At 71.7% G+C, this 108147-nt stretch carries 124 protein-coding genes and 1 tRNA gene (1 of these 125 cut by a window edge); 68 read left to right on the top strand and 57 right to left on the bottom strand.

All coding sequences use genetic code 11. The features are described from left to right. The 4 genes from QSK39_RS03520 to QSK39_RS03505 all read left to right on the top strand — a co-directional run. Nucleotides 1-512, top strand: the 3' portion of a protein-coding gene (locus QSK39_RS03520; protein ID WP_285476216.1) for a GlxA family transcriptional regulator. Its footprint begins 451 nt before the window's first position; the window shows 512 of its 963 coding nt (coding positions 452-963); its start codon lies off the left edge, out of view; its stop codon occupies nucleotides 510-512. Beyond that, entirely contained in the window at nucleotides 509-1282 is a 774-nt protein-coding gene (locus QSK39_RS03515) for an enoyl-CoA hydratase-related protein (RefSeq protein ID WP_285476215.1), read from the top strand. The genes QSK39_RS03520 and QSK39_RS03515 overlap by 4 nt, the downstream gene beginning before the upstream one ends. A 64-nt stretch (nucleotides 1283-1346) precedes the next feature. After that, a complete protein-coding gene (locus tag QSK39_RS03510) occupies nucleotides 1347-1847 on the top strand; it encodes a TetR/AcrR family transcriptional regulator (RefSeq protein ID WP_285476214.1) in 501 nt (166 codons plus the stop codon). Beyond that, nucleotides 1844-2305: a DUF2867 domain-containing protein gene (locus QSK39_RS03505; RefSeq protein ID WP_285476213.1), complete on the top strand. Its 462-nt coding sequence runs from the start codon at nucleotides 1844-1846 to the stop codon at nucleotides 2303-2305. Before QSK39_RS03510 ends, QSK39_RS03505 begins: the two co-directional genes overlap by 4 nt. Here QSK39_RS03505 and QSK39_RS03500 read toward each other — a convergent pair. Next, nucleotides 2277-2822 carry an NUDIX domain-containing protein gene (locus QSK39_RS03500; protein WP_285476212.1) on the bottom strand — a complete coding sequence of 182 codons (546 nt, stop codon included), beginning with the start codon at nucleotides 2820-2822 and terminating at the stop codon, nucleotides 2277-2279. The two genes, QSK39_RS03505 and QSK39_RS03500, sit on opposite strands and share 29 nt — an antisense overlap. A gap of 37 nt (nucleotides 2823-2859) precedes the next feature. Between QSK39_RS03500 and nucS the strand changes: the two genes are divergently transcribed. Both nucS and QSK39_RS03490 read left to right on the top strand, forming a co-directional pair. Beyond that, a complete protein-coding gene (gene nucS, locus QSK39_RS03495) occupies nucleotides 2860-3519 on the top strand; it encodes an endonuclease NucS (protein ID WP_285476211.1) in 660 nt (219 codons plus the stop codon). Nucleotide 3520: 1 nt separating this feature from the next. Next, nucleotides 3521-3727 carry a DUF1653 domain-containing protein gene (locus QSK39_RS03490; RefSeq protein WP_285476210.1) on the top strand — a complete coding sequence of 69 codons (207 nt, stop codon included), beginning with the start codon at nucleotides 3521-3523 and terminating at the stop codon, nucleotides 3725-3727. Nucleotides 3728-3734: 7 nt separating this feature from the next. On the opposite strand, the gene QSK39_RS03485 is transcribed toward QSK39_RS03490, so the two are convergent. Then, a complete protein-coding gene (locus tag QSK39_RS03485) occupies nucleotides 3735-4406 on the bottom strand; it encodes a ribosomal protein L7/L12 (protein WP_285476209.1) in 672 nt (223 codons plus the stop codon). A 430-nt stretch (nucleotides 4407-4836) separates the two neighbouring features. Here QSK39_RS03485 and QSK39_RS03480 point away from each other — a divergent pair, with 430 nt between their 5' ends. The 8 genes from QSK39_RS03480 (at nucleotide 4837) to QSK39_RS03445 (ending at nucleotide 13101) form a co-directional block, all read left to right on the top strand. Beyond that, entirely contained in the window at nucleotides 4837-5613 is a 777-nt protein-coding gene (locus QSK39_RS03480) for a hypothetical protein (RefSeq protein WP_285476208.1), read from the top strand. A 187-nt stretch (nucleotides 5614-5800) separates the two neighbouring features. Then, nucleotides 5801-7498, top strand: a complete 1698-nt coding sequence (locus tag QSK39_RS03475; protein ID WP_285476207.1) for a sodium:solute symporter family protein — start codon at nucleotides 5801-5803, stop codon at nucleotides 7496-7498. Nucleotides 7499-7508: 10 nt separating this feature from the next. After that, nucleotides 7509-7793, top strand: coding sequence for a hypothetical protein (locus QSK39_RS03470; RefSeq protein WP_285476206.1), 285 nt, complete (start codon nucleotides 7509-7511; stop codon nucleotides 7791-7793). A gap of 47 nt (nucleotides 7794-7840) precedes the next feature. Further along, nucleotides 7841-8845, top strand: coding sequence for a DUF3558 domain-containing protein (locus QSK39_RS03465; protein WP_285476205.1), 1005 nt, complete (start codon nucleotides 7841-7843; stop codon nucleotides 8843-8845). A 67-nt stretch (nucleotides 8846-8912) separates the two neighbouring features. Then, nucleotides 8913-9914, top strand: coding sequence for a dihydroxyacetone kinase subunit DhaK (dhaK, locus tag QSK39_RS03460; protein ID WP_285476204.1), 1002 nt, complete (start codon nucleotides 8913-8915; stop codon nucleotides 9912-9914). Continuing rightward, nucleotides 9914-10543: a dihydroxyacetone kinase subunit DhaL gene (dhaL, locus tag QSK39_RS03455; protein ID WP_285476203.1), complete on the top strand. Its 630-nt coding sequence runs from the start codon at nucleotides 9914-9916 to the stop codon at nucleotides 10541-10543. Before dhaK ends, dhaL begins: the two co-directional genes overlap by 1 nt. Next, nucleotides 10540-11211 (top strand): dihydroxyacetone kinase phosphoryl donor subunit DhaM, encoded by a 672-nt coding sequence (gene dhaM, locus QSK39_RS03450; RefSeq protein ID WP_285476202.1) that lies wholly within the window; start codon nucleotides 10540-10542, stop codon nucleotides 11209-11211. The genes dhaL and dhaM overlap by 4 nt, the downstream gene beginning before the upstream one ends. A gap of 120 nt (nucleotides 11212-11331) precedes the next feature. After that, complete coding sequence (locus tag QSK39_RS03445; RefSeq protein WP_285476201.1) at nucleotides 11332-13101, top strand: 3-hydroxyacyl-CoA dehydrogenase family protein; 1770 nt, start codon at nucleotides 11332-11334, stop codon at nucleotides 13099-13101. Here QSK39_RS03445 and QSK39_RS03440 read toward each other — a convergent pair whose 3' ends face one another. The 4 genes from QSK39_RS03440 to QSK39_RS03425 form a co-directional block, all read right to left on the bottom strand. Next, nucleotides 13102-13617 (bottom strand): hypothetical protein, encoded by a 516-nt coding sequence (locus QSK39_RS03440; protein WP_285476200.1) that lies wholly within the window; start codon nucleotides 13615-13617, stop codon nucleotides 13102-13104. It abuts the gene before it with no gap. A gap of 104 nt (nucleotides 13618-13721) precedes the next feature. Then, nucleotides 13722-14132, bottom strand: coding sequence for a tRNA (N6-threonylcarbamoyladenosine(37)-N6)-methyltransferase TrmO (gene tsaA / locus QSK39_RS03435; protein ID WP_285476199.1), 411 nt, complete (start codon nucleotides 14130-14132; stop codon nucleotides 13722-13724). After that, nucleotides 14129-14554, bottom strand: a complete 426-nt coding sequence (locus QSK39_RS03430; RefSeq protein WP_285476198.1) for a nucleoside deaminase — start codon at nucleotides 14552-14554, stop codon at nucleotides 14129-14131. The genes tsaA and QSK39_RS03430 overlap by 4 nt, the downstream gene beginning before the upstream one ends. Next, nucleotides 14551-15390, bottom strand: a complete 840-nt coding sequence (locus QSK39_RS03425; protein WP_285476197.1) for an LLM class flavin-dependent oxidoreductase — start codon at nucleotides 15388-15390, stop codon at nucleotides 14551-14553. The genes QSK39_RS03430 and QSK39_RS03425 overlap by 4 nt, the downstream gene beginning before the upstream one ends. Nucleotides 15391-15483: 93 nt before the next feature. Here QSK39_RS03425 and QSK39_RS03420 point away from each other — a divergent pair, with 93 nt between their 5' ends. Together QSK39_RS03420 and QSK39_RS03415 are read left to right on the top strand one after the other, a co-directional pair. Further along, entirely contained in the window at nucleotides 15484-15948 is a 465-nt protein-coding gene (locus QSK39_RS03420) for an Lrp/AsnC family transcriptional regulator (protein ID WP_285476196.1), read from the top strand. Next, a complete protein-coding gene (locus QSK39_RS03415; protein ID WP_285476195.1) occupies nucleotides 15932-16456 on the top strand; it encodes a P-loop NTPase family protein in 525 nt (174 codons plus the stop codon). The genes QSK39_RS03420 and QSK39_RS03415 overlap by 17 nt, the downstream gene beginning before the upstream one ends. A 1-nt stretch (nucleotide 16457) precedes the next feature. Here QSK39_RS03415 and QSK39_RS03410 read toward each other — a convergent pair whose 3' ends face one another. After that, on the bottom strand, nucleotides 16458-16934 hold the full coding sequence (locus QSK39_RS03410) for an Lrp/AsnC family transcriptional regulator (RefSeq protein ID WP_285476194.1): 477 nt from the start codon (nucleotides 16932-16934) through the stop codon (nucleotides 16458-16460). A 58-nt stretch (nucleotides 16935-16992) separates the two neighbouring features. Between QSK39_RS03410 and QSK39_RS03405 the strand changes: the two genes are divergently transcribed. Continuing rightward, nucleotides 16993-18111, top strand: coding sequence for a trans-sulfuration enzyme family protein (locus QSK39_RS03405; protein WP_285476193.1), 1119 nt, complete (start codon nucleotides 16993-16995; stop codon nucleotides 18109-18111). A 33-nt stretch (nucleotides 18112-18144) separates the two neighbouring features. On the opposite strand, the gene QSK39_RS03400 is transcribed toward QSK39_RS03405, so the two are convergent. Continuing rightward, entirely contained in the window at nucleotides 18145-18357 is a 213-nt protein-coding gene (locus QSK39_RS03400; protein WP_285476192.1) for an FmdB family zinc ribbon protein, read from the bottom strand. Between the two features lie 45 nt (nucleotides 18358-18402). Between QSK39_RS03400 and QSK39_RS03395 the strand changes: the two genes are divergently transcribed. From QSK39_RS03395 to QSK39_RS03380, 4 genes are all read left to right on the top strand, one after another. Next, a complete protein-coding gene (locus tag QSK39_RS03395) occupies nucleotides 18403-19527 on the top strand; it encodes an alkaline phosphatase family protein (RefSeq protein ID WP_285476191.1) in 1125 nt (374 codons plus the stop codon). Nucleotides 19528-19623: 96 nt separating this feature from the next. Continuing rightward, entirely contained in the window at nucleotides 19624-19818 is a 195-nt protein-coding gene (locus tag QSK39_RS03390; RefSeq protein ID WP_285476190.1) for a hypothetical protein, read from the top strand. Then, nucleotides 19815-20726, top strand: coding sequence for an NAD/NADP octopine/nopaline dehydrogenase family protein (locus tag QSK39_RS03385; protein WP_285476189.1), 912 nt, complete (start codon nucleotides 19815-19817; stop codon nucleotides 20724-20726). The genes QSK39_RS03390 and QSK39_RS03385 overlap by 4 nt, the downstream gene beginning before the upstream one ends. 282 nt (nucleotides 20727-21008) lie before the next feature. Further along, entirely contained in the window at nucleotides 21009-21314 is a 306-nt protein-coding gene (locus QSK39_RS03380) for an Rv1322 family protein (protein ID WP_285476188.1), read from the top strand. Nucleotides 21315-21350: 36 nt separating this feature from the next. Here QSK39_RS03380 and QSK39_RS03375 read toward each other — a convergent pair whose 3' ends face one another. Further along, the gene (locus QSK39_RS03375; protein WP_285476187.1) at nucleotides 21351-21848 is read right to left on the bottom strand and encodes a GNAT family N-acetyltransferase; all 498 of its coding nucleotides are present in this window, start codon (nucleotides 21846-21848) and stop codon (nucleotides 21351-21353) included. 53 nt (nucleotides 21849-21901) lie between these two features. Here QSK39_RS03375 and QSK39_RS03370 point away from each other — a divergent pair, with 53 nt between their 5' ends. Further along, complete coding sequence (locus QSK39_RS03370) at nucleotides 21902-22663, top strand: alpha/beta fold hydrolase (protein WP_285476186.1); 762 nt, start codon at nucleotides 21902-21904, stop codon at nucleotides 22661-22663. On the opposite strand, the gene QSK39_RS03365 is transcribed toward QSK39_RS03370, so the two are convergent. After that, nucleotides 22651-23472 (bottom strand): aminoglycoside phosphotransferase family protein, encoded by an 822-nt coding sequence (locus tag QSK39_RS03365; protein ID WP_285476185.1) that lies wholly within the window; start codon nucleotides 23470-23472, stop codon nucleotides 22651-22653. The two genes, QSK39_RS03370 and QSK39_RS03365, sit on opposite strands and share 13 nt — an antisense overlap. Before the next feature lie 134 nt (nucleotides 23473-23606). Here QSK39_RS03365 and ctaD point away from each other — a divergent pair, with 134 nt between their 5' ends. The 4 genes from ctaD (at nucleotide 23607) to QSK39_RS03345 (ending at nucleotide 27935) form a co-directional block, all read left to right on the top strand. Continuing rightward, nucleotides 23607-25394, top strand: coding sequence for an aa3-type cytochrome oxidase subunit I (ctaD, locus tag QSK39_RS03360; RefSeq protein WP_285476184.1), 1788 nt, complete (start codon nucleotides 23607-23609; stop codon nucleotides 25392-25394). Nucleotides 25395-25511: 117 nt separating this feature from the next. After that, nucleotides 25512-26741, top strand: coding sequence for a phosphoserine phosphatase SerB (gene serB, locus QSK39_RS03355; RefSeq protein WP_285476183.1), 1230 nt, complete (start codon nucleotides 25512-25514; stop codon nucleotides 26739-26741). Continuing rightward, on the top strand, nucleotides 26738-27517 hold the full coding sequence (locus QSK39_RS03350) for a peptidyl-tRNA hydrolase (protein ID WP_285476182.1): 780 nt from the start codon (nucleotides 26738-26740) through the stop codon (nucleotides 27515-27517). The genes serB and QSK39_RS03350 overlap by 4 nt, the downstream gene beginning before the upstream one ends. A 16-nt stretch (nucleotides 27518-27533) precedes the next feature. After that, entirely contained in the window at nucleotides 27534-27935 is a 402-nt protein-coding gene (locus tag QSK39_RS03345; RefSeq protein WP_285476181.1) for an OsmC family protein, read from the top strand. On the opposite strand, the gene QSK39_RS03340 is transcribed toward QSK39_RS03345, so the two are convergent. The 4 genes from QSK39_RS03340 to QSK39_RS03325 all read right to left on the bottom strand — a co-directional run bounded on the left by QSK39_RS03340 (nucleotide 27895) and on the right by QSK39_RS03325 (nucleotide 31344). Continuing rightward, nucleotides 27895-28146, bottom strand: coding sequence for a hypothetical protein (locus QSK39_RS03340; RefSeq protein WP_285476180.1), 252 nt, complete (start codon nucleotides 28144-28146; stop codon nucleotides 27895-27897). The genes QSK39_RS03345 and QSK39_RS03340 overlap by 41 nt on opposite strands. Nucleotides 28147-28180: 34 nt before the next feature. Then, nucleotides 28181-28522, bottom strand: a complete 342-nt coding sequence (locus QSK39_RS03335) for a hypothetical protein (RefSeq protein WP_086672538.1) — start codon at nucleotides 28520-28522, stop codon at nucleotides 28181-28183. A 60-nt stretch (nucleotides 28523-28582) separates the two neighbouring features. Continuing rightward, nucleotides 28583-30634: an ATP-dependent DNA helicase gene (locus QSK39_RS03330; protein WP_285476179.1), complete on the bottom strand. Its 2052-nt coding sequence runs from the start codon at nucleotides 30632-30634 to the stop codon at nucleotides 28583-28585. A gap of 122 nt (nucleotides 30635-30756) precedes the next feature. Then, on the bottom strand, nucleotides 30757-31344 hold the full coding sequence (locus tag QSK39_RS03325) for a biotin transporter BioY (RefSeq protein ID WP_284749750.1): 588 nt from the start codon (nucleotides 31342-31344) through the stop codon (nucleotides 30757-30759). A 208-nt stretch (nucleotides 31345-31552) separates the two neighbouring features. Between QSK39_RS03325 and QSK39_RS03320 the strand changes: the two genes are divergently transcribed. Continuing rightward, complete coding sequence (locus tag QSK39_RS03320) at nucleotides 31553-32170, top strand: choice-of-anchor P family protein (RefSeq protein WP_353051050.1); 618 nt, start codon at nucleotides 31553-31555, stop codon at nucleotides 32168-32170. Here the strand turns inward: QSK39_RS03320 and QSK39_RS03315 are convergent, their stop codons facing one another. The 3 genes from QSK39_RS03315 to QSK39_RS03305 are packed head-to-tail and all read right to left on the bottom strand — an operon-like array spanning nucleotide 32171 to nucleotide 34697. Beyond that, entirely contained in the window at nucleotides 32171-32815 is a 645-nt protein-coding gene (locus QSK39_RS03315; protein WP_285476177.1) for a bifunctional 4-hydroxy-2-oxoglutarate aldolase/2-dehydro-3-deoxy-phosphogluconate aldolase, read from the bottom strand. Then, nucleotides 32812-33381: an isochorismatase family protein gene (locus QSK39_RS03310; protein WP_285476176.1), complete on the bottom strand. Its 570-nt coding sequence runs from the start codon at nucleotides 33379-33381 to the stop codon at nucleotides 32812-32814. The genes QSK39_RS03315 and QSK39_RS03310 overlap by 4 nt, the downstream gene beginning before the upstream one ends. A 14-nt stretch (nucleotides 33382-33395) precedes the next feature. Beyond that, nucleotides 33396-34697: a nicotinate phosphoribosyltransferase gene (locus QSK39_RS03305; protein ID WP_285476175.1), complete on the bottom strand. Its 1302-nt coding sequence runs from the start codon at nucleotides 34695-34697 to the stop codon at nucleotides 33396-33398. A gap of 74 nt (nucleotides 34698-34771) precedes the next feature. Between QSK39_RS03305 and clpS the strand changes: the two genes are divergently transcribed. From clpS to QSK39_RS03290, 3 genes are read left to right on the top strand one after another with little or no spacing between them, the layout of a single operon-like run. Further along, nucleotides 34772-35071: an ATP-dependent Clp protease adapter ClpS gene (gene clpS, locus QSK39_RS03300; protein ID WP_285476174.1), complete on the top strand. Its 300-nt coding sequence runs from the start codon at nucleotides 34772-34774 to the stop codon at nucleotides 35069-35071. Continuing rightward, the gene (locus QSK39_RS03295) at nucleotides 35068-35625 is read left to right on the top strand and encodes a DUF2017 domain-containing protein (protein ID WP_285476173.1); all 558 of its coding nucleotides are present in this window, start codon (nucleotides 35068-35070) and stop codon (nucleotides 35623-35625) included. Before clpS ends, QSK39_RS03295 begins: the two co-directional genes overlap by 4 nt. Further along, nucleotides 35622-36614, top strand: coding sequence for a P1 family peptidase (locus QSK39_RS03290; protein ID WP_285476172.1), 993 nt, complete (start codon nucleotides 35622-35624; stop codon nucleotides 36612-36614). The genes QSK39_RS03295 and QSK39_RS03290 overlap by 4 nt, the downstream gene beginning before the upstream one ends. Here QSK39_RS03290 and QSK39_RS03285 read toward each other — a convergent pair. Then, entirely contained in the window at nucleotides 36599-36979 is a 381-nt protein-coding gene (locus tag QSK39_RS03285) for a hypothetical protein (RefSeq protein WP_285476171.1), read from the bottom strand. The two genes, QSK39_RS03290 and QSK39_RS03285, sit on opposite strands and share 16 nt — an antisense overlap. An 81-nt stretch (nucleotides 36980-37060) precedes the next feature. On the opposite strand from QSK39_RS03285, the gene QSK39_RS03280 reads away from it, so the two are divergent. From QSK39_RS03280 to QSK39_RS03270, 3 genes are all read left to right on the top strand, one after another. Continuing rightward, nucleotides 37061-37468 carry a M67 family metallopeptidase gene (locus QSK39_RS03280; RefSeq protein ID WP_284749739.1) on the top strand — a complete coding sequence of 136 codons (408 nt, stop codon included), beginning with the start codon at nucleotides 37061-37063 and terminating at the stop codon, nucleotides 37466-37468. Between the two features lie 64 nt (nucleotides 37469-37532). Continuing rightward, nucleotides 37533-37805, top strand: coding sequence for a MoaD/ThiS family protein (locus QSK39_RS03275; RefSeq protein ID WP_086679767.1), 273 nt, complete (start codon nucleotides 37533-37535; stop codon nucleotides 37803-37805). 3 nt (nucleotides 37806-37808) lie between these two features. Then, nucleotides 37809-38759 (top strand): PLP-dependent cysteine synthase family protein, encoded by a 951-nt coding sequence (locus tag QSK39_RS03270; RefSeq protein ID WP_285476170.1) that lies wholly within the window; start codon nucleotides 37809-37811, stop codon nucleotides 38757-38759. A 1-nt stretch (nucleotide 38760) separates the two neighbouring features. On the opposite strand, the gene QSK39_RS03265 is transcribed toward QSK39_RS03270, so the two are convergent. Then, nucleotides 38761-39588: an MBL fold metallo-hydrolase gene (locus tag QSK39_RS03265; protein WP_285476169.1), complete on the bottom strand. Its 828-nt coding sequence runs from the start codon at nucleotides 39586-39588 to the stop codon at nucleotides 38761-38763. Between the two features lie 9 nt (nucleotides 39589-39597). On the opposite strand from QSK39_RS03265, the gene QSK39_RS03260 reads away from it, so the two are divergent. Next, a complete protein-coding gene (locus tag QSK39_RS03260) occupies nucleotides 39598-40320 on the top strand; it encodes an aspartate/glutamate racemase family protein (RefSeq protein ID WP_285476168.1) in 723 nt (240 codons plus the stop codon). Here QSK39_RS03260 and QSK39_RS03255 read toward each other — a convergent pair. Next, nucleotides 40310-41161 carry an arylamine N-acetyltransferase family protein gene (locus tag QSK39_RS03255; protein ID WP_285476167.1) on the bottom strand — a complete coding sequence of 284 codons (852 nt, stop codon included), beginning with the start codon at nucleotides 41159-41161 and terminating at the stop codon, nucleotides 40310-40312. The two genes, QSK39_RS03260 and QSK39_RS03255, sit on opposite strands and share 11 nt — an antisense overlap. 93 nt (nucleotides 41162-41254) lie before the next feature. Between QSK39_RS03255 and QSK39_RS03250 the strand changes: the two genes are divergently transcribed. Genes QSK39_RS03250 through rdgB form a run of 5 tightly spaced genes read left to right on the top strand, consistent with a single transcriptional unit; the run spans nucleotide 41255 to nucleotide 44910 of the window. Further along, nucleotides 41255-41905, top strand: a complete 651-nt coding sequence (locus QSK39_RS03250) for a rhomboid family intramembrane serine protease (protein WP_285476166.1) — start codon at nucleotides 41255-41257, stop codon at nucleotides 41903-41905. Next, nucleotides 41902-42708 (top strand): glutamate racemase, encoded by an 807-nt coding sequence (gene murI / locus QSK39_RS03245; RefSeq protein WP_285476165.1) that lies wholly within the window; start codon nucleotides 41902-41904, stop codon nucleotides 42706-42708. The genes QSK39_RS03250 and murI overlap by 4 nt, the downstream gene beginning before the upstream one ends. A 29-nt stretch (nucleotides 42709-42737) precedes the next feature. Then, a complete protein-coding gene (locus tag QSK39_RS03240; protein WP_285476164.1) occupies nucleotides 42738-43505 on the top strand; it encodes an MBL fold metallo-hydrolase in 768 nt (255 codons plus the stop codon). A gap of 23 nt (nucleotides 43506-43528) precedes the next feature. Continuing rightward, nucleotides 43529-44305, top strand: a complete 777-nt coding sequence (rph, locus tag QSK39_RS03235) for a ribonuclease PH (protein WP_285476163.1) — start codon at nucleotides 43529-43531, stop codon at nucleotides 44303-44305. After that, the gene (rdgB, locus tag QSK39_RS03230) at nucleotides 44302-44910 is read left to right on the top strand and encodes an RdgB/HAM1 family non-canonical purine NTP pyrophosphatase (RefSeq protein ID WP_285476162.1); all 609 of its coding nucleotides are present in this window, start codon (nucleotides 44302-44304) and stop codon (nucleotides 44908-44910) included. The genes rph and rdgB overlap by 4 nt, the downstream gene beginning before the upstream one ends. Here the strand turns inward: rdgB and QSK39_RS03225 are convergent. From QSK39_RS03225 to QSK39_RS03205, 5 genes are read right to left on the bottom strand one after another with little or no spacing between them, the layout of a single operon-like run. Beyond that, nucleotides 44907-45371: a VOC family protein gene (locus QSK39_RS03225; RefSeq protein WP_285476161.1), complete on the bottom strand. Its 465-nt coding sequence runs from the start codon at nucleotides 45369-45371 to the stop codon at nucleotides 44907-44909. The two genes, rdgB and QSK39_RS03225, sit on opposite strands and share 4 nt — an antisense overlap. Before the next feature lie 38 nt (nucleotides 45372-45409). After that, complete coding sequence (locus QSK39_RS03220; RefSeq protein ID WP_285476160.1) at nucleotides 45410-45955, bottom strand: hypothetical protein; 546 nt, start codon at nucleotides 45953-45955, stop codon at nucleotides 45410-45412. 53 nt (nucleotides 45956-46008) lie between these two features. Beyond that, complete coding sequence (locus tag QSK39_RS03215; RefSeq protein WP_285476159.1) at nucleotides 46009-47172, bottom strand: ABC transporter permease; 1164 nt, start codon at nucleotides 47170-47172, stop codon at nucleotides 46009-46011. Further along, nucleotides 47169-47840 (bottom strand): ABC transporter ATP-binding protein, encoded by a 672-nt coding sequence (locus QSK39_RS03210; protein ID WP_285476158.1) that lies wholly within the window; start codon nucleotides 47838-47840, stop codon nucleotides 47169-47171. The genes QSK39_RS03215 and QSK39_RS03210 overlap by 4 nt, the downstream gene beginning before the upstream one ends. Beyond that, entirely contained in the window at nucleotides 47837-48874 is a 1038-nt protein-coding gene (locus tag QSK39_RS03205; RefSeq protein ID WP_285476157.1) for an efflux RND transporter periplasmic adaptor subunit, read from the bottom strand. Before QSK39_RS03205 ends, QSK39_RS03210 begins: the two co-directional genes overlap by 4 nt. Before the next feature lie 79 nt (nucleotides 48875-48953). On the opposite strand from QSK39_RS03205, the gene QSK39_RS03200 reads away from it, so the two are divergent. Continuing rightward, nucleotides 48954-49649 (top strand): response regulator transcription factor, encoded by a 696-nt coding sequence (locus QSK39_RS03200; protein WP_285476156.1) that lies wholly within the window; start codon nucleotides 48954-48956, stop codon nucleotides 49647-49649. Then, a complete protein-coding gene (locus tag QSK39_RS03195; RefSeq protein ID WP_285476155.1) occupies nucleotides 49639-51396 on the top strand; it encodes a sensor histidine kinase in 1758 nt (585 codons plus the stop codon). Before QSK39_RS03200 ends, QSK39_RS03195 begins: the two co-directional genes overlap by 11 nt. Before the next feature lie 51 nt (nucleotides 51397-51447). Here QSK39_RS03195 and bcp read toward each other — a convergent pair whose 3' ends face one another. The 5 genes from bcp to QSK39_RS03170 all read right to left on the bottom strand — a co-directional run bounded on the left by bcp (nucleotide 51448) and on the right by QSK39_RS03170 (nucleotide 54811). Beyond that, the gene (bcp, locus tag QSK39_RS03190) at nucleotides 51448-51921 is read right to left on the bottom strand and encodes a thioredoxin-dependent thiol peroxidase (protein ID WP_285476154.1); all 474 of its coding nucleotides are present in this window, start codon (nucleotides 51919-51921) and stop codon (nucleotides 51448-51450) included. Nucleotides 51922-51937: 16 nt separating this feature from the next. Beyond that, a complete protein-coding gene (locus tag QSK39_RS03185; RefSeq protein ID WP_285476153.1) occupies nucleotides 51938-52477 on the bottom strand; it encodes a hypothetical protein in 540 nt (179 codons plus the stop codon). 192 nt (nucleotides 52478-52669) lie between these two features. Further along, nucleotides 52670-52852, bottom strand: a complete 183-nt coding sequence (locus QSK39_RS03180) for a hypothetical protein (RefSeq protein WP_285476152.1) — start codon at nucleotides 52850-52852, stop codon at nucleotides 52670-52672. A 134-nt stretch (nucleotides 52853-52986) separates the two neighbouring features. Then, nucleotides 52987-53868, bottom strand: a complete 882-nt coding sequence (locus QSK39_RS03175; protein WP_285476151.1) for a hypothetical protein — start codon at nucleotides 53866-53868, stop codon at nucleotides 52987-52989. Nucleotides 53869-53917: 49 nt separating this feature from the next. Continuing rightward, nucleotides 53918-54811 (bottom strand): AraC family transcriptional regulator, encoded by an 894-nt coding sequence (locus QSK39_RS03170; RefSeq protein ID WP_285476150.1) that lies wholly within the window; start codon nucleotides 54809-54811, stop codon nucleotides 53918-53920. Nucleotides 54812-54952: 141 nt separating this feature from the next. Between QSK39_RS03170 and QSK39_RS03165 the strand changes: the two genes are divergently transcribed. Continuing rightward, entirely contained in the window at nucleotides 54953-56035 is a 1083-nt protein-coding gene (locus tag QSK39_RS03165) for an aldo/keto reductase (protein WP_285476149.1), read from the top strand. Here the strand turns inward: QSK39_RS03165 and QSK39_RS03160 are convergent. Both QSK39_RS03160 and QSK39_RS03155 read right to left on the bottom strand, forming a co-directional pair. Further along, nucleotides 56029-56787 carry an NAD(P)-binding domain-containing protein gene (locus QSK39_RS03160; RefSeq protein ID WP_285476148.1) on the bottom strand — a complete coding sequence of 253 codons (759 nt, stop codon included), beginning with the start codon at nucleotides 56785-56787 and terminating at the stop codon, nucleotides 56029-56031. The genes QSK39_RS03165 and QSK39_RS03160 overlap by 7 nt on opposite strands. An 8-nt stretch (nucleotides 56788-56795) precedes the next feature. Then, nucleotides 56796-57713, bottom strand: coding sequence for a helix-turn-helix domain-containing protein (locus QSK39_RS03155; RefSeq protein ID WP_285476147.1), 918 nt, complete (start codon nucleotides 57711-57713; stop codon nucleotides 56796-56798). A 70-nt stretch (nucleotides 57714-57783) separates the two neighbouring features. Here QSK39_RS03155 and QSK39_RS03150 point away from each other — a divergent pair, with 70 nt between their 5' ends. Next, entirely contained in the window at nucleotides 57784-58731 is a 948-nt protein-coding gene (locus QSK39_RS03150; RefSeq protein WP_285476146.1) for a saccharopine dehydrogenase NADP-binding domain-containing protein, read from the top strand. Here QSK39_RS03150 and QSK39_RS03145 read toward each other — a convergent pair. Beyond that, nucleotides 58724-59650 (bottom strand): AraC family transcriptional regulator, encoded by a 927-nt coding sequence (locus tag QSK39_RS03145; RefSeq protein WP_285476145.1) that lies wholly within the window; start codon nucleotides 59648-59650, stop codon nucleotides 58724-58726. The two genes, QSK39_RS03150 and QSK39_RS03145, sit on opposite strands and share 8 nt — an antisense overlap. A gap of 84 nt (nucleotides 59651-59734) precedes the next feature. Between QSK39_RS03145 and QSK39_RS03140 the strand changes: the two genes are divergently transcribed. Further along, nucleotides 59735-60586: an NAD(P)H-binding protein gene (locus QSK39_RS03140; protein ID WP_285476144.1), complete on the top strand. Its 852-nt coding sequence runs from the start codon at nucleotides 59735-59737 to the stop codon at nucleotides 60584-60586. 120 nt (nucleotides 60587-60706) lie between these two features. On the opposite strand, the gene QSK39_RS03135 is transcribed toward QSK39_RS03140, so the two are convergent. Continuing rightward, nucleotides 60707-60780 (bottom strand) — tRNA-Leu (locus QSK39_RS03135). Between the two features lie 98 nt (nucleotides 60781-60878). Between QSK39_RS03135 and QSK39_RS03130 the strand changes: the two genes are divergently transcribed. Next, the gene (locus QSK39_RS03130) at nucleotides 60879-61100 is read left to right on the top strand and encodes a DUF3618 domain-containing protein (protein WP_284745720.1); all 222 of its coding nucleotides are present in this window, start codon (nucleotides 60879-60881) and stop codon (nucleotides 61098-61100) included. Between the two features lie 2 nt (nucleotides 61101-61102). Here QSK39_RS03130 and QSK39_RS03125 read toward each other — a convergent pair whose 3' ends face one another. Together QSK39_RS03125 and QSK39_RS03120 are read right to left on the bottom strand one after the other, a co-directional pair. After that, nucleotides 61103-61555 carry a hypothetical protein gene (locus QSK39_RS03125; protein WP_285477919.1) on the bottom strand — a complete coding sequence of 151 codons (453 nt, stop codon included), beginning with the start codon at nucleotides 61553-61555 and terminating at the stop codon, nucleotides 61103-61105. Nucleotides 61556-61764: 209 nt separating this feature from the next. Further along, the gene (locus QSK39_RS03120) at nucleotides 61765-62364 is read right to left on the bottom strand and encodes a TetR/AcrR family transcriptional regulator (RefSeq protein WP_285476143.1); all 600 of its coding nucleotides are present in this window, start codon (nucleotides 62362-62364) and stop codon (nucleotides 61765-61767) included. Between the two features lie 73 nt (nucleotides 62365-62437). On the opposite strand from QSK39_RS03120, the gene QSK39_RS03115 reads away from it, so the two are divergent. Further along, the gene (locus QSK39_RS03115) at nucleotides 62438-63895 is read left to right on the top strand and encodes a flavin-containing monooxygenase (protein ID WP_285476142.1); all 1458 of its coding nucleotides are present in this window, start codon (nucleotides 62438-62440) and stop codon (nucleotides 63893-63895) included. Between the two features lie 47 nt (nucleotides 63896-63942). Here the strand turns inward: QSK39_RS03115 and QSK39_RS03110 are convergent, their stop codons facing one another. The 3 genes from QSK39_RS03110 to QSK39_RS03100 form a co-directional block, all read right to left on the bottom strand. Next, nucleotides 63943-64413, bottom strand: a complete 471-nt coding sequence (locus QSK39_RS03110) for a helix-turn-helix domain-containing protein (protein ID WP_285476141.1) — start codon at nucleotides 64411-64413, stop codon at nucleotides 63943-63945. A gap of 239 nt (nucleotides 64414-64652) precedes the next feature. After that, entirely contained in the window at nucleotides 64653-66308 is a 1656-nt protein-coding gene (locus QSK39_RS03105) for an LCP family protein (RefSeq protein WP_502873239.1), read from the bottom strand. 144 nt (nucleotides 66309-66452) lie between these two features. Beyond that, nucleotides 66453-68606 (bottom strand): phospholipase A2 family protein, encoded by a 2154-nt coding sequence (locus tag QSK39_RS03100; RefSeq protein ID WP_285476140.1) that lies wholly within the window; start codon nucleotides 68604-68606, stop codon nucleotides 66453-66455. A 196-nt stretch (nucleotides 68607-68802) separates the two neighbouring features. On the opposite strand from QSK39_RS03100, the gene QSK39_RS03095 reads away from it, so the two are divergent. Then, entirely contained in the window at nucleotides 68803-69669 is an 867-nt protein-coding gene (locus QSK39_RS03095; protein WP_285476139.1) for a hypothetical protein, read from the top strand. 309 nt (nucleotides 69670-69978) lie between these two features. On the opposite strand, the gene QSK39_RS03090 is transcribed toward QSK39_RS03095, so the two are convergent. Next, complete coding sequence (locus QSK39_RS03090; protein WP_502873238.1) at nucleotides 69979-71421, bottom strand: sensor domain-containing diguanylate cyclase; 1443 nt, start codon at nucleotides 71419-71421, stop codon at nucleotides 69979-69981. A 332-nt stretch (nucleotides 71422-71753) separates the two neighbouring features. Next, nucleotides 71754-73001 (bottom strand): MFS transporter, encoded by a 1248-nt coding sequence (locus QSK39_RS03085; protein ID WP_285477915.1) that lies wholly within the window; start codon nucleotides 72999-73001, stop codon nucleotides 71754-71756. Nucleotides 73002-73353: 352 nt separating this feature from the next. On the opposite strand from QSK39_RS03085, the gene QSK39_RS03080 reads away from it, so the two are divergent. After that, the gene (locus QSK39_RS03080; RefSeq protein WP_285477914.1) at nucleotides 73354-74253 is read left to right on the top strand and encodes an SDR family NAD(P)-dependent oxidoreductase; all 900 of its coding nucleotides are present in this window, start codon (nucleotides 73354-73356) and stop codon (nucleotides 74251-74253) included. 1 nt (nucleotide 74254) lies between these two features. On the opposite strand, the gene QSK39_RS03075 is transcribed toward QSK39_RS03080, so the two are convergent. Beyond that, nucleotides 74255-76111: an AMP-dependent synthetase/ligase gene (locus QSK39_RS03075; RefSeq protein ID WP_285476138.1), complete on the bottom strand. Its 1857-nt coding sequence runs from the start codon at nucleotides 76109-76111 to the stop codon at nucleotides 74255-74257. Nucleotides 76112-76309: 198 nt separating this feature from the next. On the opposite strand from QSK39_RS03075, the gene QSK39_RS03070 reads away from it, so the two are divergent. The 5 genes from QSK39_RS03070 (at nucleotide 76310) to QSK39_RS03050 (ending at nucleotide 81429) form a co-directional block, all read left to right on the top strand. Further along, a complete protein-coding gene (locus QSK39_RS03070) occupies nucleotides 76310-76966 on the top strand; it encodes a transcriptional regulator (RefSeq protein ID WP_285476137.1) in 657 nt (218 codons plus the stop codon). A gap of 597 nt (nucleotides 76967-77563) precedes the next feature. After that, entirely contained in the window at nucleotides 77564-80059 is a 2496-nt protein-coding gene (locus QSK39_RS03065; protein WP_285476136.1) for a sensor histidine kinase, read from the top strand. Next, complete coding sequence (locus tag QSK39_RS03060) at nucleotides 80059-80478, top strand: roadblock/LC7 domain-containing protein (RefSeq protein ID WP_284745731.1); 420 nt, start codon at nucleotides 80059-80061, stop codon at nucleotides 80476-80478. The genes QSK39_RS03065 and QSK39_RS03060 overlap by 1 nt, the downstream gene beginning before the upstream one ends. Then, on the top strand, nucleotides 80475-80846 hold the full coding sequence (locus QSK39_RS03055) for a DUF742 domain-containing protein (protein WP_155541361.1): 372 nt from the start codon (nucleotides 80475-80477) through the stop codon (nucleotides 80844-80846). Before QSK39_RS03060 ends, QSK39_RS03055 begins: the two co-directional genes overlap by 4 nt. Further along, nucleotides 80827-81429 carry a GTP-binding protein gene (locus QSK39_RS03050; protein ID WP_086674902.1) on the top strand — a complete coding sequence of 201 codons (603 nt, stop codon included), beginning with the start codon at nucleotides 80827-80829 and terminating at the stop codon, nucleotides 81427-81429. Before QSK39_RS03055 ends, QSK39_RS03050 begins: the two co-directional genes overlap by 20 nt. A 115-nt stretch (nucleotides 81430-81544) precedes the next feature. On the opposite strand, the gene QSK39_RS03045 is transcribed toward QSK39_RS03050, so the two are convergent. After that, on the bottom strand, nucleotides 81545-81997 hold the full coding sequence (locus QSK39_RS03045; protein ID WP_285476135.1) for a DoxX family protein: 453 nt from the start codon (nucleotides 81995-81997) through the stop codon (nucleotides 81545-81547). Nucleotides 81998-82110: 113 nt separating this feature from the next. On the opposite strand from QSK39_RS03045, the gene QSK39_RS03040 reads away from it, so the two are divergent. Continuing rightward, nucleotides 82111-82578 carry an NUDIX hydrolase gene (locus tag QSK39_RS03040; RefSeq protein WP_285476134.1) on the top strand — a complete coding sequence of 156 codons (468 nt, stop codon included), beginning with the start codon at nucleotides 82111-82113 and terminating at the stop codon, nucleotides 82576-82578. Here the strand turns inward: QSK39_RS03040 and QSK39_RS03035 are convergent. The 6 genes from QSK39_RS03035 to QSK39_RS03010 all read right to left on the bottom strand — a co-directional run bounded on the left by QSK39_RS03035 (nucleotide 82564) and on the right by QSK39_RS03010 (nucleotide 86696). Then, a complete protein-coding gene (locus QSK39_RS03035; RefSeq protein ID WP_285476133.1) occupies nucleotides 82564-83211 on the bottom strand; it encodes an HAD family hydrolase in 648 nt (215 codons plus the stop codon). The genes QSK39_RS03040 and QSK39_RS03035 overlap by 15 nt on opposite strands. 71 nt (nucleotides 83212-83282) lie before the next feature. After that, the gene (locus QSK39_RS03030) at nucleotides 83283-83501 is read right to left on the bottom strand and encodes a macro domain-containing protein (protein WP_502873237.1); all 219 of its coding nucleotides are present in this window, start codon (nucleotides 83499-83501) and stop codon (nucleotides 83283-83285) included. 27 nt (nucleotides 83502-83528) lie between these two features. Then, nucleotides 83529-84323: an alpha/beta fold hydrolase gene (locus QSK39_RS03025; protein ID WP_285476132.1), complete on the bottom strand. Its 795-nt coding sequence runs from the start codon at nucleotides 84321-84323 to the stop codon at nucleotides 83529-83531. Then, nucleotides 84320-84970, bottom strand: a complete 651-nt coding sequence (locus QSK39_RS03020; RefSeq protein WP_285476131.1) for a DUF998 domain-containing protein — start codon at nucleotides 84968-84970, stop codon at nucleotides 84320-84322. The genes QSK39_RS03025 and QSK39_RS03020 overlap by 4 nt, the downstream gene beginning before the upstream one ends. 92 nt (nucleotides 84971-85062) lie before the next feature. Next, on the bottom strand, nucleotides 85063-86184 hold the full coding sequence (locus QSK39_RS03015) for a metallophosphoesterase (RefSeq protein ID WP_285476130.1): 1122 nt from the start codon (nucleotides 86182-86184) through the stop codon (nucleotides 85063-85065). Between the two features lie 98 nt (nucleotides 86185-86282). After that, nucleotides 86283-86696 carry a DnaJ family domain-containing protein gene (locus QSK39_RS03010; protein WP_285476129.1) on the bottom strand — a complete coding sequence of 138 codons (414 nt, stop codon included), beginning with the start codon at nucleotides 86694-86696 and terminating at the stop codon, nucleotides 86283-86285. A gap of 67 nt (nucleotides 86697-86763) precedes the next feature. On the opposite strand from QSK39_RS03010, the gene QSK39_RS03005 reads away from it, so the two are divergent. Next, on the top strand, nucleotides 86764-87534 hold the full coding sequence (locus QSK39_RS03005; protein WP_285476128.1) for a TetR/AcrR family transcriptional regulator: 771 nt from the start codon (nucleotides 86764-86766) through the stop codon (nucleotides 87532-87534). 106 nt (nucleotides 87535-87640) lie between these two features. Here QSK39_RS03005 and QSK39_RS03000 read toward each other — a convergent pair whose 3' ends face one another. The 3 genes from QSK39_RS03000 to QSK39_RS02990 form a co-directional block, all read right to left on the bottom strand. Next, entirely contained in the window at nucleotides 87641-87895 is a 255-nt protein-coding gene (locus QSK39_RS03000) for a hypothetical protein (RefSeq protein ID WP_285476127.1), read from the bottom strand. A 5-nt stretch (nucleotides 87896-87900) separates the two neighbouring features. Further along, the gene (locus QSK39_RS02995; protein ID WP_285476126.1) at nucleotides 87901-89052 is read right to left on the bottom strand and encodes a lytic transglycosylase domain-containing protein; all 1152 of its coding nucleotides are present in this window, start codon (nucleotides 89050-89052) and stop codon (nucleotides 87901-87903) included. Between the two features lie 194 nt (nucleotides 89053-89246). Next, the gene (locus QSK39_RS02990; RefSeq protein ID WP_285476125.1) at nucleotides 89247-90161 is read right to left on the bottom strand and encodes a LysR family transcriptional regulator; all 915 of its coding nucleotides are present in this window, start codon (nucleotides 90159-90161) and stop codon (nucleotides 89247-89249) included. A gap of 104 nt (nucleotides 90162-90265) precedes the next feature. Here QSK39_RS02990 and QSK39_RS02985 point away from each other — a divergent pair, with 104 nt between their 5' ends. Together QSK39_RS02985 and QSK39_RS02980 are read left to right on the top strand one after the other, a co-directional pair. Next, nucleotides 90266-90961 (top strand): SDR family oxidoreductase, encoded by a 696-nt coding sequence (locus QSK39_RS02985; protein WP_285476124.1) that lies wholly within the window; start codon nucleotides 90266-90268, stop codon nucleotides 90959-90961. 100 nt (nucleotides 90962-91061) lie between these two features. Further along, entirely contained in the window at nucleotides 91062-91634 is a 573-nt protein-coding gene (locus tag QSK39_RS02980) for a hypothetical protein (protein ID WP_285476123.1), read from the top strand. A 2-nt stretch (nucleotides 91635-91636) separates the two neighbouring features. Here QSK39_RS02980 and QSK39_RS02975 read toward each other — a convergent pair whose 3' ends face one another. Next, nucleotides 91637-92077, bottom strand: a complete 441-nt coding sequence (locus QSK39_RS02975; protein ID WP_285476122.1) for a GNAT family N-acetyltransferase — start codon at nucleotides 92075-92077, stop codon at nucleotides 91637-91639. A 137-nt stretch (nucleotides 92078-92214) separates the two neighbouring features. Here QSK39_RS02975 and QSK39_RS02970 point away from each other — a divergent pair, with 137 nt between their 5' ends. From QSK39_RS02970 to QSK39_RS02930, 9 genes are all read left to right on the top strand, one after another. Continuing rightward, complete coding sequence (locus QSK39_RS02970; RefSeq protein WP_155541377.1) at nucleotides 92215-92436, top strand: hypothetical protein; 222 nt, start codon at nucleotides 92215-92217, stop codon at nucleotides 92434-92436. 176 nt (nucleotides 92437-92612) lie between these two features. Further along, nucleotides 92613-93494 (top strand): SIS domain-containing protein, encoded by an 882-nt coding sequence (locus QSK39_RS02965; RefSeq protein WP_285476121.1) that lies wholly within the window; start codon nucleotides 92613-92615, stop codon nucleotides 93492-93494. Next, on the top strand, nucleotides 93491-94393 hold the full coding sequence (locus tag QSK39_RS02960) for a 1-phosphofructokinase family hexose kinase (protein ID WP_285476120.1): 903 nt from the start codon (nucleotides 93491-93493) through the stop codon (nucleotides 94391-94393). The genes QSK39_RS02965 and QSK39_RS02960 overlap by 4 nt, the downstream gene beginning before the upstream one ends. Continuing rightward, entirely contained in the window at nucleotides 94393-95235 is an 843-nt protein-coding gene (locus QSK39_RS02955; RefSeq protein WP_285476119.1) for a class II fructose-bisphosphate aldolase, read from the top strand. Before QSK39_RS02960 ends, QSK39_RS02955 begins: the two co-directional genes overlap by 1 nt. A gap of 88 nt (nucleotides 95236-95323) precedes the next feature. Then, nucleotides 95324-96697, top strand: a complete 1374-nt coding sequence (locus QSK39_RS02950; protein WP_502873267.1) for an ABC transporter substrate-binding protein — start codon at nucleotides 95324-95326, stop codon at nucleotides 96695-96697. Beyond that, complete coding sequence (locus tag QSK39_RS02945; RefSeq protein ID WP_285476117.1) at nucleotides 96697-97653, top strand: carbohydrate ABC transporter permease; 957 nt, start codon at nucleotides 96697-96699, stop codon at nucleotides 97651-97653. Before QSK39_RS02950 ends, QSK39_RS02945 begins: the two co-directional genes overlap by 1 nt. Next, on the top strand, nucleotides 97634-98536 hold the full coding sequence (locus tag QSK39_RS02940; RefSeq protein ID WP_285476116.1) for a carbohydrate ABC transporter permease: 903 nt from the start codon (nucleotides 97634-97636) through the stop codon (nucleotides 98534-98536). Before QSK39_RS02945 ends, QSK39_RS02940 begins: the two co-directional genes overlap by 20 nt. Before the next feature lie 6 nt (nucleotides 98537-98542). Next, entirely contained in the window at nucleotides 98543-99589 is a 1047-nt protein-coding gene (locus QSK39_RS02935) for an ABC transporter ATP-binding protein (protein ID WP_285476115.1), read from the top strand. Between the two features lie 133 nt (nucleotides 99590-99722). Continuing rightward, nucleotides 99723-100508, top strand: coding sequence for a DeoR/GlpR family DNA-binding transcription regulator (locus QSK39_RS02930; RefSeq protein ID WP_285476114.1), 786 nt, complete (start codon nucleotides 99723-99725; stop codon nucleotides 100506-100508). Here the strand turns inward: QSK39_RS02930 and QSK39_RS02925 are convergent. From QSK39_RS02925 to QSK39_RS02915, 3 genes are all read right to left on the bottom strand, one after another. Next, complete coding sequence (locus QSK39_RS02925) at nucleotides 100496-101302, bottom strand: SGNH/GDSL hydrolase family protein (RefSeq protein WP_285476113.1); 807 nt, start codon at nucleotides 101300-101302, stop codon at nucleotides 100496-100498. The genes QSK39_RS02930 and QSK39_RS02925 overlap by 13 nt on opposite strands. A 60-nt stretch (nucleotides 101303-101362) precedes the next feature. Then, nucleotides 101363-102859 (bottom strand): alpha/beta hydrolase, encoded by a 1497-nt coding sequence (locus tag QSK39_RS02920; protein ID WP_285476112.1) that lies wholly within the window; start codon nucleotides 102857-102859, stop codon nucleotides 101363-101365. An 83-nt stretch (nucleotides 102860-102942) separates the two neighbouring features. Further along, complete coding sequence (locus QSK39_RS02915; protein ID WP_285476111.1) at nucleotides 102943-104304, bottom strand: MDR family MFS transporter; 1362 nt, start codon at nucleotides 104302-104304, stop codon at nucleotides 102943-102945. Between the two features lie 92 nt (nucleotides 104305-104396). Here QSK39_RS02915 and galE point away from each other — a divergent pair, with 92 nt between their 5' ends. Next, the gene (gene galE / locus QSK39_RS02910) at nucleotides 104397-105356 is read left to right on the top strand and encodes a UDP-glucose 4-epimerase GalE (protein ID WP_285476110.1); all 960 of its coding nucleotides are present in this window, start codon (nucleotides 104397-104399) and stop codon (nucleotides 105354-105356) included. 10 nt (nucleotides 105357-105366) lie between these two features. Here the strand turns inward: galE and QSK39_RS02905 are convergent, their stop codons facing one another. Continuing rightward, the gene (locus QSK39_RS02905; RefSeq protein WP_285476109.1) at nucleotides 105367-106365 is read right to left on the bottom strand and encodes a LacI family DNA-binding transcriptional regulator; all 999 of its coding nucleotides are present in this window, start codon (nucleotides 106363-106365) and stop codon (nucleotides 105367-105369) included. Between the two features lie 92 nt (nucleotides 106366-106457). Here QSK39_RS02905 and QSK39_RS02900 point away from each other — a divergent pair, with 92 nt between their 5' ends. Next, nucleotides 106458-107939 (top strand): FGGY-family carbohydrate kinase, encoded by a 1482-nt coding sequence (locus QSK39_RS02900; protein ID WP_285476108.1) that lies wholly within the window; start codon nucleotides 106458-106460, stop codon nucleotides 107937-107939. The last annotated feature ends 208 nt before the right edge of the window (nucleotides 107940-108147 follow it).

Below are 108147 nucleotides of genomic sequence, written 5' to 3'. Positions count from 1 at the left end.
GCGGCATCCTGACGTCGGCGGGCGTCGTCGGCGGCCTCGACCTGTGTCTCCACCTGGTCCGCCGCGACCACGGCGCGGAGGTCGCCGCGTCGCTCGCCCGCCGTCTGGTGATGCCCCCGGCTCGCGAGGGCGGGCAGCGGCAGTACGTCGACACCCCGCTGCCGCCGGCGGCCACCCAGCCCGGCCTGGCGTCCACAATGGACTGGGCACTGGCCCGGCTCGGCTCCGGGATCGGCGTCGAGGACCTCGTCGGGCACGCGCGGATGAGCGAGCGGACGTTCCACCGCGAGTTCGCCGCGGCGGCCGGCGTGACCCCGGGACGCTGGCTGCGCGTGCAGCGCGTCCGGTACGCGCAGCGGTTGCTGGAAACGACCGAGTTGCCGGTCGAGCGCGTCGCGCAACGCTCCGGCCTGGGAACCGCGGCCAACCTCCGACGCCGGATGCGCGCCGAGGTCGGCGTCGGGCCGGACAGCTATCGGCGCACATTCCGACGGGTTACCGTCGAGGCATGACCGAGTACGAACACATCCTGGTCAAGCGGGACGGCGACACCGTCACGATCACCATGAACCGCGCGGCGCGGCGCAACTCGCTCTCCGCGGACCACCTGGCCGAGCTGCTCGCCGCGTTCCACGAGGCGGGGACGTCCGACGCGACCGGCATCGTGCTGGCCGGCGCCGGGCCGGTGTTCTCCGCCGGGCACGACTTCGGCGACGTCGCCGCGCGCGACCTGATGGGCGTGCGCGAGCTGCTGACGCTGTGCACGGACCTGATGAAGACCATGCAGTCGGTGCCGCAGGTCGTCCTCGCGCGCGTGCACGGCCTGGCCACGGCGGCGGGGTGCCAGCTCGTGGCGTCGTGCGACCTCGCCATCGCGGCCGAGTCGGCGGGCTTCGCGCTGCCGGGCGGCAAGGGCGGCTGGTTCTGCCACACGCCCGCGGTCCCGGTCGCGCGCTCGATCGGCCGCAAGCGCCTGATGGAGCTGGCGCTGACCGGGGACGTCATCGACGCGCCCACCGCGTTGGACTGGGGCCTGGTCAACCGCGTCGTCCCCGATGACGAGCTCGACGACGCCGTCGCGGAGCTGCTGGCGCGGGCGACGCGCGGCAGCCGGGCCAGCAAGACGATGGGCAAGGTCACGCTGTACGCCCAGCTCGACCGGCCCGAGGCCGACGCCTACGCGATCGCGCTGGAGGTCATGGCTTCGGCGTCCCAGCTGCCCGGCGCTCGCGAAGGCATGGCGGCGTTCCTGGAGAAGCGCAAGCCCTCCTGGCCCGACTGACCCGTCCCGGCCTCGCCCGGATTTCGTCGTGGCCGCTCGCCATACCATACGGTATGGTATGGCCATGGCGAGCAAGCGGGACTGGCTGGACGCGGGGTTGGTGCTGCTGGCGGAGCAGGGCGCGCCGTCGGTGACCATCGAGCGGCTGACCGAACGGCTCGGCCTGTCGAAGGGCTCCTTCTACCACCACTTCAAGGGCATCACCGGCTACCGGACGGCCCTGCTGGAGCACTTCGAGACCGAACGCACGACCCGGTTCATGGAGCAGGCCGAGGCGGCCGACGGTGACCGCCTGGGCACGTTGCTGAAGCTCGTCCTCACGCCCGGGCCCGGCCTCGGGCTCGAGATCGCCATCCGGGCGTGGGCGCTGCAGGACGCCGAAGCGCGGGCCGTCCAGGAGCGCGTCGACCGGACCCGCGTGGCCTACCTGACCGACGTCAGCGGGGACGCGGGCCTGGCGCAGGCGCTGTACCTGGTCGTCGTCGGCGCCGGGCAGGTCGTGCCGCCGCTGTCCGGCCGGGAGCTCAAGAGTGCGTTGGAACTCGTTCTGGGGAGAAGGAAATGACCGAGCTCGAACCCTTTCTCGACGGCGCCGACTACGTCGAGTTCAAGGAGATCGAAAGCGAGAACAGCCTGCGCGAGTTCATCGCGGGCGTCTTCGGCTGGAGCCCCGGATGGGTGAAGGTCCTGTACGGGCTCCGCTACCCGCTGGCGCGCGTGCTGCGCCTGGAGACGGCGCGGCCCCGGCGTCGGCGGACCGGGGAAATCGGCTTCGAGCCCGGTGACGCGGTCGGGAGCTTCACGGTGCGGGCGGGTGACCCGGAGCGCTACCTCGTCGTCGGCGCGGACGACAGTCACCTGAGCGGGTACCTGACCGTCGAAGCCGTGCCTCGCGGCTTCCGGCTCGGCACGATCGTGCACTTCCACAACCGCGTCGGACCGGCCTACTTCGCGCTCATCAAGCCGTTCCACCACCTGGTGATCCGCGCAATGCTCAGGGCCGGTGCCGCTCGGCCAGCATGAGCTGACCCCACGCGGCGATCGACTGCGCGTCGGTGATCTCGCCGGCCAGGATCATCTTCTCGAGGTCCGCGCGCGAGAACCACGCGCTGCGCATGTCCTGCTCTTCGACCTCGCGTTCGGGCTCGCCCTCGGTGATGTCCGTGGCGAGGAACACCCAGCCGCGCTGGCTGCTCATGCCGGCGGCGACGTCGAGCTTGCCGAGCGGCACCATCGACCCGGCGCGCAGGCCGGTCTCTTCGCGCAGTTCGCGCACGGCGAGCTCGGCGGGCGGCACGTCGGCGAGGCCGGGCGCGGTGCCCTGCGGGAACTCCCAGCGCCGTTGGCCCAGCGGGTAGCGGAACTGCTCGACCAGCCGGAACCGGTCGCCGTCCTGGGCGATGACGAGGGCGTAGTCCGGCTTGTCGATCACGCCGTAGATGCCGGCCGAGCCGTCCGGGCGGCGGATGTCGTCCTCGCGGACGGTCATCCAGTTGTTCCGGTACACCTCGCGGGACGCGACACGCTGAATGGGGTCCACCCGCCCAGTATCACCGAGGCTGTCCTACCCTCCTCGGGTGCGTCTCGTGATCGCGCGGTGCCAGGTCGACTACGCCGGCCGGCTCACCGCCCACCTGCCGATGGCCACCCGCCTGTTGCTCGTGAAGTCCGACGGGTCGGTGTCGGTCCACTCCGACGACCGTGCGTACAAGCCGTTGAACTGGATGAGCCCACCCTGCTGGCTGATCGAGGACGGCAAGCTCTGGATCGTCGAGAACAAGCAGGGCGAGAAGCTGGTGATCTCCATCGAGGAGGTCTTCCACGACTACTCCCAGGCGCTGGGCGTGGAGCCGGGCCTGCAGAAGGACGGCGTCGAGGCGCACCTGCAGGAGCTGCTGGCCGAGCACATCAAGACCCTCGGCGACGGCTACACGCTGGTCCGCCGCGAGTTCCCGACGGCGATCGGCCCGGTGGACATCATGGCCCGCGACGCCGACGGCAAGTCGGTGGCGGTGGAGATCAAGCGCCGCGGCGAGATCGACGGGGTGGAGCAGCTGACGCGGTACCTGGAGCTGCTGAACCGCGACCCGCTGCTGGCCCCGGTCCAGGGCGTGTTCGCGGCCCAGATCATCAAGCCCCAGGCGCGGACGCTGGCGGAGGACCGCGGAATCCGGTGCTTGACGCTGGACTACGACGAGCTGCGCGGCATCGAGTCCGACGAGTTCCGGCTGTTCTGACGTGCTTCCGGGTCGGTACGTCCACTACAAGGGCGGCGAGTACGAGGTGCTCGGGGTCGCGTCCCACAGCGAGACCGAAGAGCGGCTCGTGGTGTACCGGGCGCTGTACGGCGCGCGAGGTCTTTGGGTGCGGCCGGAAGCGATGTTCGAGGAGACGGTCGAGACGGCAGCGGGCCGGGTGCCCCGCTTCCGGCGCGTAGCGGACTGAGGCGCGTTCACAGCAGTTCCACGGTCGCGCCGGCGTCTTCGAGCCGTTCCCGGGCGGCTTCGGCCTCCGGCGCGGAAACCTGTTCCAGCAGGATCGACGGCGTTCCGGTCACCAGCTCCTTGGCATCGATGAGGCCGAGGCCCCGCACGAGCTGCCGGACCGCCCGCACGACCTCGACCTGGCGCGCACCGGGATCGAGCAGGGCGACGTCGAACCGCTCTTGCCCACCCCGCGGCCGGCTTCGCGGGTAGTGGTCGGAGCCGGGATGCGTGCTGAGCCGGTTCAGCCGCGCGGCGAACTCGCGGGCCACTTCCGCACCGTCGGGGTGCCGGCGGAGGCTCACCGCTCGCTCGAGCTTCGTCCCCGGTCCCTCGATCACGACGTGCGCTTCGGTGTCGTACCGCTCCTTCTTGACCGCCAGCGCGAGGATGCCGAGGAACAGCACCCGGGGGATCGTGACGTGGCTGTTCCGGGCACTCCGGATCTCGACCCGCGCGGACAGGCCCGCCAGCGAATGGTGCAGGGCCCGGTCACCGGTGCCTTCGACGACGGCGGTTTCGGTCAGCCGCAGGCCTCCGAAGATCGCGATGACGCCGTCGGCCAGGTCCTCGTGCGCCACGGTCGCCGAGCGCATGACTTTCCAGCCCACCGCGCCCACGAGGACTGCCAGTAGGAGCACGACAACCGCCCACGGTGACATCCTGATTCCTCCCGACAGCGCCGCCCGGTGGCCGCGACGCTCGGGAGTCGCCTCGGCGCGCGTTGTTGTTACCGAAGCACCGAGACCGAATCGATGCCGAATTGCGGTATCTGATTCCCGGGCCATTACTCCGCCAGGAAATCGTTAACCCGATACGCGGCCGAGAAGTGATCAGCTCCTTTCCGACCTGCCTTTATGCGCTGTTCGGGTGAGTTCGGGATCCTATTGTGGCCGCCCGTGGCACACTCTATTCCGAGGGGTTCCGCCGGTGCGTCCGGCGTGGCCGGAGGGTGGTGCGCTCGGCCGTCTTTCTTTGTCGTGCCTACGTTTTCAGTCCGCCTTCGAGCTCGTGTGCGCGTGCCTGTCCGGCCGGTGCGCGCGCGTTTTCGCCTGCACGGAGGAGGAAGTCATGCGTTATCGCCCACTCGGTTCCGATCCGGCCGACCCGCGTCTGGGCCGGTTCATTCCGGACGACTGGCGGCACGTCGAACGGTATCCGCTCACCGCGCTCTCCGACGCGCATCGGCCCCGCCGGGCGCCGGTCGTGATCGGGGTCAACTGGTACTCCGCGTTCGACACCCCGGAGCAGGACGGCGCCTCGGGTGAGTTCTTCATCGCCAAGGCCGGTGTCACGAAGCTGGGCCGGATCCGCGGCGGCCACTGCGTCTGCCTCGAGCCGGGCGGCACCCCGGACACCGACGCCTGGTACGCGTTCTACGACCAGGGCAAGGAAGGCGCCTGCGTCGGCTTCGGCTGGTCGCGGTGCATGTCGATCTTCAACGGCAGCGAGTACACCGCCCGCTGGCTCTGGGACGCGGCCAAGAAGCGCGACGAGTGGCCCGAGACCAACCCCGGCGACGACAACGGCACGTCGGTCCGCGCCGCGGCCGAGGTGCTCAAGGAAGCCGGGCACGTCCTGTGGGAGGACTCCTACGCCACCGACGACTGGGAGGCGCGCGAGAAGTACGCGCCCGAGGCCAAGCAGGGCATCAAGGCGTTCCGCTGGGCCAAGTCGGTCGACGACGTGCACTCGGTGCTCGCCAACCCGCGGGCCGACGAACTCGGCGCCGTGCCGCTGCTCAACTCGTGGGGTCCGGGCTACCCGCACCGCACCTACCTGCCCGACGAAGTGCTCGCCAAGCTGATCGAAGAAGACGGCGAGATCGCGGTCCCGACCGATCGGTGATCCGCAACCGCTCCCGCGGTGCGTAACAGAGGGCGCGTTTCCCCAGGTCAAGGCCGGGGGAACGCGCCCTCTGGCCACTTTGGACAAGTCAACGTGCCGACCCTGAATCCATGCAGTACTGTCCGGATCCGACAGGACAGTGGTGATTCCTGTGGGTTGTTGTCCAGTTTGAAAAGAGGTGGGTCGGGTGCTCGTCCTAGCCGATGCGAACCTGCGACTCGACGCGAGCGCGATCGACTACATCGAGTTGGCGTTCTACTTCGTGCTCGTGCTCGGCATCGGGTACCTGGCACGGCGTCAAGTGTCCAGCAGTCTCGACTTCTTCCTGTCGGGCCGCTCGCTGCCCGCCTGGGTCACCGGCCTGGCGTTCATCTCGGCGAACCTCGGTGCCGTCGAGGTCATGGGCATGTCGGCCAACGGCGCCCAGTACGGCCTGCCGACGGTGCACTACTTCTGGATCGGCGCGATCCCGGCGATGCTGTTCCTCGGCATCGTGATGATGCCGTTCTACTACGGCTCGAAGGTCCGCAGCGTTCCCGAGTTCATGCGCCGCCGCTTCGGCAAGCCGGCGCACCTCGTCAACGGCATCAGCTTCGCCGCCGCCCAGATCCTGATCGCGGGCGCGAACCTGTTCCTGCTGGCCAGCGTGGTGAACCTGCTGCTGGGCTGGCCGCTGTGGGTGTCGATCATCATCGCCGCCGTGATCGTCCTCTCCTACACCGCGCTCGGCGGCCTCTCCGCCGCGATCTACAACGAGGTCCTGCAGTTCTTCGTGATCGTCATCGCGCTGGTGCCGCTGACGATCATCGGCCTGGTCAAGGTCGGCGGCTGGCAGGGCCTGGTGGACAAGGTCACCACCAGCCCGGGCGGCACCGCGCAGCTGCACTCCTGGCCGGGTGACAACCTGACCGGCTTCGGCAACAACATCCTCTCGATCCTCGGCATCGTGTTCGGTCTGGGCTTCGTGCTCTCGTTCGGGTACTGGACGACGAACTTCGTCGAGGTCCAGCGCGCGATGGCGTCGAAGAGCATGTCCGCCGCGCGGCGGACGCCGATCATCGGCGCGTTCCCGAAGATGCTGGTCCCGTTCATCGTGATCATCCCCGGCATGATCGCCGCGGTCACCGTGTCCGAGTACGTCAAGGACAAGCAGGTCCTGCTCGACGGCGGCAAGGCGGAAAGCGGCGTCACCTTCAACAACGCGCTCCTGCTGCTGATGCGCGACCTGCTGCCCAACGGCATGCTCGGCATAGCCATCGCCGGCCTGCTCGCGTCGTTCATGGCCGGCATGGCCGCGAACCTCAGCTCGTTCAACACGGTCTTCACGTACGACATCTGGCAGACCTACATCAAGAAGGACAAGCCGGACGGCTACTACCTGCGCCTCGGCCGCATCGTGACGTCGGCGGGCACGGTCCTCGCCATCGGCACCGCGTTCATCGCGTCGAACTCCGGCAACATCCTGAACTACCTGCAGGACCTGTTCTCGTTCTTCAACGCGCCGCTGTTCGCGACCTTCATCCTGGGCATGTTCTGGAAGCGGATGACCCCGCACGCCGGCTGGAGCGGCCTGGTGTTCGGTACGGCGTCCGCCGTCACGATCTGGGGCCTGTCGCAGGCGGGGTACATCGGGCTCGAGGGCCAGGGCACCAGCTTCGTGGCCGCGGGAGTCGCGTTCGTCGTCGACATCGTGGTGAGCGTCGCCGTGTCGCTGGCGACCAAGCCGAAGCCGGACGAAGAGCTGGTCGGGCTGGTCTACTCGCTCACCCCGAAGGAAACGCGCAAGCACGACGACACCGGCGAGAACGCGGGCTGGTACCGCAAGCCGGGCCTGCTCGCGGGCATCGTGCTCATCCTGACCATCGCCCTCAACGCCATCTTCTAGGAGGCCGGTTATGGCTACCGAGTCCGGCGCGCGGCCCAAGAAGGCAGGCGCTTTCGACATCCGGCTGATCATCGCCCTGCTGATCGGCGTCTACGGCGTCATCCTCACCGTGATGGGTGCCTTCTTCACTTCCGACGCGGAGCTGAAGAAGGCGGCGGACGTCAACATCAACCTGTGGGCCGGCATCGGCATGCTCGTGGTGACGGCGCTGTTCGTCATCTGGGCCCGGGTCCGGCCGCTCGTCGTGCCGGCCGAGCCCGAGAGCGAAGACACACCCGCCGCCCCGGCCGAATAGCCGGGTTGTCCGGACAGGGGCGCGAGGTTCCCGCTACCGTGCACCGCGTGCTCCCTGACGTCCGGCGCCGCCGTCTCCCGAAGCTGTTCCTGCTGGTCACCGCCCTCGCGCTGCCGCTGACCGCGTGCGGGCAGGACCTCGGCAAGTCCAACTTCGCGCGGACGACGGTGCCCGCGGCGGCCGGCGGCGGCCAGGTCTCCGACGGCCCGATCACCGACGCCGCCGTGGCGGCGAACGTGCTGCGCACGATCAAACCGTGCCAGTTCCTCACCAAGGAGGCCCTCGGCGCGCTGGGCCTCGGCACGGTCGAGGAGGACCCGTCGCCGTCGTCGATCGCCTTCGACCGGTGCACCAACAAGGTGAAGGACCCCGGTGGCAAGGAGATCCGGCTCGAGTTCGAGATCGGCGGCACGCTGCTGCCGCACGCGGACAAGACGACCGGCCAGGTCGGCGGGCTGCCGCTGCGCGTGAACAAGACCGACGACACGAGCTGCACGGTCGCGACGATGACGGCGCTGAACCCGGACATGGCCCTCACGATTTCGGTCACCTACCCCGGCGACCCGTGCCGGCCCGGCCAGACGCTGATGGACGCCGTCGTGCAGAAGGTCCACAACTCGCCGGAGAAGTACTCGACGCCGGCGGGCACCGTGCTGACCGCCGACCCGTGCGCCATGGCCGACACCGCGGCGGTCGCCCCCGCCGTGCCGTCGGCGAAGTCCGCGCCCTCGGGCCTGCACTCCTGCCAGTGGCAGAGCAACGGCGCCAACCCGACCGTCACCGTCGAGTTCCTGCCGGGACTGCCGCCGATCGTCGGGGACGGTTACTCCAAGGTGGACCTCGGCAACGGCGTGACAGCTTTTCAGAAGCAGGCCGACGGGAGCGCGTCGCGGTGCACGGTGCAGTGGCAGCACCGGCCGTGGCAGGGCGACGACGTCGAGCTGGCCCAAGTGGACTACGAGAACTACAACGCGAGCCCGAACGCCGACGATCCGTGCGGCAAGGCGGTCACCGTCGCGAAGAACGTCGTCACGAAGCTCCCCAAACCCTGATCTGGCGGTAGCCCGCGCGGAGAGGTAGGAAGGGGACACCCCACCCGCCGATGTGCCGGAGGTTGCCGTGAAGAAGATCATCAACGATCCGGCGAACGTGGTCGTGGAGTCGCTGCGGGGCCTCGCCGCCGCGCACGCGGACATCCTGCGCGTCCAGGAGGATCCGGACGTGGTGGTCCGAGCCGACGCACCGGTCGCCGGGAAGGTCGCCGTCATCTCCGGCGGCGGGTCCGGGCACGAGCCGCTGCACGGCGGGTTCGTCGGCCAGGGGATGCTCGCCGCCGCCGTCCCCGGCGCGGTGTTCACCTCGCCGACGCCGGACGCGGTGCAGGCCGCCGTCACCGCGACCACCGGCGACGCGGGTGCCCTGCTCATCGTGAAGAACTACACCGGCGACGTGCTGAACTTCGAGACGGCCGCCGAGCTGGCCGCCGCCGAAGGCCTGGAGGTGCGCAGCGTCGTGATCGACGACGACGTCGCGGTCAAGGACTCGACCTACACCGCGGGCCGCCGCGGGGTCGGCGGCACGGTGCTGCTGGAGAAGATCACCGGCGCGGCCGCCGAGCGCGGCGACTCGCTCGACGCCGTGACCGCGCTGGCGCAGAAGGTGATCGGCCAGGTGCGCTCGATCGGCGTCGCGCTGACCGCGCCGACCGTGCCGCACGCCGGCACGCCCAGCTTCGACCTCGGCGACGGCGAGATCGAGTTCGGCATCGGCATCCACGGCGAGCCCGGCCGGGAACGGATCCCGCTCGAGCCGGCCGACGCGCTGGTGGCGCGGCTGGTCCAGGCCGTGGTGGAGGACCTGCCGTTCTCCTCCGGTGACCGCGTGCTGCTGTTCACCAACTCGATGGGGGCCACCCCGCTCGTCGAGCTCTACCTGGCGCACGGCATCGCCGAGCGGCTGCTGGCCGAGCGTGGGATCGTGGTCGAACGCCGGCTGGTCGGCCCGTACATCACCAGCCTCGAGATGCAGGGGATGAGTCTGACGTTGCTCAAGCTGGACGACGAGCTGACCGAGCTCTGGGACGCCCCGGTCAACACCGCGGCGCTGCGGTGGGGGGTCTGATGACCTGCAAGGCCGACGGGGTCGCGGCGGCCGTGCGCGCTGCTGCGGCCGTGGTCGCCGAGCACCGCGCCGAGCTGATCGACCTCGACCGCGCGATCGGCGACGGTGACCACGGCGAGAACCTGAACCGCGGGTTCGCCGCCGTCGTGGCGGCCCTCGACGCGGGCGCGCCGGAGACGCCGGGTGCGGTCCTGAAGCTCGTCGCGACGACGTTGATCTCGAAGGTCGGCGGGGCGGCGGGTCCGTTGTACGGCACGGCTTTCCTGCGTGCGTCCGCGAAGCTCGGCACCGCCGGGGACCTGGACGTCCCGGCGCTGCTGGACGCGCTGCGCGCCGGGCTCGAAGGCGTCCAGGCCCGCGGGAAGGCCGTGGGCGGCGACGCGACCATGGTCGACGCCCTGATCCCGGCGGTGTCGGCCGCCGAAAAGGCGGCCGAGGACGGCGGGGACGTCGCCGCGGTGCTGACCGCGGCGGCCGACGCGGCCGACCGCGGCGCCGAGTCCACAGTGGACCTCGTGCCGCGCAAGGGCCGGGCGTCGTACCTGGGCGAGCGGGCGGTGGGGCACCTGGACCCCGGCGCGCGGTCCTCGGCCCTGCTGCTGCGCGCGTTCGCGGAGGCCGCCCGGTGAGTGTCGGCATCGTGCTCGTTTCGCACAGCGCGAAGCTCGCGGAAGGCCTGGCGGAGCTGGCCGCCCAGATGGCGCCGGACGTCACCATCATGGCCGCTGGAGGTCTGTCCGACGGCTCGATCGGCACCGACTACGACGAGGTCGTCGCGGCCACCCAGCGCGCCGACTCCGGCGACGGCGTCGTGCTGCTCTACGACCTCGGCAGCGCCCAGATGACCGCCGAGCTGGCCGTCGAATCGCTCGCCGACCCCTCGGCGGCCATCGTCGCCGACGGCCCGCTGGTCGAAGGCGCGATCGCGGCGGCGGTCGCGGCGCAGTCGGGCCAGGGCCGCAAGGCGGTGGCGGAGGCCGCCGCGGCCGCCGGGATGCCGGAGGACCTGGCCCTCTCCGAGGTCACGGCCGGTGGTGACGAGATCGAGCTGGAGCTGCACAACGAAGTCGGCCTGCACGCGCGGCCCGCCGCGGTGCTGGTGCGCGCGCTGAGCGAGTTCGACGCCGAAGTCACCGTGCGGCTCGGCGAGCAGGAGGCCGACGCCAAGAGCGTGCTGGCGCTGATGTCGCTGGGTGCCCGCCAGGGTGACCGGATCCGCCTGCAGGCGAGCGGCCCGCAGGCTGCCGCCGCGCTGACCAAGGCGAAAGAGCTGGTGGACGGCAACTTCGGCGAGTGAACCCGGCTCGCCGACCGGGTGACTTGCACGGTACTGACTCGATTCCGTCTGGGCTTCCGACGGTCGCGTGTGGCAGAGTCAGGGGCCAATTACCAGCGAGTAACATCTCTGGAGGCCTCGATGGCGCGGGACATCTCGACGGTCGGAGTGGTCGGCCTGGGCACGATGGGGGCCGGGATCGCCGAAGTGCTCGCGCGCAGCGGGCTCGACGTCGTCACGGTCGAGCTCGACCAGCCGGGGGTCGAGCGGGGCCGCGGTCACCTGCGGCACTCCACCGAACGCGCGCTCTCCGGCGGAAAGCTCGACGAGGCCGGCCGGGAGGCGCTGCTGGACCGGATCCGGTACAGCACTTCGCTGTCGGATCTGTCCGAAGTGGACCTGGTGATCGAGGCGATCCCGGAAAGCCTCGAGCTGAAGGCCGACGTCTTCACCGAGCTGGACAAGATCACCCGGCCGGACGTCGTGTTCGTGTCCAACACCTCGTCGCTGTCGATCACCGAGATCGGGGTGCACACCGCGCGCCCCGGCAAGGTCGTCGGCATGCACTTCTTCAACCCGGCGCCGGTGCAGAAGCTCGTCGAGATCGTGAAGACCGTGGTCACCGAGCCGGAGGTGGTCACCGAGGTGGTCGCGTTCGCCGAGCGGCTCGGCAAGGTGCCGGTGGTGATCGGCGACCGGGCCGGCTTCATCGCGAACGCGCTGCTGTTCGGCTACCTCAACCACGCGGTGCGGATGTACGAGCAGCGCTACGCCACGCGCGAGGACCTGGACGCCGCGATGCGCTTCGGCTGCGGGTACCCGATGGGCCCGCTGGCGCTGCTCGACCTGATCGGGCTGGACACCGCCTACGAGATCCTCGACACGATGTACCACCAGTCCCGCAACCGGCTGCACGCGCCGGCGCCGCTGCTCAAGCAGATGATCACGGCGGGCCAGCTCGGCCGCAAGACGGGCCGCGGGTTCTACGCCTACGACGCACCGGACTCGCCCAACGTCGTCTCGGACGCGACGGCAGCGTCCACTGTGGATGGTGCCGCGCCGCGGCCGGTCGCCCGCGTCGGCGTGATCGGCACCGGGACGATGGCGACCGGCATCGCGGAAGTCTTCGCGAAGCGCGGCCTCGACGTCGTGCTGCGCGCCCGGAGCCTGGAGAAGGCGCAGGCGTCCGTCGCGAAGGTGAAGAAGTCGCTCGACAAGGCCGTGGTCAAGGGGAAGCTGTCCGAAGAGGACGCGGCCCTCGCCTTGTCGAGGATCACCCCGGTCACCGACTTCGAAGCACTGGCCGACGTCGACCTGGTCGTCGAGGCGGTGGCCGAAGAGCTTTCGGTGAAGCAGGCGGTGTTCGCGGCGCTGGACGAGGTCGTCCGCCCGGGCGCGGTGCTGGCGACGACGACGTCTTCGCTGCCGGTGATCGAGTGCGCGGCGGCGACCTCCCGGCCCTCCGACGTGATCGGTCTCCACTTCTTCAACCCGGCCCCGGTGATGAAGCTGGTGGAGGTGGTCTCGACGATCGCGACCGCCCCGGACGTGGTGGCGACGGCGAGCGCGGTCTGCGCCGCGGTGGGCAAGCACGCGGTCCACTGTGGAGACCGGGCGGGCTTCATCGTCAACGCGCTGCTGTTCCCGTACCTGAACGACGCGGTGAAGATGCTGGAGGCCCACTACGCGGGGGCGAACGACATCGACACGGCGATGAAGGTGGGCTGCGGCCTGCCGATGGGCCCCTTCGAGCTGCTGGACGTCGTCGGGCTGGACGTTTCCCTGGCCATCCAGCGGACGCTGTACAACGAGTTCCGCGAAGAGGGCTTCGCGCCGGCGCCGCTGCTGGAGCACCTCGTGACGGCCGGGCGGCTGGGCCGGAAGACCGGGAAGGGCTTCAAGGACTACTGATCAGCTGCCCAGGCTGAGGGCGACGTTCCCGTTCCGCGCGTCGTCGGGCTGCACCATGATCCGGCCCCGGTGGGACACCTCGACGAGGTAGAACTTCTCGCCCGCCGGAACGTTCGGCGCGGACAGCGTGAACACGCAGCTCCCGCCGCCGTTCGGCCGCCCGGTCCCGAGCGCGCCTTGGGAGAGCACGGTTCCCGCGGCGTTGTAGACGGTGACCGTCGTCCCGGTGGTGATGTCCGAATAGCCGCCGGAACCACCGCAGGTGCTGTAGCCGTACCCGCCGCTGTTCAGCGTGAACGTGCCGCGGAGGTCGAACGCCTCCGCGGGGGTGCCGGGCGTGCTGATCGGGGCGCCGGAGCCGGCCAGGTCCAGGCCGGCCCACAGGGCGCCGACCAGTGCGGCGCCGGCGGCGGCCGAGAGCACCAGGTGCCAGGGATTCGTCTTCGCCCGCCCCGGCGGCGAAGCCTGCGGCGGTGCCCAGGGGTCGGGCAGTACGGGTTCGAACGCACTGGTCATCGCCAGTCCTCCTCCGGCACTTCGGGGCTTGCTCCGTTTGTACGCAGGAGGTCGGCCGGGCGGCGGCGGTCGTTACCCCGGTGCCCGGATCGTGATCGGCCGGCTCAGCGGGCGGCCACCTCCCCGAGGACCGGTTTCACGTCCAGGACCGGGGTGCCGTCGATCGCTTCCAGGCCCGTCACCGTGAGCGTGCCGTTCCCGGCCGCCGTCACCGTCACCGTGTGGAGGCCGATCGGGTTCGGGCGGTCCGGGGAGCGCGTCGAAAACACCCCTTCGCGGGGGCGCGCCGGGTCGCTGCGCGGGTGGACCGCCTGGACCTCGCGGTCGGCTTCGTGCAGCCACGTCAGCAGCACCAGGCGATCGCCCGGACGGAGATCGGCCGCCGCCGGGTGGAACTCCGGCGCGAACACCACCCGGGCCGGCGGGGCGCCTTCGTCGCCCTGTCTCGGGGCCGCGGTGCGGTCCTGGAGCGGAGACTCGACGCGCGCCACCGGGCGCACCTCGTAGCTCGTCACTTGTAGTACCCCTCGACGGGCACCCGGGCCTCGTCGAACAGGGCCGGGCCTTCCGTCTCGTAGCCCCACGTGACCGGCGGGCGCAGGGTGAGGAACTGCTCCGCCGACAGCGCGTAGACGACGCGGCCGAGCCCGGACCGCTCGATCGCGCCGGTGCACATCCCGCACGGCTGGGTGCTGGTGAACATCGTGGTCGCCGCCGCGACCTCGGGGGTCAGGTTCTGCGCCGCCCAGCGGGCGAGCTTCAGCTCCGGGTGCGCCGTGATGTCGTTGTCGGTCAACGAGGTGTTGCGGTCCTCGGCGAGGACGTTGCCGTCGGCGTTGGCCAGCAGCGAGCCGAACGGCGGGTTGCCGTGTTCCTCGCGCGCTTCGCGGGCGAGCTCGATCGCGCGCCGCAGCAGGGCTTCTTCGGTTTCTTTCACCGGTTTTCCTTCCAGGAAGCGGCAATCGCCGCGAGGTCCCGCCACGCGATCTCCGGGCGGAGGGTTTCGGCGGGGTCCGCATCGAACGGGTCGAGCACGACGGTGTCCGCGCCCAGCGCCCGCAGCTGTGTCAGGTCGTCGAGGACCTGCTCGAGGGTGCCTTCCCCGGCGCGCCGGTCCGGGCCGGTCACCGGTTCGCCGGTCACCCGCAGGAGGATCCGCGGCGCGAACGCCGGCACCGGCCGGTCGCCGGCCAGGGTTTTCAGGCGTGCCAAGCCTTCCCGGAAGCCGGACATGGTCATCCGCAGCGGGTGCCACGCGTCGCCGAGCTCCACCGCGCGGCGCAGCCCCGCGTCGCTGTGCCCGCCCAGCCACAGCGGGATCGGGCCGGCCCGGTAGTCGTCGTGGTCGGCCCAGGCCGCGCGGATCGCCCGGAGGTACTCGCCGGTGAGCTTCCCGCGCTGGTCGAACGGGACGCCGAGCGCGTCGAACTCCTGCTTCGCCCAGCCGATCCCGGCCCCGATCACCAGCCGGCCGCCGCTGAGCGCGTCGAGGTTCGCCGCCATCCGGGCCACCAGCAGGGGATGCCGGTACGGCACGACCAGCACGGTGGTGCCGAGTCGCACCTTTTCGGTGACGCCCGCGAGCCACGACAGCGTCGTGAACGGCTCGTAGAACGGCGCCGGGTACTGGCCCGCGACGTCCGGGGTGATCGCGACGTGGTCGGACACCATCAGCAGGTCGTAGCCGAGGCCTTCCACGGTCCGCGCCCAAGCGCGCAACGCACCGGGGTCGGTGCCGGGGCCGAAGTTGGGGACGTTCACGCCGATCTTCACCCGGAAAGGCTATCGAGGTCAAAGCGGTGATCGGAAGGGATCGATCACGGCGTTCGGCGGCTTCGGCCGTGGATCTCGCGGTACATTCGCCGGATGACCGAGACTCTCGATCAGACGGACTGGGCCATCCTGGTCGAGCTCCAGCAGGACGCCCGGCTGCCGCTCACCGAGCTCGGCCGCCGCGTGAACCTCAGCGCGTCGGCCACGACCGAACGGCTCCGGCGGCTCGAGGCGGCCGGCGTGATCACCGGCTACCGCGCCGACATCGACCTCGGCAAGGTCGGCTACCCGGTGCTCGCCGTCGTCCGGCTCAAGTACCCCGGCAGCCGGCACGAGGCCCTGCACAAGCTGCTCGGCGAGCGTCTCGAGATCCTCGAATGCCTGCGCACCACCGGCGACGACTGCTACACGCTCAAGATCGCCGCGGCCTCGATGGCCCACCTCGAGCACACGATGGACGAGCTGGCCCAGTTCGGCAGCACGACCACGAACGTCGTCTACAGCCAGACGCTGCCCTACCGCGGACCACGGGAGCCCGCTCGTGACCTCGACGCCTGAGCGCATCGTCGTCTACGGCGTGACCGGCTCGGGCAAGTCGACGCTCGCGGCCCGGATCGCCGAGCGCACCGGCCTGCCGTACGTCTCGGCCGACGACCTCACCTGGCTGCCGGGGTGGGTCCAGGTGTCCGACGAGGAGCAGCGCCGCCGCATCGCCGAGGTGTGCGCGGGGGAACGCTGGGTTCTCGATGCCGCCTACAGCAGGTGGAAGGACGTCGTGCTGCCGCGCACGCAGCTCATCGTGGGTCTCGACTACCCGCGCTGGCTTTCCCTGGGCCGTCTGGTGCGCCGGACGGCGCTGCGGTCGGTGACCCGCGAGCGGATCTGCAACGGCAACGTCGAGTCGTTCCGCCAGATGTTCTCCGCGGACTCGATCATCCACTGGCACTTCGCGTCGTTCGCGCGGAAACGGGCGACCATCCGGGCGTGGGCCGCCGAACCGCCGTGCCCCGCGGTCGTGCGGATGACGTCTCCGCGCGAGACCCGCCGCTGGCTCGAGTCGCTCTGACTCAGGCGCCCGGCGGGAGCAGCGGGCCGCCGCTCCAGTGCTGGAACACGAGGTTCGTGTGCACGCGGGCGACCTCGTCCCGGGCGGTCAGCTCGTCGAGGACCAGCCGCTGCAACTCGCCGGCGGAGCTGGTCGCGACGTGCGCGAGGAAGTCGTCCGGCCCGGTCAGGTGGTAGACCGCGCGGACTTCGGGCAGCGACAGCAGGTGCTCGATGAACGGGTCCACCAGCGGCCGCCGGTGCGGGCGGACCTGGACGAACAGGAACGCTTCGAGCGGGCGCCCCAGCTTCGCCGCGTCGACCGACGCGTGCTGCCCGGTGATCACGCCGGTGTCCCGCAGCCGGGCGACGCGGTCCAGGCACGTCGACGGCGCGATGCCGACCGCGGCGGCCAGGTCCTTGTTGGTGACCCGGGCATCGTTCTGGAGCAGGCGCAGAATCTCGAGGTCGACCGGACTCAGTTCGACAGAATCGGACATCGGCGAATGATATCCGAGACTGTTGCTTCGGATCCGGTGAAAGCTCGACCATGCTGGCATGACCTCTTCGCTGCGCACGCGTGCCGTCCACGCCGGCCGTGACGACCTCACGGACCTCGGCGTGCACGCCGTCCCGCTCGACCTGTCGACGACCTACCCCTCCCGCGACAGTGCCGCCGAAGCCGCCCGGATCGACGAGTTCGCCGCCGGCGGCGAACTCGACGGCCCGCCGATCTACGGCCGGGTGGGCAACCCGACCGTCGAACGGTTCGAGCGCGCGCTCGCCGAGCTCGAAGGCTTCGAGCACGGCGTCGCGTTCGCCAGCGGCATGGCCGCCGTCTCGGCCTGCCTGCTTTCCGCGGTGTCGCAAGGGAAACGCCACATCGTCGCCGTGCGCCCGCTGTACGGCTGCAGTGACCACCTGCTCGAGTCCGGGCTGCTCGGTACCGAGGTCACCTGGGCCGCGCCGGACGCCGTCGCCGCCGCGCTGCGGCCCGACACCGGGCTGGTGTTCGTCGAGACGCCGGCCAACCCGACGCTCGCCGAGGCCGACATCGCCGCGCTGGCTGTTGCCTGCGGAGACGTGCCGCTGTTGGTGGACAACACTTTCGCGACTCCGGTGCTGCAGCGCCCGGGCCTCCACGGCGCACGGATCGTGCTGCACAGCGCGACGAAGTTCCTCGGCGGCCACGGCGACGTGATGGGCGGGGTCGTCGCGTGCGACGCGGAGGAAGCCGCCCGGCTGCGGCAGATCCGCTTCGCGACCGGCGGCGTGCTGCACCCGCTCGCCGGATACCTGTTGCTGCGCGGGCTTTCCACGCTGCCGCTGCGCGTCAACGCCGCGTCGGCCACCGCGGCGACGCTGGCCTCACGGCTCGGAGACCACCCGGCGGTGACGGCCGTCCACTACCCGCGGCTCGGCGGGCCGCTGGTGGCGTTCGAGGTCGACGGCGACCCGCACGCCCTGATCGGCGCGGTCCGGCTGATCACGCCGGCCGTCAGCCTCGGCAGCGTCGACACGCTGATCCAGCACCCCGGGTCGATCAGCCACCGGATCGTCGACGCGGGCGACCGGCACGACGCCGGCGTGTCCGACCAGCTGATCCGGCTGTCGGCCGGGCTCGAGGACGTCGAGGACCTCTGGGCCGACCTGGAGCAGGCGCTGAAGTCGCTTTAAGGGTCCGGGCCGGGCTCCGCAAGGGCGAGCGATTCAGCCGCAGCAGCCGCCGCCACAGCAGCCACCGCCGCCGCCCGCCGGGACCGCGGGTCCGCTCGCGGCCCCGGTGAGGGCGACCGTGGTGAGCAGCTTGACGGTGTCGGCGTGGCCGTCCGGGCAGGTCGCCGGCGCGCTCGATTCGCTCATCGGGCGCAGGAGCTCGAAGGTCTCGGTGCACTCGCGGCAGCGGTAGGCGTAGGTCGGCATGCCGCGATTATCGCCGGAGGAGTCCGGGGATGGGAAGCTGGGCGCGTGCAGCCGCCACCGCTTGCCGACGTCCCGCACCTCGGCCAGGTCGTCCCGTCCCTGCTCACCGCGCTCGGGGTGCCCGGCTTCGGGAACACGCTGGCGCTGCCGGAGGCCCGCAGCGCCGGGGTCCTGCTGGTCGACGGGCTCGGCTGGGAGCTGCTGGCCGAGCACGCCGCCGACGCGCCGGTGCTGACCGAACTCGCCCGGGAGTCGCTGCGCGTGGGCTTCCCGTCCACGACGGCCGCCGGGGTGGCGGCGATCGGCACCGGGCTCGCTTCCGGCGAGCACGGCATGGTCGGCTACACCTTCGAGATGCCCGGCACCGGGGTGCTCAACGCGTTGCGCTGGTGCAGCCACGAAGACGGCAGTGACCTGCGTGGCGCCCTCCCGCCCCGCGAGGTGCAACCGCTGGCGACGACGTTCGAACGGGCGGCCGCGGCGGGCATCGCCGCTGCGGTGGTGTCGTCCGCCAAGTTCCGCGACACGGCCCTGACCCTGGCCACCCAGAGCGGTGCGCAGTACGCCGGGGTGCACGCGCTGGGGGACCTCGCCGCGCGCACGTTGTCGGTGCTCGGCGAGCGGGCGTTCTGCTACGCCTACCACAGTGAACTCGACCTGCTGGGGCACGTGTACGGCCCCGGGTCCACCGCGTGGCGGATGCAGCTGCGGCAGATCGACCGGCTCGTCGAGTCCCTTGTGGACGGTCTGCCGGCCGGGGCCCTGCTCGCGGTGGTGGCCGACCACGGGATGGTCACCGTCGACGACAAGCTCGACCTCGAAGACGTCCCGGAGCTGCTGTCCGGCGTCCGGACCTTCGGGGGCGAGGTGCGCGCCCGGCACGTCTACACCGAGCCGGGCGCGGCCGCGGACGTCCTCGCGGCCTGGCGGGAGGTGCTGGGCGAGCGGGCCTGGGTGCGGTCGCGTGAGGAGGCGATCGCCGAGGGGTGGTTCGGCCACACGGTCAGCGACCGGGTGCTGCCGCGGATCGGCGACGTCGTCGCGGCGGCCCGGGGGCGGTTCGGGATGGTGCGGGGGCTCGCCGAAGCCGTGGAGACGTCGCTGATCGGGCAGCACGGGTCGCTCACCACGGCCGAACAGCTGGTGCCGCTGGCGCTCGCCCAAGGGTGACGGGTCCCGTTCTTCGAGAACGTGCCCCGGCGGGAACTTTCCCCGCCGGTGTGCCGACCTGTCCACTGCGTACCGGATCGACGAGGAGTGGGCGGGATGAGCGGGCTGGACAGGATCGGGGTCGTCGGGGCGGGTGGTGAGGGACGGGCCGTCGCGGCCCACCTCGCCTCGCGGGGGCTGCCCGTGCACCTCTGCACGCGGGATCTCTCGGCGGTGCGGGACATGGCGCGCCGGCGGGAGATCGTCGCGAGCGGGGTGCTCGACGGCCGGTTCCCGCTCTGCGCGAGGTGACGGCGGATCCCGCGTCGCTGGCCGGGCGGGCCGTGGTGCTGGTCGCGACCGTGACGACCGCCTATCCGGAGGTCGCCGTCCGGCTGGCGCCGTACCTTCGCGCAGGCCAGGTGGTGGTCCTGTTCTCCGACAAGCTGTGCGGGAGCGTCGAGTTCGCGCACGCGCTCGCCGCCGCCGGGGCACCGGAGGTCGACGTCGTCGAGACCGACGCGCTGTTCGCCGCGCGGCCGTCCGGGACCGGCGGGGTGACCGTGCTGGGGGCCAAGGGGTGGAACCTGATCTCCGGCAGCACGCCGGCCGCCGTCGGACGGCACGCCGGGCTGCTGCGCGAGTGGTTCCCGATGCTGGAGGTCGCGCGCAACCCCGTCGAACGCGGCCTGCACGACTTCGGCGCGGTCGCGCACGTGCCGATCGCGCTCGCCAACCTCGGCACCATCGACCGCGCGGAGGAGCTGCTCTTCTACGTCGAAGGCGTTTCCCACCGCACGATCGCGCTGCTGGAACGGACCGAGGCCGAGTTCGCCGCCGTCGCGCGGGCCTACGGCGCGCGGCTGCTGCCCATGACCGAGGTCCTCGACCGCTACTACGGCTGCCCGGCCACGACGTTGCTCGACGCGTTGCGGACGGTGGAGCCGTACCGGACGATCGCCGCGCCGACCAGCCTCGACCACCGCTTCCTGACCGAGGACATCCGGTCGACGCTCGTGCCGCTGCAGGCACTCGCGCGGTGTGCCGGGGTCGCGACGCCGATGGTCGACGCCGCCATCACGATCATGTCCGTGCTCGGGGGCGAGGACTTGCGGCGGACCGGGCGGACGCTGGCCCGGCTCGGCTGGGACGGCCTCGGCCATGACGGAATCCGCCGCCGGTTGCGGGCAGGCGGCCGGGTGGCGGGCCGCGCGGCCTGAGGCCTTCCCGTCACCGGTGATCGGGCGGGCATCACGTGTGATTGGACCGGCATCTCGCGTGATTGGAGGGGCATCACGTGTGATTGAGGGGTCGACACGCGTGATTGAAGGGTCGACACGTGTGATTGGAGGGTCGACTCGCGTGATTGGAGGGTCGACACGCGTGCCTGGACGGTCGGTTCGCGTGCCTGGAGGGTCGGCTTGCGTGCCTGGAGGGTCGGCTTGCGTACCTGGGGACGACTCGTCTGCCTGGGCTGGGGGCGGGGCGGATACCGTTTGGGGGTGCCTCGACGCAACCGTCCCGGCCGCCGCGGGGACGGTGGGCCGCCCGAACGCGACCTCGGTGCCGCCACCGGCTGGGCCCGGGCCGAGTCCGGCGCCGACGGGGACTGGCTCGTGCGGACCGTGCCCGGTTCGCAGGCCACCAAGGACTACCGGTGCCCCGGCTGCGACCACGAGATCCGGCCGGGCACGCCGCACCTCGTCGTCTGGCCCGCCGACGAGACCGGCTCCGTCGCCGACCGGCGGCACTGGCACCGCGCCTGCTGGGACGCCCGGGCCCGCCGGCGGCCGAACCGCCGCCGGTGACCCGATTCCTTCTGGAGTTGTCAAACACCGCCCGGCTCAGCGCCGGTAGTGCCGCGACATCGCGCCTTCGTACATCTCCTCCGTGTACTCGGTGAAGCCGAGCCGCTCCGCCACCCGCAGCGACGGCTTGTTCGCGATGCTCACGCTCGCCAGCACCGGCACCGACGGCAGTTCGCGGGCACACCACTCCAGGACCGCCAGCCCGGCCTCGCCCGCGTACCCCTTGCCCCACGCCGACGGCCGGAACCGGTAGCCGAGGTTCAGCACCTTCTCGCCGTGGAACTCCCGCAGTCGCACCCCGCACATGCCGAGCACCTCGGTGCCGCCGCGTTCGGTCACCGCCGGGTAGCCGAAGCCGTGCTCGGCCCAGTGCGCCAGCCACTCCGAGAACATCGCCGACGCGCGCGGGACGTCGGGCGGGTCGGGGTGGAAGCGGTTGGTGCGCGGGTCCGTGTGGATGTCGACCATCGCCTGCCGGTCCGCCTCGTGGAGCGGACGCAGCAGCAGCCGGTCGGTTTCGATGTCGGTGAACACATCGGCGAAGCTAGCGCGGGGGTCCGACAAAAACGTCCGACAAGATATCCCGCATGACCGAACTGCCGCTGGTCCTCCTCCACGCCTTTCCCCTGGACGCCCGCATGTGGAACGCGGTGCGCGAGCCCCTCGCTTCACACCTTCGGGTGATCACTCCGGACCAGCGCGGGCTGGGCCGCTCGCCGCTGCCGGACTCGGACCGCGAGCCGAGCCTCGAGGACGCCGCGCGCGACGTCGTCGCCCTGCTGGACCGCCTGGAGCTGGACCGCGTCGTGCTCGGCGGCTGCTCGATGGGCGGCTACCTCGCGATGGCCGTGCTGCGGCTGGCGCCGGAGCGGGTCGGCGGGCTCGTGCTCATCGACACCAAGGCCACGCCGGACACGCCCGAGGCCGCGCAGAGCCGGCTGGAAGTCGCCAGGCGCGTCGAGGACGAAGGCATCGGGGGCTGGCTCGCCGAGGCCAACCTGCCGAACCTGCTGGCCGGGTCGACGCGCGAGCGGCGGCCGGACGTCGTCGAGACGGTCCGGGAGATCATCGAATCGCAGCCGCCCGCCGGGATCTCGTGGACGGCGCTCGCGCTGCGGACGCGGCCCGACTCCCTCGGACTGCTCCGGGAAGCGAAGGTCCCCGCGCTGGTCGTCGTCGGCGAAGAGGACCCGATCACGCCGGTCGCGGCGGCGAGCGCGATGGTCGAGGTCATGGACGGCGCGACGCTCGTGGTGCTCCCGGAGGCCGGCCACCTGACCCCGCTGGAGGACCCGGCGGGCGTGGTCGAGGCGATCCTCTCCTGGTACCCGGCGACTCACGAAAAGTAGGCGGCGAGCGCCGCGCGGGCGCCGGGGAGCCGGTGCGGGAACCGGATCGCGATGACGTACTGCCACACGACCGAGTAGAGCTCCCGCACCCGGATCCAAGGAGCGAGTCCGGCCTCGTCGACCGGGCCCGGGTAGGCGGCCAAGAACTCCGGGCCGCCCTGCCGGGCGAGGATCCCGAGGTCCCAGGCCGGCGGGCCGAGCCAGGTGTCCTCGAAGTCCAGCCAGCAGGGTCCCGCGGGCGTGGCGATCACGTTGCCGGGGTGCGCGTCGCCGTGCAGCGGCTGCACGGGGACGTCCGGCAGCGCCGCGGCGAGGCGCGCCGCCTCCGCGCGCAACCGGGGCGTCTCGCCGTCCAGGTCGTGCCGGTCGAAGATGCGCTCCAGGTCGTCGAGCGGGCCGCGCCGGGGGAGCTCGCCCGGGAACTCCCGCAACGCCGAGTGCACCTCGGCGAGCGACCGCGCGACGACGTCCGGTGCGTACCGGTGGTCCGGATCGTGCGGCGTGTGGTGCCAGAGCGTGACCGGCAGTCCCTCGGCGAAATGCGGTCCGGCCGGGGGATCCGTGGCCGGTGAGACGACGCGCACACCACGGTCGGTGAGGAACCGGGAGAGGGCCACGTCCCGTTCCTGCCACGCCGGCCCGGGGCGCGCGAGGCGGGTGGTCCCCGGCACCCGCGCGACCAGCGGACCCAGCTTCACCAGCACGTTCGAGCGTTCGTGGAGCACCTCGGGCTCGTGGTCGCGCAGACCCAGCCGGGAGGTCACGATCCGTGCCGCACGGACCGCGGCACGCGTGTATTCGTCGGCCACGGCCCGATCTTGCCAGCCGGTGCGCGCGACTGTCGGTGACGAGGGCTACGATCCCCCTTGACCGCTGAACCGGGCCCTGCCCACCTCGGCGGCCGGACGATGACCACCACGAGGTTTGAGTGTTGGAGGCAGGAGTGACGGCCGTAGCCCCCAAGCCGATCGCGACGCGCCCGTACCCCGCGCGCGAGTCGGTCAAGGGTTCGTACCTGCTGCGGTTGTTCCGCACGACGGACCACAAGCAGATCGGGATCATGTACCTGGTCACGTCGTTCGCCTTCTTCATGGCGGGCGGCGCGATGGCGATGCTGATCCGCACCGAGCTGGCGCGGCCCGGGCAGCAGTTCCTTTCGCAGGAGCAGTACAACCAGCTGTTCACCATGCACGGCACGGTGATGCTGCTGCTGTACGCGACCCCGATCCTCTTCGGCTTCGCGAACTTCGTGCTCCCGCTGCAGATCGGCTCGCCGGACGTCGCGTTCCCGCGGCTGAACGCGTTCTCGTACTGGCTGTACCTCTTCGGCGGCCTGATCGTGCTGTCGGGCTTCCTGACGCCGGGTGGCGCCGCCGACTTCGGCTGGTTCGCCTACACCCCGCTGTCGGACGCGATCCACTCGCCGGGCGTCGGCGCGGACCTGTGGATCTCCGGCCTGGTGGTCTCCGGTCTCGGCACCATCCTCGGCGCGGTCAACATGGTCACCACCGTGGTCTGCCTGCGCGCGCCAGGCATGACGATGTACCGGATGCCGATCTTCACCTGGAACATCCTGGTGACGTCGATCCTGATCCTGCTCGCCTTCCCGATCCTGACCGCGGCCCTGATGGGCCTGCTGGCGGACCGGCACCTCGGGGCGCACGTGTTCGACCCCGAAAACGGCGGCGTGATCCTCTGGCAGCACCTCTTCTGGTTCTTCGGCCATCCCGAGGTCTACATCGTCGCGCTCCCGTTCTTCGGGATCGTGTCGGAGATCTTCCCGGTCTTCAGCCGCAAGCCGATGTTCGGCTACAAGAGCCTGGTCTGGGCGACGCTGGCGATCGCGGCGCTGTCGGTCGCGGTGTGGGCGCACCACATGTACGCCACCGGCGCCGTGCTGCTGCCGTTCTTCTCCTTCATGACGTTCCTGATCGCGGTCCCGACCGGCGTGAAGTTCTTCAACTGGATCGGCACGATGTGGAAGGGCCAGCTGTCCTTCGAGACGCCGATGATCTTCTCGATGGGCTTCATCGTCACGTTCCTCTTCGGCGGCCTGACCGGCATCATGCTGGCCGCGCCGGCGATCGACTTCCACGTGTCGGACAGCTACTTCGTCGTCGCGCACTTCCACTACGTGCTCTACGGCACGATCGTGTTCGCCACCTTCGCCGGCATCTACTTCTGGTTCCCGAAGATCACCGGCCGGATGATGGACGAGAAGCTCGGCAAGTGGCACTTCTGGACCACGTTCATCGGCTTCCACGGCACGTTCCTCGTCCAGCACTGGCTGGGCGCGGAGGGCATGCCGCGCCGGTACGCGGACTACCTGACCAGTGACGGCTTCACGACGCTGAACACGATCTCGACGATCGGCGCGTACATCCTCGGTGCCTCGACGCTGCCGTTCATCTGGAACGTCTTCAAGAGCTACCGGTACGGCGAGATCGTCACGGTGGACGACCCGTGGGGCTACGGCAACTCGCTCGAGTGGGCGACGTCCTGCCCGCCGCCGCGGCACAACTTCACCGAGCTGCCCCGGATCCGCTCCGAGCGGCCCGCGTTCGAGCTGCACTACCCGCACATGATCGAGCGCCTCCACAAGGAGGGCGAGATCGGCTTCTTCGGGAAGCAGAAGGTCAACAGCCACGCGGCGCCGTCGCAGGTGCTCACCGAAGCGGTGATCCCCGGAGACCACTCCAACGACAACGCGAGCGAGCAGGGCGACAAGTAGGACACCTGATCGAGTGAGCGCGTGCCCGGCTTATGTGAAGCCGGGCACGCGCTCTACTTATGTCCGCGGCCGGACCGGCAGACTGATCGTGCAGCGTCGCCGAACGAGGGATGACCAGTGACCCAGACCCCCGTCCTGATCACGACCACGGGCCCCGACAAGCCGGGCGTCTCGTCCGTGCTGTTCGCCGTACTGACCCGGCACGATGTCGACGTGCTCGACGTCGAGCAGGTCGTCATCCGCGGGCAACTCGTGCTCGGCGTGCTCGCCGGCGTGTACCGCGACCCGGAGGGCCTGCAGGAGTCGGTCGAGCAGGCAATGGCGTCCGTCGGCATGACGGTCGACGTCAAGATCGGCTCGGCGATCGGGGACGACCCGTTCGCGCTCGGCCGCCGCGACTCCACCCACGTGCTGGTGGTGCTGGGCCGTCCGGTCACCGCGCGGGGCTTCTCGGAGGTCGCGCGCCGGCTGGCCTCGCTGGGCGCCAACATCGACGCGATCCGCAGCGTCGCCGACTACCCGGTGACCGGGCTGGAACTGTACGTCTCGGTCGACCAGGACACCCCCGAGGCCGACACCGCCCTGCGCTCGGCGCTGGCCGACGCCGCGGTCGAGGTGGGCGTCGACATCGCCGTCGAACGGGCCGGGATCACGCGCCGGGCGAAGCGGCTGGTCGTCTTCGACGTCGACTCGACGCTCATCCAGGGCGAGGTCATCGAGATGCTGGGCGCGCACGCCGGCGTCGAGCCGGAGATCCGCGAGATCACCGAGGCCGCCATGCGCGGCGAGCTCAACTTCACGCAATCGCTGGAACGCCGGGTCGCGTTGCTGGCGGGCCTGCCCGCGACGGCGATCGACGAGGTCGCCGCGTCGATCGAGCTGACCCCGGGTGCCCGCACGACGATCCGCACGCTCAAGCGGATGGGGTTCAAGACCGGCGTGGTATCCGGCGGGTTCACCCAGGTCATCGGCGGCCTGGTGGCGGAGCTCGGCCTCGACTTCGCGGCGGCGAACGAGCTCGAGATCGTCGACGGCAAGCTCACCGGGCGCGTGGTCGGGGACGTCGTAGACCGTGCGGGCAAGGCGAAGGTGCTTCGCCGCGTCGCCGGCGAGTACGACATCCCGCTGGAACAGTGCGTTGCGGTCGGGGACGGCGCCAACGACATCGACATGCTGTCGGCGGCCGGCATGGGTGTCGCCTTCAACGCCAAGCCCGCGCTGCGCGAGGTGGCCGACACCGCGCTGTCGCACCCGTACCTCGACGCCGTGTTGTTCGTGCTCGGTCTCACCCGCGGTGAGGTCGAGGCGGCCGACGCCGCCGACGGACTCGAGCTGATGCGTCCGTGAGCAGCGTTCTCGACCCCCTGGGTGCCCGCTACGCCTACTGGCTGGGGCTTCCGGCCGAAGACACTTCGGACACTTCCGACGAGCTCCCGGAGGAAGTCCGGGCGATGCCGGTCATCCTGCGCATCGAGCGGGCCGAGCCGCCGGGCCGCACGCCGCTGCTGGAGGCCGCGGCGGCCGCCGCGCTGGCGGTCTGCCTCGACGAGCGCGCCGAGCCCGGCGGCGAGTGGGCCGAGCCGATGCACGCGTGGCTCGACAACCGGATCCGCAAGGTGGCGCGCCGGGCGCGGGGCGCGCACTGGGCGGCCGTGCAGGAGCTGCCGGGCATCACGATCGAGATCGACGGCGCCGAGGCACGAGCCCTCGTGCCCGGACTGGTCGCCGAGGCGCCCAAGAAGGTCTCGCGGCTGCAGATCTCGGGCAGCGAGCTGCCGCCCGACGAGCCCGGGCCGCCGCCCGCCGGCGTCCCGCGGCTCCTGCTCAACCCGCACGCGCCGATGACCGTCGGCAAGGCCGCCGCGCAGGTCGGGCACGCCACGATGATCCTCGCGGCGCTGCTGGACGACGTCGCGCTGGCCGGCTGGGCCGCGCAGGGCTACCGGACCGCCGTGCGCACGGCGAGCGTCGCGCGGTGGAAGGAACTGCACCCCGGGGACGACCCCGAGGGCGCGTGGCGGCGCGATCGCGTCGTGGCCGTCCGGGACGCCGGGTTCACCGAGGTCGACCCGGGCACGATCACGGTTCTCGCCCAGTGGGCGCCGGAACAAGCGGTTTCCTGACCGGGTTGGAGCGGGCATGGGACTCGAAGTACAGCGCGACGGCCAGCACTCCTTCGTCGGCCGCAACGACCGGGGCGCTTCGGTGCGGCTGGGTCGCACCGGCGCGGAAGGGGCGTTCTCGCCCGCGGAACTGCTGCAGATCGCGGCCGCGGGCTGCAGCGCGGTGACCGCCGAAGAGCTGATCACGCGGCGGGTGGGCGAAGACGCGAAGTTCCGCGTGACCGTCAGCGCCGACCGGCGTGAGGGTGCCTCGGAGCTGGACGCGGTGCACGTCGCGTTCGATGTCGACGTGTCGACTTTGGCGGCGGATCAGCGGGAAGCGCTGGCCGGTGCCGTGGACCGCGCGATCGAGCGGCTCTGCACGGTGAGCCGGACGCTCAAGAAGGGGATTCCGGTGACGGAGGAGTTCCCGGCTTAGGGTCGGGAGCCACCGGGATCAGGGTGTCCCACTCCTCGGCGAGCTTGCTCTGGTTCTGCTCGTCGAGGAAGGGGAGCACCACGTGGCACGACCGGCACGCCCGGCCGTGCCTGGCGAAGACGGCGGGCCGGGATTCGAGGAAACCCGGCCGCTTGAAGAGGAGCCGCACCCAGCCACCACTGTCGACGGCGAGGTCCGCGAGCGGGCTCAAGCTGTCTTCGGTGCCGCAGACCGGGCAGCGCACGTCAGTTTTCGCTGGATTCCCAGACCACGTAGGCCTGGTCGGCGTCGGTCGTCATGGCCTCGATGAACTTCTCGTTGTCGAAGCCGGGCAACGCCTGCAAACGCTCGATCAGCGCGTCGGCCGCCGGGTCGCCGCTCGGGACCGCTGTGCCCTTGCCGTCCGTGCCCACCAGCATGAAGAACACGTCTTCGTTCCACGGGCCGTCGGGGATCACGCGGACCATCACCGACGACAGACCGGCCCACGTGACAGCTTCTTCGCTGCCGTCCGCGAGCCGCCGCCGTACGCCGGTGTCGTCGACACTGACGGTCCGGGACTGTGCGCTGGACGAATCCTGGGTCAACCGGTGCTCCCTATTGTTGCTTGGGTTGCTTCACCGTACCGGTCGGTGTTGTGGACCGCGTCACGCGGGCGCGGCTGCGTCCAGCCGGCGCAGGGCGTCGCGCGCCACCTTCGGGTCCATCGTGGGCCAGAACGGCGGCAGCGAAGCACGGAGGAATCCGCCGTAGCGGGCGTTCGCCAGCCGCGAATCCAGCACCGCGACCACCCCGCGGTCGGTGACCGACCGGTGCAGCCGGCCGGTGCCCTGCGCCAGCAGCAGCGCCGCGTGCGTGGCCGCCACGGTGAGGAACCCGTTGCCGCCGCGGGCTTCCACCGCGCGCTGCCGCGCCGAGGAGACCGGGTCGTCCGGGCGCGGGAACGGGATCCGGTCGACCACCACGAGCTGCAGCGACGGCCCGGGGACGTCCACGCCCTGCCACAGGCTCAGCGTGCCGAACAGGCACGTGCGAACGTCCTCGGAGAACTTCTGGACCAGCAGCGACGTCGCGTCCTCGCCCTGGCAGAGGATCGGGAAGTCGAGCCGCCCGCGCATCTCCTCGGCCGCCTGCTTGGCCGCCCGCATCGAGGAGAACAACCCCAGCGTGCGCCCGCCCGCGGCCTCGATCAGCTCGGCCAGCTCGTCCATTGTGGACGACGCGAGGCCGTCGCGCCCCGGCGGCGGCAGGTGCTTGGCCAGGTAGAGGATGCCGTTGCGCTTGTGGTCGAACGGGGAACCGACGTCCAGGCCGGTCCACTTCGGCCCGGTGTCGGCGTCGGACGGCGCTTCCTTGTCCGTCGCGGCTCCCGGCGCCTTCTCGACGCGGGCCGCGCCCGGCGGGAGCCCCCACTGCCGCGCCATGGTGTCGAACGTGCCGCCCAGGGTCAGCGTCGCCGAGGTGAGGACCGTCGTGTGCAGGTTGAACACGCGCTCGCGCAGCAGTCCGGCGACGCCCAGCGGCGCCACCTTCAGCGCCGGCGGCCGCGGGTTCGACGAGTACTTGTCGCCCGAGAGCCAGACGACGTCGCGCTGGTGCGCCTGGTCGTCGTCGAACGCCTCCAGCAGCCGGACCGCCGTGTCGTGCACCTCGTCGAGCAGTGAGCGCGCCAGCTTGCGCGCGGTGGCCCCTTCGACGTCCTCCTTGCGGTCCGAGCCCAGCGAGGTGATGCACCGGTGCGCGGCGTCGCGGATCGCCGGGATCGCGCCCCGCAGCGGCTGGGGCAGCTCGTCCATCCGGCCCGCGGGCAGGTCGTCGACGATCAGCGCCAGCCCGTCACCCGCCTCCAGGAGGCCGTCGGCGACGTCGGCGTCGATCAGCTTGCCGCAGCGGCGCGCGGCCGACGCGCACATCGCGCTGGTGAGCTCGCCGGTGGCGACGGAGGTGACGCGGTCGACGAGGTCGTGCGCCTCGTCGATGATCACGACGTCGTGGTCCGGCAGGACCTGGTAGCCCTGCAGGGCGTCGATCGCCAGCAATGCGTGGTTGGTCACGATGACGTCGGCTCGGCCGGCCTCGGCGCGGGCCTTCTCGGCGAAGCAGTCCGTGCCGATCGGACAGCGGGACGCGCCGAGACATTCCTTCGCCGTCACCGACACCTGGCGCCACGCCTGGTCGGTGACGCCGGGGACGAGCTCGTCGCGGTCGCCGGTTTCGGTGTCCGACGCCCACTCCCGCAGCCGCGTGACCTCCTTGCCGAGGCGCGACACCGCGAACGGGTCGAAGAGCTGGGCGTCCTCCGGCTCGTCCGGCGCGCCGGAGTCCAGGCGGTGCAGGCACATGTAGTTGCGGCGGCCCTTGAGGATCGCGAAGGTCGGTTCGCGGCCGAGGGGCTTCTTCAGCGCCTTCGCCAGGCGCGGGAGGTCGCGGTCGACGAGCTGGCGCTGCAACGCGATCGTCGCCGTCGAAACCACCACGGTGGCTTCCTTCTCGACGGCGTGGCGGATCGCGGGAACCAGGTAGGCCAAGGACTTGCCGGTGCCGGTGCCGGCCTGCACGGCCAGGTGCTCGCCGGTGCGGATGGCGCGGCCGACGGCGTCCGCCATCTCGACCTGCCCGGGCCGTTCGGCACCGCCTACGGACTCCACCGCGTGGGTGAGGAGTTCGAGGACGCCGGGGAAGTCAGTTCGAGCGGGCACAGCGACACATTAGCCGCCACCGCCGACAGGATCGGTGATCCGTCGCGAACGGGCCACTCGCGCCCTGCCGCGGGAACGCCGAAGGGGACCTCACGAGCGCGAGGTCCCCTTCGGCGGGCAAGTCAGTCCTCGGTGCGGCCCGAGACGAGCTTCCAGGTCAGCGGCAGCAGGCCGGCGGCCACGACGATCTTGATCGCGTCACCGATCAGGAACGGCGTCACGCCCTTGGCGAACGCCGTCGACAGGTCGAAGCCGGTCGAGGCCATCAGCCACGGCACGCCGAACGCGTAGATCACGAGGTTGCCGAGCACCATCGTGCCCGCGGTGCGCACCGGCGTCCGGTCGCCGCCGCGGCGGGCGAGCGCGCCCACGAGCGCACCGGCGAAGACGAACCCGACGATGTAGCCGGCGCTCGCGCCGGACAGGCCCGCGGTGCCGTGCTGGAACCACGGCACGCCCACGGCCCCGACCAGCAGGTACACCAGCATCGACGCGGCACCGCGCGACATGCCGAGCGACGCGCCGACGAGCAGCGCGGCGAACGTCTGGCCGGTCATCGGCACCGGGCTGCCCGGCACCGGGATGGTCAGCTGCGCGGCGGCGCCGGTGAGCACGGCACCGCCGGCGACCAGCGCGATGTCCCGGACGAGCGAACCGGGCACGAGGTCGGCCAGCACGGGCCGCTTGCCGGCGAAGGACAGCGAAGACACAGAACCTCCCTGGGTGAGCAGATGAACGAGGTTAACGCTCGTTACCCCGGGAAAAGCCCCAGAAGTTGCGTTCCTCACCGGTCACCCGTCCGGGTGGACCCGAACAGGGGTGTCCGCGTGCCTGCCGATGACGAAAGGGGTAACTACGAACTGTCACGACAACCGGGGAGGCCGCCGCATGCGATACGCCAGGAAGAGGACGATCCGGTTGCTGGCGGTGACACTGCTGACCGCGCCCCTCCTGGCCGCCGCGGCCCCGGGGACGTCCACCGGATGGGCGTCGGCGGGCTCGCTGGACGTGACGATCGACAACGAGCACGTCGTCACCGGTGAGCTGGCGAAATGCACTGCCGACGGCCCGCTGGGCGCACGCACGCAGGGCGGCGTGACGGGCGACGTCGCGACGTTCGGCACCGGGGAGAGCGGCTGCGGGCGGACGGGGGACGTGGCGATCGCGCAGGCGTCCGGGCACCGGTTCGAAGCCGCCGTGCTCAAGCGCTACGGCGGCCCGGTGATCACCGTCCGCACCTACTCGGCGAAGTGCGCCACGACGGAGACCGGCAGCGGGGGCGAGGTCTCGATCGGCGCGGTCGACGGCATCACCGTGCCCGCGGAGATCCCGCCGAACCACCGGATCGTCATCCCGGGCGGGCCGGCGGGCACCGCGCTGGCGACGGTGATCCTCAACGAGACCGTGACGCCCCAGCCGCCGGACGGCAGCCTCGTGACGCACGCGCTGCACATCGAGCTGTTCCCGCAGGGCGGCCCGGCGAGCGGGGACGTCTACCTGGGCACGGCCGCCTGCGACCCGTTCGGCAAGAAGTAGCTAGACGGTCGTGAAGCGGCTGGCGGCCGCGACGAACTCGCCGGCTCGCGTCGCCAGGTCCGGCAGGCTTCCGCTCGGCGAGAGCGCGTCGCCCAGCAACGGCGTCGCCGCGGCCACCGCGATCGCGCCCGCCCGCAGGTAGCCCTCGACGTCGGCCAGGTGGACGCCGCCGGTCGGGACCAGCGGGACGTCCGGCAGCGGGGCCCGGATCGCGCGCAGGTAGGCGACCCCGCCGACCGCCGCGATCGGGAACACCTTCACCGCGGCCGCGCCGAGGCGCCGGGCCTGGTCGATCTCCGTCGGCGTCAGCGCACCGCAGACCACCGGGGTGTCCAGCGCGGCGGCGCGTTCCAGGACCGCCGGGTTCACCGTCGGCGTGATCAGGTACGCCGCGCCCGCGTCGACCGCGATGTCCACATCGGACGGTTCGCGGACGCTGCCCGCGCCGATCAGCGCGTCCGCGCCGAGCGCCAGGCGCAGCGCGGTGATCGCGGCGGGCGCGCCCGGGGTCGTCAGCGTCGCTTCGAGCAGGCGGATGCCCGCCGCGTGCAGCACCATCGCCGCGTCGGCGAAGCGTGCTGCGTCGGTCGCGCGCAGGATGGCGACGAGCCGGTGTTCCGCCAGTGCGGCCTGCAGGTCCTTCACGCGACGTGCGCCGTTCCGGTGTACGCGACGCCGGCTTCGTCGAAGTCCCGCAGCGCGCCGTCGACCGAAGCCCGCGCGATCCCGGCCGTGTGGTCGAGCAGGACCCGCACGCCGAACCCGGCCCGGGCCGCGTCGAGCGCCGTCGCCCGCACGCAGTAGTCGGTGGCGATGCCGACGACGTCGACGTCGGTCACGTCGTGCTCGCGCAGCCACGTCTCCAGGGACTTGCCGTCCCGGGACGCGCCTTCGAAGCCGGAGTAGGCCGCGCTGTACTCGCCCTTGGAGAAGACCTCGCCGATCGGGACGACGTCGAGCGCGGGGTGGAACGACGCGCCCGGCGTGCCGGCCACGCAGTGCGGCGGCCAGCTCTCCTTGAAGTCCGGGGTGTCGCTGAAGTGGGCGCCCGGGTCGATGTGGTGGTCACGGGTGGCCACCACGTGCGAGTAGCCGCCGCCGTTGCTCAGCGCGGAGATCGTCTCCGCGGCCGCCGCGCCGCCCGCGACGGCCAGCGAACCCCCTTCGCAGAAGTCGTTCTGCACGTCCACCACGATCAGCGCGGTTCCCATGGCCGGACTCCGTTTCAGACGAAGGTCGTCGGGATGGCGGGCTCGCCGTGCGAGAGCTTGAGGCCCTCCCACGGCAGGCTGACCAGGCCGCGGCGCAGCCGCTGCCTGGCGTCGTCGAGCGTAGGCAGATCCGCTTCCGCGCGGCCAGCGCGGATCAGCGGGATCTGCAGCGGCCGGTCGTTCGCGTCCGGTGTCGGCGCGCCGGACGCCGTCGTCCAGACGACCTCTTCGACCGCCGTGCCGGTGCCGCGGTAGCGCCGCAGCGCGGACTTGCGCCCGCCGCGGGACTCCTTGTGGGCGCTGCGCTTCGCGACCGGCTTGCCGTCCACCTCGACCAGCTTGTAGACCATCCCGGCGGTCGGCGCGCCGGACCCGGTGACCACCGAGGTGCCGACGCCGTACGCGTCCACGGGCTCCGCGCGCAGCGCCGCGATGGCGTGCTCGTCGAGGTCGCCGGAGACGACGATCCGGGTGTCCTTCGCACCGAGGGAGTCCAGTTGCTCGCGGGCGCGGCGGGCGAGCGGGCCGACGTCGCCCGAGTCGATCCGGATCGCGCCGAGCTCCGGCCCGGCGACGCGGACCGCGGTCTCGATGCCCGCGGTGATGTCGTAGGTGTCGACCAGCAGCGTCGTGTCGGCGCCCATCTTCTCGACCTGCGCGCGGAACGCCGCTTCTTCGCTGTCGTGCAGCAGCATGAAGGCGTGCGCGACGGTGCCGCGCGTCGGGATCCCGTAGCGGCGGCCGGCTTCGAGGTTGGACGTCGTCGCGAAGCCGGCAAGGTAGGCGGCGCGCGCGGCCGCGACCGCGGCGTACTCGTGCGTGCGGCGCCCGCCCATCTCGATGATCGGCCGGCCGTGCGCGGCGCCGGACATCCGGGCCGCCGCGGAGGCGATCGCGCTGTCGTGGTTGAGGATCGACAGCACCAGCGTCTCGAGCAGCACGCACTCGGCGAACGAGCCGGTGACGGTGAGCAACGGCGACCCGGGGAAGTACAGCTCGCCTTCGGGGTAGCCGTCGACGTCACCCGAGAACTCGTAGTCCGCGAGCCAGGACAGCGTCGCGTCGTCGACGACGGCGGTGGCTTCCAGCTGCGCCAGTTCGGCGTCGGTGAAGCGGAAGTCCGCGATCGCGTCGAGGACGCGGGCGGTACCCGCGACGACGCCGTAGCGGCGCCCGTCCGGCAGGCGCCGGGCGAACACCTCGAACACGCACGGCCGCGCGTGCGTCCCGTCGGCGAGCGCGCTGCCCAGCATGGTCAGCTCGTAGTGGTCGGTGAGCAGCGCAGTGCTGGTCGTGGCCGGCTCCGGTGAACCCATGGGGTCAGCCTATTCACCCACATGGCCGGACCTGGCGCGGCGTACCCTGTCGCCCCCGTGACACCATGGGGTGCATGTCCATGCCTGTCGCAGCCGAGCAGACGCAGGTCGAGCCGGCCGGTGCCGAGGTCGCCGAGTCGGACACACCCTGGCGGACCGTGGTGTGGAACGACCCGGTCAACCTGATGTCGTACGTGACGTACGTCTTCCAGAAGCTGTTCGGGTACGGGCGCGACCACGCCACCAAGCTCATGCTGGACGTGCACCACAAGGGCAAGGCGATCGTCTCGTCCGGCACCAAGGAGAAGGTGGAGACGGACGTGGCGAAGCTCCACGCGGCGGGCCTCTGGGCCACCATGGAGCAGACCTCGTGAACGGCTGGCGGCGCAAGGGCGCGGTGATCCACGCCGGCTTCGAGCAGCAGGAAGCGGCGGTGCTGCGCGGGCTGGTCAGCCAGCTCGAGGACATGCTCACCGCACGCGCCGAAGAGGCGCCGCAGGACGAGCTCGCCGAGCTGACCGGCATCCGGACCGGGCCCACCGAGTCCCCGGACGACCCGGTGCTCTCGCGGCTGCTCCCGGACTTCCACAAGCTCGACCCGGACAACCCGACCCGCGAGGACCTCGACTCCGCGTCGGCGATGCGCTCGCTGCACGAACCGGAGCTGCTCGACATCAAGGTCGGCGTGGCCAAGATCGTGCTCGACACGCTGCCCCGCGACGGCGGCCACGTCCGGCTGACCGAGGAGCAGGCCGACGCCTGGCTGGGCGCGCTCAACGACGTCCGGCTGGCGCTCGGCACCGCGCTCGACGTCACCGACGACATGCCCGACGAGCTGCCCGAGGACGACCCGCGGGCGCCGCACCTGGGCGTCTACCACTGGCTGACCTGGGTGCAGGAGACGCTGATCCAGGCGCTCACCGGATGATCACCGACGTGCCGGGTGTCCTGGTCGGGCACCACGAGCGGGTCGGCGACGGCTGGGCGACCGGGACGACGGTGGTCCTGGTGCCCGACGGCGCGGTCGGTGCCGTCGACCAGCGCGGCGGCGCGCCCGGCACGCGCGAGACGAACCTGCTGGAGCCGGAGAACCTGGTGCAGCGCGTGAACGCGATCTGCCTGTCCGGCGGGAGCGCGTACGGGCTGGCCGCGGCCGACGGCGTCATGCGGTGGCTCGCCGAGCGGAACCTGGGTTTCCCGGTGGGCGTGCAGTCGCACGAGGTCGTGCCGATCGTGCCCGCGGCGGTGCTGTTCGACCTGCCGCGCAGCGAGTGGGGCAACCGGCCGGACGCGTCCTTCGGTTACGCGGCGTGCGAAGCGGCTTCGGAGTCGTTCGCGCAGGGGACGGTCGGCGCGGGTGCGGGGGCGGCCGTCGGGTCGCTCAAGGGCGGGATCGGTTCCGCGAGCGAGGTCGTCGGCGAGTACACGGTCGGGGCGCTGGCGGCGGTCAACGCCGCGGGCGAGGCCGTGGACCTCTCGACGGGCCGGGCGTACGCGGCCGACCACGGCGACTTCGGCGTCGAGTGGCCCTCGCGGCCGGCTTCGCTGCCTTCTCGTGCGACCGACCTGAACACGACGATCGGCGTGGTCGCGGTGGACGCGGCGTTGTCGAAGGCCGAGGCGCGGCGGATCGCGGTCGCGGCCCAGGACGGCCTGGCCCGAGCAGTGCGCCCGGCCCACACGATGTTCGACGGCGACACGGTGTTCGCGCTGGCCACGGGGGCGCGTGAGCTGCCGGAGGCGAGCGGCCCGTTCGGCGCGGCAGCGCGCCCGGCGGCGCTGGACGCACTGTGCTCGGCGGCGGCGAGGGTGTTCGCGCGGGCGATGGTGCACGGCCTGCTGGCGGCGACGACCGCGGGCGGGGTGCCGGCTTACCGGGACGTGTGGCCGGAAGCGTTCGGTCAGCCGCCCGGGTAGGGGTCCTCGGGCAGGGCGTCGTCACCGATCTCCAGGTTGGCGGCGCGCACCGTGCTCACGTACTCCTCGTCGATCTCCAGGTCGATCCCCGCGATGGACAGGATCGGGCCCAGCGACGGGTGGATCTCCAGCGGCCCCAGCTCGGTGGTGCGCGGCAAGCGCTCCCAGATCTGCTTCGGGCGGTGCAGGCTCCAGCGGCTGCAGGCCAGCAGCGTCACGTGCCGGTCGGTCACCATGACCAGGAACCCGACCCGCAGGCGCATGCGGTTGACGTAGAGCGACATGCCCGGGATGACGTACTGGATCCGCTCGTCCGTGCCGAGGTACATCCGGCACCGATCGCGCACTTTCGACGACAGCGGCACCCCCTCAGTGTCCCAGGAACGCCTGGTGAGCGGTATATCTCATCATCTGGACAGCTTGTGTCCACCACCTAAGATGTCGGTGTGCTCCGGATCCGCCGTGAACTCGTCGACGAGATCGTCGCCCATGCCCGCCGTGACCATCCCGATGAGGCGTGCGGTGTCATCGCCGGGCCCGAGGGGTCGGACTCGGCCGAGCGGTTCATCCCCATGCTGAACGCCGCGCGCTCGCCGACGTTCTACGAGTTCGACTCCGGTGACCTGCTGAAGCTCTACCGCGAGATGGCCGCCAACGACGAGGTGCCCGTGGTGATCTACCACTCGCACACCGCGACCGAGGCCTACCCGTCGCGGACCGACGCGAACATCGCGGCCGAGCCGGACGCGCACTACGTGCTCGTCTCCACCCGCGACCCCGAAGTGCACGAGTTCCGGTCGTACCGGATCGTGGACGCCGAGATCACCGAGGAGCCGGTCGAGATCGTCGACTGACCCGTCGGAACAAACCGCGCGCCGCAGGCGTCTGCGTCTAGGAAACCACCGGAGGTAAGAACCCATGGCCGTGACCGTCTCCATCCCGACGATCCTGCGCACCCACACCGGCGGCGAGAAGTCCGTCGAGGCGAAGGGCGCGACCGTCCTCGAGGTCATCGACGACGTCGAGTCCCGCCACGCCGGCATCAAGGGCCGGCTGGTGAAGGAGGAGAAGCTGCACCGCTTCATCAACGTCTACGTCAACGACGAGGACGTGCGCTTCGCCGGCGGGCTCGAGGCCGAGGTCAAGGACGGCGACACCCTGACCATCCTCCCCGCCGTGGCCGGTGGCTGATCGATGGCTCGCTTCGAGTCCCTGCTCGACGCGCTCGGCGGCACCCCGCTGGTCGGGCTGCCCCGGCTCTCGCCCACGCACGACGTGCGCCTCTGGGCGAAGCTGGAGGACCGCAACCCGACCGGCTCGATCAAGGACCGCCCCGCGCTGGCCATGATCGAAGCCGCCGAGCGCGAAGGCAAGCTGCGGCGCGGCTCCACGATCCTGGAGCCGACGTCCGGCAACACCGGCATCTCGCTGGCCATGGCCGCCAAGCTCAAGGGCTACGGGCTGGTCTGCGTGATGCCGGAGAACACCTCGACCGAGCGCAAGCAGCTGCTGCAGGCCTACGGCGCGCGGATCGTGTTCTCCCCGGCCGCGGGCGGCTCGAACGAGGCCGTCCGGCGGGCGAAGGAGCTGGCCGAGGCGAACCCGGAATGGGTGATGCTCTACCAGTACGGCAACCCGGCCAACGCCGACGCGCACTACCGCGGCACCGGGCCCGAGCTGCTCAAGGACCTGCCGACGTTGACGCACTTCGTCGGCGGCCTCGGCACGACCGGGACGCTGGTGGGCGTCGGCCGGTACCTGCACGAGGCGAAGCCGGACGTCCAGGTCATCGCGGCCGAGCCCCGCTACGGCGAGCTGGTGTACGGCCTGCGCAACCTCGACGAGGGGTTCGTCCCGGAGCTGTACGACCCCAGCGTCCTCAACGGCCGGTTCTCCGTCGGCGCGTACGACGCCCTGCGGCGCACCCGGGAGCTGCTGGAGCACGAAGGCATCTTCGCGGGCATCTCGACGGGCGCGGTGCTGCACGCGGCGCTGGCCGTCGCGGAGAAGGCCGCCGCGGCCGGCAAGCCCGCGGACGTGGCGTTCGTCGTCGCGGACGCCGGCTGGAAGTACCTCTCGACCGGGGCATACGCCGGGTCGCTCGACGAGGCCGCCGAGCGGCTCGACGGGCAGCTCTGGGCCTGAGTCACTCGGCCTTCCAGAGTTCGGGCAGGGCGAGGTCGATCCCGTCGGCCTCGGCCAGCCGCCGGAAGGTGGCCATGGTCGTCTCCAGGTCGTCGAAGACCTTCGGCAGCAGCTTGAGCGGCTTCGACAGCGGCCGCCAGAAGGCGTCCCAGTGGATCGGCCGGACGACACGCGGGCCGAGCGCGCCGACGGTCTCGCGCCAGTACCGCTCCCGCCATTCCTCGGTCTGCTTCCCGGCCGCTCCGGCGCCGAGGTAGACGACGTCCGCGGCGTAGCCGGCCAGTGCGCCGGGCACGAAGTTCGCCGACGCGTGCACCAGGACGTTGCCCGCCGCGTGGGCGATGTGGAACGAGTAGCACCGGCCGGTCTTGAAGGCCTTCGCCTTGGCCGGCAGCCGGACCGGCTCGGTGATCTCGCCCGGCACCCGGTCACCGTCGCTGTGCCGGGTGTCGACCGGGGTCACGGTGAAGGCGCCGAACTCGACCGGCTTGCCCGGGACGAGCTCTTCGAACGGCTCGGCGGCCAGGCCGTAGCCCTCCTGGACCTTCCGGGTCGACGGCGAGCCGGCCAGCGTGGCGCCGGTCAGCTCGGCGACGACCGGCGCGTCGAGGGCGTGGTCGACGTGGGAGTGCGCGACCAGGACGGCGTCGAGCTTCGTGACGCCGAGCCGGCGCAGGGCCTCGTCGATCCGGCCGCGGTCCGGCGCCACGCGCGTCGCCATCTTCAGCAGTGACGGCCGCGAGAAGAAGCCGTCGACCAGCACGCTCGAGGTGCCGTCGGTGACCAGGACGTTCGATACCCCGGCGAAGGCCGTGCGCAGTTCGGGCATGCTGACAGCATGAAGGTCATCGGGCTGCTGGGCGGGATGAGCTGGGAATCGTCCATCGAGTACTACCGCCTGGTAAACGAACGGGTGAAAGCCGCCCTGGGTGGCTTCCACTCGGCGCACACGGTGCTCTACTCCGTCGACTTCGCCGCCATCGAGGCCATGCAGGCCGAGGACCGCTGGGACGACGCCGGCGCGGAGCTGAACCGCGCGGCTCGCGCGCTCGAAGCGGCCGGCGCCGACTTCGTCGTGCTCTGCACCAACACCATGCACAAGGTCGCCGATCGGCTGGCGGACGGCCTCGGCATCCCGCTGCTGCACCTCGGCGACGCCACCGCCGCGGCCATCAAGGCCGCCGGGATCCGCCGGGTCGGGTTGCTCGGCACCGGGTTCACCATGGGGCAGCCGTTCTACCGCGACCGGCTCGCCGCGCACGGCCTGGACGTCCTCGCGCCGAGCGCCGAAGACCGCGACCTGGTGCACCGGGTCATCTACGACGAACTGGTGCTGGGCGTCGTGAAGCCCGAGTCCCGGCAGGCTTACCGCGAGGTGATCGCCCGGCTGGTCGAGGCGGGCGCCGAGGGCGTGATCTACGGGTGCACCGAGATCGAGCTGCTCGTCGGCCCGGAGGACTCGCCGGTGCCGACGTTCCCCACGACCAGCCTGCACGCCGGCGCCGCCGTCGACCACGCGCTCGGCAAGACGCCGCTGCCGGCGGCCCCGGTCACACGCTGACCACCGGCCCGCCGCTCACGTGGGCTTCGTGCTGCGCCACGACCTGCCGCCACAGCCGCTCGCGCTCCTCGGCCGTGAACAGGTCCGGCGTGATGCCGAAGACGTCCGCCGCGGCCGTCCACCAGGCGTGCGGGGATTCGACGACCTCCTTGGCGCCGTGGCGGTTCAGGGTCCGCGCCCGCAGGGTGTCGACGCCCGTCGCGTCCCGGCGTTGCAGTACGCATACCCGCACGAACCCGGACTCCGGCGCCGTCGACAGCCACGCGTGCTTCTCCGCGAAGTCGGTCATCTCCGCCACGCCCGGCGCGAAGTCGAAGCCGACGAAGCTGCCTGACGGGTCGTGGTCGAACCGCCAGCCACCCGCCGCCACCTCCGACGGCCGCAGCCGGTAGGTGTGCGGGCCCTGGGTGTACGACCCTTCCCGTAGGGGTAGCGGCTCGTGGATGCCGTCGCCGAGCCCGGCGTCCACCAGCCACGTCGTCTCCGGCTCGTCCGGCACGCCGGTGACGGTCAGTGCCAGGTGGTTGCGGCCGACGTTCGGTGCGTCGCCCGCGCCGCCCTGCACCCCGCCGAGGTGGCGCGTGACCTGGTAGCCGAGCTCGCGCAGCAGGGCCGAGAAGGCGCCGTTCAGGTGGTAGCAGTACCCGCCGCGACCACGCAGGATCCGCGCGATCGACGCCGACGGCTCCAGCGGCGTCGGCCGCCCGAGCTGGATCTCCAGCGGTTCGTACGGCACGCGCTCGACGTGCGCCGCGTGCAGCCGCCGCAGCGCGGCGACACTCGGCGGCTCGGCGTCGAGGCCGAGCCGCTTCAGGTATCCGTCAACGTCGAAGTTCCCCATGCCCCCAGACGCTAGCGGCAGGGTCCGACAAAAAGCCGGGATCAGGGATTTCACCCGAGGTGCGGCCGCCGGGACCGACGTAGCGTCGATCACGTGAGCACTTTGCCCGTGAACCCCGTCCCGGAAACCGACGCCGCCAAGCGCGTGCTGCCGCCGAAACCGAAGGCGGCCGCGCTCGTCGCGCTCTCGTTCACCCTCCTGCTCTACCTGGTCGAGCTGGTGGACGTGATCCTGCCCGGCGACCTGGACCAGGGCGGCATCCATTCGCGGGTGCTGTCCGGCCTCGACGGCGTGCTGTTCGCGCCGCTGCTGCACGCCGGCTGGTCGCACCTGTTCGCCAACACCGTGCCGGTGCTCCTGTTCTCCTTCCTCGCCATGGCCGCCGGGATCGGCCGGTTCGCCCTGGTCACGGCCATCATCTGGGTGGTGTCCGGGCTCGGGGTGTGGCTGATCGGGCCGGCGAACACGGTCACCGTCGGCGCGTCCGGGCTGGCCTTCGGCTGGCTCGCCTACCTGCTGGTGCGCGGCATCTTCAACCGCGCGGCCGGGCAGATCCTGGTCGCCGTCGTCCTGCTCGGCGTGTGGAGCGGCATGCTCGCCGGCCTGCTGCCCGGTAACCCGGGTGTTTCCTGGCAGGGCCACGTCTTCGGCGCGCTGGCCGGCGTCCTCGCGGCGTGGCTGACCGGCCGCACGGGCAAGTCGCGCAAAGCCGAGCCCGCGGTGCCGGGTAACCTCGAAGGGTGACGTCCTCGCCCGCTGATGCCCCGATCGGCGTGTTCGATTCCGGCGTCGGCGGGCTGACCGTCGCGAGGGCGCTCCTCGAGCAGCTGCCCGCCGAGCAGCTCCGCTACGTCGGCGACACTGCACGCAACCCGTACGGCCCGCTCCCGATCGCCACCGCCCGCAGCTACGCGCTCGAGGCTCTCGACGAGATCGTCGAAAGCGGCGTGAAAGCCCTGGTCATCGCCTGCAACACGGCGTCCGCGGCCTGCCTGCGCGACGCCCGCGAGCGCTACGACGTGCCGGTCATCGAGGTCGTCCTGCCCGCCGCGCGCCGCGCCGTCGTGGCCACGCACACCGGCCGCGTCGGCGTGATCGGCACCGAGGGCACCGTGCGGTCGCGGGCCTACGAGGACGCGTTCGCCGCCGCGCCGGGCATCACGCTCACCAGCGTCGCCTGCCCGCGGTTCGTCGACTTCGTCGAGCGCGGCATCACCTCCGGCCGCCAGGTCCTCGGGCTCGCGCAGGGCTATCTGCAGCCGCTGCTCGACGCCGAGGTCGACACGCTCGTGCTCGGCTGCACGCACTACCCGCTCCTGCAGGGCGTGCTGCAGATCGTGATGGGCCAGGAGGTCACCCTGGTTTCGAGCGCGGAGGAGACCGCCAAGGACGTCGTCCGCGTGCTCACCGAGCGGGACCTGCTGACGACCCGGGAGACGCCGCCGCGCCACGAGTTCCTCGCCACCGGTTCGGCCGAGCCGTTCACCCGGCTCGCCCAGCGGTTCATGGGGTTCGCCCCGGGTGTCCTCGCTCCCACCACCGCGTGATCAGGCCTGCGGGCGCTTAGGGTGTCGAAGTGCGACTGACCATCCTCGGGTGCTCCGGCAGCATCCCCGGGCCCAACACCGCCGCGTCCGGTTACCTGGTCGAGGCGGAGGGTTTCCTGCTCGGCCTCGAACTCGGCAACGGAACGCTGGCGCAGCTGCAGGCCGTGGCCGACCCGTTCGAACTGGACGCCCTGGTGCTCACGCACCTGCACCCCGACCACTGCGCCGACGTCAGCGCACTCACCGTCCTGCGCCGCTACCACCCGGCGCCGCCGTACCCGGCCCGCCCGCGGCTGCTGCCGCTGTACGCGCCGCACGACGCTCCTCTGCGGCTCGCGAACGCCTATGCGCCCAACGAGGCCGAACGGGCCACCACCGACCTCACCGACGTCTACGCCTTCCACCCGCTGCGGCCGGAACCGTTCCGGATCGGGCCGTTCGAGGTCGTCGCGGTCGAGGTCGACCACCCGACCCCGGCGTACGGCCTGCGCGTGTCCTACGGCGGCCGGATCCTCGCGTTCACCGGCGACACCGGGCCGTGCGCGGCGCTGAACGAGCTCGCCGACGGCGTCGACCTGCTGCTGGCCGAGGCGTCCTGGACGGATTCGGCCGAGCGGCCGGCCGGGGTGCACCTGTCGGGCAAGCAGGCCGGCGAGCTGGCGCGCGAGGCCGGGGTCGGCCGGCTGCTGCTGACGCACATCGCGCCGTGGACGGACGCGGGCGCGGTTCTGGCGGAGGCCTCGGCGGAGTTCCCGGGGGCCGAGGTCGTCAAGCAGGGTGCCGTCTACGACGTCTGAGCGGTCGGTCCTAGAGTGCTCCCGTGGCTCGAAAAGACGGCAGGAACGACGACCAGCTCCGTGACATCAAGATCACCCGGGGGTTCCAGAAGTGGCCGGCGGGGTCGGTGCTGATCGAATTCGGCAACACGCGGGTGCTGTGCGCCGCGAGCGTCACCGAAGGGGTGCCGCGCTGGCGGGCCGGGTCCGGGCTCGGCTGGGTGACGGCCGAGTACGCGATGCTGCCGTCCGCGACCAACACCCGCGGTGACCGCGAGTCGGTGAAGGGCCGGATCGGCGGGCGCACGCACGAGATCTCGCGGCTGATCGGCCGTTCCCTGCGCGCCTGCATCGACCTGGCGGCGCTGGGCGAGAACACGATCGTCATCGACTGCGACGTCATCCAGGCCGACGGCGGCACCCGCACGGCCGCGGTGACCGGTGGGTACGTGGCCCTGGCCGACGCGATCACGTGGCTGGGCGCGGCGAACCGCCTCAACGACCCGCAGCCGCTGTCGTCGTCGGTGGCGGCGGTGAGCGTCGGCGTGGTCGACGGCCGGGTGCGCCTCGACCTGCCGTACGAGGAGGACTCGCGCGCCGAGGTCGACATGAACGTGGTGGCGACGGACGCGGGCACGCTGATCGAGGTCCAGGGCACCGGCGAGGGCGCGACCTTCGCGCGGTCCACTTTGGACAAGATGCTGGACCTGGCCCAGGCGGGCTGCGAAGAGCTGACCCGGCTGCAGAACGAGGCGCTGGCGCTGCCGTACCCGGGCGAGCTGCCGGAACCGCGTCCGGACAAGAAGAAGGGCTCGAAGTGACGAAGCTGCTTCTGGCCACGCGCAACGAGAAGAAGCTGGGTGAGCTGCGGCGGATCCTTGCCGCTGAAGGAATCTCCGGCCTGGAGGTCATCGGGCTCGCGGACGTGCCTTCGTTCCCGGAGGCTCCCGAGACCGCACCGGACTTCGAGGGTAATGCGGTGGCGAAGGCCCGCGACGCGGTGGCGGCTTGCGGGTTGCCGGCCATCGCGGACGACTCGGGTATCGCGATCGACGCGCTGAACGGGATGCCGGGGGTGCTGTCGGCGCGGTGGTCGGGTGGTCACGGCGACGACGAGGCGAACCTCAATCTGGTGCTGGGGCAGCTCGGGGACGTGCCGGACGAGCGCCGAGGGGCCCAGTTCGTCTGCGCGGCGGCGTTGGTGCTGGTGTCGGGCGAGGAGACGGTGGTCCGCGGCGAGTGGCGCGGGACCATGGTGCGTGCCCGGCGGGGGGCCAATGGGTTCGGGTACGACCCGATCTTCCAGCCGGACGGCGAGTCGCGGACGTCGGCGGAGATGGAGCCGGCGGAGAAGGACGCGGTTTCACACCGGGGCCGGGCTTTGCGGGCGCTTCTCCCGGCACTGCGGGAACTCGCCGAGAGCTAAACCCCGAAGACGTCCGGGGTCACCGCGTGCGGTGGCCCCGCGTCGACCTGGGTCGCGACGTCTCGGGTCCACAGCTCCACCACGTGCCCGTCGGGGTCCGTCACATACGCCGAACGCTGGCCAGGCGCCGACGGGTCGTCGCCGAAGTACACCTCGTCCACCGAAACACCCTGGGCGCGCGCCCGGGCCACCGCTGCCGCGTAGTCCTCCTCCGACACCGTCATCGCGAAGTGGACGTGTGCTCCCGGGCGGGCTCCCGCGATGCCCACGAACGGCTTCCACAGGCCGATGCGGGTGCGGTCGCCGGACTGGACCCACACCGCCTCGCGGCCCTTCCACGCCGGGTCCTCCCAGCGCAGCACCACCGGCAGCCCCAGCACTTCGGTGTAGAAGCGTTCGGACGCCTCGAGGTCACGGGCTTCCAGCACCAGCTCGGTGACGCCCTTCGTCAAGTCGGTCATGGGACCATGCTGGAACCTCCAGGAAACTGGAGGTCAAGTCACTTGTCGCTCGGGCCGAGGATCGCCACTTCGCAGTCGTGTTCGATCTTGTCCGCGTTCGGGGGCTGCGCATCGCTCGAGTACGTCCACGGGGACTCGTCGTTGTCCGGGGTCTCCGCCACGTGCATGCCCTTGTCGTTCATGCACTGGACCCACTTGTGCATGTTGTCCTGGTACGCCGGGTTCTCGCGGTCCATGCCCCACGGCAGCAGCGGCAGCTTCGACCGGCACGCGTCGCCCGCGTCCTTGTGGTCCGCGCTCCACTTCTTCGCGCCCTCGATGCTGTTCGGCTGCGTGTCGACGTCCGCGTTGTGGTCCTTCATGCACGTGCGCCACGGCTCGATCAGGCGGTTGGACTCCTCCGCCGTCTCGTCGACGCGGTGGCGTGGGCGGCCGCCGTCCGCGTCCGTGGACGGCGCGGCGGACGCCGCAGAAGACGACGCGGGCGTCGAGAGCGAAGCCACCTGCGGAGGCGCCGGTGGCGGGGACGAACACGCGGCCAAGCCCAGGAGCAGAGCGGGAACAGTCAAGAGACGAAGAGCCATGAACGAAGCATGACCGGCGCTTTTCAGGAACTCGTCAGCACGCCGTGAGCGACTCATGCCAGCGCCTGCGTCGGTGGCATCCGCGCGGCGCGCAGCGACGGGTGCAGCCCCGCCAGCCCGCCCACCACCAGCGCTCCGAGGACGCCGCCCGCCACCGCGGGAAGGGGGATCACCGGCGGCCAGCCCTGATAAGTCGTGTAGCCCAACGTCACGAGCACGCCCAGCACCGTCCCCGCGCAGCCGCCGAGTCCCGAAAGAGCCACGGCTTCGGTGAGGAACTGGTCGCGGATGTGCCCGCGCGTCGCGCCCAACGCTCGTCGCAAGCCGATTTCGCGACGGCGTTCCAGCACCGACACGAACATCGTGTTCGCGACGCCCACCCCGCCGACCAGCAGCGCCACGCCCGCCAACCCCAGGAACAGCGCGGAGAACGCCGTCTGCGTCGCCTGTTTCGCCGCCAGCGCGTCCGACGGCCGCGACACCTGCACCAACCCGGGTAACGAGGGGTTCAGCGTCGCCGGCAGCACCGCGCGGACGTCGGCGATCGCGTCCTCGCGCGCCTTCACGTACACGACCGTCGGGTGCCCGTCGAAGCCCAGGAACCATTTCGCCGAACCCCATCCGACGAGCACCGCGCGTTCGACGTCCGGCGCGAGGGGCATCGGCGCGAGCACCCCGGTCACCGTGTACCAGGTCGTCCCGATCAGCACGACCGGCGGCGGCTGTCCCGGCACCACGCGCGGGATGCCGAGCCGGGCCGCGGCGACGTAGCCCAGCGCCACGACGGGCAGGTCCGAAGCGTCGAACCGTCCCGATTGGACAGTGCCGTTCAACGCCGGCAGCAGATCCGGGGACGCGGCCAGCACCGCGAGTCCCGAGCCGTCCTGGGGGTCGACGCGGTCCGACCGCCGGACGACGGCGTGCGTGTTCGCGACGGCCGCCGCCGTGGTCACCGGCCCGATCCGCCGCACGCTCCCCACCGCCGACTCCGGCAGCACCACCGGCGGCGTCTGGTTCGGCTGCGGTTCGGCGCGCAGCATGTTCGTCCCGAGCGCGGTCAGCCGGTCGAGCAGCGCCGCCTGGCTCGACGCGGGAATGCCGGTGACCAGGATCAGCGTCGCGATGCCGAGCGAGATCCCCAGCGCGGACAGCGCCGCCCGCAGCGGCCGCGTCCGGATCCCCAGCAGGCCCACGCCGAGCACGTCGGCGGGCGTCACGCCGTGTCTCCCACGATCCGGCCGTCGCGGAACTCGACGCGCCGGGGCAGCCCGGCCGCGATGTCCCGGTCGTGCGTGATGACGGCGATCGTCGTGCCCTCGGCGTGCAGGCCGGTCAGCAGCTCCAGCACGGCCTGCCCGTTCGCGGTGTCCAGCGCGCCGGTCGGCTCGTCGGCCAGCACCAGCGCCGGGTCGTTGACGACGGCGCGCGCGATCGCGACGCGCTGGCGTTCGCCGCCGGACAGCTCGTGCGGCCGGTGGGAGACGCGGTGCCCGAGCCCGACCCGGCCCAGCGCGTCCAGGGCGAGTGGCCGACGTCGGCGGCGCGGCACCCCGGCGTACAGCAGCCCGGTGGCCACGTTGTCCACCGCGGACAGCCCGTCGGTGAGGTGGAACTGCTGGAACACGAACCCCAGCCGGCGCCCGCGCAGCGCGGACAGCTGCCGGTCGGACAACGACGTGACGTCATCGCCGCCGACCTCCACCGTGCCCGACGTCGCGCGGTCGAGCGTCCCGGCGATGTGCAGCAACGTCGACTTCCCGGAACCTGACGGCCCGACGATCGCCAGCAGCTCGCCGTCGGACACGCTCAGCGTGACGTCGTCGAGCGCGACGACGTCGCCGGGATAGCGCTTGCTCACCCCGCGCAGGGCCAGCACCGGCGTCACGACGTCGTCACCACCTTCAGGCCCTCGGTGATCCCCGCGCCGCTGATCTCGACGAGGTCGCGCGCGAACATCCCGGTCTTGACGGCTTTCAGGGTCCCGTCCGGCAGTTGCACGGCGTACCCGCCTTCGCGCAGCGCCAGCAGCGCGCCGACCGGCACCGCGAGCACCCCGGCGTGCGTCTCGGTGGCGATCCGCACCTCGACCGCCGCCGAATCGAGGTCGGCGACGGACTTCGGGTCGTCGGGCGCGACCGTGACGTTCACCTTGGGCGGCCCCTGCGGCCCACCCTCCGGCGTTCCCGTGACGTCGGTGCTCACCGACGTCACCTTGGCCGGGACCGTCGTGCCGTCCGGCCGGGCCACGGTCACCGGCGCACCGGTCTTGATCGCCGCGACGTCCGAAGCGGCCACCGGCGTGACGACCACCTTGGTCGTGGCGCTGACCGTCAGCAGCGGCTCCGCGACCGGGTCGCCGGGCTGCGCGGTCACCGAGTTGACCCGCACCGGCCCGGGCAGGACGAGGACCTGGCCGACGTCGAGCGTGCCCGTCTCCTCGAGCCCGGCCTTCTTCTGCCACTTCTTCAGGACTTCGCCGAACGTGAACGTCTTGGGGTGTCCCACTTTGTAGCCCAAGGCGGCCAGGTTCGCGGCGACGACGGCGACGTCCGGGCCGGTGAGGTCCGGGTTGTCGAGCTTGCGGAACAGCGGGGTGTCGCCGAAGAACACCGGCACGCCCCGGCCGTCCACTGAGTACAGTGCCTTGCCGCGCTGGGCGACGTCGCCGACGGCGGGCAGCTTCGTCACGGTCCCGGATCCGGTGCCCTTCACCGGGACCGGCGTCCCGAAGCCCAGGGTGCCGGTGAACGACTGCGTGTTCGCCAGGTCGGTCTTCCGGACGGCGACGGTGGCCACGGCGGGCGGCGCCGCGGCCGGGGCAGCGGTCCCGCGGCCGTGGTCGACGACGAAGTACGTCGTGGCGCCCAGCACGGCGAGCACGGCGACCGCCGCCCACCGGCCACCCGATCGGGTTTTCATGGCGTCACGCTCGCAGCGGAATGTCAGGGACCGGTCAGGAAACCGTGGTCTTCCGGTAGCCGCGCTTATGCTCGGGATCATGTGCGCCCACATCGTGCTGGCCGAGGACGACGCCAAGCAGGCGGAGCTCGTCCGGCGCTACCTCGAGCGGGAGCGCCACACCGTGGTCGTCGTCGGAGACGGCGCGGACGCGCTGGACCTCGTCCGCCGGCACCCGCCCGACCTGCTCGTGCTCGACGTCATGCTGCCCGGGGTGGACGGCCTGGAGATCTGCCGGACGCTGCGGGCGGAGTCCGACCTGCCGGTGCTCATGCTCACTGCGCGGTCCACAGAGGACGATCTGCTCGCCGGGCTCGACCTCGGCGCCGACGACTACGTCACCAAGCCGTTCAGCCCGCGCGAGCTGATGGCCCGGATCCGGACGCTGCTGCGGCGGGCCGCGCCCGCCCGGCCCGGCAGCGGCGTCGCGCGCGTCGGCTCGCTGACCGTCGACCCGCTGCGCCACGAGGTGACCGTCGACGGGCGGCCGATCGACTGCACGCCGGGGGAGTTCCGGCTGCTGGAGCTGATGGCGGCCCAGCCCGACCGCGTCTTCACCCGGGGCCAGCTGCTGGAGCACCTGCACGGCTTCGACCGGTTCATCACCCAGCGCGCGATCGACGTCCACGTGATGAACCTGCGCAAGAAGATCGAGGCGCAGCCGCGGCGCCCGGCGCGGCTGCTCACCGTCTACGGCGTCGGCTACAAGCTGACCGCGGGCGCCGATGCGCCGTAGCCTCCTCCTGCGGTTGTTCGTGTTGTCGGCGCTGGTCGCGGTGGCGTCGATCGCCGCGACCGCGTGGCTCGCCGCGCGCACGACGTCCGGCGCGATCCAGCAGGAGCAGGGCCAGGCCCTGGCCGACGACGGGAACATCTACCGCGGGCTGCTGAAGTACGCTGCCACGCACCCGAGCTGGCACGACGTCGGCGACCAGCTGCGCGGCACCGCCGCGACCACCGGCCGCCGCATCGCCTTGACGCTGACCGACGGCACGCCGATCGCGGATTCGGCCACCGACGGACGGCCGTTGCCGCTGCGGCCCTCGATCGTCGTCGACCCGCTGTCGGTCGACTCCGGGCTCGGCCAGGACACCACCGCCGACCGGATCGACCCGGACGCGGTCGGCCCGTACGCGCTGCCCGAGGCCGACCGCGCGAACCTCGCCGCCGTCGCCCAGCGCGTGCTGCGGTGCGTGCAGGGCCGCTCGGGCCTCGGCTCGGTCGAGACGTCGCCGGGCGGGCACCCGCGGATCGAGGGCGCCGACCCGTTCGTGCTCTCCTCCTGCAACGGCACCGCGCTCAGCCGGCCGACGAAGACCGAGCAGACGGCGCTGGACCAGCTGTCCACGCTGGTCAACGCCTGCCTGAACCGGGGCCCGGAGTCGAAGCCGCTGGCCCAGGTGCAGGTCCTGCTCGACTTCACGTGGGTGCACAAGGGCGTCGCGGCCGAGGAGTCCGAGCAGGCCGTGCGGTCGTGCCTGAACGCGGCGCGGCGCGAGCAGCTGACGCCGTTCGTGGCGCCGGCGGCGTCGCTCTACCTCACCGCGCCGTCGGGCGAGCCTCCCGCGGGCTTCACGCTGTCGCCGGAGAACCAGGTCCGGCTCTTCCAGGTCGCCGGCGGGATCCTGCTGCTGACGCTGCTGGTCACGGCGTTCGCCGGACTCCGGCTGATCCGCCCGCTGCGGGCGCTCACCGGCGCGGCGCAGCGGATGGAGGCCGGCGAGAGCGGCGCGCAGGTCAAGGTCCGCGGCCGCGACGAGATCGCGCGGCTCGGGACGGCGTTCAACGCCATGTCGGCCAGCCGCGAGCGGCTCGAGGAGACCCGGAAGGCGATGGTCAGCGACATCGCGCACGAGCTGCGCACGCCGCTGAGCAACATCCGCGGCTGGCTGGAAGCGACCCAGGACGGCATCAGCCGGCTCGACGACGAACTGGTCGACTCGCTGCTCGAGGAGGCCGTCCACCTGCAGCACATCGTCGACGACCTGCAGGACCTCGCGCTCGCGGACGCCGGTGCGCTGCGGCTGCACCCGGAGCCGGTCGACGTGGCGGCGCTGCTGGCCCAGGTCGTGGCGGCTTTCCGGCCGGCGGAGGTGTCGCTCACGGCCGCGGCCGGCCCGCTTTCGCTGACGGCTGATCCGGTGCGGCTGCGGCAGGCGGTCGGCAACCTGGTGTCGAACGCCGTCCGGCACACCCCGGCCGGCGGCTCGGTGGAGGTCCGCGGGCGCCGGGACGGCGACGACGTCGTGATCGAGGTCGCCGACACCGGCGCCGGGATCGCCGCCGAGGACCTGCCGCACGTGTTCGACCGGTTCTGGCGGGCGGACAAGGCCAGGACCCGGACCACCGGCGGCAGCGGTCTCGGGCTGGCGATCGTGCGGAAGCTCGCGGAAGCCCATGGGGGAACGGCGACGGCGGAGTCCGTGCCCGGTCAGGGTTCGACGTTCACGCTGCGGCTGCCCGCCGGTACCGCGGCTGGGTGATCGCCGTCGTGAACTGCGGGCCGAAGAGGACCGCGCGCGGTCAGGCGGTGATCAGGAAGCCAGGCCCAGATCGCGGATCAGCTTCGCCACGTGCCCGGTCGCGCGGACGTTGTAGAAGGCGTGGGCGATCTTGCCCTCGGCGTCGACGACGAACGTCGAACGGATCACGCCCAGGTACGTCTTGCCGTAGTTCTTCTTCTCGCCGTACGCGCCCCACGCCTCGATGACACCCTTGTCGGGGTCGCCCAGCATCGGGAACGTCAGCTTCTCGTTCTCGACGAACTTCGCGAGCTTCGCCTGCTTGTCCGGCGAGATGCCGATGACCTGGTAGCCGGCGTCGTTCAGCTCCGCCAGGTTGTCGCGGAAGTCGCAGGCCTGCTTGGTGCAGCCCGGAGTGCTCGCCGCCGGGTAGAAGTACACGACGACGGACTTGCCGCGGAAGTCGCGCAGCGAGACGTCCTTGCCCTCGCTGTCGGGCAGGGTGAAGTCCGGGGCTTCGTCGCCGGGGGAAAGTCGCTCGGTCATGGACCCGAGCGTAGCGTCAGGCCGGACCGCAGTAGGTGACCGCGGCGGCCTCGGTCGCGCTCGGGCGGATCTGCAGCCGCAGCTGCGTCGGCTCCTGCGGTACCGCGAACGCGAGGGTGACGTGCACCGTGCGGCCGGGCTGGACGTCCTTGCCCGCGTCGGCGATGCCGGTGAACCCCTGGGTCGTGTCCACGACCTGCTTGACCGGGGCACCCGCCGCGGTGGCGGTGACGGTGAGGCCCGAGAGCTTGTACGTCGTCGCGCCGTCGTTCGTCAGCTCCACGTCGAAGGCCGCGCCGCGCGGGCCGCGCGGGTACGCCGACGCGCTGGGCTTGAACGACTCCGGCGAGCCGACCGAAATGGTGACGCCGCTGGCGAACCGGTGGTCGGCGCCGAACTTGAGGTCGTTGCCCGCCTGCGCCGCGCTGGCGCCCGCCTGCCCGCCGCCCGCCCCGAGGGCCGCGGTGCCCTCCTGCGCCGAAGGGACCCCGCACGCCACCGCCAGGGAAAGCAGTCCTGTGGTGAACATGATCTTGCACGTGCGCGCGAGCGCCATCGCGGGTACTCCAGTCGGCGGGTCGGGGGTGCCGTTCGGCAACGGGGCGTGCCGGGCGAACCCGCTCCACTCTGGCCGTGATCGCGCGTGGTTACGAGCGGACACGGGGGGTTGTCGCGCACCTGGTGCCGCGCCGTGGCCAATCCGTGACCGGAAAGGCACGGGTGGTGACAATCACCGTCGATATGCCACTTAAACCGCGAGTGCGAACAGCAGGATGAAGATCGCCACGCCGACCACCCACGACGCCATCAACCAGCCGAAATCCCGGATCGGGTCGACCGCGCGGCTCTCCTCGCCGGGCACGTAGACACCGCGCTCCTCGAACCAGTCGGCCCAGCGGGTGAACCAGCTCAACGGGCTGCGCGACGACATGCTTCACCTCCGGGCACCGGCTTCCCCGTCACAGTACGGGTACGGCCGCGCGCACGGAAAGGCGCGTGACCGCTCACCGCCCGTGACACCACGTGCCACGGGCGAGTGAACGACGACGTCGCTCGTGTAGATCGTCAGAGCACTCCGTTGCGCTGCAGGATCGAGACCGCGCGGACGGTCGCGTAGCCGCGCCATTCGAGCTCCGCCGCGGGCGAATAACTCGCGTAGTCGACCCGCCAGCCGCCGTCGTCCTGCTGCCCGTCGGCGAGCCGCTGCAGCTCCGCGTCGATCACGGCGTCCTTGAACAACGCGCGGGCCGGGCGGTCCGGCAGCGGCGCGAAGTCCAGTGCCCGCAGCGTTTCCCCGTCCGAACCGCCGGCCACCGGGACGAGGCCGTCGGGCGAGACGTACGCGGCCAGCCGGTCCAGGAGCGGGGCCGCCTCCGCGTGGAAGTCGTGGGCCGCGTCCACGGCGCCCACCGCGAAGGACAACGCGATCGCGTGCGGCGCCTCGGTCAGGGCGCGGATCTCGCGGAAGCAGTACTCCGTCGCCGCGGCGAGCCACGGGTGTTCGCGCACCGCCTGGTCGGTGCGGGCGACGCGCAGGGCGACCCCGGTGGCGAACGCCGTGCTCTGCAGCGTGGCGACCGCAGGGTCGGCCTGGACCCAGAAAGGCGCGCAGCCCGCCGGATCCGCCACCGGCAGGGCGAAGGGCAGCCCGCCGTCCGGTGTGGACACCGAGGCCAGCCAGTCGCAGAGCAGGGCCGCGTGCGGAGTGGGCCCGGTCTCTTCGAACACCTCGAAGGCGTGGAGGGCGCCACCGGGCTGGCTCTCCGGCGCCCGCAGGTCGGGCTCGAGGCCCCAGCCGTAGCCCCCGTCGGGATTGCGGTAGCCGTCGACGGCGGCCAGCACGGCGTCGGCGTTCGGTTCGCCGCTGAGCAGCTCGAAGCGGCGTCGGTCGAGGAGCCGGGCGTGCGTCGCCATGAACGACGCCGCCGCGGAAAGGTTCACAGCCATGCGCCCAGCGTCGCACCGCGGTCCCCGCGCGTCTTGAACGGATCGGACCTCACGGCAGCCGCGGCCCGGCGGGGGCGGCGGCCGCACGCAGCCGCGCCGCGTCCTGGCCCGGCGGGGCGCCGAACAGGCGGCGGTACTCGCGGTTGAACTGCGATGGGCTGTCGTAGCCGACGAGGTGCCCGACGCCCGCGATGTCGCCCGCGTCGGCCAGCAGCAGCGAGCGGGCCTCCTGCAGCCGGATGCGCTTCTGGAACTGCAGCGGGCTCATCGCCGTGACCGCGCGGAAGTGCCGGTGGAACGCCGACGGGCTCATCCCGCTCAGCTTCGCGAGCTCGTCGACGCGCATCGGCTCGGTGTGGTTCTCGCGGATCCACCGGATCGCCCGGCCGACGTGCGCCAGCCCGCTGTCGGCCAGGCCGATCTGCCGGACCAGGCCGCCGTGCGGGCCGGTCAGCAGCCGCCAGAGGATCTCCCGCTCGATCAGCGGCGCGAGCACGCGTGCGTCGGCTGGGTGGTCGAGCAGCCGCACCAGCCGGACGACGGCGTCGAGCAGCTCGGGGCTCGCGTCGCCGGTCGCGATCGGTGACGCCGGCGGCGTGCGCGAGAACCGGCCGGGCGGGGCTTCGAGCAGCAGCGGGGCGATGGCCGCGGGCCGCAGGGCCAGCCCCACGCCCAGCGCGGGCGTCTGCGGCGTCGCGCCGACGAAGTGGCCGGTCACCGGCAGATCGGTGCTGACCAGCAGGTACTGCCCGGCGCGGTACTCGTGCACCTGCTCGCCGAGCAGCAGGCGCTTGCCGCCCTGGGCCATCACGACCAGGAGCGGCTCGGCCAGCGAGTGGTGCGGCTCGCTGGTGTCCACTTCGGACAGCAGCAGGCCCGGGATCGGCGTGCGCAGGTCGGCGCGCGCGTGGGTGGCGACGAGGTCGCGCAGCTCGGTCAGCACTCTTCAAGGAAAGCACGACGCTTTGCCGGTGACAATCGAAGTCGGCAGGATCGTGCAAGAGTCAGCGTCGATCGATCTACCGTCGAGCTGGGGTTCCACGGTTTCCTGGTGGTGGTCAATCCGACACCTGAGGAGAGTTCCATGCCACTCGACCACTACGTCACCCTCGGCCGCTCCGGGCTGCGCGTCAGCCCGTTCGCGCTCGGCGCGATGACCTTCGGCGAGGACCCCGGCGGCGCCGGCTGCAGCGTCGAGGAGTCCGAGAAGATCCTGCAGACCTACCTCGACGCCGGCGGGAACTTCGTCGACACGGCCAACTTCTACACCAACGGCCACTCGGAGAAGATCCTCGGCGACTTCTTCGCGGCGCGGCCGGGCCTGCGTTCGCACGTGGTGCTCGCGTCGAAGTTCTTCGGCAACATGCACCCGGGCGACCCCAACGGCGGCGGCGCGGGCCGCGGGTCGATCATCGCCCAGCTCGAGGAGTCCCTGCGGCGGCTGCGGACCGACCACCTCGACCTGTACTGGCTGCACAACTGGGACCGCCACACGCCGATCGAGGAGACCCTGCGCACCCTCGACGACCTCGTGCGCGCGGGCAAGATCCGGTACGTCGGCTTCTCGAACACCCCGGCGTGGGTCACGGCGCAGGCCCAGACGACGGCGCTGCTGCGGGGCTGGACGCCGCTGGTCGCGCTGCAGGTCGAGTACTCGCTGCTGGCGCGGACGGTGGAGGGGGAGCTGGCGCCGTTCGCGCTCGACCAGGGCATCGCGCTGACGCCGTGGAGCCCGCTGAAGAACGGCTTCCTGTCGGGCAAGTACCGGCGCGACACGTCGGTGACGGACTCCGCTCGCACGGCGTTCGTGGGCGGTCCGTCCGACGAGGAGTACGCCGTCATCGACGTCGTCGCTTCGATCGCTTCGGCACTGGAGACGACTTCGGCGGCGGTTTCCCTGGCGTGGCTGCGTGCCCGGCCCGGGACGGTGGTCCCGATCGTCGGCGCCCGGCGGCTGGAGCACCTCACCGGCAACCTGGCCGGCCTGGACGTGACGCTCTCGGCGGCGGACCTGGCGCGCCTGGACGAGGTTTCGGCCCCGGCGCTGGACTACCCGGCCCCGATGCACGGCGCCCAGCGCGCGATGCTCCAGTTCGCGGGCACGACGGTCGACGGCGAACCGTCCACTGTGTACCCGCCGCTGCTGCAGAGCGACGTGCGCTACTGACCTTCGAGGCGGGCGAGGACTTCGTCGAGGCCGCGCTTCGTGGGGACGTCCCGCATGGTCGCCCGGAACTGCTCGTTGATGCCGCCGGGCGTCATGTGCTGGGCGGCGAGCTCTTCGATGGTCCCGTCGTGGTGGGCGAGGGTGCGGCCGAGTTCGCCGTAGACGTGGGCGATGTAGGCGTCGGCGTCCGCCGGTTCGACGCCGTGCCCGGCCATCCAGTCCGCGATGGCGGCGAGCTGCCCGAGGTGCGCGGCGAAGGTGGCGGTCGCGGCGCTGAAGGTGGCGAGGGTCGCTTCGTCCGCCGGGACGACGACGTCGCCGACGCTCTCGAAGAGCGCCCGCGCGGAGGCGTCGTCGGGGAACATCGCGGTGCGGCTGGCCCGGCGGCTCGCGGTCGGCAGCGGAATGGACCGGACGATCCGCGTGGCCGGGGCGACCCGGTCCGCGAGCAGGCTCAGGCGGACGCCGGCGACCGCGCTCACGACGACGTGCCCGGGACGGAAAGTAAGGTCCGCCAAGACATCCTGGACGACCTGCGGGCGCACGGCGACGACGACGGTGGTCGCGCGGTCGAGCACTTCCTGGTTGCCGCGGCAGACCTCGGCGTTGGGGAACCGCGCGGCGAGGTCGTGCGCGATGTCGTGGTTGCGCGGCGAAAGGAAGACGGCGGGCGGCTCGGCGACGCCCGCGCTGAGGCCTTCGACGATGGCGGCGGTGATCTCGCCGGTACCCACGAACCCGTACGACTGCATGGCGAACCCTAACCGCGGAAGGTGCGCCGGTAGGTGTCCGGGGGCACGCCCACCGTGCGGTTGAAGTGCCTGCGCAACGTCGTCGCCGTGCCCATGCCGACCGCCGCCGCGATCGTGTCGATCCCCGAGTCCGTCCGCTCCAGCAGTTCCTGCGCGCGGCGGATCCGCTGGACCAGCAGCCACTGCAGCGGCGTTGTGCCCGTCGCCGCGTGGAAGTGGCGGGTCAGGTGGCGGGTGCTGACCTTCGCCTGGCGGGCCAGGTCCTCCACCGTCAGCGGCTGGTCGAGCCGGGCGGTGATCCACGGGAGCAGCTCCGCGAGCGGGTGGTCGTCGCGGGCGGGGACCGGGGCCGACACGTACTGGGCCTGGCCGCCCGCCCGGTGCGGGGGCACCACCAGGCGGCGGGCGACCGCGTTGGCCGCCGCCGGGCCGTGGTCGGCGCGGACCAGGTGCAGGCACAGGTCCATCGCCGCGGCCTTGCCCGCCGACGTCAGCACGCTGCCGTTGTCCACGTACAGCACGTCCGGGTCCACCGTGACCCGCGGGAACCGGGCGGCGAGGACGCCGGTGTGCGCCCAGTGCGTCGTCGCGCGGAGCCCGTCCAGCAGCCCGGCCGCGGCCAGCACGAACGCGCCCGTGCAGAGGGACGCCACGCGCGCGCCGGCCGCGTGCGCCGCCCGCACCGCCTCGATCAGGTCGGGCGGCGGGTCCGCGTCGACGTCGGCCCAGCCGGGCACGAGCACCGTGCCGGCGCGCGCCAGCCGGTCGAGCCCGTCGTCGGGGTCCAGGAGGAACCGGCCGACCCGCACCGGGCCGGAGCCGCACACGGCGAAGTCGTACCGCGGATCCTCGCCGAAGACCTCGGACGCGATCGTCAGCTCGAACGACAGCATCCCGTCGGTGGCGGCCAGCGCGACTGCGTGCATGTCCGAAAGTGTACGCATCCCGTCGTTCCGGACACTGTCACCGAAGCGAAACCGTCGCGAGGATGGCGTCATGACTTCGGTACTGGTGTACGGCGCCTACGGCCACACAGGGCGCTTCGTCGTGGCTGAGCTGCGCAGACGCGGCTTCGAACCCATTCTGTCCGGCCGCGACGCGGCCCGGCTGCCGGGCGGACGGCCGGCGTCGGTCGACGACCCGGCGTCGCTCGATCGCGCGCTGGACGGCGTAGCGGCCGTGATCAACTGCGCGGGCCCGTTCGCGGCGACGGCCATCCCGGTGGTCGAGGCCGCGGCCCGCGCCGGCGTCCCGTACGTGGATGTCGCGGCCGAGATCGAAGCCAACCTCGACACCTTCGCGCTGGACGTCGACACCGTGGTGGTGCCCGCGATGGCGTTCTTCGGCGGCCTGGGCGACCTGCTGGCCACCGCGGCGATGGCCGACTGGACGGCGGCGGAGGAGATCCACGTCGCGTACGGGCTGAGCGGCTGGCACCCGACGCCCGGGACCCTCGCGGCCGGGCGGGTGTCCCGGGAACGCCGGGGCAGCAAGCGCATCCGGTTCGCGGGCGGGCGGCTGGAGCACCGCGACGACGCCTTGCCGACGCTGGAGTGGGCGTTCCCCGAGCCGCTCGGCACGCGGCCGGTGCTCGGCGAGTTCTCGATGGCCGACATCGTGACGATCCCGCGTCACCTGGCGGTTCCGTCCGTGACGTCGTACCTGACGGTCGACGCGGCGAACGGCCTGGCGGCGGCCGCCGAGCGCGACTCGGCCGAGAGCTTCGTGGTCGACGTCGTGGTGCGCGCCGGCGGCGAAGAGCGCCGGGCCGTCGCCCGCGGGGAGGACATCTACGCGGTCAGCGCGCCGCTCGCGGTCGAAGCGGTGGACCGGATCCTGAGTGGACGGACGACGGCGAAGGGCGTCGCGACGGCGGGGGAGATCTTCGACGCGGCCGACTTCCTGCGCGCGCTGGCCCCGCGCGTTTCGGTCGAACTCAGCTGAGCGTGGCGCCGCGGTAGCCACCGGGGGTCGTCGCGTACTCGCGCCGGAAGGCTTTGGCGAAGGCGAACGCCGACCCGTACCCGACGGCGGTGGCCACTTGCGCCAGCGGCTTGTCGGTGTCGCGGAGGAGCCGCGCGGCGGTCGTCATCCGCCAGCGGGTGAGGTAGGTCAGCGGCGGCTCGCCGACGAGGGCGGTGAACCGCCGGGCGAACGCGGCGCGGGACAGGCCGGCGGCGGCACCGAGCTGTTCGACGGTCCAGGCGCGGGCCGGGTCGCTGTGGATCGCGGCCAGTGCCCGGGCCGTCACGGGATCGGCGAGGGCACCCGACCACCCGGGCGCGCCGGCGGTCTCGCTCAGCCAGGCGCGGAGCATGTAGACGAGCAGGGCGTCGACCAGCGAGGGCGCCACGACGGCGGCCCCGGGCGGGTGCGCGTCGAGCTCGTCGCCGAGGAGCTGCACCATCGCGCGCAGCCCGGGATGCCGACCGGGCACGGCGGGCAGGTGCACGACCTCGGGCAGGTCTCGCAGGAGCGGGTGCGGCCGATGCCGCCGCAACCGGTAGGCCCCGCAGACGATCGTCGCGCGGGCCCCGGAGCCAGGGAGCGAGACGCGCCCGAAGGGCGTAGCGGGCGAAGGACGCGTAGGCCGGAAGTCGACCAGAGCGGCGCCGGGCGCAGAGGTCATGGCGTGCGGAACCCCCCGGCCGAGCAGGACGACATCCCCCGCCCCGAGCGCAACCGGCTCGAACTCCGGACCCCCAACCAGCGGAGCCAGCCAGGCGGTACCGGCCAGCACAACGTGAAAGGCGGCACCGGTGGTGTGATCGAACCGCAGCCCCCAAGGCGCACAGGCCTCGGTGTGAGCGGCAACGGGCGTACCGGCACGCAGGGCGGCAAGAACATCCGCAAGTACATCCACAGGCCCACCCTAGCGAGACGCTGGGACAACACAACGCGCGTTTGAGCCATTCACCGTCTCACCAAAGATCCCTAACTTGAAGAGATGACGGTGTGGATCGAAGGAGCAACAGGCAAGGCCGGCCGCAGAGTGGCAGAGGCACTGACGGAGGCGGAGGTACCGATCCGGGCAGCAAGCCGCCACCCCGCCCAGCCAACCGCCGGGGCAACCCCGGTGCGGTTCGACTGGTACGACAAGAGGACCTGGGCACCAGCGGTGGGCAGGGCGGAGACGGTGTTCCTGAAAGGCCTGGACAGCGACGACAAGGCAGCGGCAATCATCAAGAGCTTCCTGGCCACGATCCCGCAGGTGAGACAGGTGGTCTTGATGTCAGCGGCAGGAGTCGACCGAACCCCGGACCACGCACCCCGCCGAGCGGTAGAGCTGGCAGTCCAGCACTCAGGCAAGCAGTGGACGATCCTCCGCCCAAGCTGGTTCATGCAGAACTTCGACGAGGACGAGTGGGTCTTCGCAAGGGCCCTACGCGAGAAGAACGAGCTCTACGCAGGAAGCGGCAAAACCAGGGTCGGCTTCACGGACACCCGCGACCTGGCAGAGGCGGCGGTGAAGGTCCTGACCACCAAGGGCCACGAAGGCCGCAGCTACACGATCACAGGCCCAGAGCAGCTGACCTTCGGAGAGGTCGCAGAGGTCCTGGCAGAGACATCAGGCCGCCCCATCCACCACAAAGACGCAACGGAGGAAGAGCACCGCAGGCACTTCGCAAGATCAGGCCGCCCCGAAGCATGGATAAACCACATGCTGCACCTGTTCACCTTGGTCCGAGCAGGAGTATTCACCGAGCTGACGAACGACTTCGAGCACCTGACAGGCAGAAAACCCCGAACGCTGAAGGCGTACGCAACCGAAAACTGGCAGCCAACAAGCCAAAGGTGACCACGAAGGGGGTCCGGGGGCGAAGCCCGCCGGGCGGGGTCTGGGGGTTGCACCCCCAGAGAAGACGACGAAGCGAAAGTCCGGCGCAGGCGCGAAGCGCCGAGCAAGGACTGAAGCGAGTGGGCCCGGAGAGACTCGAACTCTCACTGGCACGGACCTAAACCGTGTGCCTCTGCCAATTGGGCTACGGGCCCTCAGCATCCGGAAGCGTAGCGTGCGGCGTGGCCGGTGCGGCGGCGGTGGGGCGGTCGACTAAGTTGGGTTGTGGAAGTCCCTGCGGCGAGGAGGACACGTGGCCCGCGATCCCGAGACGATCGAGCGTGAGATCGAGCAGGCCAGGACGGCCTTGGCCGCGACGCTGGATCAGCTGACCGTCAAGGCCGACCCGAAGAAGCTGGCGGAGTCGGCGAAGGACGGCCTGCGTGCCAAGCTGGACAATCCGAAGGTCAAGTACCCGCTGATCGGCGGGGGCATCCTCGTGCTCGTCCTGTTGGTGCGCAAGCTGCTCAAGTAGCGCTAGGCGCGGGCCTCGGCCGCTTTCTCGGCGGCTGGGGCCGGCTCGGCGGCCGGTTTGCTCTCCTCGACTGCTTTGGGGAGCTGTTTGCTCGGGGGCAGCGCCGGCTTCTTCTCGGCGGCCGGCGCTGCCGGCGCCGGGGTGGTGTCCGGGGCTTTCTCGGTGGTCTGCTGCTTCGGCACGCTGCCGGGCGGCGGGACCTCGAGTGGCGCTTGCTTCGGGAGCGTCAGCCGGGCCGTCATGTATGTCTGGGTGAAGTCGAGCGCGCTGCCGTTGAGCAGGTGCACGACGGTGTTCCTGCCGTCGCCGCCGAGTTCCTCCACCAGCTGGTCGGCTCGGTCGCGCGCGGCGATGATGCCGGGTGCGCGGGCGGTCAGCTCCTTGCCGCGGCCGCTGACCGTGATCGCCCAGTCGGCGTCCTCTTGGACGTACGTCGCCGTGATCGCTTCCACCATCTGCCTCACGCCCCTCTCCATGCCTTCACAACCGTGACGCGGTCGGTGCGATTCCATGACGCTGCTTTTCGGAACCGCGCTGCCGCGCCCCCTCTCGGCCGTGAAGGTCCAGCACACTTTCTACCGTGTCTTGAGTACCGTAGAGCAACTCTGTGTCACACGACACGACAGCGCTGAGTAACGACCGAATGGCCTAATGCACGCGCAGGTTACCGTGCACGGTGCCGGAGGCCGCTCCACAGCACGTCCATGGCGTATTCGGTGGCCATTTCGGGGCTCACCTCATCGTGTCGTTCGCACCAGATCGCGAGCCGTTCGCAGGCGCCGACGACGAATTCCGCGGCGGCTTCGGCCCGCAGGTCGTCGCCGCTGTCGAAGTGGCCGCTCATCAGGGCGGCGATCAGGTCGGTCTGCTGGCGCCGGGTCTCCTCGACCTCGTCGGCGGCCGGCGTGCCGATCAGCGCCATCTCGTGCCGCAGGAGCGACCACGCCTCGCGTCGTTCGCGGATGAAGACGAAGAAGGCCAGCAGGCCGCGGCGCAGTGCGTCCTCGGCGGTCTCCGCGCCGACTGTGGCCTGTTCGGTGACCTCGCGCAGGACCGAGCGTGACTCGCGGATGCAGGCCAGCAGGAGGCCTTCCTTCGAGTTGAAGTACTCGTAGAGCATCGGCTTGGAGACGCCCACGAGTTCGGCGATCTCGTCCATGGACGCCGCCGCGTAGCCGCGGGCCGAAAACACCTGCTCGGCGACCTCGACCATCTGCCGCATCCGCTCGGCCCGGGGCATGCGCTTGCGCTTCGCGGTGGTCACGGGCGACACTCTACCGGTAGTAACCTACTCTGAGTAAGCTGGACGACGGGTAACAGGCAAACCGGGAGGCGCGATGGGCAACCGCACGGAGACCGGGGTCGTCATCGTCGGGACCGGGTTCTCCGGTCTCGGCATGGCGATCCAGCTGCGCAAGGAGGGGCGTGACGACTTCGTCATCCTCGAAAAGGCGCACGACGTCGGCGGCACGTGGCGGGACAACAGCTACCCCGGGTGCGCGTGCGACATCCCGTCGCACATGTACTCGTTCTCCTTCGAGCAGAACCCGGGCTGGTCGCGGGCCTACTCGCCGCAGCCGGAGATCTGGCGGTACATGCGCGAGGTCGCCGACAAGCACGACCTGCGCCGCTTCGTCCGCTTCGGGCAGGAGATGACCGGCGCCCGCTGGGACGCCGACGAGAACCGCTGGCACGTCGCCACGAGGGACGGCGACGAGTTCGTGGCGGCCGCGCTGGTCGCCGGGGTCGGGGCGCTGCACCTGCCGCAGATCCCGGAGCTGCCGGGGATCGAGAACTTCGCCGGCCCGGCGTTCCACTCGGCGCGGTGGCGCCACGACGTCGACCTGAAGGGCAAGAAGGTCGCCGTCATCGGCACCGGCGCCAGCGCGGTCCAGTTCGTGCCGAAGATCGCGCCGGAGGCGGGGGAGCTGACGCTGTTCCAGCGCACGCCGCCGTGGATCATGCCGAAGGCCGACCACGAGATGTCCGGGCGCACGCGGGCGCTGTTCAAGGCGTTCCCGCCGGCCCAGCGCGCCTACCGGAACCTGCTCTACTGGCTGCTCGAAGCCCGCGCGATCGGCTTCAACGGCCAGTCGTGGGTGATGAAGATCGGGCAGCGCCTGGCCAAGCGCAACATCGACGGCGCCATCAAGGACCCGGCGCTGCGCCGCAAGGTCACCCCGGACTACACCATGGGCTGCAAGCGCGTGCTCATCTCCAACGACTACTACCCGGCGCTGGCCCGGGACAACGTCGAGGTCGTCACCGACGGCGTCCAGGAGGTCCGCGAGCGCAGCGTCGTGGACGCCGCGGGCGTCGAGCACGAGGCCGACGTCATCGTCTACGGCACCGGCTTCCACGTCACCGACGCCTTCGACGACCTGGAGATCGTCGGGCGCGAGGGGCGCAACCTGGGCAAGGAGTGGGCGACCGAGGGGATGCGGACGCACCTCGGGATCACCGTCGCCGGCTTCCCGAACCTGTTCTTCCTGCTCGGCCCGAACACCGGTCTCGGGCACAACTCCGTCGTGTTCATGATCGAGGCGCAGATCTCCTACGTCGCCGAGGCGCTGCGGCTGGCCCGGGGCAAGGCCATCGAGCCGAAGCCCGAGGTGCAGGAGCGGTTCAACGTCGCCATCCAGCGCAAGCTGGCGAAGGGCATCTGGACGCGCGGGGGCTGCAAGAGCTGGTACCTGGACGCGAAGGGCGTCAACCGGACGATCTGGCCGGGCTTCACCTGGCGGTACTGGCTGGACACGCGGAAGGTGCGGCGCGAGGACTTCCTGGTCGGCTGACCGGGTGGGTCCCCACCGGCGGAGGAGGCCGGTGGGGACCGCGGGGATCAGCGGGAGACGTACCGGCGGAGGCGGCCGATCAGGTCCACGGTCGGCAGCCCGCACAGTTCGGCCATGCGCTCCAGGGCGGGCAGGTCGAGGGCGACCTCGGCGGCCCCGTGCTCGCCGGCCTGGCGGAGCCGGTCCTCGGCCCAGCGGCGCAACGGAAGCAGCTCCGGGGAGGCGTCGGCGACGACCTTGCGCAGGTCGACGCGGACCCGGCCGGGCTCGTCGACGAACACCCGGCGGTGCACCTTGGCCAGCAGGTCCTGGGGCAGCTCGTCCATCGCGACGCACAGCTCGACCAGGCGCACGACGGAACACTGTCTGGTGCCCAGTTCGTAGGTGGCCAGCGTCTGCAGCGAGATCTCGCTCTGCAGGTGCTGGTTCAGCTCCTTGCGCGTCCACCCGCGGCTGCGCCTGAGCTTGCGGAGCTCGTCTCCGAGTATCCGCTGATAGTCCTCAGCGTCGATCAGCACATCAATGTCCCCTGCCGTGCTCTCCCGCGGCACCTGCACGGCGGTGATGACTTTCCCGTGCAGCTGCACCCTCTCCTGTATGTAAGTGCGCAGGAGCCCGGGCCTTACGCGATTCCGGGCATGTCTTTGATACCGATTGCGCGAGTTAGGCCGAACGGGTTAACGGCAGGTGACCACGTCTGCAAATTGCACTTTGCAGGCACCAAAAACGGTCTCAGTGTCCCTGATGGACGGTCGGCTCAGTTGACGCAGGGAACGCCTTCGGCGGTGATCGGCTTGTCCTCTTCGGCGGCCGGCGGCGGGGCGGCCGCCGACGACGGCGAACCCGCGGCCGCGCCGGACCCGGCGCCCGCGTCGGAGCTCGTGCCCTGGTAGTCCGAGCCGAGGAACACCATCACGTGGCCCGCCTGGACGCTCTTGTCCTCCTGGACCGTCGGCGAGCCGCCGAGCGCGTCGGCGACGGCCTGGCCCTTGTCCTTGCCGCCCTTGGGGACCCAGATGACCGTCGTCTTGCGCGAGGTCGCGTTCGCCGTGTCGCCGGAGGTGAAGCCCTTGCCCTCGAGGGTCTTGGCGACGCTCGCGGCCAGGCCGGTCTTGCCGGAGGCGTTGCGGACGTCGACCGTGGTCGCCTTGTTCGCCGGGTCGGCCTGCTGGGCCGGCGGCGCCGTCTGGCCCGGCTGCGGCCCGGCGAGGCTCTGGACGAACTGCTTGACCTCGGCCGGGTCGACCTGGATGGCGACGCCGTCTTCGGGGGTCTTGTACTCGACGTTCTTCACCGGGATGGTGCGGAACTGGAGCTGGCCGCCGGTCAGGCCCTTCATCTGCTGGGCGAACCCGAAGATGTCCCAGTTCTGGTTGAGCACGACCGACTTCTTGATGGCGTCGATCAGGTCGGACAGCTTGCCGGGGTTGGTCAGCGTGCCGGCCGAGAGCACCTTGCGGGCCATGCCGGCCATGAACACCTGCTGGCGGACGACCCGGTCGAGGTCGCCGTTGGGCAGGCCGTGGCGCTGCCGGACGAACTCGAGCGCCTCGACACCGGAGATCGTGTGCTGCCCCTTGGTGAAGTTCGCGCCGGAGTACTGGTCCTTGACGTTGTTGTTGAGGCAGACGTCGACGCCGCCGATGGCCTTGGTGATGTCGCTGAAGCCGAGCAGGTTGACCGCGGCGTAGTTGTCGATGGTGGACCCGGTGAGCTTCTCGATGGTCTCGATGAGCTCCTTCGCCCCGGCCTGGTTGGCCTTGACGTCGAGCTCCTTCGGGTCGGTGACGCCCTGCTTCTGCAGGTCCTTGCGGGCCTGCAGCATCGCGCGGGCGTAGGCGGAGTTGATCTTGTGCTTGCCGTAGCCGGGGATGTCGACGTAGGAGTCGCGCGGCAGCGACATCGCGACGGCCTTGCTGCCGTCGTTCGGGATGTGCACGAAGATCAGCGAGTCGGTGTTGAGCTCGCCGTCGGAGTCGCCGGCACGCAGCTCGTCGAGCACCTCGCGCGAGAGCGGGTTGCCCTGGGCGTCGGTCCGGCTGTCGAGGCCGACGAGCAGGATGTCGCGGGCGCCGTCGGCGGGCTTGTCGCCCCCGCCGCCGTCACTGATCACGTTCGCGTAGTTCAGCCCGTTGACCAGGCCCTGCATGGCGGCCCACGCGTACCCGGTCAGGCCCATCACCAGCAGGGACACGACGGCCAGCGCGATCTTCGCGCCGCGGAAGGAGTTGCGGCGGGCCCGCGGGGCCGGGCGCGGCTGAGGACGGCGGGCCGGCGGTGCCGTGCGGCGCGCGTCCACCGGCTCGCGGCGGGGCGCCGGGCGGCGCGGTGGCGGGGTGCGCCGGCCTGGCTCGTCCTGCCGGGGCCGGGCGGGGCGGCGGTCGCCTTGCCCGTTCCGAGGCGGGTGATCCACGCGGGCGACTCCTCACTGCTTCGATCGGTCCTTCCAGGGGATGGGACGCATGGTGCCTTCCCCGGGTTGCCGTAGCGTTACACATCCCCCTGTGAATGTGTCACGCACCACCCAGTTTCCCGCAGGTCCGCCGGTTTCGCCTGGTCAGGACGTCGCGTTCGCCGGCCTGCGGGCCGGCAGCAGGGTGCCCGCCGTCGCGAGCAGGGCGAACCCGGCCGTCGCCGCGTGGAGCGTCACGCCGAGGAGCTCCGACGTGCCGCCGCCGTCGGCGAACAGGAGCGAGGGTGCGCAGGCCAGCGCCGTGGTGAGCCAGGTGCCGGTCGCCGCGCCCGCCCCGAGCCGGATCGTGTGCAGCAGGAACACCCCGAGCAGCAGGTGCACCAGGCTCTGGATCGGGTCGAGCCGCAGGCCCAGCAGGTCGGCGTCGGCGGCCACCCCGCCGAAGCGGGTCAGCGCGAAGCCGAACACGCCGAGCGTCGCGTAGCCGATGCCGAACCCGGCCGCGGCCCTGGTGAGCAGCACCGTCCGGCGGCCGGGCAGCTCGGCCGCGCGGGGCCGCCGCCCGTGGTGGCCGTGCCGTTCGAACCACCAGAACACGAGCGTCGCGGGCACCGCGAGCAGCCCGACCGCGACCAGCGTGCGCGGCCGGATCAGCCAGCTGAGCCCGTCGGCGATCCGGCCGGGGAGGTAGACGACGGCGACGAGCAGCAGCATCGCGGCGAGGAATGCCAGGTAGAGGCTCATCGGCGCGCGCACGACGAACCGGCACGCGGCGGCGACGCGCGGCCGGTCGCCGAGCCTGCCGAGCGGCCCGGCCAGGAGCCCGAGCACGCCGAGCTGGACCAGGCCGAGCAGCAGCACGCCCCACGGCGGGGCCGAGAACGCGGCCGGGGCGCCCGGGCTGCCGAGCAGGACGGGCGGCCCGTCCCGCAGGACGCTCACCACGGCGAGGCCCGCGACACCGGTCGCGGCGGCCGCGGCGAGCAGCCGTCGTGACGGGCGTACGCCGTCAGCGTGCGCGAAGGCGAGCTGCTGGGCGAGGAGCGCGAGGGCGAACGTCGCGGCGAAGCGGGGCAGCGGCGAGCCGGTCAGGTCGGCGGCGGCTTCGCCGGTGACGACCAGCGCCAGCAGCCCGGCCGCCGCGCTCACCGGGGCGCGCCGGTGCAGGGCCAGCAGCGGGGGCGCGCAGACGATCGTCAGCAGGTAGACGCCGAGCAGCCACAGCGGGTGCAGGGCGATCCGCATGACCGTCGCGTTCGTCCCGGCCGGGATGCCGAGGAGCTCGAGCGCGAGCGGCGTCAGGAGGGCGACGACGGCGAAGATCAGCGCCGGGCGCAACAGCGGGCTGGCGCGTTCGGCCAGGTAGTGGCGGTACCCGCCGCCGTGGTCCTGTTCGGTGCGCCAGCCGGCCGCGTTGGCGTGGCCGCCGGCGAAGAAGATCAGCGGGGCGAGCTGGGCGAGCCAGGTCAGCGGCCAGAGCGACGTCTCGGGTGCCCCGGCCCAGTGCGCGAGCGCCGTCACCGACTCGCCGACGAGCAGGAGCACCACCCCGCCGGCACCGAGCAGCGCCCACCGGCTCACCGGCGCCGGGACGGTCACCGGCGCCGGGACCCGCGGCTCGCGGCGGGCGCGCAGCCAGCCGCGCAGCCGGACCACCAGCAGGCAGGCGATGACGAGCACGCCGGCGACCATGGGGCCGATCGGGTCGCCGACCGGCGGGCCCCAGCGCTGGTGCCACGAGTTGACGACCAGGCCGGCCGAGTAGAAGGACGCGACGACCCGGCAGGTGCCCGCGGAGCCCATCGGGTTGAGGTCGCAGGCGTGGTGCATGTCGTACGAGAGCTGGTTGTCGAGGGCTTCGCGGACCTCCGGGCCGAGCGGGTGGCCCTTGCGGTCGGCGTAGCGCAGCAGGTCGTAGCCGAGGTCGTGGGCCTTGCACGGCACGGCGTAGTCCCACTTGGTGTTGTCGTCGCCCCACGGCGTCGAGCAGCCGCCGTCGACGTGGACGGCGCGGACCGTGCCGTCGCGGGCCGGCATCGCGCCGGGGGTGACGCCGCTGAGCGCGGTGAAGTCCTTCGGCAGCCGCGCGAGCGCGTCCGGGTGCGGGCCGGGGTGGACCAGCGCCTCGATGGCGTTCTGCGCGGCGAGCACGTCCCCGGTGGGCGGGCCCTGGTCCGGCGGGGACGGCGGGCGCGAGGCGATCAGGCCGAAGGCGAACACGACGAGCAGGACCAGCAGCAGCCAGCCGGACGTCGACCAGGGTCGGCGGACACGAGACGGCTCGGTCGGGGCTGGCATGGACTCAAGGGTGCCAGCCCCGCCGCGGCGGCGACACGGGGCTAACCCCCGGGATCCCGCTGCCCGATCGGGTGGCGCGCGGGGCTGCCCTTTCTTACGTTCCGCGACGGGCGTTCGGCGGCGAGAATCGGCTTGCGGGGGTGCGGCAGGAGGGCGTGCAGTGGGCTCGACGGATCCCCGCGGGCGTTCAGCGCCCGTGGAAAACACGGTGTGCGCGTTGCGGCGGCTGGCGCCGGGCGCGGCGTTGCGTCCGGTCCCGCCCGAGCTGGCGGTGCTCGCCCGGGCGTTGCGCGAGTGCTCGCCCGCGGAGCTGGCCGTGCGTTGTCCCGCGGCGGTCGTGCGGGTGGTGCTGGCCGCGCAGCTGCGGGCGCTCGACCGGGCGATGACGGGGGTGTTCGGCCCGGAGGTCCGAGGTCCGGAGGCGGCCCGGCTGGTCCGGGCGGCCCGGTTCAGCGGACGGCGGCGCGGCGCGCTGCTCGGCAGGCTGAGAGCGGAGCCGGGCCTGCTGGCGGCGGCGCTGGGCTGGGCCGAGGCCGTGGGGGCCCGGCTGCTCGCGGCCGAGCTGCGCGGGGTCCCGCCGGCCCCGGACGGCGAAGACGGTCGCCGGGCGGCGGAGCTGGCGGTAGCGGCGTTGCTGCCGCGACCGGAGCCCGGCGAGGGCGGCCGCGAGGTACTGCCCCGGCGGAGCCCGGCAGGCAGCGGTTTCCTCGACGTCCGCTCGGTGCGCGTCGGCGAGCGGGGCTTCCGGGTCGGCATCCGCGCGGATCCACCGGTGGAGCTGGTCCGCGACGGCGGCAGCCTGGCCGTGCAGGCGCTGTGGTGGAACGGCCTCGGCCGGGTCTCCGACGACCTCGGCCACGAGTACCTCATCGTGGGCAAGGACCCGGACGGCACGGGGATGGTCCGCCATTGGTGCCACCCCCGCCCGGCACCGGGGGCGAGGGTGCTGAGACTGGAGTCGGCGGGGTACCGCGGCGAGCGTCTGAGCCTCGCCCCGGCGGCGGCAGGGACTTCTGCGGAGGTGCTGGTGAAGCTGGAGCTCACGGTCCGGTTGGGGGGATGACCGGGCCTCGCGGTTCCTTCCGCCGGCCGACCAGGCAGCCGGCCCGGCCGCGCCGATCTGGCTGACCGGCCGACCAGGCAGCCGGTCCGGCCGCGCCGATCTGGCTGACCGGGGCGACCCGGGTGAGTTGGCCGAGTGGGCGGCCGGGGCGATCGGCCCTCGCGGTTCCGCCGGGCGCACGCGGCCGGGGTGAACGGGCCGGCCGACGCGCGCGGCCGAGAGAGCTCACCGACGGTGAGCGGGCCGGCCATCCTCAGCCGGAGGCGCGCCCAGCCGGAACCCCGCTCCCTACCGCACACCGGCGTCACCTCACGAAGCCGCCGGTACCGGGAGACCTCCGTCCGGGGTGTCCGGGGCGAAACACACCTGGTCGCGGCCGTTCTCCTTGGCCAAGTACACCGCCGCGTCCGCTGACTGCAGCAGTCTCTCCAGCGTGTCGCCGTGGCGGGGGTGGCGGGCTACTCCGATCGACGTGGTCCGGTCGGCGATCGTGGCCGGGTCGCCGCGTTTGTCCGTTGTCACTATGTGCAGCTTGGCGATCGCCACGCGGATGCGCTCGGCCGCGTCCCACGTCGACTCTTCGTCGATGTCCGGGAGCAGAATGAGGAATTCCTCGCCGCCGAAACGGCCGACCAAGTCGCTCGGCCGAGTCACTTCGTCGAGGGTTTGCGCAACCGTCCGGAGCACGTCGTCGCCCGCCGGATGACCATAGGTGTCGTTAATCCACTTGAAGTGATCGAGATCGACCATCAGCAGCGCCAGTTGATCACCCGATCGGGCGGTCCGTTCCAGCGCTCGCTCGGCCGACTCCGACCAGCCGCGCATGTTGAGAATCCCGGTTTTCGGGTCCGTCCGGACGTCGTTCTGGAGCTGCTCGAGTTCCGCGAGGCGATTGAAGACCACGGTGACCACGGCCATCACCGCCACCATCGGCGGCACGGCGGCGAGCAGGATCGCGGTCACCGCGCCCAGGCCGATGGTGATCGCTTCGAGCGTGTTGTCGGCGGGGCTGCCGAGGACGTTACGAACCGTGCGCCCGGCGGGGGATCCGAGCAGCAGGACCCCGCCCACGTACGCGATCTGGATCGCCTCGTAGATGGCCCCGGTGAGCACGATCGTCCCGAACTCGCGGAGGAAGCCGCTCCAGTCCGGCGGGCCCAGCAGGTGCGGCCCGAGCGACGTGTACGTGACGTGCGCGAGCGTGCCCGCGAGGCCGTGCGTGATCGACGAAAAAACGAAGTTGTGGGCCGGGCGCCGGGCGATGAACCAGTGCTGCGCCCGGATCACCGCGATGACGAACAGAATGAGCGGAACCGGCAGGATCATCGCGGCGGAAAACGTCCAGACGGCGGTGAGGTCGATCAGCACCGTTTTCGTCCGGTTGCGCCGCCGTTCTTCCTGGCGCTGCGTCAGCTGAATGTGCACCGTGGCACCCGCCGCCAGAATCGCGAAATTGATCCAGTCGTTTCCGGACGGAATCGGCGAGCGCGCGAAAGCGACGGCGAGAATCGCGACCGCGACGGCTTCGGCCGCGAGCATGAACGCGACCTGCACCGGCCGGCGCCGCCACAGGGCCCAGTTGCGCGGCCGGTACGGGTGACCGCTGCGGGCGGTCGCGAGTGGACCACCGGTCGTGGTCGCCGGCCCGTCCGTGGTCACACCCGGTTCCGCCGCGCCGGGGGCGACGGTCTCGCCGGGGTGCGCCTGCGCCGGGGCCGGCTCGTCCGGGTCGCCGTCGGGTCCTGGATGCAATTGGTCACCTCCTTTCCGGCCCGCTTGCTGCCTTGAGTAATCTCATCGGTACCTGGCAGAGTGTTCACGCATTCCCCGGCCGGGTACCATCCCACAGCAACAGACCTGCCGAGTCCCCGGAGGAACTGCCGGGAACACGGCGCAAAAGGTTCTGCAAGACTCTCCCCGCACGGAGGTGGCCCCCATGAGCAACCGCGACTTCTGAACCACCCGCGAATTGTCGCCCACGACGTCCGCGAATGCTATTCATGATCTTGCCCGCACGGAGAGGTGGCACCCGATGGCCAACCGTGACTGGTGATCCGTCCCGCCCGGGAGATCCCGTTCCCCGCTCATGACGGCGGTGACTCCGGTTCCACCCCGCCGACCCGGCGCCACGACAGCGCGACCGGGACGGCCAGCAGCAGCCCCACCGCCCCCGCGAGCGCGATCGTCGTGTTCGCGGATCCGGCCCACTGGGCCACCAGCCCGCCGATGCCGACGCCCACGCCCTGGGCCACCCGCAGCCCGGTCCGGTAGAGCCCGCCGGCGCTGCCCCGGATGTCGTTGGGCACCCACGTGATGAACGTGGCCGAGACCGTGATGACGTACGCACCCGTCGCGCCGGCCAGCGCGAGCAGGATCAGCGCGAACGCCAGGTTCGGCTGCAGCGCGAACGCCGCGAGCGCGGCCAGCGGCAGCGCGGCCAGCACCCCCAGCAGCCGGCGCCGGTGCTCCGTCGAGACGAACCGCGAAAGCAGGAACGTCCCGACGACGAAGCCCAGCGGATCGGCCGCCAGCAGCCAGCCCACCGCCGCCTCGCCGGCGCCCAGCTGTGCGGCGAGCGGCGCGGCGAGACCCTCCGGGATCACCGCGAGGCCGACCAGCCACGACAGGTAGAGCAGCACGCGGAGCCGTTCGTCGCCGAAAACCTGCCGGACGGCGCCGAACCAGGGGGCGCCGCCGTCACCCGCGGCCGGTCGCCGCAGCACCGCCAGCCGCACGGCGAGGGCGGCGACGAGGAACGTGACCGCGTCGATCGCCAGTGCCCACGACGTGCCGATCCCGGTGACCAGCAGGCCGCCGGCGGCGAGGCCGGCCAGCATCGCCGTGTTGTTCGTGATCCCGCGCAGGTCCTGGCTCTGCAGGTAGACGTCGTCGTCGGTGAAGATCTCCCGGCCGAGCGCGTTCTGCGCCGCGTTGCCCGGCGCGTTCGCCAGCCGGGCGAAGACGAAGAGGACGAACAGCCAGCCCATCGGCATCCCGGGCACGGCCATCAGGCCGATCAGCACGGCCTGCGCCAGGGAGCCCGCCACCAGCACCGCGCGGCGCGGGAACCGGTCCGCGAGCTGGGACAACCCGAGTCCGCCGGCGAGCGCGGGCAGGAACGTCAGCGAGTAGACGACCGCCGAGAGCAGCGGCGAGCCGGTCCGGTCGAAGATCAGGATGGCCAGCGCGACGATGGTCAGCTGGTCGCCGAGCATCGACTGCGTTTCGGCGAACCACAGCGCGCGGAACTCCCGGTTGGCCAGGACGGCCCGGAGCCGGGGGGTCGCGCGCGTCGTCACCTCGTAACCACCGTCCCCCGATCGAGTGAATATGGATCGTCGCATTGTGCCTCGCCAGTGACGACCCCATCCGGGGGAGTCACGGCTGACCACCCGGAAGCACTGACAGTATGCCGCCGATTACGCGGCGGTGTCCCCGGAACGCGCACGACCATCCGGTTCGGAGCCGATCGGGTTACGCCCGCCCGACCGGCGTCGCGGTTGGCCGTGACCGGCTCGCGGGTACCTCCGGACTGATCGAACCGGATTCGCTCGGCGCAGAGCGGCGGCCGCTCGTCGTCGTGGCCATGCCCCACTGGACCGAATGGGCCAAGACTGGACCCAGAGCCGGCCGGGGTGGACGGACCGCGCCGCCGCCGGCGCGCCGCAGAGCGGGGAGAAGACGATGGACGGGTTGATGCAGGGCAAGGCGGTCGTGGTGACCGGCGCCGGCCGTGGCCTGGGCGAGGCGTTCGCGGTGCACGTCGCGCGCGCGGGCGGGTCGGTGGTCGTCAACGACATCGACGTCGAGCTCGCCGAGCGGACGGCGCGCACCATCCGGGACCACGGCGGCCGGGCCGTGGCCAGCGGGCACAGCGTCGCCGAGGCCGGGGAGGCGCAGGAGATCGTCGACCTGTGCGTCAAGGAGTTCGGCGGGATCGACGGGCTGGTCAACAACGCCGGCCTGAACTACGAGGCGCTGCCCTGGGAGGACGACGCCGAGCAGGCGCGCGAGCTCGTCGCGGTCAACGTCATGGGCGTGGTGAACACCGGCCTGGCCGCGATCAAGGCGATGGTCGACGCCGGCACCGGCGGCTCGATCGTCAACATCTCCTCGGGGGCCTCGCTCGGGCAGCGCAAGCTCGGCGTGTACGCGGCGAGCAAGGGCGCGGTCGCGTCGCTGACCTACTCGTGGGCGCTCGACCTCGAAGAGCAGGGCATCCGCGTCAACGCCGTCTGCCCGCTCGCGCACACGCGGATGGTGTGGAAGTCCGAACGCTCGCTGCGCGCCTGCCCGCCGGACCGCACGCCGTCGCGGATCGCCCCGGTCGTGCTGTTCCTGCTCGGCGCGGGCTCGCACGGCATCACCGGCCAGATGATCCGGTGCAACGGCCCGCAGCTGCACGTCATGGGCCAGCCGTTCCTCAAGCAGCCCATCCTCGAGCGCCCGGTGTGGGACACCGAGACGGTGCAGAAGGCGTTCGACGAGGTCTTCTCCGCCCACCTGGAGAACTACGGCCTGGAAAAGCGCGTCCCGCCGCGGCTGCGCAAGTGGACGGAGACGACCTCGCCCCGCACTGCCTGACTCAGGCGCCGGCGGCCGGCTCCGGGTCGCGCGTCGCCGCGTAGAGGGCCTCGATGTCGGTCGAGTAGCGGTCGTTGATGACCCGGCGCTTGAGCTTGAGCGTCGGGGTCAGCTCGCCGGATTCGGGCGTCCACGCCTTCGGCAGCACGTGGTAGCGCTTGATCTGCTCGATCCGGGCCAGCCTGCTGTTCGCCGACTCGACCGCGCGTTCCAGCTCGGCCCGCACGGCCGGGTGGTCGGCGAGCTCCTCCGGCGACGCCTCGACGCCGTTCGCCGCGGCCCAGCCGGGCGCGATCTCGTCGTCGAGCACGATCAGCGCCGTCACGTACGGCCGGTCGTCGCCGATGGCGACCGCCTGGCCGATCAGCGGGTGCTCCTTGAGCAGGCCCTCGACGCGGGTCGGCGCGATGTTCTTGCCGCTCGAGGTGATGATCAGTTCTTTCTTGCGGTCGGTGATCGTCACGAAGCCGTCTTCGTCGATCGTGCCGATGTCGCCGGTCGCGTACCAGCCGTCGGCGTCGGTGGCGTCCTTGATCGTCCCGTCCTCCTGCAGGTAGCCGAGGAAGACGATCGGCCCGCGCACCAGCAGCTCGCCGTCCTCGGCGACCTTCACCTCGATGTCGGCGAGCGGCTTGCCGACCGTGCCCGCGCGGAACGCCTCGCCGGAGTTCGACGTCGCGGCCCCGGTCGTCTCCGACAGGCCCCAGACCTCGCAGATCTCGAGGCCGAGACCGGCCAGGAAGTAGATGATCTCCACCGGCAGGGCGGCCGCGCCGCTGGAGGCGACGAGCACCTTGTCCAGCCCGAGCAGCGCGCGGATCGGGGCGAGCGCGGCTTCGTCGGTCTGCTTGATCTTCTCGGCGAGCTCGGCCGGCACCGGCTGCCCGGCGCTGCGCAGCTTGTAGCCCTGCTGCAGCAGCTCGTTCGCCTGCAGCAGCGCGGTCCGCCGGTCTTCCGGCACGCCGCCGAGCATGTTCTTCAGGCCGGCGACCATCTTCTCCCACACGCGCGGGACGCCGAAGAAGCTCTCCGGGTGCACCTGGCCGAGCGCGCCGACGACCCCCGACGGGTCGGCGAGCGTGTGCACGTGCCCCGCCCACACGATCGGCAGGTAGATCGACAGCTCCCGCTCGGCGATGTGCGCGAGCGGCAGGTACGCGATGTTCGTCGCGTGCATCGGCGGGTGGTGCAGCTCCGTCACCGCGTACGCCTGGTGGATCGCGTTGCGGTGCGACAGCACGACGCCCTTGGGGTCGCCGGTCGTGCCGGAGGTGTAGATCATGGACAGCGGGTCGTCCGGCTTGATCTCCTGCCAGGACGCCTCGAACGCGTCCGGGTCGGCCGCAAGCGCTTCCCGGCCCCGGGCCCGGAGGTCGGCGAAGGAGAGGAACCGGTCGTCGCCCGCCGGGATCGTGGCTTCGTCCATGACGACGATGTGGCGCAGCGCCGGGAGGTCTTCGAGCACCGGCTGCCAGCGCGTCAGCTCGGACTCGCCGCCGAGCACCACGACCGGGGCGGCGCTGTGCCGCGCGACGAACCGGATCTGGTCCGGGCTGAGCGTCGCGTAGGCGGTGCACGGGATCGCGGACAGGTGTGTCGCGGCGAGGTCGGCGACGATGTGGTCCGGGCAGCCGGGCGCCATGATCAGCATGCGGTCGCCCTTGGCGAGCCCGAGCCCGGCGAGGCCGCGGGAGACCTCCGCGATCGCGGTGCGGAACTCCAGCCAGCTGAGCGTCGGCTTTCCTTCGAGGTCGAGCGAAGTGATCGCCGGCAGGTCCGGGTAGTCGACCGCGTTGCGGTGCAGAAGCCGCGGGATCGTCAGGCCTTCGGTCTGCTCGGCGACGGACGGGGTGGTCAACGCTGGCCTCCTCGGGTGCTGCGGATGGCCACACTGTATTGGCTCCCGCGCCGGGTGGATAGAGAATCGCGGCCACGTCAAACGCCCCCTTTACCCGGCCTTTCGCGGTCAGCTCCCCACGACCGTCCACAGTGCACACGAGCGGCCGCGTGCGAACCGCGCTTCAATGGAGGGGACGACCGACTCCGGGGGGAAGCGATGACGCGTTCGGCACGTGCCCTGCTCGACGAGATCCAGAAAGAACTCGCCCCGCGCGACGACGACAACCGCCTCGTCCCGCTGATCACCGCCGGACGCGCACCGCGCGCGGTCTTCGCCGCGCTCGCCGCGGAGGAAAAGCGAATCACCTTGAGCGATTGGCGGAGCTTCCACGCGCTCGCCGCCCGCGCCGACGAACCGAACGCGCGCACCTTCTTCGGTGGCCTGGCACCCGGGGAGCAGCAGGCGAACGGGATGCTCGACGCGTTGATCAAGGTCACTGGTCCGGACCACGGCAAGGAACTCCCGCGCGCGGGCTGCCAGGCGTACCCCGCGTACGTCGCGTGGCTCGCGCTGAACGGCGAATCGTCGGCGACGGCGGCGGGGATCTTCGCGAACTTCGCCGCGTTCGGGCGGTACTGCAAGGACGTCGCCGCCGGCATGCGCGAGCACTACGGCTTCGGTGACGATGCGTGTGCGTTCTTCGACTTCTTCGCCGCGGACGTTCCGGAAATTGAGGAACAAGCGCTCGCCGCGATCCAGGCCGGGCTCGACGCGCACCGGCTCGACGAACGCGAAGCCCACCTCTTCGCCCGGCTCTTCCAGAGCTACGAGCTCCAGTTCTGGAACACCCTCGCCGCCGAGTTCCGGGGCTGACGGCGCGGAACCGGTTCCGGGCCTTTCGCGGGTGCCACGGGGAGTGGTTGAACCACTGCGCATGCGGAATGGTGGGAATTCCGGCTCGCCGTCCGGTGAATCCGTGGCGATGCCGTCGAATGCCGCGCAATTCCGCTTTGCGGAGGCGGCAAAGCCCGGACGAAGCGGTCGACCCCGGTCGGCGTGGCCGGCTCGTGACCTTTCTCACCGAACCATCCGGCGCTCACGTACGTAGCGGCTCCGGTCCCGGCGCCTGGGTCGATCGCACCACGGAACAGCCTGCACCCAAGGGGCGGAACGGAAGCAGGGCTGGGACGAACGTCACGACTTTCGGTGGTGGACTTTCCAAGCGCAGGCAGCAAGTGTGGACGGGTCACCGTTCCAAGATCACGTTATCGCCACGGACTTGACGCGCCCTGAAGGGCTGCATACCGTCGTCGCGGGCGAAGCAGACCACGGTGATGTCGATCCGGCTGGTCGGAATCCGGGTGTGGACCACCTCGGGCGACCCGAAACCATGTACTGCCGGAAGGAAAACGGACCCAGGTGAAGCAGATTTCTCTTCGACGCAACCGGGGATCCTCGATTCGGAAGCGCGTGCTCACGATCGCGCTCATCCCCAGTGTTGCCCTCCTGCTCGTCGGCGTGGCCCTCGCGGGCTACCTCATCTACGACGCGGTGACGGGCCGTGACTACGTCAACCGGATCCGGGGCTCGGAAGCTCCGTCGATCCCGTTCTTCGGCGCGCTGCAGCAGGAACGCCAGGCGACCCTGAGCCTGCTCGCGGGCCAGGGCAACCAGCGGGCCGTGCTCGCGGCCGTCCGCCCCAAGACGGACCAGAACGCCGCGAAGACGATCGAGTACCTGAAGGACAGCTTCGCGGGCTACGACGACACCCCGCCGAGCGTCCAGAAGAACATCGCCACGTTCTTCGGGCTCTTCCAGCAGCTGCCGCAGACCCGCCAGGCGGTCGACAGCGGCCAGATCCAGATCAGCCAGGCCTACACCTTCTACAACAAGATCATCGACCAGTTCACCGACGGCCTCGCCGGGCTGGCGCAGAACGCGCGTGGCGCGCAGAACGCGTTCGACCGGCTGACCGCCATCCCGATGTTCACCGCGGCCGAGTCGATGCAGCGCAGTGACGCGCTCGCCGCCGCCGGGCTCGCCGCGGGCGGGCTGAGCAACGAGGACTTCCGCACCTACGTCGGCCAGGTCGGTGCCTACCACGCGCAGCTCGACGCGTCGGCGCCGAAGATGATCCCCGAGGTCAAAGCGAAGTACGACCAGCTGCTGGCGAGCCAGCCGTGGCAGACGGTGACCCAGGTCGAGACCGCGTTCCTGCGCGGCGACCTGACCAAGCTGCCGGTGCCGCAGGACCAGTGGCGCACCAGCGCCCGGCTCGTCGGCGACGCGCTGTCGGGCATCTTCGTCCTGCAGAGCTCGAACGCCAGCCAGGCCGCGATCAACGACGCCGACTCGACGTTCACCGAGTCGCTGATCGCCGGCGTGATCGCCGTCCTGTTCGCGGTCTTCGTGGTGTTCGTCGCCGTCCGGCTGTCGAACCGGCTCATCGGCCGCCTGCACCGGCTGCGCGAGGACACGCTCGACGCCGCCGAGGTGCGGCTGCCCGAGCTGGTCGCCCGGGTCCAGGCGGGTGAGCCCGTCGACCTCGAAGAGGGCGGGCACTTCCTCGACCACGGCACCGACGAGATCGGCCAGGTCGCCGACGCGTTCAACAAGGCGCAGCAGACCGCCATCGCGGCCGCCATCGACGAGGCGAAGATCAAGGAGGGCACCAAGACGGTGTTCCTCAACATCGCCCACCGCAGCCAGGTCATCGTGCACCGCCAGCTCAAGGTGCTCGACCAGGCCGAGCGCAAGCAGGAGGACCCGGAGCAGCTGGACACCCTGTTCCAGCTCGACCACCTCTCCACCCGCGCCCGCCGCAACGCCGAGAACCTGATCATCCTCGGCGGCGGGCAGCCGGGCCGGCAGTGGCGCAACCCGGTCGGGCTGGCCGAGCTGGTCCGCGGCGCGTCCGCCGAGACCGAGGACTTCGCCCGGGTCAAGACGGCCGCGCTGCCGCAGATCGCCATCCGCGGCCCGGTCGTCGGCGACCTCGTGCACCTGCTCGCCGAGCTGATCGACAACGCGACGTCGTTCTCGCCGCCGCAGTCGCGGGTCGAGGTGCGCGGCAACGTGGTCGGCAAGGGCGTCGTGATCGAGGTCGAGGACCAGGGCCTCGGGCTCGAGCCGGACCAGACCGAAGAGATCAACACGATGCTGGCCAGCCCGCCGGACTTCGGGATCATGGCGCTGTCCGACGAGCCGCGCCTCGGCCTGTTCGTGGTCGCGCGGCTGGCCGCCCGCCACGGCATCCAGGTGCACCTGCGGGAGTCGGCCTACGGCGGCACGCGGGCCATCGTGCTGGTGCGCACCGACCTGCTGGCTCCCTTGGCGGAGTCCGAGCCGGAGCAGCCGATCACCCCGCCGAAGCCGGAGCTCGTGCCGAACCCGGTCGAGCCGGAGCAGGTGAACGACGAGGTCGCGCCGCTGCGCCGGCCGGTCCGCCGCCCGGCGGCCCGCCACCGGACCGAGCCGCCGATGCCGGTGGCGCCGCCCGAAACGGCCCCGGCCCCGGTCGCCCCGGCGCAGCCGCCGTCCGCGCCGACGCCGGTCCCCGTCGGGTCCGTGTCCGAGCCCGTCAGCCAGCCGACGCAGGCGCAGCCGGCGGTCGCCCCGGTGCGCCCGCCCGTGCCGCCCGTCCGGACGTCGCGCCCGGCCCGCCCGGCCGCCGCACCGCCGGTGTGGCCGCCGTCCGAGCCGCGGCCCGCGATGCCCCAGGGCCGGCCGGAGCAGCCGCGCCGCCCGGAGGCCCCGGGCCGCCCGCCGCTGCCGCAACGGCGACGTCAGCAGAGCCTCGTTCCGCAGTTGCGGGAAGATAAGCCCGCCACGCAGGAGCGGGAGGAGGTCCGGCTGGATTCGCCGGAGGCCGCCCGCAGCCGGCTGTCCGCCTTCCAGCAGGGCACCCGCCGCGGCCGTGACGAAGAACCAGCCGAGAACGACGACAGGTACGGAGAGCGCGAGTAATGGCCAACTCAGGCGTCAGTGAGCTCGACTGGCTGCTGGACGACCTCGTCAAGCGGGTCGCCGGGGCGGACCGCGCCGTGGTCCTGTCCTCGGACGGCCTGCTCATCGGCAGGTCGGGGAACCTCTCCGAAGAGGACGCCGAACACCTCTCCGCGGTCGCCTCGGCGTTCCAGAGCCTGGCGCGCGGGACCGGACGGCACTTCGGCGGCGGCAACGTCCGTCAGACGATGGTGGAGATGGACCACGCCTTCCTGTTCGTGACGGCGGCCGGGCGGGGCGCCTGCCTCGCGCTGCTGGCCCGTGAAGACGCGGACATGGGGCTGGTCGCGTACGAGATGAACCTGATGGTCAAGCGCGTCGGCCAGGTGCTCACCTCGGCCCCGCGGACCGGTGCCGGCGTCCTGCCCACGTCGCCATGAGCGGGCGGCACGAAGCCTGGTTCGACGACGAGGCCGGCCCGCTGGTCCGGTCGTACGCGGTCACGGGCGGCCGCACCCGGTCGGACACGCTCGGGCTCGACCTCATCACGCTGGTGGTCGCGCTGCGCACCGCGCACGAAGCGGGCATGCTCGAACCGGAGTACGCGCGCATCATCGCGCTGTGCCAGCGGCCGGTCTCGGTGGCCGAGGTGGCCGCGCGGGTCGACCTGCCGCTGCCCGTGGTCAAGGTGATGCTCAGCGACCTCATCGAGCAGAACCTGGTGCTGTTCCGTACCGCGGCACCGGCTCAGGAATCCCCCAACCGACACGTATTGCAGGCGGTCCTTGATGGCATCCGGAAACTCTGACCCCCGGCGGAACCTGACCGCGACCGCGGTCAAGGTACTCATCGCCGGCGGGTTCGGGGTCGGCAAGACCACGATGGTCGGTTCGGTGAGCGAAGTGCCGCCGCTGCGGACCGAAGAGGTCATCACGACCGCGTCCGAGGGCGTCGACGACCTCTCGGGGATCGAGCAGAAGACCACCACGACGGTCGCGCTCGACTTCGGCCGCATCACGATCAACCCGGACCTGATCCTGTACCTCTTCGGCACGCCGGGGCAGGACCGGTTCTGGTTCATGTGGGACGAGCTGGCGGAGGGCGCGCTCGGCGCCGTCGTGCTGGCCGACACCCGCCGGCTGGACAGCTGCTTCGCGGCGGTCGACTTCTTCGAGCGCCGCAACCTGCCGTTCGTCGTCGGCGTGAACTGCTTCGACGGCGCGTACCGCTACGGCACCGAGGAGGTCCGGCAGGCGCTCGACGTCGGCATGGACGTCCCGCTGCTGCTGTGCGACGCCCGCGAACGCGAGTCGACGAAGCAGGTGCTGACCAGCCTGATGGAACACGTGATGGCGCGGTCCGACCTGGCAGCTGCCCAGGGCGGCTACTGATTGAACCTCATTCTGGTCAGGCCGGCGCTACGGATCGCAAGGTGCCCGCGAGTAGTGACCGTTGCGCCGGCCGACGGCTGAATGAGGTTCACAGGACCGCGCGCTCGGTCTTCCCTCAGCGACGGCGGCGCTTGACGAGCGTGTCGAGCGCGAAGCGGCCCGGGCCGATCGCGGCGAACAGCAGGAAGATCCACGCGTAGACGGCGGCGGGCTCGCCCATGTTCTGCAGCGGCAGCAGGCCCATCGGGGCGTGCACGGTGAAGTAGGCGTAGGCCATCACGCCCGAGAGCAGGATCGCGGCCGGCCTGCTGGCGAGCCCGACGAGCAGCAGCAGGGCGCCCGCGAGCTCGAAGACGCTGCCCCACCAGCCGGGGAACGAGCCGAACGGGACGCCGCCGCCCTGGCCGTCGATGCCACCGAAGTAGCCGAATCCCTGCAGGCCGTGGAAGCCGAACAGGAACGAGATCACGATCCGCGAGGCGCCGATGACGACGCCGGTGACCGGAGCGGTCCTGGTCTCGGTGCGGGTGGCGGCGGTCTGGGTCTTGGGGGCGATCGTGGTGGTCATCGGGGTTCCTTCCCTGGGTTCTTCCTTGCCTTCTGCCTACGCGTCGAGTGGGTTCTCCCCGGATCGACAACCCCGCCGGATTTTTTTTGCCGGGGTTTCGGCAGACTGTGCCGATGGCGGGCAAACGCAGTGCCGGGCTCCTGCTCCACCGCGGGCGGGGCGAGGACGTCGAAGTGCTGCTCGGGCACATGGGCGGGCCGTTCTGGGCGAAGAAGGACGCGGCGGCGTGGTCGCTGCCGAAGGGCGAGCTCGAGCCGGACGAGGAGCCGGAGGCGGCCGCGCGGCGCGAGTTCGAGGAGGAGCTGGGCCTGCCCGCGCCCTCGGGTGAGTACGTCCCGCTGGGCGAGGTGAAGCAGTCGGGCGGCAAGGTCGTCACGGCGTGGGCGGTCGAGGGCGACCTCGACCCGGCTTCGGTGGTCCCGGGGACGTTCACCATGGAGTGGCCGCCGCGCTCGGGCAAGCAGCAGGAGTTCCCCGAGGTGGACCGGGTCGCGTGGTTCTCGCTCGCGGCCGCGCGCGAGAAGCTGGTGAAGGGCCAGCTGCCGTTCCTGGACCGGCTGCTCGGGCTAGTGGGTCAGTAAGGCCTCGAGCGGCTTGGCGGTGAACGACGGCAGCACGACGTCGGCCCGGCCGAAGTCGAGGCTCTCGGTGATGGCGTTCGGCACGGCGACGCAGGTCAGCCCGGCGGCCTTGGCGGAGGTGACGCCGTGGGGCGTGTCCTCGAAGGCGATGGTCTCCTGGGGTAGGGCGTCCAGGGCGGCGAGCGCGGCGAGGTAGAGGTCCGGGTCGGGCTTGGCCTTGTGGAGGTCCCCGGTGAGGACGGCATCGAAGTAGCGCGCGATGCCGAGCCGTTCGAGGTGCGGGTTCACCCAGGCCCCGGACGAGCTGGAGGCGACGGCCAGCTTGAGGCCGTGGTCCTTCGCGGTCTCGAGGTAGTTTCGGACGCCGTCGCGCGGGCCGAGCGTTTCGAGGAGCTTCAGCACGCGGGCCCGGGTGACGGGCCGCAGCGCCTCGGGATCGATGCCGGGGACACGCTCGGCGAGCAGGGCGAACATGGCGTGCGTGGTGTGCTGCGTGCCGATGACGGCGTACCAGGCTTCCAGCGGAAGTTCGACACCGTGGTCGAGGAAGGTCTCCTGCCACGACTGCAGAACGGCGGACTCGGTGTCGGCGAGGGTCCCGTCGAAGTCGAAGACCAGGGCGCGGGTGGGCACGCGTTGACCCTGCCCGGTCGGTGATCGTTCAGGCAAGGGAGTTGTGACGAGCCTGAAAGGCAGTCATGGCCTCATCGCCGCGCAGGGCGAAGACGACTTCCTCGATCTCCCCGGCGTCGGCTCGGCTGACCGTGGTCAGCGCGATCTCGGCCCTCTTCGGACGACGACCACACCGGGCCGACGGTGTGCACGACCCACTTCGCGGGCAGGTTCCCGGCCGTGGTGGCGACGGCCGCCCGGTCTTGAGCCCCTTCCGTAGTACCCGGCCCGCGGCGCCCTGCCGGACGCACCGGTTCGGTGTCCGGCAGGATCGCCGCTCAGCTCAGGTAGAAGTCCGCCAGCGCCGGGGCCAGCGCCGCCGCCTTCACGATGTGCGTCTGGCCTGTCAGCGTCCGGTACTCCGCCGACGGCAGCACCTTCGCCAGCGACGACACGCCCTTGCGCATCCAGGCCGGGCTGCGGCCGCCGTCCACCACCAGCGTGGGCACCTTCACCTCCGGCCAGGCCGCCGGCAGCGGTGTCCCCGACTGGTGCTCCACGACGAGCGCCGTGTCGTACGGGATCGTGTGGGCCACGCGCTTGAGCTTCGCCCAGAACGGCATGATCCGCATCATCGCCACCATCGCGCCGCTCAACCCCACGCCCTCGGTCATGAACATCTTCACCGCCGTGCCGCGCTTGCCCGCGGCCAGCGCCGCGTCGAGGCGGGCCGGGTAGTCGGCCGGTACCCGGGGACGGCTGCCGTCGACGACGAACGGCGGTTCGTACAGCGCCAGCTTCGTCACCGGGAGGCTGCGAGCCGCTTCGAGTGCCAGGGCCGCGCCCGACGAAATACCGAACAGGAACACCTCCCCGCCCGCCTCCTTGACCAGCGCGGCGAGGTCCTCGACCTCGCGCTCGACCGCGTACGGCCCGGTGTCGGCGCTCTCGCCCCGGCCGCGGCGGTCGTAGGTGTACACGGTGAAGCGCGTGGCCAGCTCCTTCGCGAGCGCGTCGTTCGGGGACGAGCCGCGGTAGCACATCGCGCCGTCGACGAGGACGAGCGCGGGACCGGAGCCGGCGCGGGTGTAGGCGATCTCGGTGCCGTCGGCGGCAGAAATCACGGTGCTCATCGGGACTCTCCTCGCGGCATCAGGTGGACGGAGGTGGTGGCGAGCCAGACCCAGGCGATCGTCACGGCCGCCCAGAAACCGAGGACCACGGCCGGGCTCGCCGACCCGGACGCTACGCCCGCGAAGCCCGCGAGGAACAGCAACCCGCTGATCCGCGAGTGCCACGCCCGCGCGGGCGTGAGGTGCGAGCCGATCGCGAAGCAGGCCGCGACCAGGGCGGCGAAGCCGACGCCGCCGGCGACGAAGTGCAGCGTCCCTTGCCAGCTGATCGACGCCGGCGGGCCGGCGGGGGTGCCGGCCGGGAAGCCGTCCTGCGGGTCGGCGCGGAAGACCCCCGCGCAGAGCAGGCTGACGCCGTAGACGGTCAGCAGTCTCGGCCCCCACCGCCCGGGCAGGACGCGCCGGATCCCGGCCGCCGCCGCGATCGTCAGCAGGCCGGTGACCAGGAAGTTCGTGATCTGGAGGAAGCCGAGCGAGCCGTTGGAAAGGACGCTCGCGGGGTGGCGCGTGAAGTCGAAGCCGGCGCGGGTCAGGCCCTGGACGACACCGGTGAGGACGAAGACGGGCCCGGCGAGGACGCCGCAGGTCAGCAGGCCGCGGGTGGTCGCAGGGGCGAGGGGGCGGGGGCGGATCGCGGTGGTGGTCATGGCGGACAGCCTGACACCCGACGATCGAAACTGTCAAGACAAAAAAATTTGTCGGTGATGCCCGTCGCCCCCGGGATCGGAGGCGCTGGGAGTCAGGCGGAGCGCAGGGTGAGGAGCGTGATCTCGCTGGGTGCGAAGACCCGGAACGGCGGCCCCCAGAACCCGGTGCCCCGGCTGTTGTACAGCTGGGTCGGGCCGTGCCGGGTCAGGCCCGACAGCGTCGGCTGGTCGAGCCGCACCAGGAGGTGGAACGGCCAGATCTGGCCGCCGTGCGTGTGTCCGGAGATCTGCAGGTCGACGTCGGCTTCGCGGGCCTCTCGGACCTGCTTCGGCTGGTGCGCGAGCAACACGACCGGGACGTCGGCGGGGCGGTCCGCCAGCGCGCGAGCCAGGTCGGGGCCGTGGCCGGGCAGGCCGGAGCCCGCGCCCGTCGGGTCGTCGATGCCGGCGAACAGGATGCGGTCGCCGCCGCGTTCCAGCAGCGTCGAGCGGTTGTGCAGCGTGTCCCAGCCGAGCCCTTCCATGTGGTCGAGCCAGGCCTGGGCTTCCCCGAAGTACTCGTGGTTGCCGGTGATGTAGAACCGGCCGAGCGCGGCCTGGACGCCGCCGAGCGGGTCGACCTGCTTGCGGCGCTTCGCCACCGCGCCGTCGGCGAGGTCGCCGGCGTGGCAGACGACGTCCGCTTCGAGGGTGTTGACCGCCGCGACGACCTGCTCCGACCACTTCGTCCGGTCGATCGGCCCGAAGTGGGTGTCGGTCAGCACGGCGACGCGCAGGCCGTCGAGACCCGGGCCGAGCCGCGGGATGACGACGTCGGTCGCCTTCACCGGCGGCACCCGCATGGCGACGCGGTTGCCGTGCACGAGCAGGCCGGCCGCCACCACGAAGGTCACGCCCGCGACGATCCGCGACCGCAGCGGGTCGTCGACGCCGAGCAGCGCGGCCCGCAGCACCAGGCTCAGCACCGACCAGCTGAACAGCACCCAGATCACGGCCAGCAGCGAGTCACCGAGGCGCGCGCCGCCGTCACGCTGGCGCCGCCCGTGGCCGCGGACCATGGCCACCGGCATGGTCACCAGGCCCAGCGCGAACACCGCGGTGCCGGCGATCGTGGCCGCCGTGCCCCAGTCCGGCGCGAGGACGAGCGTCCACCAGGGCACGGTGAACAGCAGGATCAGCGCCAGGATCGGCACGAAGACGAATTGGCCTCTCATCGAACCAGGTTACAGCCCATCGGGCTGTTACCCGCGGAAGGCAGGGGTCCCGGTTCCGCTGCCCTGGGGGTGCCCCGGTGCCGGAAATCCAGGTGTGGCTACGACGCGGCCCGTGAGCGGCGCCAGTCCTCGACGGCTTCTTCGACGTCCACCAGCGCGACCGTGAGCGGCGGGCCGGTGTGGTGGTTGAGGTAGGCCTGGCGGATCCGTTCGTTGAGGTCCGCGACGACCTCCCGCACCCGACGTTCGGTCCGCTCGGCGGCGAGCCGCTCCGGCAGGTCCTGGACTTCGCGCCGGAGGGCGAGCGCCGGTGGCAGCAACGCCTTCGTGTCGTGGCCGCCGGCCCGGACCTGCCGCAGCACCCAGTCGGTCGCGGCGTCGTTGCCGGTGGGCTTGGGCAGTGGCTTCCCGGTGCCGGGCAGGTCGTCGAACTCGCCGCGCTCGCGGGCCTCGCCGATCTGGCGGTCGACCCACCAGCGGAAGGAGACCTTGGGCGGTTTGCGTCCGGTCATGCCTCCAGAATGCCAGGTCGGACGCCCGGCCCGGGTAGGATCGCGCCCGGAGGAGCGAGGGGAGCGCATGACCGCCGAACGCACTGGCGCCGAAGAGGTCGACCGGACGCTCGCGCTGCTCTGGCGCGCCCGCGGCGCCGCCGCCGAGCCGACCCGGGGCCGCCGCCCGACGCTGACGATCGAGCGGATCGTCGCCGCGGCCATCGCGGTCGCGGACGCCGACGGGCTGGCCGCCGCGTCGATGCACCGCGTCGCCAAGGAACTCGGCGCCGGCACGATGACGCTCTACACCTACGTGCCCGGCAAGGCCGAGCTGATCGACCTGATGGTCGACGACGTGCTCGTCGAGCGGCGCCTGCCCGGGCCGGGCGAACCGCGTCCGGCGGACTGGCGCGAGCAGGTGGCGCTCTACGCGGAGCGGACGCGCGCCGCGTACCGCACGCACCCGTGGCTGTGCGAGGTTTCGCGGGTCCGGCCGCCGCTCGGGCCCGGTCAGCTGGCCGGGCAGGAGTACCTGCTCTCCATCATGGACGAACTGGGCCTGCCGCCGCGCGAAGCCGTGGCGGCGGCCAACGGGATCGGCACGTATGTCGACGCGAACGCGGCGCTCGGCGCGGAGAACACGCGCCTGGAGCGCAGCACCGGGCAGTCGACCGAGGCCTGGTGGCACCAGCGGTCGTCGTTCTGGGAGAACTACTTCGTGGTCGACGCACATCCGGCGATGAACCGCATCTGGCTCGGCGGCGGCTTCGACGAGAGCGCGAAAGCCCAGGGCGACAAGGCATACGAGTTCGGCCTGAACCGCATGCTCGACGGCATCCAGTCCCTCGTCGACTAGCGGCGGGCTCGGCGCTGTGGGCCATCGGCCTGCGGCGGGGTAAAGCGGGGTTCGGCGGTGCTCTCGGCGAGGGCGCGTCGTCAAGCGGCGGTCATGGCCACCACGACTAGCGGCGGGCGCGCCACCTCGATCGGCGGCGTTCCTGGCGGGGCACCGATGGTTCGGCGGGCGCGTCGCGCAGGACGTCGCGGCACACCGGGTCGAAGCGGCCGGGTGCCTCGATCATCGGTGCCGCCAGCACCACGTGGCCGCACACCGCGCGGAACCGGCCGTCGCGGCGGCCCGCCGCGAACTCTTCCTCGGTCACGGCGTGCGTGTAGCCGTCGGTGTCGCAGCGGATGTGCACCAGGAACGGCTCCACCGGGCTCACCCCGTGGTGCTGGTCGTGGTGGTTTCGGTGGGCGTGCTCGCCGAGTCGTTCGGCGTGCTGGCCGGCGCCGTCGTGCTGGTCGTCGGCGTGGTGCTCGTGGTCTCCGGCGGCGGCGTCGTGGACGACGGCGGGGTGGTCGTCGGGTCCGTGGTCGGCGTTCCCGGCGTCGTGGTCGGGGTGGACGACGGCGCCGTGCTGGTCGGCGACGTCACCGTGCCCGGCAGCGAGCCCGGCGGCTGGGCCACCACCGGCGGTGCGGGCGGGGCCGGCGCGCCGACCGGGCCACCCGCGGCGGCCGCGTCCGGCGCGTTGGGCGCGCCGATCGGGACCTGGCTGTCGGGCAGCTGGGCGACACCGCCGCGGTAGGCCGAGGCCCACGCCATGACGGTGTCCACATAGGACTGGGAGTTGTTGTAGCGGCGGACCGCGATGCGTTGTCCGGCGTCGGTCGAGAGGTCGAGCCCGCCGGAGCACAGGTAGCGCCCGGTGGCCAGGGCCTCGTCGTAGATGTTGTTCGGGTTCGAGACGCCGTCGCCGTTGCCGTCGGAGGCGTAGCCCTTCCACGTGGCCGGGATGAACTGCGTCGGGCCGACCGCGCGGTCCCAGACGGCGTCGCCGTCGTACTTGCCGCCGTCGGTGTCGGGGATCGCGGCGAACGCGCCGGCACCGTTGAGCACCGGGCCGAGGATCGGCTCGAGGGTGTCGCCGTTGGCGTTGACGTACCCGCCGCGCGCGTGGTTCGACTCGATCCGGCCGATGCTCGCGATCAGCGCCCAGTCGAGGTGGCAGTTCGGCTGCTCCTTGGCCAGGATGTCGGCCGCGTTCTGGTACGCCTTGAGCATGCTCCCCGGGATGCCGAGCGGCCCGGAGATGCCCGCCGAGCCGGCGTGCCCGCCGGGCACGACCAGCGGCGTCGGCAGCGGCGGCTGGGGGAGGCTGCCGTCGACGGCGATCGGCGGCATGACGATGTTCGGCGGCTGCAGCGGAGCGGCCTGGTCGGGCAGGGCGTCCCCGGCGCCGGCGATGACGACCGGCGTGGGCAGGCCGGTGGTCAGCGTGGGCAGCACGACGAGCGCGCCGCCGGCGAGCGCGGCCGCGGTGCGGCGGACCCCGCGCGTGCCCTTGCGACGTGGCCGGTGCTTCGGCATGGTCGTCCCCGCTTCCCTCGATCTTCGCTGATCGCCTCACCCGATCGGCCCCACCCACCGGTACTGACCGGTAGGAGCAAGCTATCCGATGGAAGCGAACTTTGGCGAATGGCACAGCGAAATCGGGGCCGCGAAGAGAAGTTCGTCCTGATGGCACAAAACCTTCGTAGGGAATCTGTCACATTCACCAAGACTTAACGCAGTGCTGAGGACAGTTTGTCCAGCAGGACACCGGGTACGGCGATCCCGCGGTGCGTCACGTCCGAAGAAAACCGCCGGACGAGCGAATCCGATGGCGTCGCGGTGAACGTGACGACGTCGCGGTGCAGAGCGGGCTTCAGCCGCCGCAGCGCCCCGGCGAACGTACGCGTCAGCGCCGTCGTCGGAATCAGGGCCACGCCCAGCCCGGCCGCCGCGAGCTGCGCCGCCGTCGCCGCCTGCTTCGTCCGCATCACCGCGTCGAGCACCGTTCCGCGTTGCGCGGCTTGCTCGTCGAGCCAGGCGCCGAGGCCGTTGTCCGGGTGGTAGTGCACGATCGGCACCCCGGCGAGGTCGGGCATCGGTACCGCCGCCCGGGTGGCGAGCGGGTGATCTTGGGCCAGTGCGACGACGATCTCTTCGCGTCCCACCACTTCGACCGCCCCGGTCCAGCGGCTCGGCCGCGGGCCGACCGCGACGTCGGCTTCGCCTGCTTCCAGGGCCGCCACCAGCGCGTCCGCGCTCGTCGTCTCGGTCAGCGTGATCAGCACGCCCGGGCGGTGCCGGTGCCAGTTGCGCAGCACGGGGGCGAGCAGCCCGGCGGTCATGGTCTCCGCGCACGCGATCCGCAGCGTGCCCTCACCGCCGCCGGCGACCGCGCGGCCGGCCCGGACCACGCGCTCGGCGGCGGCCAGCGCGGCCCGCGCGTCGGCCAGGACCGCCCGGCCGGTGGCGGTCGGCCGGACCCCGCGCGGCAGCCGTTCGAGCACCGGCGTGCCCAGTTCCCGTTCGAGCGCGCCGATCTGGTGCGACAGCGCGGGCTGCGAGAGGTGCAGCCGGGCGGCCGCCTCGGTGATCGACCCGGCGTCGAGCACCGCGACCAGGCACTCGAGCGCGCGCAGCGTAGGCATTCGCCGATTCTATCGCAGCCATCGAAAACATTCGGATCGCGACGGGATTGTTCCGGCCGCCGCGGGCGCTGACTCCCGGTGTGCGAGACGAAAGGAGCACGGAAATGTCGTTCGAAGGAAAGCGGCTGGTCGTCGTCGGCGGTGGTTCGGGGATCGCGCGCCGGATCGCGGCGGACGCCCACGCGGCGGGTGCCGAAGTCATCCTGGCCGGGCGGAATCCGGCGCGGATCGACAGTCCCGGTATTCACGCCGCATTCGCGGATCTCGGGGATGAATCGTCACTGAAAGCGCTTGCCGCCGAAGTGGGCGAACTCGACTACCTGATCTCGCTCGCCGGGGCGCCGGCGAACGGGCCGGTCACCGGACTCGAGCGGGACGCGGTCACCCGGGCGTTCGACGCCAAGGTGATCGGGCCGCTGCTGCTGGCCAAGCACTTCGCCCCGCGATTCCGTGCGGGCGGCGCCATCGCGTTGTTCTCCGGAGTCGCGGCGTGGCGGCCGGCACCCGAGCGCACGGTCATGGCGACGACCAACGGCGCCGTCGCGTTCCTCGCGCAGGCGCTCGCGGTCGACCTCGCGCCGATCCGCGTCGTCGCGATCTCGCCGGGCATCGTCGACTCCGGCGCGTGGGACCGCCTCGGTGCCGGGAAGGACGATTTCTTCCGCCGGACCGCGGAAACGAATCCGGCGCGCCGCGTCGGCGCGGCGGCGGACGTCGCGGCGGCGACCCTGCAGGCGCTGGCGAACCCGTTCGTCACGGGCACCGTGCTGCACGTGGACGGTGGCGGCCGGCTCGCCTGAAACTCTGGGTGAGCGAGCCTTTACAGAACCCCGGACCATTCCTATGATCGGCCGTCCGGACGCGGGCACGGCGTCCGGACGGCCCAAGGTGGAGGGTTTGATGGCACGCAGGGCTCCGCGCAGCGAGGCGATCACCGTGGCCGAGCTGCTGGTCCGGTCCACGACGGAAGGCCGGCCCGGCACGCCCCCGCGGCACCGGGAGAAACCGCCGGGCCTGGCCCGGCTGCGGGTGGTGTCCGTGGTCGCCGGCGCGCTGGCGTTGACCGGCGGGGTCGCCGCGGCGGTGTCGATGCCGGTCGAGCGGAGCGCGGGCGCGGCCTGGCCGCCGGTCGGCCTGGAACCCGTGTCCGCGCCGTTGGTGCCGCTGCACGGGGACGTCGTGATCCCGCCCGCGAAGCCGGCTCCGGAATCCGTGGTTCCGTCGGTCGAACCGGGCGGAATCATGCCTGCTGCCGTGGTCAAGGATTCGAATTCCGGACCCACGCCCGCCCATCGCGGAAAGCTCGCGAAAGCGGTGAAGATCGTCGGGAAGGCGAAACCGAAACCGAAGCCGTCGCCGAAGAAGGCGGCTCCGGTGCGGCACGCGATACCGGACGTCCCGTCCTGGTCGCGCGGCCATCACGACGGCGGGCACCACCACGGCTGCGGCGGTGGTGGCCGCCACCGCCGGTGACCCTAGGAGTCGAGCGGGATCTGGTACTGCATGAACCCCTTGTCGAGGGCGACCTGGTCGTAGAGGCGCCGGGCGGTGGTGTTCGAGGTCTGCGTGTGCCAGTAGACGCGGACGCAGCCCCGCTCGCGCGCCCAGCCGGCGACGGCCTCGATCAGCGCCCGGCCGACCCCGCGCCCCCGGGCCTTGCTGTCGGTGAACAGGTCCTGCAGGTAGCAGACGTCGGCGGACGTCGTGCTGACGTGCGTGAAGAAGTGGACGATGCCGACGAGCTCGCCGTCGAGCCGCGCGCCGAGCGCGTGCATCCGTTCGCCGGTGCCGAACTCGCGCCACGCGCGGTCCATCAGCTCGGGCGCGAGCGTCCTGCCGTAGAACGTGTTGTAGCCGGCGAACAGGTTTTCCCAGGCCGGACGGTCTTCCGCGGTCAAGCCCCCAATGGTGATCATGCGCCGAGGCTAGCGCCGGCTGACCGGTTCGCGGGACACACTGGACACAACTCGTCAGTAAGGTGACGAACCCGAAACAGATTCATAGAATCAGCAGCCAGCAGGTCTTGGTGGGTCGAAATCAGCGGAGGTTCCCGATGGCGCGCACGGCGCACCGTGCCAGTGGCAAGCCCGTCACGGTGGGGGAGCTGATGCTCCGGCCGGACGTCCACGGCCGACGCCGGCCCGAGGACCTCGAGGTGCTCGAGCTCGCCTACCGGATGCGCCGCCGCGTCGGCCCGGAGCCCGTCGTGGCCCGGACGCCGCGGTCCCGCGCGCTGGCCGTGGTCACCGGCCTCTGGCGCCGCAAGCCGCGGTAGCCCCCACTCGCGCTCTTCTCGCAGGCCACCCTCCCCGAGGGTGGCCTTTTTCGTGCCCGCTCCTGCACGCGTCTGCGCATCGACTGCGCAAACATGCTCGATACGCCGATTGACGATGCACAAAACTGCACCTACCGTGACAGCTGTTGCGCACAACCGGCACAGAGGGGGAGTTCATGAGCGGGACCTTCATGGCGGCGGAGATCGCCAGCCAGCCCGGCTGCTGGCGCGAGGCCGGCGCGTTCGCCGCCGCGAACACCGCGCTGCTGCCCGCGCCGGGGGCCCGGGTGGCGATCGTCGGCTGCGGCACGTCGTGGTTCGTCGGCCAGGCCTACGCCGTGCTGCGCGAAACCGCCGGGCTCGGCGAGACCGACGCCTTCGCCGCGTCCGAGTTCCCGGCCGGGCGCACCTACGACCACGTGCTCGCGCTGAGCCGGTCCGGCACCACCACCGAGGTGCACACCCTGCTCGCGCGGCTGCGCGGCCGCACCAGGACCACCGCGATCACCGGGGTGCCCGCCGCGATCGCGGGCGCCGCCGACGCCGTCGTCGACCTCTCCGCGGTCGACGAACGCTCGGTCGTGCAGACCCGGTTCGCCACCACCGCGCTCGCGATGCTGCGCGCGCACCTCGGCGAGGACCTGACCGCCGTCGTCGCGCAGGCCGAGCAGGTGCTGGCCGAGCCGCTGCCGGAGCCGCTGGTCGGTGCCGGGCAGTTCAGCTTCCTCGGCACCGGCTGGTCGGTCGGGATCGCGAACGAAGCCGCACTCAAGTTCCGCGAGGCGTGCCTGCTGTGGACGGAGTCCCATCCCGCGTGGGACTACCGGCACGGCCCGATCAGCATCAGCGAGCCCGGCCGCGTGACCTGGATGTTCGGCCGCGCACCCGGCGGCCTCGCCGACGACGTCCGCCGCGCGGGCGGCACCTTCGTCGAGAGCGGCCTCGACCCGCTCGCCGACCTGGTCCGCGCCCAGCTCGTGGCCGCGGCGATCGCCCGGCGCAAGGGCCTGGACCCGGACCACCCGCGCGGCCTCACGCGATCCGTCGTCCTCACATGATCGTCACCGTGACGCCGAACGCCGCGCTCGACGTCACGTACACAGTGGACAGCCTGGTGCCGGACGCCGTGCACCGGGCACGCGACGTCCGGCACCGCGCGGGCGGCAAGGGCGTGAACGTCGCCCGCGTGCTGCACGCGCTCGGCGCCGACGTCCGCGCCGTCACCACGGCGGGCGGCGCGACCGGGGCCGAGTTCGCGGCCGACCTCGGCGCGGCCGGGCTGCCCGCGGACCTCGTGCCGATCGACGGCGAGACGCGCCGGACCACCACCGTGCTGTCCGTTGTGGACGGTTCGGTCACCCTCCTCAACGAGCCGGGACCGGAGCTGAGCGCGGCCGAATGGGCGCTGCTGGCCGGGCGGGTCCGGCACCGCGAACCCGAGGTGCTGGTCTGCTCCGGCAGCCTGCCGCCGGGTGCGCCGCCGGACGGGTACGCGCGGCTGCTCACCGGCACGACGTCCGTTTTGGACACTTCGGGCCCGGCGCTGCTGGCCGGACTGGCCGGCCGCCCGACCGTCGTCAAGCCCAACCTCGACGAGCTTCGCGAGGTCACCGGCGTGGCCGACCCGGTCGCCGCCGCGCAGGAGTTGCGCACCGCCGGGGCCGGCGCCGTCGTCGTCTCGCTCGGCGCCGACGGCCTGCTCGCGGTCACCGCCGCCGGGACCTGGCGCGCGACGCCGTCGGCCGTGCTCACCGGCAACAGCACCGGCGCGGGCGACGCCGTGGTCGCGGCGCTCGCGCTCGGGCTCTGCCGCCGCGAGCCGTGGCCGGAGATCCTGCGCCGGGCCGTCGCGCTGTCCGGCGCGGCCGTGCTCGGGCCGCTCGCCGGCGACGTCGACCTCGCCCACTACCACCGGGAGCTGGCCGCGGTGCGCGTCCGGCCGGAAGGGGAGTCCTGATGCCGCTGGTCAGCACCGGGGAGATCGTCGCGGAGGCCGTGTCGGCCCGGCGGGGCTGCGGCGCGTTCAACGCGATCCAGCTGGAACACATCACGGCGATCGTCGAGGGCGCGGCGCTGGCCGATGCACCGGTGATCGTGCAGCTCAGCCAGAACGCCGTGCGCTACCACGGGGCACTGGCCCCGATCGGCGGCGCCGCGTTGGCCGCGGCCCGTGCGGCCGAGGCACGCGTCGCCGTGCACCTCGACCACGCCGAGTCCCGGGAGCTGGTGCGCGAAGCCGTCGCGCTCGGGTTCGGCTCGGTCATGTTCGATGCGTCCAAACTGGACTACGCCGACAACGTGCGCGAGACCCGCGAGGTCGCCGCGTTCTGCCACGACCACGGCGTCTGGGTGGAGGCCGAGCTCGGCGAGATCGGCGGGAAGGACGGCGTGCACGCGCCGGGTGCCCGCACCGATCCCGGCGAGGCCGCGGAGTTCGCCGCCGCCACCGGCGTCGACGCGCTCGCGGTGGCCGTCGGCAGCTCGCACGCGATGCTGACCCGGGACGCCACTTTGGACTTCGACCTCATCGCGCGGCTGCGCGAGCGGGTTCCGGTGCCGCTGGTGCTGCACGGCTCGTCCGGGGTGTCCGACGAAGGGCTCGCCGAAGCGGTGCGGGCGGGGATGACGAAGGTCAACATCGCGACGCAGCTCAACAAGGTGTTCACCGCGGCCGCCGCGGGTGACTGGCGGGCGCACCCCGAGCGCGTCGACCCGCGGAAGTACCTGGGTGCCGGACGCGACGCCGTCATGACCGAAGTGCGGCGATTGTTGCGGCTACTTGTGTTGACAGATGCTTGAAAGCCCATAAAACTGCGCACTAATGTGCAGAACTTGCGCGATATATTCGATCTCGACCGGGTGGTGGCGGATGCGACGAAGCAAAGTCATGGCGTGTGCGGTGGGGGCCTCACTCCTCCTGGCGGGCTGCGGTGGGGGCGCCGACACGGGCAGCGGAACCGGCGAGAACGCGCTGCCCGGGGTCGACCAATACCTCACCGCGCCGTGTCCCGAGGCCGCCGGCAAACCGGCCGGGGACCAGGAGTTCACCTACTGGGCGATGTGGACCGCCGACGAGCCGCAGGGCAAGGTCCTGCAGAAGGCGTTCAAGTGCTTCCAGGAGAAGACCGGCGTCAAGGTGAACGTCCAGTGGCTCGGGCGCAAGGCCTACACGCAGAACCTGGTGCCCGCGCTGAACACCGACGCCGTGCCGGACCTGTTCGACCAGGACGTCAGCAAGGTCGGCGCGGCGATCATGACCCCGGGCGGCACGCAGAGCGTCGACGACGTCTTCGCGATGAAGGTCGGCGAGGGCGACAAGACGGTCAAGGACGTGCTTTCGCCGAGTTCCTACGACTTCCCGCAGAACAAGGACCGCGAGGGCCACAACTTCATGGTCCCCTACACCGTGCAGTCCAGTGCCTGGTGGTTCGACAAGGCCGCCGGTGACGTGCAGCAGCCGAAGACCATGGACGACCTGGTCGCGTTGTTCGACAAGGCGAAGGCCGACGGCAAGGCCGCGATCAGCCAGGACGGCGACATCCCGTTCTACAACATGTACTTCTTCACCCAGCTCGCCGAGCGCTTCGTCGGGTCGGGCGGGCTGAACAAGGCCGCGACCGACCAGACCGGGCAGCTCTGGAAGTCCGATCCCGGCTTCCTCGAGGCCGCGATCGAAACCGCGAAGCTGCCGAAGTACTTCATCGACGGCTGGGACGCGGCGAAGTTCCCGCAGGTGCAGCAGCGCTGGGCCGACGGTGACTCGCGCTACCTCTACGTCGGCACCTGGGCGCCGAGCGAGACGCGGGAGTACCTCGACAAGCAGGGCGCCGGGACGAAGATCGACTACGGCTCGTTCCAGTTCCCGATGCCGGCCGGCGCCACGCACGACACGGTCGAGCAGATGTCGATCGGCTTCGCGGTGCCCAAGAAGGCCCGGCACGCCGAGGCGGCCAAGGCGTTCATCGCGTACTTCCTGAACAAGGACATCCTCTCCGGCATCCCGGCGGTGGCCGACAACCTGGTGCCGCGCGCCGACCTCGCCGTGCCGGACGACCTCAAGCAGGTCAAGGCCGCGATGGACGATCCGAAGAAGGAGCACGTCCTGCAGTACGACGGGATCGACGGCATCGCGGGCGGCAAGTGGCAGACCGACGTGTTCGACCCGGCGGACACCGCGTTGCTGAAGGGGCAGATCACGCCGCAGCAGTTCGTGGACCAGCTCGCCGCGAAGGGCGCCGAGTTCTGGAAGAACCAGAGCTGATGGCGACGCTCACGACGGCACCGGCGTCCCGGGTTTCGGAGACCCGCGACGTCGGTGGCGCGCACCTGCGCCGCAAGAGGCGGCTGTTCTGGCCGTTCGCGGCGCCGGCTTTGGTGCTGTACCTGGCTTTCCTGGTCGTGCCGACGCTCGCGACCGTGGTCCTGAGCTTCACCAGCTGGGCCGGCGCGGGCGACACGCCGCAGCCCGACGGCGTCACCAACTACACGCGGATGTGGGCGAGCGACTCGTTCCAGTACGCGTTCCGCAACACGCTCGTGTACGTGTTCCTCGGTGGCATCGGCACGTTCGCGCTGGCGTTCCTGTTCACCATGGTGCTGCGGGACATGCGCGGCGGCAAGGTCGTCCGGGCGATCCTGTTCTTCCCCAACATCGTCGCGCCGGTGGCGCTGGGGATGTTCCTCGGGTTCGTGTTCAAGTACCAGCCGGGGAAACAGGGCCTCGCGAACTTCGTGCTGGAGCACGCGGGTGCCGACGCGGCGAAGTTCCTGGCCCCGGCCAACGTGACCGGCGTCGTGACGGCGTCGCTGATCTGGGCCAGTTCCGGCTTCTACATCACGATCCTGATGGCCGCGGTCGACCGGATCCCGCCGTACCTCTACGAGGACGCCGAGCTGGGCGGCGCGTCGCCGTGGCAGAAGTTCCGGAACATCACGCTCCCGATGACGTGGGACGTCGTCGGCGTAGCGGGTGTCCTGTGGACGATCAACGCGCTGAAGATCTTCGAGCTGGTGTTCGTGCTGGCCGGGCCGGGGACGTACGCCCCGCCGAACCAGGCGTGGACGCTCGGGGTCTACGTGTTCGACCGGACCTTCGGCTCGAACGGGACGCCGGACTTCGGGGCCGCCTGTGCCTGCGCGGTGGCGATGATCGCGCTGGTCTCGGTGCTCGTCGTGCTGTTGAGGCGGGTGATGCGCCGTGACGCTCTCCAGTTCTGAAACTCGCAAACCTCCGCGCAAGCCGCGACCGGCGCCCGGGTCGCGCCGGTTCAGCCCGCTGCGGCTGCTGGGGTCGTCGATCGTCTGGCTGTTCACAGCCGGCAACGTGCTGGTGCTGTACTGGCTGCTCACCGCCGCGTTCAAGACGCAGGTGGAGATCTTCACCAAGCCGTTCGCGCTGCCGTACCAGTGGTTCCACCTCGGCAAGCCGTTCCGCAACTTCGCGTACGCGTGGAACAACGCGGGGTTCGGCGACGCGGTGCTGACGACGGTGGTGCTGGTCGGGCTGGCGACCGTGGCGACGGTCGCGGTGTCGGCGCCGTGTGCGTACGCGCTGACGAGGCTCGGCGTGCGCGGGTCCGGGCCGCTGACGAACGGGGTCGCGATCGGCATGGGCGTGCCGTTCCAGACGGTGATCATCCCGCTGTTCGTGGTGCTGAGCCGGATCCACCTGGACAACGAGTACGGGCTGTTCGTGCTGTACGTCGCGTTGTCGATCCCGTTCACGGTGTTCTTGTTGACGGGGTTCTTCCGGTCCTTGCCGGACGAACTGGAAGAAGCCGCGGCGCTGGACGGCGCGTCGCCGGTGCGGACGTTCTTCTCGGTGATGCTCCCGCTGGCCCGCGGCGGGCTGATCACGGCGTTGACGCTGAACGCGATCGGCCTGTGGAACGAGACGCTGCTGGCGATCGTGTTCCTGAAGGACCAAGCGCACTTCACGTTGTCCCGCGCACTGTTCACGTTCTACGGGGCGGCGAGCTACCAGTCGGAGTACGGCGGCCTGATCGCCGGCGTGGCGATCGTGGTGCTCCCGATGCTGGTGCTGTACCTCGTGCTCGCCCGCCGGATCATTTCCGGCCTGACGCTCGGCGCAGGGAAGTAGGACGCGATGGCCACGGTGACCTTTTCGGACGCGACGCGGTTCTACGCGGGCGTGGACCGCCCGGCCGTCGACGGCTTGGACCTTTCGGTGTCCGACGGGGAGTTCCTGGTGCTGGTCGGCCCGTCGGGCTGCGGCAAGTCGACGACGCTGCGGATGCTGGCGGGCCTGGAAGGCGTCGACGACGGTTCGATCCACATCGGAGCGCGCGACGTCACGATGTTGCCGCCCAAGGACCGGGACATCGCGATGGTGTTCCAGAACTACGCGCTGTACCCGCACATGACGGTCGGGGAGAACATCGGTTTCCACCTGAAGCTGGCGCACGTCCCCGCAGCGGAGCGTCAGCGCCGGGTTTCCGAAGCGGCGAAGGTGCTGGACCTGACGGCGTACCTGGACCGCAAGCCGGCCCGTCTCTCGGGCGGCCAGCGCCAGCGGGTGGCGATGGGCCGGGCGATCGTGCGCGAGCCGAGCGTGTTCCTGATGGACGAACCACTGTCCAATTTGGACGCGCAGTTGCGGGTCCAGACGCGGACGCAGATCGCCTCGCTGCAGCGGCGGCTGGGCATCACGACGCTGTACGTGACCCACGACCAGGTCGAGGCGATGACCATGGGCGACCGGGTGGCGGTCCTGCGCGACGGAGTGCTGCAGCAGTGCGACACCCCGATCGGCCTGTTCGCCCGCCCGGCGAACGTGTTCGTGGCGGGGTTCATCGGGTCCCCGGCGATGAACTTGCTGACGACGACGGCAGACGGGCCGTGGTCGGTCCCGCTGACGCCCGCGCAGCGTTCGGCGTTGACGGGGCCGGGTGTGGTGGTGGGGGTGCGCCCGGAGGGGTGGACGATCGGGTCGGGGGTCGACGCGGTGGTCGAGGTGGTGGAGGAGCTGGGGAGTGACCAGTACCTGTACTGCCGGACGGAGTCGTCTTCGGAGGTGCTGACGGTGCGGACACCGGGGATGGCGCCGTGGCAACGGGGGGAGGCGATCAAGCTGGCGCCGAAGAGGGAGTCGGTCCACTTGTTCGACGCGGCGACGGGGGCGCGGTTGCCTTGACGGGGTGAGCCGCTCCCACGGCGTGCCGCGGTGCAGACTCCACCTTCGATGCAGCATACTGCTCGAAACGGCGGCCAACAGCGCACCCTCGTGCGCGATGGGTCACCGAGAGTCAAGCTAGGGAGTTTCGCCGATGGCCCGGCACGAACGGTTGACCACCCTGCTGGACATGCTGGGGCAGCGGGAAAAGATCGACGTCGAGGACGTCGCCGTGGAGCTGGACGTCTCCGCCGCCACCATCCGGCGGGATCTCGACCACCTCGCCGAACAGCAGCTGCTCACGCGCACGCGCGGTGGCGCCGTGGCCAACGACCTCGCCTATGACCTCCCCCTGCGCTACAAGACCGCGCGGCACGTCCCCGAAAAGCAGCGGATCAGTGCCGCCGCCGCCGCGTTCGCCGCCAAGGGGATGGTCGTCGGCCTCAACGGGGGGACCACCACCGCCGGGGTCGCGCGGGCGCTCGCCATCCGGTCGGACCTGGGCAGCCGGGGGGACTCGCCCGGCATCACCGTTGTCACCAACGCGCTGAACATCGCGCACGAGCTCGCCGTGCGGCCGAACGTCAAGATCGTCGTCACCGGCGGTGTCGCGCGGCCGCAGTCGTTCGAACTGAGCGGGCCGCTCGCCACCCGCGTGCTCAGTGAGCTCACCATCGACCTGTTGTTCCTCGGCGTCGACGCCTTCGATCCCGACGCCGGCGCCTTCGCCCACCACGAGGGCGAGGCCAGCATCAACCGGCTGATGGTCGAGCGCGCCGAGCGCGTGGTCGCCGTCGCCGACGGCTCGAAGCTGGGCCGGCGCGCCTTCGCCCGGATCTGCGAGACGACGCAGGTGCACGCCCTCGTCACCGACACCGACGCCGATCCGGAGGCCGTGCGGGCCTTCGAAGCCGCCGGGGTCGAAGTTCAGGCGGTGTGAGCCAACGCCAGTTCGAGCACGCGATGGCCGGCCGCGGACGGATGGACGTCGCAGGCTCCGGTCGGCAGCTTGATCAGCAGCCCCGCCGCGCACGGGTCGCCGCCCGCGCGCAGGGAGGCCAGGAAGAACGCCGTGAAGCCGTCCGCGATCTTGCCGTGATAGCGGCGCGTCACCTGGGTCAGTGCCGCGTTGATCGCCTTCACCTGCGCCACCTGGGCCGGGTCGCGGTAGTCGAGGGAGTAGTACGACACCAGCACGAGGTCGCCGCGGTACTGCTCGCGCACCGCGCCGAGGATCGCCGCTAGGTTCCGGCTCACCTGGCCGAGCGCGATCTGGAAGTCCGGGCCCGTGCACTGGTCCGGCGTCGTGTCGCGGCACAGGAACATGTCGTTCGCGCCGATCGTCAGGGTCACCAGCCGCGTGTCCCGGTGGGCCCGCAGGTACCGCACGGCGTAGTCGATCTGGCTGCCCGGATAGGAGACGTGCAGCGGGTACGCGAGCCGGTAGCCGTTCTCACAGCCGTTGCTCGGCGCGCTGACCTTCAGCAAGCTTCCCGTCGTCTCGCCCGGACACGACGCATTGGCCAGCCGAAGCCCGCGCAGGGACGCGTATTTCTCCGCGTAGCCCCTGAAGTTCGACGCATTCGAGTAGTCGGCACCCGCGTCGGGCCGGTAGCCGAACGCGACGGAGTCACCCAGCGCGAGATACCGGCCCGTCGTGGCTTCCGCCGGTGCGGTGAGAAGGGACGAAGCGGCGATCACGGCCGCCGCGGTGGCGAAGAATCGACGAATCACCCTCGGCTCCCTTCGCGTGGCCGGGACGATTGTCCTCGCCCCGGCCACGCAACGGAAGCGTCAGAAGCCGATCGCCGCCGGTGGTTTCGGCCCGGCGACGCGGGCTTCGGGCGTCCCCGGCTCGACCGCCGCGCAGTGCGTCCCGCGCGGCGGGAGCTTGCCGCTGATCAGGTAGTCGTCGGTCGCCTTGATCACGCACTGGCTGTTCTTGCCGTACGCGCCGTGGCCCCAGCCGTCGTAGGTGAGCAGGGTGCTGCCGCTCTGCCGGGCCGCGGCCTGCGACCACGCGTACGGCGTCGCCGGGTCGTACTTGCTGCTCAGCATCAGCAGCGGCGGCGCGCCGTGCACCTGCAGCGGGTGCTGCGGGTTGCTCGCCTTGTTCGGCCAGCCGATGCACCCGGTGACCGCCTGCCAGCCCAGGGAGTTCACCTTGACGTCCGGCGCGAGGGCCGCGGCCGTCCGCCGGTAGGCCTCGAGCTCGGCGTAGTTGTGCACCGGCAGCTTCCAGTCGTCGCAGAACACGCTCTGGAAGACGTTGTTGACCGGGATGTCTTCCTTCAGCTGCGCCGACGCGGCGGGCGGGGTGCCGTCCGCGAACGACTTGAGGACCGACGCGAGCCGATCCCAGCTCGGGCCGTAGAAGGAGCCCTGGAAGATCCCGGCGAGCGAAAGCGGGGTGACGGCCTCGCCGCTCTGCGGATCCTTCAGCTCCCCGCGCGCGGCCTTGTCCTGCAGGTCGCGCGTCAGCTTCGAGACGTCCCGGCCGTGCAGCGCGCAGCCCGGCGTCCGGCCGCACCACGCCACGAACTCGCCGAACTCCGCCTGCACCGACTGCGTTTCGCTGTTCAGGAACTCGAACGCCGTGACCTGCGAGTGGTCCATGTTGCTGTCCAGCACGAGCGCGCGGACCTTGTCCGGGAACAGCTCGGCGTACTGCTGGCCCATCAGCGTGCCGTAGGAAACCCCGTAGTACGTCAGCTTCTTCTCGCCGAGCGCGGCGCGGATGGCGTCCATGTCCCGCGCGACGCTCACGGTGTCGCCGAACTGCCCCAGCGGCCCGGAAAGCTTGTTGCAGCTATCGCCGAGCTTGCGGTTGTACGCCGCGAGCTGGTCGAACTCGGCCTGGTTGCGCGGCACCTCCGGGTGGTCGGCGATGACCTCGTCGAGCCCGCACTTGATCTGCGTGCTGTCGCCGACGCCGCGCGGGTCGAAGCCCACGGTGTCGAAGCGCTTGGTGATCTCCGGCGAGAGCGACCAGCCGCCCTTGACCTCACCGGCACCCGGCCCGCCGGGGCCGCCCGGGTCCATCAGGACCGATCCGATGCGGGCCTGCGGGTCCGTCGCCTTGCGCCGGGCGAGCGCGATGCTCGCCGTGCCCCGGTCCGGGTGCGCCCAGTCGATCGGCACGGTCACCGTGCCGCAGTCCACCCCGGGCGCGTCCGCGCACGGTTTCCAGTCGATCGACGGGGCGGCCGACGCGGGCGCCGCCGCCAGCAAGCTCCCCAGCACCGCCGTCGCCGCCGCGGCCGTCACCAGCCGCCTCGATACCCCCGCCATCGTCAGCCCTTCCCCTTACCGACCGTGGTTGACCGGCTCCAGGAAATCACCAAACCGGTGATCGCGCCAGGTTCCCAGGTGGATCACCCCGTGACGTCCACTGTGGACGATCGCTCGGCGTGCCGGAGCCGTCCGGCGGCCACCGCGCCCAGCACGCAGACGATTCCCAGCACCCCGAACGCCCAGCCGAACCCGGTCGCCGGGCCGGTGGCGAGGCCGCGGGACAGCACGATCACGCACACCGCGCCCCCGGCCGCGCCACCCACGCGCATGACGATGTTGACCAACGCCGTCGCGTGGCCCAGTTCGGCCGCACCGACCGACGCGTACGCCGCCGTCGACGCGGGCATGATCGACAGCCCGAGTCCCGCGCCGCGGACGACGAGCAGCGCCTGGACCAGCCACATCGGGGTGTCCGGGCCGAGCCACGGCAGCGGGACGGTGCTCGCCAGCACGACCAGTGACCCGGTGAGCGCTACGGTTCCCCCGCCGTGGCGGTCGGTCAGCCGGCCCGCCACGAGCACGAACACCGTCGTCGCCAGGCCCATCGGTGCGAGCAGGACACCCGTCTCGGCCGGCCCGGCGCCGAGCCGGACCTGGAACCACAGCGGCAGCAGCAGGACCGCGCCGAACATCCCGGCGCCGGCCAGCAGGACGGCCGCCAGCGCCGAGCCCATCACGGGCCGGGCGGCCAGCCGCAGGTCCAGTACCGGGTGCCGCACGCGCAAGGATCGCCAGACGAAGATCGCCAGCGCGAGGGCGCCGACGGCCGCCAGCACGGCGTCGAGCTCGGTGAGCGTGTAGACCAGCAGCGGCAGGCCGAGCGAGACGAGCAGCAGCCCCGGCCAGTCCATCGGCGGCGGCTGCCCGCGGTCGCCGCGCGGAACGTACCGCAGCGCGAGGCCGAACGCGACCAGCCCGATCGGCAGGTTGAGCCAGAACAGCACCGGCCACGAGAAGTGCGCGAGCAGGAAGCCGCCGACGCTCGGCCCGACGACCGGCGCCAGCCCGACGACCAGGCCCAGCGTGCCCATGGTGCGGCCGAGCCGCTCCGGCCCGACGGCCAGCCCGATCACGGTCTGCCCGGCGGTGACCATGACGCCGGTGGCCATGCCCTGCAGCGTGCGGAAGGCGATCAGCGTGCCGGCGTCCGGGGCGAGCGCGCAGGCCACCGACGTCAGGAGGAACGCCCCCAGCGCCCAGAGCCACAGCCGTCCGGCGCCGAGCCGTTTCACCAGCCACGGGGTGAGGGGCAGGGCCGCCGAAAGGCCGAGCAGGAACGCCGTCGCCACCCACTGGATCTCGATGAGGCTGACCCCCAGGCGCAGCCTCATCGACTCCAGCCCGACCGCGACGATCGAGCCGTCCATGTTGCCCAGGAACCCGCCGAGCGCCATGACGCCGGAGGCGATCCAGACGGTGCGCGGGATGGGAGGAGCAGTCATGGTGGCGACGGTAAAAGCTGAAGCAAGGTCGAAGTCAACCTCGGCCGCGCGATCGCTGAGCTGCCGGGACTGTCCATCGAGGAGGAATCTCAGTGAAGCTGCTGGTCACGGGGGGCGCGGGCTACATCGGAAGCGTGGTGACCCGAGCGCTCCTGTCGGCCGGGCACGACGTGGAGGTGCTGGACGACCTGTCGACCGGGCACCGCGCGAGCGTGCCGGACGGCGTGGCGTTCCACGAAATGTCCGTGCACGACGCGGCTCGGGTGCTGACTCCCGAAGCGGGTTTCGAGGGCGTGCTTCACTTCGCGGGGCGGATCGAGGTCGCGGAGTCCGTCGCCCGGCCGGACGTCTACTGGGACGTCAACGTGCGTGGCTCCCTCGCCCTGCTGGAAGCCGCCCGCGCGGCGCGCGTCCGGCGCCTGATCTTCTCGTCGACCGGTTCGATGTACCGGGGCGAGGGCGACGAGAAGCTCGCCGAGACCGCCAGGGTGGACCCGCGCAATCCCTATGCGGCCAGCAAGCTCATGGTCGACCTGATGGTGGCCGCGGAAGCCGCGGCGTTCGGCCTCGGTGCGACGAGCCTGCGCTACTTCAACGCGGCGGGCGCGGTCGGCGAGCTCGGTGAGCGGCACGATCCGGAGAGCCACCTCATCCCGATCGTGCTGCAGGTCGCGGCCGGCAAGCGGGAGCGGCTGCAGCTGTACGGCAACGACTACCCGACCCCCGACGGCACTTGCGTGCGGGACTACATCCACGTCGCGGACCTGGCCACCGCGCACGTGCTCGCGCTGGAAGCGATCGAGCCCGGCCGGCACGAGATCTACAACCTGGGCAACGGCAACGGCTACACCAACCTGCAGGTGGTGGAAGCCGCCCGCGAGATCACCGGGCACCCCATCCCGGTGGTGCTCGCCCCACGGCGCAGTGGCGACGCGGTCGTCACCGTTGCGAGCAGCGAGAAAGCCCGGAAGGACCTCGGGTGGCAGCCTGGCCGGCCCGACCTGCGCGACATCGTGGCCGACGCCTGGACCTTCCACACCCGGCACCACTGACCCCGCGCCGTCAGGGGCGGGTGGAGCTGCCCCGGACGATGAGCTGCGCCGCCATCGTCGTCGTGGTCGCGGCGCGGGAAGTGCCGTCGGCGATGCGGTCGAGCAGGAGGCGGGCCGCGAGCTGGCCCATCGCGTGGGCGGGCTGGGCGAGCACCGTCAGCGCCGGGGAGATCAGCGTCGCCCACGGGGCGTCGTCGAACGACACGATCCCGACGTCGCGGCCGGCGCGCCGGCCCAGCTCCGCCAGCACCTGCAGCACGCCGACCGACATCGTGCTGCTGGACACCAGGAGTGCGTCCGGCGGGTCGGGTTTCGTCAGCAGCTGCGTCGCGGCCTCCCGGCCACCGTTCTCGCGGAATTCGCAGCGGCGCACCAATTTCGCCGCGTACTTCCGGCCCGCCTCGCGGAGCCCGTCGCGGTAACCGTCGAGCCGGTCGTCCGCCGTGGTGACGCCCGGCGGGCCGGCGATGCAGCCGATCCGTTGGTAGCCCTGGGAAACCAGGTGCGACACGGCGTCACGGGCCGCGGCGCGGGAATCCAGCAGCACGGCGTCGCAGTCCGCCGAAGCGAGGCGCCGGTCCACCGTCACGATCGGCGTCCGGTGCGTGGTCAGCGGCCGGACGTCGCTGTCACCCGTGGTCGGCGACATGATCACGCCGGCGAGCCGCTCCTGGGCCGCAACCTCGACGTACCGGCGTTCCTTGGCGGTGTTCTCGTCGGAGTTGCACAGCATCACCGAGTACCCGGCGGCCTGCGCCGTGTCCTCGACCCCGCGCGCGATCGCCGTGAAGAACGGGTTCTCGACGTCGGAGATGATCAGCGCCAGCACCGCGGTCTCGCGGCGGCGCAGGCTGCGCGCCAGGCCGTTCGGCGTGTAGCCGAGCTCTGCCACGGCCCTGGCCACGCGCTCGGCGAGCACCGGGTCCACAGTGGACTTGCCGTTGAGCGCCCTCGACACGGTCGCGGTCGAGACGCCGGCCAGCGCCGCCACGTCGGAGATCGTCGCCACCGGTGTCCTCGTTCGTGTTCGTTGACAGTGCTTCCGGCACACCATAGCGTGGTGGTAATCGATTTCCCGCAGTTTGGTCCGTGGAGGGGCGGATGACGGGACTGCTGCTCGGCGTGGACATCGGCACCGCCAGCTCGAAGGGCGTGCTGGTGGACCCCGGCGGCGCCGTGCTCGCCCGGTCGGTCCGCGAGCACGCCGTCTCGACGCCGCGGCCGGGCTGGTTCGAGCACGACGCCGAAACGGTCTGGTGGGCGGACTTCACCGGGATCGTCGCCGACCTGCTGCGCGCGGCCGAAGGGCGCCCGCTCGCCGGGCTCGGGATCAGCGGCATCGGGCCGTGCCTCCTCCCGGCCGACGCCGGCGGCACGCCGTTGCGGCCGGCGATCCTCTACGGCGTCGACACCCGGGCGGGCGCGGAGATCGCCGAGCTGAACGACGAGCTCGGCGCGGAGAAGATCCTGGCGCGCGGGGGTTCGCCGCTGACGAGCCAGGCGGTCGGGCCGAAGGTGCGCTGGCTGGCGCGCCACGAGCCGGACGTCCACGCGCGCACGAAGAAGCTGCTGATGTCGAGCTCCTTCCTGGTGCACCGGCTGACCGGCCGGTACGTCCTCGACCACCACTCGGCGAGCCAGTGCACGCCGATGTACGACCTGGTCGCCGGCGACTGGGCCGCGGACTGGGCTGAGCGCGTCGCGCCCGGGGTGGCGCTGCCGGAACTGCTGTGGCCGACCGAGATCGCCGGGGAGGTCACCGCGGCTGCGGCCGCGCTCACGGGACTGCCCGCGGGCTTGCCGGTGACGGCGGGGACGGTCGACGCCTGGGCCGAGGCGTCGAGCGTCGGCGTCCGCGAGCCGGGCGACGTCATGGTCATGTACGGAACGACGATGTTCCTGGTCCAGGTGCTGACCGAGCCACGCCCGCACCCGGGGCTGTGGGGCACGCGCGGGGTCGTCCCGGGCAGTTTCACGCTGGCGGCGGGCATGGCGACGTCCGGCGCGGTGACCGACTGGCTGCGGAAACTCGTCGGAGCTTCCTTCGGAGACCTGGTGGCGGAGGCGGCTTCGGTGCCGGCGGGCAGCCGCGGGCTCCTCCTGCTGCCGTACTTCGCGGGGGAGCGGACGCCGCTGTTCGACCCGGCCGCGCGCGGGGTGCTGGCCGGGCTGACGACGTCGCACGGCCGAGCCGAGATCTACCGCGCGGCGTTGGAAGGGATCGCGTACGGCGTGCGGCACAACCTCGAGGCGATGGCAGCCGCGGGAGGTGCGGCGGGCCGGCTGGTCGCGGTCGGCGGCGGGACCAAGGGCGGGCTGTGGACGCGCATCGTCTCGGACGTCACGGGGCTGCCGCAGCAGATCCCGGCGGAGACGATCGGCGCGTGCCTGGGCGACGCGCTCCTCGCGGCGGAGGCGGTGGGGATGGACGCCGCGCGCGGGAACCCGATCGCCGCGACGGTGACCCCGGACCCGGCGAACCACGAGCGGTACGAGGAGTTCTACCGGCACTACCGGGCGCTGTACGAGGCAACGGCGGAGACGGCGCACTTCCTGGCGGCCCAGCAGCACGCGACGTCCTGACCGGGCTGCTCCGGCCGAGGTGGCGCGGGGTCACCGGCGGAGGCGGCGTTGTTGCTGACGGCGGGTAGCGCGGGCGCCGTCGGCGGAGGCGGCGTTGTTGCTGACGGCGGGTAGCGCGGGCGCCGTCGGCGGAGGCGGCGTTGTTGCTGACGGCGGGTAGCGCGGGCGCCGTCGGCGGAGGCGGCGTTGTTGCTGACGGCGGGTAGCG

Origin of the sequence: Amycolatopsis sp. NBRC 101858 (assembly GCF_030269325.1) — a bacterium.
GTDB lineage: Bacteria > Actinomycetota > Actinomycetes > Mycobacteriales > Pseudonocardiaceae > Amycolatopsis > Amycolatopsis ponsaeliensis.
Note: the sequence above shows the minus strand (reverse complement) of the source record. Positions and strands in the feature narration are given on the sequence as shown.

What these genes read in the sequence shown, in the direction of transcription:
- QSK39_RS02950 (WP_502873267.1), top strand. Translation starts at nt 95,324, where the DNA reads ATGGCGTGTGCGGTGGGGGCCTCACTCCTCCTGGCGGGCTGCGGTGGG.
- QSK39_RS03480 (WP_285476208.1), top strand. Translation starts at nt 4,837, where the DNA reads ATGCGTTATCGCCCACTCGGTTCCGATCCGGCCGACCCGCGTCTGGGC.
- QSK39_RS03405 (WP_285476193.1), top strand. Translation starts at nt 16,993, where the DNA reads ATGACCTCTTCGCTGCGCACGCGTGCCGTCCACGCCGGCCGTGACGAC.
- QSK39_RS03045 (WP_285476135.1), bottom strand. Translation starts at nt 81,997, where the DNA reads ATGACCACCACGATCGCCCCCAAGACCCAGACCGCCGCCACCCGCACC.
- QSK39_RS03390 (WP_285476190.1), top strand. Translation starts at nt 19,624, where the DNA reads ATGAGCGGGCTGGACAGGATCGGGGTCGTCGGGGCGGGTGGTGAGGGA.
- QSK39_RS03140 (WP_285476144.1), top strand. Translation starts at nt 59,735, where the DNA reads ATGACGGTGTGGATCGAAGGAGCAACAGGCAAGGCCGGCCGCAGAGTG.
- QSK39_RS03080 (WP_285477914.1), top strand. Translation starts at nt 73,354, where the DNA reads ATGGACGGGTTGATGCAGGGCAAGGCGGTCGTGGTGACCGGCGCCGGC.
- QSK39_RS02955 (WP_285476119.1), top strand. Translation starts at nt 94,393, where the DNA reads ATGCCGCTGGTCAGCACCGGGGAGATCGTCGCGGAGGCCGTGTCGGCC.
- QSK39_RS02985 (WP_285476124.1), top strand. Translation starts at nt 90,266, where the DNA reads ATGTCGTTCGAAGGAAAGCGGCTGGTCGTCGTCGGCGGTGGTTCGGGG.
- QSK39_RS03260 (WP_285476168.1), top strand. Translation starts at nt 39,598, where the DNA reads ATGAAGGTCATCGGGCTGCTGGGCGGGATGAGCTGGGAATCGTCCATC.
- QSK39_RS03370 (WP_285476186.1), top strand. Translation starts at nt 21,902, where the DNA reads ATGACCGAACTGCCGCTGGTCCTCCTCCACGCCTTTCCCCTGGACGCC.
- QSK39_RS03275 (WP_086679767.1), top strand. Translation starts at nt 37,533, where the DNA reads ATGGCCGTGACCGTCTCCATCCCGACGATCCTGCGCACCCACACCGGC.
- QSK39_RS02970 (WP_155541377.1), top strand. Translation starts at nt 92,215, where the DNA reads ATGGCGCGCACGGCGCACCGTGCCAGTGGCAAGCCCGTCACGGTGGGG.
- QSK39_RS02920 (WP_285476112.1), bottom strand. Translation starts at nt 102,859, where the DNA reads ATGGCGGGGGTATCGAGGCGGCTGGTGACGGCCGCGGCGGCGACGGCG.
- QSK39_RS03010 (WP_285476129.1), bottom strand. Translation starts at nt 86,696, where the DNA reads ATGACCGGACGCAAACCGCCCAAGGTCTCCTTCCGCTGGTGGGTCGAC.
- QSK39_RS02990 (WP_285476125.1), bottom strand. Translation starts at nt 90,161, where the DNA reads ATGCCTACGCTGCGCGCGCTCGAGTGCCTGGTCGCGGTGCTCGACGCC.
- QSK39_RS03225 (WP_285476161.1), bottom strand. Translation starts at nt 45,371, where the DNA reads ATGACCGACTTGACGAAGGGCGTCACCGAGCTGGTGCTGGAAGCCCGT.
- QSK39_RS03445 (WP_285476201.1), top strand. Translation starts at nt 11,332, where the DNA reads ATGGCGCGGGACATCTCGACGGTCGGAGTGGTCGGCCTGGGCACGATG.
- QSK39_RS03175 (WP_285476151.1), bottom strand. Translation starts at nt 53,868, where the DNA reads ATGGCTGTGAACCTTTCCGCGGCGGCGTCGTTCATGGCGACGCACGCC.
- QSK39_RS03205 (WP_285476157.1), bottom strand. Translation starts at nt 48,874, where the DNA reads ATGAAAACCCGATCGGGTGGCCGGTGGGCGGCGGTCGCCGTGCTCGCC.
- QSK39_RS03150 (WP_285476146.1), top strand. Translation starts at nt 57,784, where the DNA reads ATGACTTCGGTACTGGTGTACGGCGCCTACGGCCACACAGGGCGCTTC.
- QSK39_RS02945 (WP_285476117.1), top strand. Translation starts at nt 96,697, where the DNA reads ATGGCGACGCTCACGACGGCACCGGCGTCCCGGGTTTCGGAGACCCGC.
- dhaL (WP_285476203.1), top strand. Translation starts at nt 9,914, where the DNA reads ATGACCTGCAAGGCCGACGGGGTCGCGGCGGCCGTGCGCGCTGCTGCG.
- clpS (WP_285476174.1), top strand. Translation starts at nt 34,772, where the DNA reads ATGTCCATGCCTGTCGCAGCCGAGCAGACGCAGGTCGAGCCGGCCGGT.
- QSK39_RS03195 (WP_285476155.1), top strand. Translation starts at nt 49,639, where the DNA reads ATGCGCCGTAGCCTCCTCCTGCGGTTGTTCGTGTTGTCGGCGCTGGTC.
- QSK39_RS03040 (WP_285476134.1), top strand. Translation starts at nt 82,111, where the DNA reads ATGGCGGGCAAACGCAGTGCCGGGCTCCTGCTCCACCGCGGGCGGGGC.
- QSK39_RS03070 (WP_285476137.1), top strand. Translation starts at nt 76,310, where the DNA reads ATGACGCGTTCGGCACGTGCCCTGCTCGACGAGATCCAGAAAGAACTC.
- QSK39_RS02965 (WP_285476121.1), top strand. Translation starts at nt 92,613, where the DNA reads ATGAGCGGGACCTTCATGGCGGCGGAGATCGCCAGCCAGCCCGGCTGC.
- QSK39_RS03160 (WP_285476148.1), bottom strand. Translation starts at nt 56,787, where the DNA reads ATGCAGTCGTACGGGTTCGTGGGTACCGGCGAGATCACCGCCGCCATC.
- QSK39_RS03060 (WP_284745731.1), top strand. Translation starts at nt 80,059, where the DNA reads ATGGCCAACTCAGGCGTCAGTGAGCTCGACTGGCTGCTGGACGACCTC.
- QSK39_RS03005 (WP_285476128.1), top strand. Translation starts at nt 86,764, where the DNA reads ATGACCGCCGAACGCACTGGCGCCGAAGAGGTCGACCGGACGCTCGCG.
- QSK39_RS02900 (WP_285476108.1), top strand. Translation starts at nt 106,458, where the DNA reads ATGACGGGACTGCTGCTCGGCGTGGACATCGGCACCGCCAGCTCGAAG.
- QSK39_RS03305 (WP_285476175.1), bottom strand. Translation starts at nt 34,697, where the DNA reads ATGGGTTCACCGGAGCCGGCCACGACCAGCACTGCGCTGCTCACCGAC.
- QSK39_RS03025 (WP_285476132.1), bottom strand. Translation starts at nt 84,323, where the DNA reads ATGAGCACCGTGATTTCTGCCGCCGACGGCACCGAGATCGCCTACACC.
- QSK39_RS03255 (WP_285476167.1), bottom strand. Translation starts at nt 41,161, where the DNA reads ATGGGGAACTTCGACGTTGACGGATACCTGAAGCGGCTCGGCCTCGAC.
- QSK39_RS03470 (WP_285476206.1), top strand. Translation starts at nt 7,509, where the DNA reads ATGGCTACCGAGTCCGGCGCGCGGCCCAAGAAGGCAGGCGCTTTCGAC.
- QSK39_RS03400 (WP_285476192.1), bottom strand. Translation starts at nt 18,357, where the DNA reads ATGCCGACCTACGCCTACCGCTGCCGCGAGTGCACCGAGACCTTCGAG.
- QSK39_RS02975 (WP_285476122.1), bottom strand. Translation starts at nt 92,077, where the DNA reads ATGATCACCATTGGGGGCTTGACCGCGGAAGACCGTCCGGCCTGGGAA.
- QSK39_RS03510 (WP_285476214.1), top strand. Translation starts at nt 1,347, where the DNA reads ATGGCGAGCAAGCGGGACTGGCTGGACGCGGGGTTGGTGCTGCTGGCG.
- QSK39_RS03200 (WP_285476156.1), top strand. Translation starts at nt 48,954, where the DNA reads ATGTGCGCCCACATCGTGCTGGCCGAGGACGACGCCAAGCAGGCGGAG.
- QSK39_RS02930 (WP_285476114.1), top strand. Translation starts at nt 99,723, where the DNA reads ATGGCCCGGCACGAACGGTTGACCACCCTGCTGGACATGCTGGGGCAG.
- QSK39_RS03220 (WP_285476160.1), bottom strand. Translation starts at nt 45,955, where the DNA reads ATGGCTCTTCGTCTCTTGACTGTTCCCGCTCTGCTCCTGGGCTTGGCC.
- QSK39_RS03505 (WP_285476213.1), top strand. Translation starts at nt 1,844, where the DNA reads ATGACCGAGCTCGAACCCTTTCTCGACGGCGCCGACTACGTCGAGTTC.
- QSK39_RS03410 (WP_285476194.1), bottom strand. Translation starts at nt 16,934, where the DNA reads ATGTCCGATTCTGTCGAACTGAGTCCGGTCGACCTCGAGATTCTGCGC.
- QSK39_RS03420 (WP_285476196.1), top strand. Translation starts at nt 15,484, where the DNA reads ATGACCGAGACTCTCGATCAGACGGACTGGGCCATCCTGGTCGAGCTC.
- QSK39_RS03440 (WP_285476200.1), bottom strand. Translation starts at nt 13,617, where the DNA reads ATGACCAGTGCGTTCGAACCCGTACTGCCCGACCCCTGGGCACCGCCG.
- QSK39_RS03345 (WP_285476181.1), top strand. Translation starts at nt 27,534, where the DNA reads ATGGGACTCGAAGTACAGCGCGACGGCCAGCACTCCTTCGTCGGCCGC.
- QSK39_RS03020 (WP_285476131.1), bottom strand. Translation starts at nt 84,970, where the DNA reads ATGACCACCACCGCGATCCGCCCCCGCCCCCTCGCCCCTGCGACCACC.
- QSK39_RS03055 (WP_155541361.1), top strand. Translation starts at nt 80,475, where the DNA reads ATGAGCGGGCGGCACGAAGCCTGGTTCGACGACGAGGCCGGCCCGCTG.
- QSK39_RS03185 (WP_285476153.1), bottom strand. Translation starts at nt 52,477, where the DNA reads ATGGCGCTCGCGCGCACGTGCAAGATCATGTTCACCACAGGACTGCTT.
- QSK39_RS03165 (WP_285476149.1), top strand. Translation starts at nt 54,953, where the DNA reads ATGCCACTCGACCACTACGTCACCCTCGGCCGCTCCGGGCTGCGCGTC.
- QSK39_RS03155 (WP_285476147.1), bottom strand. Translation starts at nt 57,713, where the DNA reads ATGCACGCAGTCGCGCTGGCCGCCACCGACGGGATGCTGTCGTTCGAG.
- QSK39_RS03290 (WP_285476172.1), top strand. Translation starts at nt 35,622, where the DNA reads ATGATCACCGACGTGCCGGGTGTCCTGGTCGGGCACCACGAGCGGGTC.
- QSK39_RS03015 (WP_285476130.1), bottom strand. Translation starts at nt 86,184, where the DNA reads ATGAGAGGCCAATTCGTCTTCGTGCCGATCCTGGCGCTGATCCTGCTG.
- QSK39_RS02995 (WP_285476126.1), bottom strand. Translation starts at nt 89,052, where the DNA reads ATGCCGAAGCACCGGCCACGTCGCAAGGGCACGCGCGGGGTCCGCCGC.
- QSK39_RS03125 (WP_285477919.1), bottom strand. Translation starts at nt 61,555, where the DNA reads ATGGTGGAAGCGATCACGGCGACGTACGTCCAAGAGGACGCCGACTGG.
- QSK39_RS03100 (WP_285476140.1), bottom strand. Translation starts at nt 68,606, where the DNA reads ATGCCAGCCCCGACCGAGCCGTCTCGTGTCCGCCGACCCTGGTCGACG.
- QSK39_RS03050 (WP_086674902.1), top strand. Translation starts at nt 80,827, where the DNA reads ATGGCATCCGGAAACTCTGACCCCCGGCGGAACCTGACCGCGACCGCG.
- QSK39_RS02915 (WP_285476111.1), bottom strand. Translation starts at nt 104,304, where the DNA reads ATGACTGCTCCTCCCATCCCGCGCACCGTCTGGATCGCCTCCGGCGTC.
- QSK39_RS02960 (WP_285476120.1), top strand. Translation starts at nt 93,491, where the DNA reads ATGATCGTCACCGTGACGCCGAACGCCGCGCTCGACGTCACGTACACA.
- QSK39_RS03115 (WP_285476142.1), top strand. Translation starts at nt 62,438, where the DNA reads ATGGGCAACCGCACGGAGACCGGGGTCGTCATCGTCGGGACCGGGTTC.
- QSK39_RS03270 (WP_285476170.1), top strand. Translation starts at nt 37,809, where the DNA reads ATGGCTCGCTTCGAGTCCCTGCTCGACGCGCTCGGCGGCACCCCGCTG.
- QSK39_RS03515 (WP_285476215.1), top strand. Translation starts at nt 509, where the DNA reads ATGACCGAGTACGAACACATCCTGGTCAAGCGGGACGGCGACACCGTC.
- bcp (WP_285476154.1), bottom strand. Translation starts at nt 51,921, where the DNA reads ATGACCGAGCGACTTTCCCCCGGCGACGAAGCCCCGGACTTCACCCTG.
- QSK39_RS03180 (WP_285476152.1), bottom strand. Translation starts at nt 52,852, where the DNA reads ATGTCGTCGCGCAGCCCGTTGAGCTGGTTCACCCGCTGGGCCGACTGG.
- QSK39_RS02980 (WP_285476123.1), top strand. Translation starts at nt 91,062, where the DNA reads ATGGCACGCAGGGCTCCGCGCAGCGAGGCGATCACCGTGGCCGAGCTG.
- QSK39_RS02935 (WP_285476115.1), top strand. Translation starts at nt 98,543, where the DNA reads ATGGCCACGGTGACCTTTTCGGACGCGACGCGGTTCTACGCGGGCGTG.
- QSK39_RS03310 (WP_285476176.1), bottom strand. Translation starts at nt 33,381, where the DNA reads ATGGGAACCGCGCTGATCGTGGTGGACGTGCAGAACGACTTCTGCGAA.
- QSK39_RS03265 (WP_285476169.1), bottom strand. Translation starts at nt 39,588, where the DNA reads ATGCCCGAACTGCGCACGGCCTTCGCCGGGGTATCGAACGTCCTGGTC.